The sequence below is a fragment of the Stenotrophomonas sp. Sm2128 genome (assembly GCF_030985535.1).
GTDB classification, from domain to species: Bacteria; Pseudomonadota; Gammaproteobacteria; order Xanthomonadales; family Xanthomonadaceae; genus Stenotrophomonas; species Stenotrophomonas maltophilia.
Genome location: NZ_JAPTFQ010000007.1, coordinates 1 through 92,450 on the forward strand (window position 1 = coordinate 1; position 92,450 = coordinate 92,450).

The following is a 92,450-nucleotide window of genomic DNA, read 5'->3' on the forward strand; positions in this document are numbered from 1 at the left end:
CCCCCCCCCCCCCCACCCCCCTCCCGGGGGCGCATAACCATCGCGCCCGCCCCGCGGCCGGCACTACCAGTCAATGTTCAGCGCGGCCATTCACTGTTCAGTGCCGCTTGCGCGCGCCTCGGCCGTGGTCGGTCTGGTTGTGATGCCGGCCAGCGGCCGGCACTCCCATTGCAGTCAGGGCAAGGTCAGGCGGTACACCAGCACGCGGTTGTCGTTGTCGTACGGGCTGTCGCAGGCCTGGCCCTGCATGCGGCAATGGCGGGCGATGAAGTCGTTGTCGTTGCCGATCAGCAGCAGTACGTCGTTCGGATGCTGCGGCTCCAGCGCTGGCAGCACGTCCATGGCTTCCCACTTCTCCGAGAGCAGTCCGGCATGCGGGCCGCGCTTGGTGTCCAGATCCAGCCCGGTACGGGCCAGCTGCGGGCGGTCGAGCAGGTTCAGCAGTTCGTCGCTGCGTGCGGGCACGATGCCGTCCTTCAACACGGTGTCCGTCGGGTTGGCCAACACCGAGGCCGTACCGGACTCATGGTTGCTTCCCGCCAGGTTGCTGGCATCGGCCACATCCACCAGCAGCACCGACTTGAAGACGATCGGGTCATCGCCGTCCTTGCCCAGCCCGTTGCCGTCGCGGGCCAGCAACAGGAAGCGATGGTCGTCCAGCGCGCGCAGCTCGCTCTGCGCGGCGGTGCGGTCCAGCTTGCCCTTGCCGTCATGCGCGTAGGCAGGCAGGGCCATCACGTAATGGCCGATTGGTTGCTGTGGCGTCGGCGAGGTGGTCACGTCGTAGACCAGCACGCGGGTGTTGATGCGTCCGGCCGCATTGCCCTGCGCGCTGTCCTGCAGCGTCGCGCTTTGCAGGGCCACGAACAGGCGGCTGCCGTCGGGTGACAGGCCCATGCCTTCCACGCCTTGGTTGTTGCGGCGGCCGGTCTGCGGTGGCGCCAGTGAACCGAACGCTGGCTTGCCATCTCGCTGCGGACGGATCGCCGGCGGCGCCACGATCACGCCCTGCAGCTGGCCCTGTGCATCGAAGTAGTAGACGTTGGCGGTGTACTCGTCGCCGATGTAGAAGTGGCCATCGGCGGTGAACTGCAGCGACTCTGCATCCAGCGAGACCTTGCCAGCGCCTGCGCCGCTGGCCGGCGAGGGCAGCACCACATCGCGCTGGGTGATCGTGTGCTCACCCGGGTCAGCACCGGTGAACGGCTGCCCGTTGAAGTCCTTCAGTACCACACCCTTGTCCGGCACCATCGTCAGCGTGCCGAGCACACCGGGCTTGCCTGGGATAATGTCGATGCGCAGCTGCATGCGCTCCACGCGGCCGGCATAGTCGTAGAACAGGCCGGCCTCCGGATCATTGCGGCCGCGGTCGGGCAGGGTCCACAGCACGCCTTCGTAGCCGTTGGCAGTGCGCTTCCAGGTGCCAGGCTGCACCGTCAGCGACGAGAACGATCCCAGCGTGTCGCCGAGGAAATCCACCGTGCCCGCCGGCAGCCGCCCGGCGGCGACCAGGCCTTTGTCGACATAGGTACGACCGCCCAGCTGCAGGGTGCGTGGTGGTGCACCCGTTGCCTCGTGCGGAGCGAAGTATCCGCTGGCGGAGAGCGTGGCCAGCAGCAGGGCGGTGGCGAGCATCGGTGGACTCCGGGCGATCAATCAGAAGCGAAGGTCGATCGTACCGAACACCTGGCGCGGTGCCGAGGCATGGAACACATACAGCTTGCCGGCCGGGTCGCTGGGTGCGAACACGCTCGAATCCAGGTTGCTGGCGTAGCGCTTGTTGGTCAGGTTGGTCACGTTGAACGACAGGCGCATGCCCCTGGCGAAGCCGATCTGGCCGAAGTCATAGCCACCGGCCAGGTCGAACACTGTGAAGCCGCCGAAGCCCTGGTCGTTGGTGTAGGTGTAGAAGCGTTCGCCGGTGTACTTGCCGCGCAGGCTGGCGAACCAGCCGTTGTCACGCCAGGTGATCTCCGTGGCCAGCAGCTGCTTGGGTGTATCGGTCTGGATCTTGCCCTTGATGTGCTGCTCTACACCGGCCTGCACGTAGTTGGAGGCGTAGGTCGAACGGTTCAGCGAGGCCGAGGTGTACCAGCTGAAGTGCTCGCTGGGGGTCCACAGCACGGTCAGCTCGGCGCCGCGGCTGTCGACGCCGCCCACGTTGTAGAAACGGTTGCCGCAGATCGGGCCGACCGGCTGGCGCGAGTCACAGGGGTTGTACTGCAGCAGGCGGTTGTCGAAGCGCACGCTGTAGGCGGCGATCGAGGCCTGCAGGGTATCGGTGACGAGGCGGTAGCCGGCTTCGAGCGAGCGGGATTCCTCCGGCTTCAGGCTGCCCTGCGCATTCCAGGTGGCCTGGCTGACCGCCTGCGGGCCCAGCTTGAACCCGCCCTGGAACATGGCGATGTTCTCGGCGTAGCTGGCGAACACTTCGTGGTGCTCGGCCAGGCGGAAGTTGGCGCCGATGCTGGGCAGGAAATTCTTGCTCGCCTTCAGCGAGCCGGTGGCGAACTGGTTGTTCGAGGTCGGCGAGATCGGCGTCTTCGCGTCGCCCGGTAGTGCTTGTGCATCGGAGGTGGCATGCGGGCTCTTGGCGCCGAACTCCAGCGTCAGGCGATCATCAAGCAGGCGCCAGGTGTCTTTCAGGAAGAACTGATGGGTCTTCCAACGCGTGCGCTGGGCGAACACGCCGACGTCGGAGGGCAGGGTATTCATGCCACTCAGGTCGCGCGGGCCATCCACGGCGGTCTGGTAGCGCTCGGCGCTGCTGGTGTTGCGCTCGTACCAGACGCCGCCTTCGATGCGGTGCGCGCCCAGCTCCCAGTCGAAGGACAGCGTGCCGCCATCGCGGTCGATGGTGTAGATGGTGTTGCGGAAGATGATCGGAATCTCCTGCGCGGTGCCCTTGTTCGACCACGCGCCGCTGTTCCAGTTGTGGCCTTCGCCACGGTCATCGTGGTGGTAGGCCAGCGCCCGCAGGCTGAAGCCATCGGCCAGGAAGAAGTCGCCGGCCAGGTAGTACAGGTTGTCATCGCGCAGGATCTGACCGGCGGTGAAGGCACCGTCGGCATCCTTGTCCGGGCCGCTGTTGTCGCACTTTTTCGCGTTGAGGCTGGCGGTATTGCAGTAGGCCTTGGCTACGGCTTTGTTCCAGTCCGGCGCGTAACCGCCCCAGTCCCAGCCCAGGCCGCGCGACATCTCGTCCTTGGACAGGTAGAAGTAGTCAGCCTGCGTGGTCCGCGAGGTATCGATGAAACCGGTAATCTGGCCGCGGCCGAAGTTCCACACGCCCTTGGCATTGAACTGCTTGGTGGTGGACTTGTTGTAGGCGGTCTGGTCGTTCCACAGATCGGAGACGGCATTCATGCCGGAGACGTAGCCGGAGAAACCGTTGTACTCGCCGCTGTCCACGCGCACGAAAGCACGACGATTGGCATTGCTGCCGAAGGTCTGCACCAAGCGGCCGCCGAGTTCCTGGGCCGGGCGATCGGAGGTATAGGAGATGGTGCCGCCGAGGTTGCTGGTGGACGGCGTGCCGAGGCTGCCGATGCCCACCGCCAGCTCGGCGCCGGCCATGTTCTCGCTGATCAGCGCGCGGTTGATGGTCAGGCCGTTGTAGTTGTTGTACGCGCCGTCGCCCAGCGGCACGCCGTCGAGCGTGTAACCGAGGCGGGTGGAGTTGAAGCCGCGCAGGCTGAGCGTCATCGACTGCTCGTTGGTGCCCAGCGCATCGGCGGACTGGGCGTTGACGCCCGGCAGCAGGTTCAGGGTCTTCTGCAGGCTGGTACCCGGCGGCAGGATGTCGAGGTTCTCGCGGGTGATGCGCTGCACCTGGCGCGCTTCACCGCTGCCGATCACCGAGACCGCATCGAGGGTGGTGGCGGAGGGTGTGCTGGAGGTCGGGGCAGCATCCTGCGCCCAGGCCGCAGGAGCGAGCGCGATCGACAGCGCGGCGGCCAACAAAGTTTTCGTCATGTTACGGACACTCAGGCAGGCACGAGCCGCCGCGTGGGCGCGGAGCTCATGGCGTTTGAAGAGGGAGATAGCCGATGCGACCGGCAGGCACTGCAGGCGCCGTGGGTCAACGTGAAAATGGTGCGCTAGACAGATGACTGTCTGGTGACATGTTCATCTGCACTGGTGACTGGCCCGCGTGGCGGTGTTGCTTTTCGCGCCAAACGACCGACGTACTGCTGTGGTAGATGCCAACCTTGGTTGGCATGCGCAGCGCCGAATGGCGGCTGCGCCATTCTGTTGGATGAGCTACAGTCCGGTTGCCTTCAACAGTGTTGTTCGATCAAATCGAGTATGTGGGAGAGAAGCCCGTCGAAGGACACGAATTCCTCATATACGTTGTCGAACGCCACTTTGTCGCGGACCTGGTACAGGCTGGTTCTGAACTCGAAGACATAGCAGTCCATATCACTCTCTCCGAGCTCTACATAGCCGTCCATGAATCCCTGGTCGCGTGCAAGGAGATTCATTTCCACCAACGCATGGGCTGTCCCGCCACCGGGATAGGTACGTGGAATGCTCGAGTAAAGGAAGACTCCCTCTGCTACCAGGCCGTCGTGGCTTGAAAGGAAGTCCAGATAAGACTCTGGCAGGGCGGTGCCTAGCGTAGAAAGCGCCACGCTCTGAAGTGATTCGATGCCAGAACGTCCGAGTGGAGGGCCAAGGTACATCTCGGCCTCATCGAGGTTCGCGCGGAGTTTAAGAAGTCTGGTTCCAGCTAGTGGCTGCATATGCAGAGGTTGGAGCTCGGCGGGTGAGGGAGGTAGGCAGCCAGACATTGGCTGGATTCACCATCCGACGTCAATGCAAGTCGGTCCATATAAGCGAAGGCAGCCAAGCAATGACGTGGTTGGCACTCAGCGTCGATTGGACAGCAGCACGGTTGGAAACCGAAAAGCGCCAACCAAGGTTGGCGTCTACCAGGTGCGCGGATCAGGAGCATCGTTTCCAGGCGCCCGGATCAGGGAGTGTCGTATCCAGAGGCGCGGAACAGGGCCGGCGTCAATGTGCGATCAACCCGCGTTGCGCGGCTTGCGCGTGCGCTTCGGCTTTGCGGCATCCGCACTGCTGGCGGCGCCATCCTGCAGCGCCTGCAGCCACGACAACGTATCCACATAGTCGATGAAGTGCCGCAGGTAGCCGGGGCTGGTGGCCTGCATCGTGTCCAGCATGCGCTGCACCAGCACCGCCGAGTTCAGCGGGCCGCCGTCGGCCGGGGCCTCGGTGCGCAGTGAGCGGCGCACCTGCAGTTCACTGCGCAGCTCCGACCACTCGCGCTGCACCTGCTGCAGCATCGGCACCTGCGGGTAATGCGGCAGCGAGCGCGACCCCGCATCGAGGTCGCGCACCAGTGCGCGCAGGCCTTCGAGCGCTGGCGGCTTACTTGGCATCCGGAGCCTTGGGCTTGGGAATCGGCGCGATTTCCACGCGGCGGTTGCGTGCGCGGCCTTCCTCATTGGCATTGGAACTGACCGGCTGCTCGCTGCCGAACGCGGCGGCGAACACGGCGTCAGCCGGTACGCCATCGGCTATCAGGGTGCGGGTCACGGTCAGCGAGCGCTGCGCGGACAGCTCCCAGTTGTCGGCGAAACGCCGGTTGCCTTCGCGTACCGGCGCGTCATCGGTGAAGCCGCTGACCATCAGGATTTCTTCGCGGCTGCCCAGGTAGGCGGCCAGCGGCGCGGCCAGGCTGCGCAGCAGCTCCTGGCCTTCCGGCTGCAGCTGGTCGGAGTTCAGCGCGAACAGCACGCTGCCGCTGATGCCGATGCGTCCATCGACCAGGGTCACGCGACCGGCGGCCAGCGGGCCAGCCAGTGCCTGCTCCAGTGTCTGCAGGCGCTTGGCTTCGGCCTGGCGCTGCTTCACTTCCTGGTCCAGCCGCTGCGACAGCTCCAGCTGCACCGCGACCACACCGACCAGTATCAGCACGAACGCGCCCAGCAGCACCGACATCAGGTCGCCGAAGGCGGCCCAGATCGGGGCATGCGAGCCGCCATCGACCTCCAGCTCGTCGCTCATGCGCTGCCGGCCTTGCCGCGGCGCGCGGCCAGCTGCTGCAGTTCTTCCATCACCTGCTTCTGCGACAGCAGGCTGAGGTCGACCACCTCGCGCGCCTGCGCCACGTAGTAGGCCAGCTGCTCGTCGCTGCGGGCCAGCGAGGCGTCCAGTGCGCCGCCAATCTGTTCCAGGCGGCCGGACAGCTCGGTGGAGGCGCTGCCGAACTGCGCGACCGCTTCGCCGAAGCTGCTGGCCAGCTGGCCGACTTCACCGGCGCTGTCGTGGAGCGCTGCGGCGATACCGTCCAGCTTTCCGGTCTCGGCGGCGATATGGTCGGTGAAGCGGTTGCCAACGCGTTCCAGCAACTCGGCCGAGCCACCGACCAGTGCGTCCACAGCGGTGCGCTGTTCGTGCGAGGCATGGTTGATCGCATCCAGCAGGGTCTGCACGGTGGCCAGCAGGCGTCCGCGCTCCTCCAGCATCGCGTTGTCACGCACCAGGCTCTCGGACAGCGTGCTGCGCAGCTCGTTGATGACGTCGGCTGCGGCCTTGGGCGCGGCGGCGGCGGTCTGCAGCACGGTGGACACTTCGGCCAGCGTGGCGCTGGCCTGTGCGCGACCATTCTCGCCGATCTGCTGTGCGGTCTCCGCCAGCGTGTCGCAGACGCGCTGCTGCTGCGCGGCCAGGCGTTCGCCATTGGCCTGCAGGCGCTCGGCCAGCTCGGTGGAAACGTGCTGCAGAGCATCGCTCCAGCGCTGCAGGCGCTGTTCGTCGCCGGCCTGCAGCTGCGCCTGCAGGGCGGCGTGGGCCTGCTGCAACTCGGCGCTGACCGCGTCCCAGCGGGCCTGGCGTTGCTGCTCGCGGCTGTCCAGGCTGGCCTGCAGTTCGGCGTGCGCGGTCGCGGCGCTGGCCTGCGCGGCCTGCCACTGCTGCGAGCGCTGCGCTTCATGATCCTGCAGCAGCGACTGGCTGGCGCTGTGCTGCTGCTCCAGTGCCTGCAGCAGCGCCTGCGCACGCGCGTCCAGATGCTCGCTGGCGGCGATCAACGCCTGCTGCTGACGTTCGACCAGCGCAGTATTCAGGGCCTGCTGCTGTTCGGCGGCAGCACGCAAGGCCTCCGCATTGTCCTGTGCATCGGCCTGCAGGCGCTCGCCGATACGTGTGACCAGCGCTTCGGCATGCGTGGCCTGGCCATCGCTGAAGGCCTGCAGGTGCTGGCGCAGGTCGCTCACCAGTGCCTGCTGTGCCTGGGTCTGTTCACTCACCACCTTGGCCCAGCTGGCCTCGGTTGCGACGCGGCTGCGCTCGAAACCGTCGCTCAGGCCGGCCAGCTGCTGCTGCACGGCCTGCTCGACGCGGGCATGCAGTGCTTCGCCGTGATGGGCCAGGCCAGCTAGGGTGGTCTCGGCCATCGGCTGCAGCGCGCCACCGATGGCGGCGGCGCTGGCTTCAGCTCCTTCGCGCAGCGACTGCTGCAGCGAGACCGCCAGGCGTTCCTGCAGTGCCTGGCTCTGGGTCAGGAACTCGGCCTGGCCGGCCAGCAGGCGCTCATTGGCGGCCGCACTGTGCTGTTCAAAGGTGCTGGTCATCGCCTGCAGGCGGTCGACCAGCGCCGGCAGCGCCGCGGACTGTGCCTGCAGCAGGCGCAGCGACTCGGCGCGCTGCCAGGCCTGCGAGTACGGATGCAGGTCGCCGGAAATGGCGCGATCCAGCTGCTGCACGGCCTGCAGGCGGTCACGACGCAGCAGCGCCGCCAGCAGGCCGAGCATGGCCGAGCTGGCCACACCGGCGATCGAGGTGCCGAATGCCACCGCCAGACCCTGCACCGGCGAGGCCAGCGAGCCGCGGATCGCGGCCATGTCGGTCGCGCTCTGCAGGGCCAGTCCGGTGCCACGCAGCGTGTCCATCATGCCCAGCAGGGTGCCGAGCATGCCCAGCAGCACCAGCAGGCCGACCAGGTAAGGGGTCAGCACCGGAGCGGGCAGGGCGGTACGCTCGCCTTCCACGCGCAGGCGCACGGCGTTGCGCAGGCCTACCGGTACGCGCTCCAGCCAGGGAGCGAGGCTCTCCTTCGCGCTGGACAGGTCGTTCAGTGCGCTGCGCAGGCCGTTGCTGGCCTGGCGGTAGCGGTACAGCTCCACGCCACCGGCGATGTAGCAGGCCGCGATGATCGCCGCCACCGCTGCACCCAGCGGATGCACCGAAACATAGCCAATGCCGATCCAGCACACGGCCAGCAGGCCGACAAGGAAAACAACGACATGGAAAGCAGTTCTGGACATGGTGTTCCGGTCAGTGGGAGCGCAGGGCGTCTTGCAGCCCTTCGATCGGGTGGAAGCGCAGCTGCAGCTCGGCGAGCAGCAGGGTGCGCATGTCATGGCGGAAGGCCGCGCGCCAGCCGGGCTGGCCGTGCACGCGTTCAAAACGGGCACCGAGCACGGCCGGCGCAGTGGTCAGCAGGCTGTGCTCGCGCGGGGTGAGGGTCTGTTCCATCACCGCATCGACCTCGGCCAGCCGCGCCAGCTCGGGCGAAACCTGCACCAGCTGGTCGCGCAGGCGGCCGCGCAGGAGCCCGGTGGCGGTCTGGATGGCCTGCTGCAGTACCCGATAGCGCTGGCGCAGGGAGGCGAAGTTGGGTGCAGCGGCAGCTTCGGCCAGATCCAGCAGGCGCTCGGCCTCGGCGTCCTCACTGATCGAGGCCAGCAGGCTGGCGTGCGCCTGCGCGCAGTCGGCCAGCACATCCTCGACCGCCTCGGCGGCTTCACCGGGCTCGGGCAGGCGTCCGCCGAGCGCCCCGGACAGGGCCACGGCACGGCTCCAGTCCACCCACTGGCCGAGGCGATCGGTCAGGGCGGGACTGCTGGCCGGCATCGCGCCGTCGCTGAGACGGGCGAGCAGGCGGAGGAATTCCGGTCCACCCAGGACCGGCTGCGCTGCTTTCGCCATCAAGGGGTGAGGGGCCAAAAACCGTTGATTTTACAACCAGATGACCCGGCCTGGATGAAGGCGGGGCCGGGCGGGGGCGCCCGCAGGCGCGACAAGGCTTAGAATGTCCGGCTGCACCCATCCGTTCGACCCCTGGAGTTCCCCAATGACCGTTGCGCAGTTCTACCCGATCGGCACCCCCGGACAGCCCTGGGGCGACGCGGAACGCGCACAGTGGCGGGCCCGCCAGCAGCGCCAGCGCAGCTACCACGATGACGTGGTGGCAGCGCTCGAGCGCCTGGACGACAGCTTCGATGTGATCCAGTACGGCCAGCTGGACTATGCGCCGGACCATTACCCGCTGTTCGCCGTGGTCAACCACGACTGGAACCCGGCGCTGCCGACCGCACTGATCACGGGTGGCGTGCATGGCTACGAGACCAGCGGCGTGCATGGCGCCCTGCAGTTCCTGGAACAGCAGGCTGAGCGTTACCTGGGCCGGCTGAACCTGATCGTGGCACCGTGCGTCAGCCCGTGGGGCTACGAGCGCATCCAGCGCTGGAACCCGGATGCCATCGATCCCAACCGCAGCTTCCGTGACGGCGGCCAGATCGAGGAAGCGGCCGCGCTGATGGCCTGGGTGGCCGAGCGCAAACCGAACCTGCTGGTGCACCTGGACCTGCACGAGACCACCGACAGCGACCTGCACGAGTTCGATCCGGCGCGCTGCGCCCGCGACGGCAAGCCGTTCGAGCGCGACACCATTCCGGATGGCTTCTACGTGATCGGCAACAGCGAGGATCCGCAGGCCGAGTTCCAGAAGGCCCTGATCGCCGCGGTCGCGCCAGTCACCCATATCGCCCCGGCCGACGCCGAGGGCAACCTGGTCGGCCTGCCGCTGCAGTCGCCGGGCGTGGTGTGGGGTGAGTCGCGCTCGATCGGCGCCTGCGCCGGCTTCACCGACGCGCGCTTTGCCACCACCACCGAGGTCTACCCGGACAGCCCGCGCACCAACCCGCAGGAATGCAACGACGCCCAGGTGGCGGCGGTGTGTGCGGGCCTGGATTTCGCCCTGGCGGCGCAGTAACGCGCCACGTTGCGGGCAGCGACCGGCATCAACCGGCGCCGTTCTTTGGCTGGCGAGGTGGCCACAGCCGGCGAAGCCGACGCGCGGCAGCCGGCGAAGACATCCAGATCGGGCTGGTACACCGTGGTGTTGACCCCGAACAGGCCCAGCAGTGAGTGGAAGACATTGTCGTGGCTGTGCGCCCGGTGCAGGGCATTCCCGCGCAGGCAGGCCAGGTCCACGCCCGCGTTGCGGCTGAACTCCGGTGAGAACCACATCACCATCGGCACCTGGGTCTGCTCGCGCGGCGCGATGAAGTAAGGCGTGCCGTGAAGGTACATGCCACGTTCGCCGAGCGACTCGCCATGGTCGGACACATAGATCAGCGCGACATCACGCTGGTCCGAATAGCCCTGCAGCAGGTCGATGGTCCTGCCAAGCATGCGGTCGGTGTGGACCAGGGTGTTGTCATAGGTGTTGACCAGCGCCTCGTTGCTGCACTGCTGGATCTGGTTGCTGTCGCAGGTCGGACTGAATGCCCGCGACTGTGCCGGGTAGCGTTCGAAGTAGGTCGGGCCGTGGCTGCCAAGCTGGTGCAGCACGACCAGGGCGTCACCGTTCATGGCGTCAATGCGTGTACCGAGCTGATGCAGCAGCACCTCGTCATAGCAGGTGCCGTCGGCATTGACACATTGGCCGGCCACCTTCAGCGCGGGCATGTCCTCGGTCGGCACGCGTTCGCACACGCCTTTGCAGCCCCCGTTGTTGTTGTTGCGCCAGAGCACGCTGATGCCGGTGCGCTGCAGGATGTCGAGCACGTTCTCCTCGGTCGCTGCGCGTACATCGTCATACTGGCGGCGGGTCATCTGCGAGAACATGCACGGCACCGAGATCGCCGTTGCGGTTCCGCATGAGGAAACATCACTGAAGCTGATGACGCCTTCCTTGCGCGATAGCCGGGGATTGGTCGCGCGTGGGTAGCCGTTGAGCTGGAAGTTCTGTGATCGCGCGGTCTCGCCGACGACCATGACCACCAGCTTCGGACGCGGGCCCGGTACGCGCCGTGCGTCCATGCCGATCGGGCGCAAGGGTTGCTGGCGGGCGCTGTAGAGGCCGTTCAGATAACCGTGGGTATGGCGCACGACATTCAACGGCAGCACCTGGTCACGGAGATAGCGGTTGTTGCGCAGCAGCGAGGAGTAGTCCTTGTAGAACGCGAAGCCGATTGCCAGCAGTACCAGCAATGACGCCAGAGCGCTGGCCGGCCACACCAGCAGCGAACGTATCGAGCCGGCCCCGCTGGTGGTGCGCACCAGGGCGAGCCCGGCAGCAGGCAGCACGCCCAGTGCCAGCAGGGTCAACAGTAGTGGCAGCGACAGATAGGCGTTCAGTTCGGCCTGGTTGGTCTCGAACACGTTCTGCACCATGCTGCGATCGATCAGCACGTTGTAGTGCAGCATGAAGTAGCTGCAGGCGGCGCTGACGACAACGAGCAGCACCAGCAGCGGCCTGCGCAGGAACGGCAGTGCCAGCAGTGGCGTCAGCAACAGGTTGAACAGGCAGAACAGCACCACCGGCAGGCTGGCCAGGAACAGCACGCTGCGCACGCTGTTGAGGTCGACCAGCCCCCACAGCGTCTTCCAGAGGGCGATGTTTCCAATCGTGGTGAAGAACAGTGCGACGGCCCAGACCAGAACGATCGGATGGGGCCGTGGAAAACGGCGGCATTGACGCACGAGCAGGTTCCGTGGAGCGGGAGTGCGCGCAGTATCGAAACCGCTTTATCAGGAAGTTGTCAGGTTGGGCGGACTAGCCCAGCAGGATGACGCCCCACACCGCGCCCACCATCAACAGTGCGGTGGTCTGCGCGGCGCTGCCCATATCCTTGGCGTTCTTTGACAGTGGATGCTGTTCCAGGGAGATGCGATCAACCACCGCTTCGATCGCCGAGTTGAGCAGTTCCACCAGCAGGCTGATGAAGCAGACCGCAAGCACTATCGCGCGCTCGACCGCGCTGATGTCCAGTACGAACGCTGCAATGATCAACAGCGCGTGCAGAAGCAGCAGCTGGCGAAAGGCTGCCTCGCCGCGGAAGGTGGCGACGAATCCATCGCGCGAATGGATGAGGGTGTGGAAGATGCGGCTCAGGCCGGTCTTCCCGTGCGGGTACTTGCCGCTGTCCTTGGGGTGCTGCATGCGGTTTCCGCCGTGAAGTGAGCAATCCCCAGCATGTGCACGCGTGCGTCAGGAAATCGTCAGAGGGGCCACTCCAGGCTGAACCGGCATCCCTGCTGCGATGAATGCACCGTCATCCTCCAACCCAGGTGCTCGACGATGCGCTGCACGATCGACAACCCCAGCCCCTCGCCGCTGTGCACGCTACCGGGCACGAAGCGCTGGAACAGCTGTGGATCGATACTGGAGGGCAGGCCGGGCCCCGTGTCGGCGACGATGAGTGCAGCGTCGTGGAGGGTGATCCGGACTTCGCCGCTTTCGGTGTACTGGCAGGCGTTGCGCAGAAGGTTCCAGATCACGCTGTGCGCAAGATCCGCGTTGGTGTGCAGCACGGTGTCATGCAGGGCATCAAACGCAACGATCACCGGCTTGCCGGAAAGCCAGGGCTGGCACCGATCCATGCAGCATTCAACCAGCGCACGCAGGGCCACCTCGTTGCGTGGCACGGTGCTGGGGGCGCGAGAGAGCAGCAGCAGGCAGGTCAGCTGGCGCTGCATCTCCTGGGTGGTGCGCAGGATGCGCTCGGCACTGGGAACCAGGTGGCTGTCGGTCGGAAGCTGGCAGGCCAGCGTCTCGGCAGCACCACCGATGATGGCCAAGGGCGTGCGCAGCTCGTGGCTGGCATCGCCGCTGAAGCACTGTTCGCGATGCAGGAACCGTTCGAGCTCGTCACTATGGCGGGCAAAGGCGCGCGCGAGCACGCCGATCTCATCGCGTGCGTCCTGGTAGGGAAAGGGCTTGTGGCCGTCCTGCACCGCATCGGCCAATCGTGTGATGGGCGCGATGACGTGGGTCGCGACCTTGCGACCGATCAGGAAGGCGCCAAGCACGCAGATCGAAATGACCAGTGCCGCAAAGGCATTGATCAGGTATTCCAGATAGCCATAGGGGGCTGCGTCCTGCAGCAGGTAGTAACGTTGGCCGGCACTGTCGAACACGCGCAGGTGCCACTCGTTGGGTGCTGCTTCGCCGTGATATCCCGGGCCATATCGGCGCAGCACGACAGGCACGTCCTGGGCATCGAACAGTGCGCTGCCGGAGGGCAGGTCGGGACGCCGACCACGGGCGAGTTCGTCCTGCAGGCGGCGTACTTCATTGTCCTGGGTCCGCGCGACGACAGCGGCCCGGACCTGGTCGTAGTCCACCTGTTCCGCCAGTACGATGAAGCCCATGGCACCGGCCATCAACAGCACGAACGAGATCGTGATGCGGGTGCGCAGGCTCAGGCGGCGGTAGAGGGAGGCACGAGTCACGCCTGCATGCGCCAGCCGACGCTGTGCACCGTGGTGATCAGCGCGGTGTCGAAGCTGCGGTCCACCTGCAGGCGCAGCTCATGGATGTGGGTTCGCAGCGCGCCGCTGTCCGGTGGCTCGTCGCCCCAGACCAGGTACTCCATTTCCTGCTTGCGCACCACGGCCGGCGCCGCACGCACCAGGCACATCAGCAACTTGTGCGACGTGGGCGTCAGCGCAATGCAGCGGCCTTGCCGCCAGGCTTGTGGCGAGCGCGTGTCCACCTGCAGGTCCTTCCACGCCAGCACGCTCTGGACCTGGCGACCCTGCGCCCGGCGTACCAGGGCCTTGATCCGCGCATCCAGTTCCGTCAGCGAGAACGGTTTGACCAGGTAGTCATCCGCGCCCAGGGCCAGGCCCTGCACGCGGTCTTCGACCGGATCGCGCGCGGTCAGCATCAGGATCGGCACCGGGTTCTGGAACTCCTGGCGCAGCTTCTGGCACAGCGTCATGCCGTCCAGCCGCGGCAGCATCAGGTCCAGCAGGATGGCGTCGTAGTCGTGCTGCGTGGCCCGGCGCAGTCCGCTGGCGCCGTCGCGGGCGTCGTCCAGTACGTAACCCAGCGGTTCAAAGAAGGCATACAGGTTGGCAACCAGCTCGGGGTTGTCTTCGATGATCAGCAGGCGGGTCATGGCATGCGTCCTTGCGCGTGGCCGAACTCTGCCCGATCGCTGGCCGAATGCCAATGCCCTTGCTGAATGGATCGCGGCCTGGGTTCGGCCCCATCAAGCGACGTTCAATCGGCCGGGCTGCGAGAATCGCGGACCGAGTAGATCACCGAGAAGATCTTCCAGCCCTGTTCGGTGCGGATCAGCTGCCACATTTCCTTGCCCCAGTTGGTCTTCACCCCATCGTCGTGGAAGCTGTAGTCAAACGAGACCGAAGCCACATCACCATCCGTCTCGATCTTCGTGTTGGAGAACTTCTCCTCCTTCGGCTTCGGCGAGGCCACCGCCCCGTCGATCAGCGCGATGAAGTTGTTTGCAGGAATCTGCCGTGCCTTGATTGCATCGGGCTTGGCCTTGCGGATGTCCTGCAGGCGCACGTCCTCGGAAACGAACTGCCAGCCGATGTCTTCTGGTTTGTCCGAGAAGAACAGGCCCATGTAGGTCGGCTTGTCCTTGTTGATCAGCGAGGTGCGGAACGCTTCGACCACCTGTTCGATCGCTTTTACATCCGCCGCTGATGGTTGCTGGCTAGCGTGAGCCGGCTGGCCTGCGATGAGGCCAACAATGAGAAACGCGCTCTGGAATCCGGTGGTTCGCATCATTCATGTCGGCCGCAGTGTGGTGGGAGCGCGCCAGGGCCACGGCTACAGGGCCCCGGCGCGCTCCGCATTCAACGATGCAGCGCGTCAACAATCAAGCCGGTGGCGATCTCCACCAGCAGGTACTCGTTATCGGACTGGCGCACCCAGCGTCGGTCGCGGCCCGGCTCGCGCAGGTCATAGCGCGCGTAATCGTCTACCCAGTAGCGGCGGTCCACTTCGGCCCACGGCAGGCGCTCGCCACGTCGCCAGGCCTTCTTCTGCCAGCCCGGCGGCGGCGCATCGCGGTGGTGCGGGCCGCCTGCGTGCGGCGGCGGGCCGTTGCCTCGGGCGTGGTGCGGCGGATCGGCGAAGGCGGGGGCCGCGGCCAACGCGGTGGCTGCGCTCAATGCGATGGCAAGCAAACGTGTGGTCTTCATGGGGATGCCTCCGTCATGGCCGCAGCATGCGGCGCTGTGGCGGGAATATAGGGCAATCCATGTGAATGAATGCGGGTGTAGGCGGTGCTTTTCTGAACAGACGGCGCGGCCTGCAGTCGCCGCCAGGCAGCGGATCATTGGACCGCGCCCGGGGCCGAGTCCGTTGCGGCCCAGCCTCCGCCCAACGACAGAAAAAGATCCATTTGCCGGTCAATGCGCTCCGCGCGCGATGCAGCCAATGCGGACTCCGCATCTGCCAGCGCGGCCTGGGCCGAAAGCACGTCGAGAAAATCGATCCTGCCGAAACGGTAGAGTTGCTGTGCCTGCCCGGCGGCCCGCGCTGCGTCCATCCGCGCCTGCGCCAGGCTGTGCTCGCGTTCGAGCTCCTGTGTGCAGGCAGAAAGCGCGGTCTCGGTCTGGCGCAATGCCTGCAGCACGATGCCGTCAAAGGACGCGAGAACTGAATCTGCATTGGCACCGGCCGCTGCGATGCGGGCCTTGGCCGCGCGGCGGTTGGGCCAGTGCCATGACAGCACGGGGCCGATGCTCGCACCGAAGCCGTCAGCCGACAGCAGATGCGCCGGTGTGCCGGCCACGCCCGAAGAGGCGCCCAGGGTGATCTGCGGATAGAGACCCGCCGTCTCAGCGCCGATCATTGCAGTTGCGGCGGCCAGCCTGCGTTCGGCTGCGCGTATGTCAGGGCGCCGCTGGAGCAGCTGCCAGCCGTCACCGATCGGCAATGCTTGCTGCAGCTCAGGGGGCTGCGGGCATGCTTCGGCCTCCCTGGGATAGTCTGCCGGGAGCCTGCCCATCAATGCGGCCAGTTCGAACAGTGCGGCCTGGCGTTCGGCCAGCAGGCGCGGTATCCCCGCCGCGCTGCGGTTGACGGCGGCACCGGCACGGCTGACATCGAAGTCCGTTCCGCGCCCACCTGCAGCCAGCCGTCGGGTTGCCTCCAGCGTGGCGCGCTGTATTGCCAGCACTTGCCGGGTTGCAGTGAGCGTGTGATTGCTTGTGCACACCTGGAGATAGGCACGGGTGACGGCCGCAGCGACGACCACGCGGACCTGGTCGCGTGCCGCAGCAACCGCCTCCGCGTCCGCGTTGGCGGCTTCGATGCCGCGGCGGATGCCACCTACGAGATCCAGCGGATAGGAGAGGTGGAGGCCCAGCGCGTACGACTGCGGCGCGGCCGACGCCTGGGTGTAGCCACCGGCATGGGTGAGGGTGCCCGATGCATCCACGTCCCCTTGCACGGCACCGCGCGCACGGTACTCCAGCACGGTTGCGCTGGCGCGCCGAAGGTTGGCATCGGCGGCGCGCAGGTCGGTATTGGCCGCCAGTGCTTCGCGTACGTAGGCGTCAAGCTGAGGGTCGCCATACAGTTGCCACCACCGATCCGGTGGCGCGTCGTGGCTGAACGATGCCTTCTGGCCCGAGACGAACGCCCGCGCCGCCCGTGGGGAGGCTGCGACAGCGCTCGCCGGCAGGTGATAGTCGGGGCCGGACACGCAGGCCGTCATCGGCAGCAGCAGGGCAAGCAGCCCGCCACGTACTGTCCGCACGCTCACTTGCAGGCTCCCGCTGCCGATGGCGTGATGGTCACATTTGCGGTGCGACCCACGATCAGGCGCGTATCAGGCGGCGCATCATCGATACGGATGCGTACCGGGATGCGCTGTGCCAGCCTCACCCAGGTATAGGTCGGCGCCACGGCCGGCAGCAGGTTGTGAGTGCTTGAGCGCTGATCGTCGGCAATGCCAGCGGCGATGCTGTCAACGTGTCCGCGGACATCGCGGGTGTCGCCCATCAGCCGCGCCACCGCGGCATCGCCCTCGGTGATGCAGGCCAGTTTGGTTTCCTCGAAGTAGCCCTCGATACGCAGGCTGCGGGTGTCGATCAGCGCCAGTGCCTGCGCACCGGGTTGCAGGTAGTCGCCCGCGTGCAGGTCCAGGTTGGTGACGATGCCGTCGGTGGTTGCGCGCACCTCGGTGCGTTGCACGTTGAGCTGGGCGACGCGCTGTTCGGCCCGTGCCTGCGCCAGCGCTGCCAACTCGGTATCGACCTTGGCGGCATTGCGTTCGCGTGTCTCCGAGGCGACCAGGTTGCCAAGTGCGTTGTCCCGTGTCGATTCGCGGCGGGCCAGCGCCAGCGTGGCGCGAGCGCTGCTGACCGCTGCATCGGCCTTCTCAAGCGCGGCAGCCAGGCGTGGCTGATCCAGCACCAGCAGCAGCTGTCCGGCGCTGACCCGCTGGTTGTCGTGCACCAGCACCTGGGTGACCAGTCCCCCCATGTCCGACGCAACGCGCACCACATCGGCGCGCACCCGTCCATCACGCGTCCACGGGCGCATTTCGTAACGCTTCCAGATGGACAGTGCGGCGACGACAGCAATCGCGAATACAACCAGCGTAGCGCTCCAGCGCCCGATGACGGCAAGCAGGTGTTTCATTTCATTTCTCGAGCAGGGGCGAGAGCCGGATCATCAGCTCCGCCAGGATCAGGAACAGGGACAGGCCCACCAAGGGCCGCGCGGCGAACAACCGGTACAGGCCGAGGCTGGCGAGCAGGCGTGAGGTCAGCATCGACAGCACCAGCGCGACGGCGGCCACGGCGAGCAGGCCGGGGATCAGCACGCCATCAATGGAAAGATCAGAAAGCATGAGGTCAGTGCCGATGAGTGAGAGCAGGCGCCAGCAGGTCGCGGCGCAATCCGCAGAGCAGGTGCGACAGATGCCTCTGATCAGCCCCGCTGCTGGCCGCAGCTGCCTCGCGCATGCGGTCCAGCAGTTCCAGAAGATGGATGTCGACACTGCGTGCCGAGGGGGCGCGAACCCCGAAATGTGCAGCGATGCGTTCGACCAGCGCCGCATGAAGCGTCCGAACCTGCGGGTTGTGCAGCCGCTTTTCCAGCGCGCGGAGTTGGCTGGATGCACGTGCCGCACGCACGTCCGCAAACAATGCCCGCAGGTCGTGTGCGGCGCTGGAACGGCCTTGCAACCTGGGAGCGAGCAGCCCGATTCGATCCAGCATGCGGCTGAGCCAGGCCCGGGTCACATCACCTTGACCGGCGGCGTGGCGTGCGATGTCCCGACGGATCGAACGCTCCAGCCGAGCGCGGTTGCGGCCCGCATCGGCGGTCTGGAACAGCTGCATGCTGCACAGTGCCACCGTCGTACCCACGAACAACGCAACGCTGTTGTTGAGTGCGCCGACGATGTTGACCGTATTGGTCGCGCCCAGGCCGGCGATGAGCGGAAACGTCAGCACCACGCCCAGGGCGGCCATGATGAAGGGTGGCCGGGCCAGGAACGATCCGCACAGCAGCAGCACCGGCGCGAGCGCGGCAATCAGGCCGGTGATATCGGACAACGCGGGGAAGATCAGCAGGCCGTAGAGCAGGCCGACGGCAACGCCGATCGACGACCCCACCAGATAGCGCATGACATGCGGCGCAGGCGCTTCGATCGTGCCGAACAGCACGCACGCCGTGCCGATGATGGACACCGCCGTGGCGCCCTCCGACCAGCCGGTAACGATCCACAGAACGCCGCTCAGCAGGATACCGACGAACGCGCCCAGCGCGCTACGCAGGGCAAGTCGATGGTCCCGGTGAAGTACCGCACCGTGCGCACGTCGCGCAAGGCGGGCAGGTACATGCCGGCGCCAGTCGGGCCGGGCAGTGTGCAGTTGCGCCTGCAGCACGCGGCAGTCGGCGTGGGCGAGGTCGAGCTCGGCCTGTTGCGCGGCGAGGCCGGTCTGTATCAGCTCGCGCCAGCCAGGCGAATCCATCGCGCTGGCCTGTGGTGAGCGCAGCCGTGCGATGGAATCTTCCACCGCGCTGGACAGCATCAGTACGTCCAGCATCCGGTCATGCAGGGCACGCAGGATCTGCACCTGGGCCACGCCGTGGGCGCTGTCGAAGGGCAGGTGGATCGACAGCACATGCAGCTCAAGCAGGTCGGCGGCCACTTTCGAGCGGTCCGTCGCCAGTACCGCGTCCGATGCACCGGCGCGCATGTCCCGTGTCCATCGTTCCGCATCTTCCAGCACGGCAGCAACCCGTGCGTGCACGCGCATCGAGACCCGACGCGGCAGCACCAACCCATGTACCAGCGTGGCGGCCAGGATGCCGATGGCGATTTCCTGCACCCGCGTGATGGCAATGGTGAACACGTCTCCCGGCACCATCACCGCAGGAAACCCGATCAGGCTGGTGGTATAGCCGGCCAGCAGGAACGCATAGGCACGTGGCGTGCGGTCGAGCATCGCCAGGTACAGGCACAGCGCCATCCAGGTGGCGAGCGCGGCGCTCAGCACCAGGGGCGCATTGGCGAAACGGGGCACCAGCGCGACGGTGGCGATGGCCCCGCCGACGGTACCGAGCAGGCGGAACAGACCTCGGCTGAGCGTTGCGCCGGACAACGTTTGCGACACCAGATAGACCGTGCCGATCACCCAGAACGGGCGGTTCAAGCCGATCCGTAGAGAGACATACAGCCCAAGCGATGCGGCGAGCAGGCATTTGAGCGAGAATAGCACCGCCTCCTGGTCGGTCCTGAGGGTAGGGCTTTTGAACCGTGCAAATGCCTGGAGCACATGGGGGCGGAGCGGGCTGGGGGAGTGCATGCGGCTCATGCTAGTGATCGGCCGGCATGGCGAATTTCGCTACAATGACAACCAATCGCTAAAATTGGTCAATGTGAGAATGGCTCGCATTTCGCTCCCAGGCTTTGACCTGGACCCGGACGAGACCGATCGCCCGGCGGTTGCCAGCCGCCTGCAGGTGGCCGAGCACGACGCGGAAATTCCGGTGCATGAGCATCGAAAGGGTCAGCTCATTCTTGCGCTGCATGGGGCGGTGACCTGCGAAGTGGCCAATGCGCTGTGGATCGTGCCGCCCCAGTGTGGCGTCTGGATTCCGGGCGGCATGCCGCACAGCAACCGCGCCACCGCCAACGCGCGCCTGTGCTACCTGTTCGTCGAGCCCGGCATCGTCGACCTGCCGGCGCAGTGCGTAACGCTGGCCATCTCGCCGATGCTGCGCGAGATGATCCTGCACCTGGCCGACGCGCCGCTGGACTACCCGCATGGCAGCCACACCGACCGGCTGGCGCGGGTGTTGCTGGACGAGCTGGTACAGATGCCGGCTGAGCATCTGTCGCTGCCGGTCAGCCATCACCCGAAGGTGCGTGTGCTGGCTGCGGCGCTGTCGGCGGATCCGGCAGACCGCAGCACCATCGGCCAGTGGGCCGTGCGCCTGGCCCTGGGCGAGCGCACGTTGACCCGCCTCATCGAACGGGAAACGGGACTGTCCTTCGGGCGCTGGCGGCAGCAACTGCACCTGCTCATCGCCATTCGGGAACTCGCCGCCGGTGCACCCGTACAACGCGTTTCCGAGACGCTGGGCTATGAGTCGGTGACGGCCTTCATCACGATGTTCAAGAAAGCGCTTGGCCTTTCCCCGGCGCGGTACTTCGCGGTTCGCCTGCGCGGGCAGTAGCGGGGAACAACGGGGGAAGCCGTTGCCTGGAATGGCTACTTCGAGGTGCCGGAGACCGATTGAATCGCGGCCACCACCGCAGCAGGATCCTCGCGCTGGAGGGTATGCCCGGTCGCCAGGTAGCGATGCGTACCGCGCGTGAACCCTGAGAAGAGCAGGGCGTGCTGCGCCTTCCAGAGCGCCTTGCCCGCTGCGGTTTCCTCGAAGAACAGCGGTTCGGCAGCCAGCTGGGTTGCAGTCAGCAGCGCAACCGGCACGTCGGGCATCGTGCGCGGAGTCTCCGCACCGGGTGCATCCAGCTGTTCGGTCAGCACGGCGTAGTCGGCGGCCATGGCCGGCGGCAGCATTGCCCGCAGTTGGGCATCGTCTGCCTGCACGCGTGCACTGTCGGCCTGCTTGAACGCATGGCGCTGTCCCATCGTGGCCGGGTCCACCAGCACCAGGCCCTGCAGGCGCTCCGGATGGCGGCGTGCAAACTCCGTGGCCAGCAGGCCGCCATAGGAATGACCCACCAGCACAACGCGGCGACCGGGTGCGAGGGTATCGATCACGGCCGTGAGGTCGGCCAGATGCCCATCGATGCGCTTGGGGTGACCGTCGCTACCGGACTTGCCGAGTCCTGCACGGGCGTAGGTGATGCTGTGATAGTCGCGCCCCAGACCCGCAACCACCTCCTTCCAGGCGCCCGCGCCCTGCCCGAAACCGGATTCAAAGACCACGGTGATCGGGCCGGACCCGGTCTCTTCGGCCTGCAGTGCGTAGGCGCCGCGATCCACCTGGATTTCCCCTGCGTGGGCGGTGCCTGCAGCGACCATCATCGCGGCCAGCACCCACAACGTCACTCGGCTGCTCTTCATTGCCATTCCCCTGGGCCGTGACGCGTGCCAGCCCTTCCGATGGGTCAGGTCTGCAGCGGAGCGCCGCAGCCTGCCGACCTCGCGACAGGTCGTGCTGGTAATGTAGTGAGGTATAACACCGACTCCCTGTGCAGGAAGTCATGGGGACGGGGCGTAGACCGCTGAATGGCGTTGGATGCTTGAATCTGTGATCGGTTACGCGGCTCCACACTTGAACGTGCAAGCGTCCTCAACGATAAAGGCGGCATTTGGCACTGCCGCATTCCGGACCAGGGACGATCCGAAGCATGACGCGGGGCACAGCTCCGCGTTCTCGTTCCCGCCGGCGCTGTGTTCGTCCAGGAAGGAGAACAGGGATGTTGGAACGACTGAAGACCATTTTGTGTGCCGTGCTGGCGATCGTTGCCGTTGGCTGCATTGCGCCGGCTGTTGTACAGGCGCAGGAAAGCAAGATCACCTGGCGTATTTCGCAGCCCGGTGGCGATGCGACCCAGTACAAGACCCAGCAGGCGGCGGTGGCCGCCATCAAGAACCTGCCGGCGCCCAGCCCCTTCCCGCCGGAGTTCCAGTTCGGCTGGCAGTACGTCGACAAGATCAAGTCGAAAGTCGTGGACTTGAACGGAAACACGTCGATTACCTACTGGATGGGAAAGACGCAGCCATCCGACCCTGACTGGACCTACTACGGCGCGGGTGATGGTGGCTTCCTGTCCGAAGAGGAAGTGCTGGAAGCGCTCATTGCAGACTTGCAGGACATCAATCCCCAGTGTCCTGGGGAAACTGCTGTGCCGGAAGGAGAATGGGGCCCAACTGCTCCAGGGATGGACGGAATTTCGGAGGTCAGGGAGTACCGGGTCACCGGCATGCTGGGCAGCAATTCGGCGGAGTCTCCGTGCGTGCCCTTCGACGCAGGAACGACAGGGCTTGCTCGCATGCGACGCTTGAACTGCCCGATCCCCTTCACGCAGTGGTCCAACAAGCACAACGCCTGCGTCAACGAGGAATTCGTTGCGACCATCGCCTCGAAGTCGCAGAAGTGCGACAAGGACGGCGGCAACGGTAGCTGCCCCATGCCCCGCAACGATACAGCGGCGAACATGAGTCCGATTCCCGACAAGGACCCGGCCTCCAACGGCGGTACCTGCGACGGCAATGTCGGCAACCCATGTGATGTTAAAACGGGCGAGAAGTATGAGATCGCGCAGGACTTTGATCTGGGCTGGATCGCACTGACGCGCTTCTATCACTCCGGTATTTCTACTTCATCCGGTGGCTTCGGCTATGGCTGGACCCATTCGCTGGGCGCCCACCTGGCACTGGATGGTGTTGACAGTGTTGGCATCATTGAAAGCACCGGTTTCCAGCGGGCGTTCAAGAAGATCGGCCAGGCCTATGAGGCGGACGACGACAGTGGCGATCGTCTGGTCCAGAACGGCAACTGGACACTGTACTCGGCGGGTTCCATCTCGATCTTCGGCGCGGACGGGCGTCTGACCGCCAAGCGCTTCCCGGATGGCACGTCGCTGACCTACATCTACGATGACAGCGACCGCCTTGCGGCCGTCACCCACAGCAGTGGCCGCACACTGGAGTTCGTCTACCAGTCCAACGACTATGAGGCGCTGATCAGTTCGGTGCTGGTCGAAGGCATTGCGCTCGCCACCTATACCTATACGCCGCAGAACCAGGTCGCCACGGTGACCTATGCGGGTGGCGGTGTGCGCACGTATCACTACGAGAACCAGGCTTTCCCCCAGCACCTGACGGGTATCACCGCCGAGGACGGTCGCCGCTACAGCACCTTTACCTACGATTCCATCGGCCGTGTGATCTCCAGTCAGCATGCCGGCGGTGCCGATGGTGTGACACTGGCCTACAGCCCCAACGGCGGTGCAGTCGTGACCGACGCGCTTGGGCGGCAGACCGACTACACCCTGACACCCGGCGGCGACACCGCGCCGTCGCGCAAGGTAACCGGCCTGAGTGATTCGCAGGGAACCGTCAGCCGGACCTACTACGACCAGAGTGTCGACTTCCGCCGGCGCCTGGATACCTACACCGATCGCCGCGGCATCCAGACCAAGCACACCTATGCGCAGGGCACCGATCCGGTGAGCGGTCGTGCCGTCAGCATCCATACCGTGACCGAAGCGGTCGGCCTGCCCGAACAGCGGGTGGTGACCACCGCGCGCGAAGTCGAAACCAATGCGGTACTGACCACCCGCATCGGCAATCGTGAAACCCGAACGTCCTTCAATACCCGGCGTCAGCCGACAACCAACACGGTGACCGACACCGCGTCCGGTCAGACGCGCATCACCAGCTACACGTACTGCGAAGCCGCTGATGTGGCAGCGGCAGGCAGCTGCCCGGTGGAGGGGCTGCTGAAGAGTGTGGATGGCCCGCGCACGGATGTGGCCGATGACGTTACCTATGCCTATTACTCGGCGGATGATGCAGGGTGCGCGACCGGAGGTGCCTGCACTTATCGCAAGGGCGACCTGCGCAGCGTGACCAATGCGCTGGGCCAGACGGTCGAGACCTCGGCCTACGACGCGTTCGGGCGGCCGTTGTCGGTCAAGGACGCCAACGGCGTGGTGACTGATTACACCTACCATCCCCGCGGCTGGCCGACCTCCATCACCGTGCGCGGCGCGACCACTGCCGAGAATCGGGTCACCCAGATCAGCTACTGGCCGACCGGCCAGGTGCAACAGATCACCGAGCCCGACGGCAGCAGCGTTTCCTATGTCTACGATGCGGCGCTGCGCTTGACCGATATCGAGGACAACGCGGGCAACACGATTCACTACACGCTGGACAATGCCGGCAATCGCCTCAAGGAAGAGACGCTCGATGCAGGCGGTACCCTGCGCCGTACCCTGGCACGGACGTTCAACACGCTCGGTCAGCTGACCGCGCTGAAGGACGCCGGCAATCATGCTACCGGCTTTGCCTACGATGCCAACGGCAACCCCCAGACGATCACCGACGCCCTGCAGCGCGTGACCAGCCAGCAGTACGACCCGCTCAACCGATTGGCGCAGACCCTGCAGGATGCCGGCGGCGTGGCGGCGGAGATCCGCAGCCAGTACAACGCGCTGGACCAGGTCACCCAGGTCACCGACCCGAAAGGCCTGCATACGACCTATGCCTACAACGGGCTCGGTGATCTGACCGGGCAGGTCAGCCCGGACAGTGGCGCCAGCAGCTTCACCGTGGACGCCGCCGGCAACCGCAAGACGGCCACCGATGCACGCGGCATCACCGCCACCTATCACTACGATGCACTCAACCGCCTGATCGGCATCGCCTACCCGGACCCCAATCTGGACGTGGGCTACAGCTACGACGTGGCACCTGCCGCGTGTACCGCCGACGAGCGCTTTGCCAAGGGGCGCGTGGGGCAGGTGCTGCACGCCAATGGCAGCACCCAGTACTGCCATGACCGCTTTGGCCAGGTCACCCGCAAGGTGCAGACCGTCAATGGTGTCGCCAGCACGCTGCGCTACGCCTACAGCAAGTCGGGTCGCCTGAGCGCGTTGACCTACCCCGACGGAAGCGTGGCCGACTACGTGCGCGATACCCAAGGGCGCATCAGCCAGATCGGTCTGACCCGCCCCGGCCAGGCGCGCCAGATCGTGGTGAACAACGTGACCTACGCGGCCTTCGGCCCGGCGACGGGCTGGACCTATGGCAACGGCCGCCAGCTGCAGCGTCCGTTGGATCTGGATTACCGCCCGCAGGCGGTACACGACCCGGCCGCAGGTGGCCTGTCACTGGGATATAGCTATGACCCGGTCGGTTCGATCACCGAGCTGAAGAACGGCGCAGGTTCGACGGTGCTGGCCAAGTACGCCTACGACACGCTGGGCCGCCTGACCCAGACCCAGGACGGCGCGACCGGCACGCCGATTGAAACCTATGCCTACGACGCCACCGGCAATCGCACCGCGCTGACCACGTCGGCAGGCACCGCCAGCTACACCTACCCCGCAACCAGCCATCGCCTGACTGCGGTGGATGGCGAAACGCGCACCCATGACGCAGCGGGCAATACCACCAGCATCGGCAGCAAGACCTTCACCTACAACGACGCCAACCGCATGAATGCGGTGAAGCAGGGCAATGCGGTGCTGGAAAGCTACGCCTACAACCATCGTGGCGAGCGCGTGTTGCGCACCCCGGCCGGTGGCGCAGCGCAGATCACCCTGTATGACGAGGTAGGGCAGTGGCTGGGCAACTACTCGGCCACGGGCCAGGCGCAGCAGCAGGCCATCTGGCTGGACAACTACCCGGTGGCGCTGATTAATGTGCCGGCTACCGGCGTGCCGGAGCTGGCCTACGTGCAGCCGGATCATCTGGGCACACCGCGCGTGGTGATCGATCCGGTACGGAATGTCGCGATCTGGGAGTGGAGCAACAAGAGCGAGGTGTTCGGCAACCAGATTCCGAGTGCCGACCCGGATGGGGATGGTGTGGCGCTCGAGCTGGCGCTGCGATTCCCGGGCCAGCAGGCGACGGACGCGAGTGGGCTGTTCTACAACTACCAGCGCGAGTACGACGCTGCGACCGGACGCTATACGCAAGCGGATCCCATAGGCTTGTCCGGCGGCATTTCCGCGTACGGGTATTCGAATGCCTCTCCGCTTCTTGCGGCTGACCCACTTGGGCTTGAGCCCGTGTTCGATACAAGTACGTGCGGCGGACAGCTGGGAATGGTGACTTGTGATGGCAATGGAGGATTTCTGGTCAGTGTCTGCAATTCAGGCTGCGACAAGATATGCACCGTTATGCATGAGCGAAACCATAAGGCGTTATTGGAAAAGAGGGTTCCTAATGCCTGCGTGGGTAGGCCTAAAGGTGCAAGCCCATTCCCAAAGGACTGGGAATATGGTGGGATCGAGCATCGGCAGCTGGCCAATGAGCTTGAGTGTCGTGCATATCAAGAGCAGATGATCTGTGCAACTCGGCTGCGCGATGGAGGACTCGGAGGCGCCGCAGTAGACAAGGCCTACAGCAGGGCAGTAAAGGAAAGGAGCAACAGGCAATGCGATGCATTCGGATACTAGCCATCCTCTCGCTCGTTCTGGGCCAGCTGGGGTGCCGGGATGAGGTTGAGAGTTCAACGTACCCCATGGGTCAGACGGGAAAGAGTTGCACTGCCTACAAAGGCTTTGATCGCCAGCCTCCCGAAGTGGTTGTTACGGAACTGGCCAGACGGGGGTTGGACAGTCGCAGGTTGATCCATAAAACAGTTTGCGGCTCGATCACCAGCTGGGAGATCCTTCCCGCAGGGGCGTCAATCAATCGGATACCTCCCCCAGATACCTACGTGAACGTCTGGCTGAGGGAAGACGGCTCTGTTTCCGTCAGTACGGACCTCCCTTGATGTCGGCGCTCTGATGCTCACGCATCGGGCCAGCGCGCCTGCGCAATAGGTCAGCTAAGGCGAAGTCGCGCTCACTTGATGTCATCCGGGTGGACCGCGCGTGGCAATCGCTCGGTCCCGATGTCCCGGTTTGGGCGCGTAGCAGAAAGAGCGAAGTGTTTGGCAACCAGATTCCGAGTGCCGACCCGGACGGGGATGGTGTGGCAGTCGAGCTGGCGCTGCGCTTCCCGGGCCAGCAGGCCACGGATGCGAGTGGGTTGTTCTACAACTATCAGCGCGAGTACGACCCGGCGGTGGGGCGGTACTCGCAGAGTGATGCTATTGGATTGAAGGGGGGCATCAGCGCTTACGCTTATGTCGATTCGAATCCAACCATTGCTACCGATCCGAAGGGGCTGGCAAAGAAGAGAGCGTGTGTCGCGGCCTACATCGCTGGAGGTGCGGTTTGCGGCGGTGCGGCGGGCTACTACGGAGGAGGCGCTGTGGGAGGCATCAGCGGCGCGGCGGCTTGCAGTCCATCAGGCCCAGGGGCAGCAGTCTGCGCCATCGGCGGCGCGGCTGGCGGGAGTGCTCTCGGCGGTGCCGCAGGTTCGGTGGTCGGCGGGTTTCTGGGCAATATCGCCGGTCAGGCGATGTGTTCGGACGAGGAGGGAGAAGATTGTGAGGCCCTGCTACGGACTGACACGGATACCTGCAATGGAATCACCAGGGTGCGTGGCGCAAGAGCCGGTGCGGTCTGTCATGCGTCGGCGACGCAGAGATATGCTGCGTGTCTTAGCGGAAGCCCTATTCCGCCATTGAATACATGGAGCAATTGACAATGAATACGTATGACCATCTCGTCTGTGTTGATGAAGATGCAAAGGAATTGGTTGTTTTTCGGGTGGGGGCAGATGGGAAGAGGACCTTGTTCACCAGGGTGGCGCTTCCGCAGGTTGAGGGATGGTCTGCCGAGTTGCAGGATCTTGCGAGAGCGCTCGGCGAGAACCTGCTGATCGACTCTCCGGTGATCCGGCGGATTCTCAATGTGTGAGACATGAAACAGGGAGCTCCTCAGCCCTCCAGGAAGGTCCGTGGCATAGCATGAGAGCGTTTGATCTGCGATGTTTGAAAAAGGACGCCGAGAAAAGCGGAATGCGGGCCGTTGGAAATTTCTTGATTGCCTTGTATACGCGAGATGTGATCTTTGGGTTTGCGATAGACCCTGCGCCGTCTGCTATCTACTTATGGACCTTTATCTCTAGGTCAGAGGATTGCAAGTGCGGAAGTGGATAGAGTTTTTTTCGCGGAATGCGTGAGGGGCTTTAAGTTGCCAATGTCCAATGTTATTAAAAATAGATTAGATGCGATTCATTCTGTACTGAAGAATGGTGGTGAACCGGGAATCGCAGCATCTTCTGGAGACGTGGTCTGTTCAGACGGCTCGATTGGTCGGCGGCAGCTCCTGGGGCAGCGGACGGTAGCGAATTGTCTCGCTGGGCGCAGCCCCAACGCAGCAGGGAATACACGCTCTGGCAGCAGATCGTTTACCTGCAGCGACCCGGTGCGTGATGTCGCGATCTGGGATTGGAGCAACAAGAGCGAAGTGTTCGGCAACCAGATTCCGAGTGCCGATCCGGATGGGGATGGTGTGGCGTTCGAGCTTGCGTTGCGCTTCCCGGGCCAGCAGGCGACGGATGCGAGTGGGTTGTTCTACAACTATCAGCGGAATACGTCCCTGCAGTGGGGCTGTATTCGCAGAGTGATCGCATTGGACTACTTTGGGGGATTGCAAGCTTTGCGTATGTTGGTGGGAATCCTATTTCACAGTCCGATTCTCTGGGATTGTGCGAAGACGATAATGGTTCTGATGCGTCCATTCATCAAAAGACATATGGCAAGTACTTCAAGTCATGCATGTCTTACGTTCAGCCTCCGACATGGTTGACTTTGCCGGTGTCTAGTGCATCCGTTCTGATATTGTTTGTTGAAGTGCCCTTTGTTGCCGGTGTTGCAACAGTGGGAGGAGGAGCGCTGGCGAGCTATGAGGTTGGAGCAGCTATAGTCTGCGCTATGGCTGGAATTCAAACTCTGCAGTGAGCCCTATGAAACTGACACGCGGGGGGCTTCTTACATTTTCTGGGATTTGGCTAGCACTTTCGGCCTTGATGCTGTGGCTTGACCGAATCTGGGATGCGTGTGGCGCGTTCCTGGCTGCGGCAGCCTTCTTTCTGGTTGCCTTGAGGAGAAAGCAGCATTTGGCTGGTAGATCACAAGAGTAGCGTGCCTTCTCAGCCCTCTCTTCGAGGAGGGGCCTTGAGAATTGTGACTCCAGCGGTCATCGCACCCCGCTGACGACTTCGGCAGGCACCGCCAGCTACACCTTTCCCCCAACCAGCCATCGCTTGGCTGCGGTGGATGGCGAGGTACGCAGCCATGACGCAGCGGGCAACACCACCAGCGTCCAGGTGGAGAACGTGGAAGTCGTCGGATTCGGGGGCGTGGTGTTCCTGTCCAGCACGACCCAGGTCTTCGGAAGCGACATTGCCACGGCGATGCTTGCCGATGCCGACGGCGTGCCGGTGAGAGTCACCCTGTGCCTGGACAATCACGATCAGCTCTTCGAGCTGGAGCTGTGGAAGGTGGACTTCTCGCCGATCATCGGCGTCGATCTGAGGAGCGCTTTCAGCGAGCACTGACGCCTGCTGAAAGCGATCCAAGCTGAAGGGCGTTGTGCATCGCGTTCACCCTTCGGGCTGCAACCGCCCCACCGCCTGCGCGCACAACGACTGGCAGGCCATGACCAACCCCTCCATCACCCGGTCGCCCACGTACTGCCCGGGGTCGCCGTTCTGCCGGGTGCGTTCCGCCGCCAAGAGCATTTCCAGCACCACCCGCAATCCACTCAACGCGCAATCGGCATCGGCCAGGGCCAGGCAGCGGCCGGGCAGTTGATGCCGCTCGGGCCAGGGCTGTCCATCGGCCGCCGCACCGGAGCCGATGCGGTGGAGATTGGCAATGAAGGTGTTCCTGTCCTCTGTTGGCGCAGCCGGAGGCGAACCGTCGTCGCCGGCGGTGCTGCGGTAGGCGTGCAGATGGGGGAAGTCCGATTCGTTCATGGCAAGGCTCCGTGCAGGGCAATCGGTAGCCGCCACCCATAAAAGTGGCGGACGGTACGTGGTTCGAACACCGGGTTGATGTCAGTCCGGCGGGCCCGAAGGCCCCCACGCACCGTCCGCCATAGCCGGCAGACGGATTGCCAGCCGGCGCCACGCTAAGGTGGCGCCGGCTGGCAAGCGCATACATCAACATCAACTCGGGTGTTCGAAGCCCGGCCACCCTTTTTAGGTGGCACGCCATCTGAGCCCCTGGCGCTGTGCAATGCCAATCAGAAGAGTTGCAAACATCACTCGATTGGAGACGCATTTGACATTGTCCTACGCTGTTAAGCCGCGCCAGTGCTGGCTGGCGTAGTGATCCGCCCGCAACGTGCAATCTGCGACAGGTGTCGAGGTTGTCACGGCGAACGGGCCGGGCGGGGAGGGCCTATCACGACAGGCGGCGCCAATTCAGGCTGCGTGGCTCACGGGTTGACGCTTTCAACGCCCCAGCGCACTCTGCGGGCTGGGGTCGACAACCCGTTCAGGGGCAGGGCTGCAGGGTGGTACCAGGAGGCGGAACAGCCATGAGCCAACTCACCGACAGCTTCGGACGCAGCTTTCCGTACCTGCGCTTGTCGCTTACCGAGGCCTGCAACTTCCGTTGCAGCTACTGCCTGCCCGACGGCTACCAGGCCGATGGCCGCCCGCGCTTCCTGCAGGTGGACGAGATTGCCCGTCTGGTGCGTGCGTTCGCCGCGCTGGGCATGAGCAAGATCCGCCTGACCGGCGGCGAGCCCAGCCTGCGCAAGGATCTGGACGAGATCATCGCCACCGTGGCGGCGGTGCCGGGCATCCGCAAGGTGGCCATCACCACCAACGGTACGCTGCTTCCCCGGCGCCTGCCGGGCTGGCACCGGGCCGGCCTGACCGCGCTGAACGTGAGCATGGACAGCCTGCAGCGCGAACGCTTCAAGACCATCACCGGGCACGACCGCCTGCCGGAGATCCAGCAGGGCCTGGCGCTGGCGCAGGCGTTGGGCCTGCCAGCGATCAAGCTCAATGCGGTGCTGCTGCGTGGCCTGAACGACGACGAGCTGCCGCGGTGGATGGACTACCTGCGTGACCGCCCCTTCAGCGTGCGCTTCATTGAACTGATGCGCACCGGCGACAACGAAACCTACTTCCAGCGCCATCACCTGCGCGCCGATCGGGTGATCGAGCAGTTGCTGGCCGCTGGCTGGCACGAGCGGCCGCGCGCCGCCGACGCCGGCCCGGCGCGCGAGTTCGGCCACCCCGACCATCGCGGCAGCATCGGCATCATTGCCCCGTATTCGCGTGACTTCTGCAAGGGCTGCAACCGCCTGCGGGTGACCGCCAAGGGCGACCTGCGGCTGTGCCTGTTCGGCGAGTTCGGCGTGCCGCTGCGCCCGCTGCTGCAGCGCGACGAGGACCATGACGCGCTGCTGGCACGCATCACCGCCCAGCTTGGCCTGAAAGCGGCCGGGCATGGACTGCACCAGGGCCAGACCGGGCTGACCCCGCACCTGGCCTCCATCGGAGGATGAGCAACACAATGAGTGGGGAATTGAACGCGGCCTTCCACATGGCCGATGTGCGCAACAAGCGCATCAGCCGCCGCCGTGCGGTGGCGGTGGGCGAGCTGCATGCCGGTCCGGTGGCCTATCCGCTGATCGTCGAGCGCCGCCTGCCCAAGGGCGATGCGCTGGTGATGGCCGAGATTGCCGGCCTGCAGGGCGCGAAGATGGCCTCGATGCTGATGCCGCTGTGCCATCCGCTGCCGCTGGAACTGGTGCAGGTGTTCTGCGCGCCGGTGCCGGAACGGCAGGCGATCCGCGTGTGGTGCGAGTGCGCCAGCGAGGCGCGCACCGGCGTGGAAATGGAAGCGTTGGCCGGCGTCAACGCGGCGCTGCTGACCCTGTACGACCTGAGCAAGCCGGTGGAGCCGGCGTTGCGCATCGAAGGCATCCGCCTGCTGTTCAAGGAAGGCGGCAAGCGCGGCGTCTGGCTGCACCCGGATGGCATGGACGAGGCCGAGCGCGTGCGTTTCAACCCACGTGCACCTAAGGGGTTGGAGGGTGCGGCCTGCGCGGTGATCACGCTGAGTGATCGCGCCAGCGAAGGCACCTATGAGGATGTGTCCGGCCCGACCCTCGTGACCGGGCTGAAAAAGCTGGGTGGCGAGGTGGTGGCCGCCGAGGTACTGCCCGATGGCATCGAGCCGTTGGCGGGCCGCCTGCAGGCCTTGGCCGCCGGCGGCGTGCGCCTGTGCCTGTGTACCGGTGGTACCGGGCTGGGCCCGCGTGACCTGACCCCGGAAGCGCTGCGTTCCTTGAACGCGCGGCCGGTGCATGGCCTGGCGCAGATGGTGCGGGCACTGAGCGCACAGCACACGCCGATGGCCTGGCTAAGCCGCGCCGAGGTGGTGCAGCTGGGCAACATGCTGGTGTTCGCGCTGCCGGGCAGCCCGAAGGCGGCGGCGCAGTGCCTGGACATCCTGGCGCCGGTATTGGGCCACGCCCTGGCGATGGTCGAGGGGGATGGCCACTGATGATTGCCTACAGCGAGGCCTTGCAGCACCTGCTGGAGGCGGCCCCGCCGCTGCCGGCCGAACGTCTGCCGCTGCATGAGGCCGGCGGCCGAACCCTGGCCAGTGACATCATCAGTGGGCAGTCGCTGCCGCCGTTCGACAATTCGGCGATGGACGGCTTCGCGCTGCGCGCCAACGGCGCGACGTTCGAAGCCGGTACCGAATTTGCCGTGCAGGGTTGGCAGGCGGCCGGCGATGCTGGCGCCGAAGGCGGCGAGGGTGCCTGGGAAATCATGACCGGTGCGCGCATGCCGGTTGGGCTGGATACGGTGGTGCCGGTCGAGAATGTGGAGATCCTCGCCAGCGAGGACGGACGCCCGACCCGCATTGCCCTGAAGGGCACGGTGAAGCCAGGCCAGAACGTGCGCCTGCGCGGCGAAGACGTTAGCGAAGGCGAGCGCGTGCTGCAGGCCGGGCAGGTGCTGGACATCAATGCGCGCACCCTGCTGCATGCCATCGGCGTGGGCGAGGTGGCGGTGGTGGCACGGCCAAAGGCCGCGGTGATCGCCACCGGCAAGGAACTGGTGACCGAGGCGGCGCAGGCGCTGGAATCCGGTCAGATCCGTGACAGCAACCGGCCGTACCTGGTCGGCCGCCTGCAGGCCGCCGGTGCCGAGGTGGTCTGGCAGGGCACGGTGGGCGATGAGGTGGCCGCGTTCAATGCGGTGCTGGATGCAGCGCTGGACGCGGGTGCGCAGCTGTTGATCAGCACCGGCGCGGTGTCGGCCGGCCGCTACGATTTCATTCCCGACGCGCTGCGCGGCCGGGGGGCGCGCATCGTGTTCCACAAGGTGGCGATCCGTCCCGGCAAGCCGTTGCTGTTCGCGGTGCTGCCCAATGGCGCGCTGTACTTCGGCCTGCCGGGCAACCCGGTGTCGGCTGCGGTGGGCCAGCGTTTCTTCGTCGAGCCGGTGCTGCGCCGCCTGCTGGGGCTGGCACCCGAGCAGGTGCTGACGTTGCCGCTGCAGGCCGACGTGCGCACGCCGCCGGGCCTGCGCTTTCATGCGCGGGCCCGGGTGGAAGTGGACGCGCAGGGCCGCCTGAGTGCGCGCGTGCTGGCCGGGCAGGAGTCGTTCCGTTTGATGTCCATGCTGCAGGCCAATGCCTGGGTGGTGCTGGAAGGCGAGGGCGGCGTGGCCGCTGCCGGCACGCCGGTGCGTGTGCAGGGCTGGGGTCATCAGGACCCGGTGCAGCTGGCGAGCCAGGAGCCGTGATGAAACAGGTGAATCTGCAGTTGTTCGGTGCGTTTTCCGATCTGGATGCCAGCCGCGAGATTGCCGTGGACGTGGCCGGTGGCACCGTGGCCGATCTGCGCCAGGCGCTGCGCGAGCTGCTGCCGGTGCGTTGGCCGGGTTTCCGTGCCGGCCTGCTGGATTATTCGGCGTTCGCCGACCAGCAACGCGTGCTGCGCGACCAAGAGGCGCTGCCCGACGATGGCCGTGTGGCGATCCTGCCGCCGGTGAGCGGGGGCTGAGCGATGAGCGAGAAGATCATCGCGAAGGTGGTGGACCGCGCGCAGGCGGCAATCGATCCGGCCGAGGGCATCGCGGCGGTTTCCGATCCGGGCTTCGGCGGCATCGATGTGTTCATCGGCAAAGTGCGCGACGTCAATGTGGGCCGGCGGGTGACCGGGATTACCTACGACCTGTTTGAACCACTGGTGCTGAACGAATTCAAGCGGCTGGCCGCCGAGGTCGAGTCGACGTTCGGTCCGAAGCTGAAGCTGTACGTGGCCCATGCCAAGGGCCGGCTTGGCATCGGCGATGTGGCGGTGGTGGTGGCCGCCGGCAGTCCGCACCGTGACGAGGCGTTCCGCGCCTGCCGGCAGTTGATCGAGGTGGTCAAGCACCAGTGCCCGATCTGGAAGCAGGAGCATTATGAAGATGGCGATAGCCAGTGGAGCGAAGATTGCAGCCTTTGCCATGCGGAAAGTGAACCTTCGCACTCCCATGGCCATACGCATGACCACGGGCATTGACCGCGCCCTTCAGGGCGCGGGATTCAGTAGATCCACGCCATGCGTGGGAGAGGCCTTTCCCGCGCATCCGGCCGGCGCAGCCACGCATGGCGTGGCTCCACTGCGATGAGCATCAACGGCATCGTGCTGGCCGGTGGCCTGTCCGCCCGCATGGGCCGCGACAAGGCACTGCTGCCCTGGCAGGGCCGCACATTGCTGGAACACATGCGCGGCCTGTTGAAGCAGGCGGGCGCGCGCGAGGTCTGGGTCAGCGGCAACTACCCGGCGTTTGGCGGAATCCCGGATCGGGTTGCACGCTGCGGCCCACTGGGCGGCCTCTACAGTGTGGCGATGCAGATGACGGATGGCCCTGCCTGGGTGGTGCCGGTCGATACGCCGCGGGTGACACCCGCGCTGTTGCAGCGCCTGCAGGCCGATCAAGCGCGCGCCTGCACGGTATTCGACGATGAACCGTTGCCGATGCGGTTGCAGATCGATGATCATTGCCGCCGCGTGCTGCAGGCCTTGATCGATGACCCGACGGCGCGCCGTTCACTGCGCGCCCTGCAGGAACGCCTGGGCGTGACACGGTTGCCACTGGCGCCGGAGGATCAGGCGTTGCTGCTCAACTGCAATACCCCGTCGGAATGGGAGTCCATCACAGCATGAAGGTCCAGCTGCAACAGCAATCGATGCGCCTGCGCGTGGATGAAGAAGAACTGGCACGATTGCTGGCAGGTGAATCGGTGGAGAACCTGACGCGCTTTGGTGGCAGCGGTGGCTGGGGCGTGGCGCTGTCGCTGCATGCCGGCGACCAGGCCGTGCTGCTCGATGGCGGGACATTCTGCCGGTTGGTACTGCCGCGCCAGGCCGTCGAGTCGCTGGCGGGGAGGCTGCCCTGCCGCGATGGCCTGGGCTTCGGTATCGCGTTGGATGACGACAGCATGCTGCAGCTGCAGTTCGACGTGGACGTGCGCGACAGCATGCGGCAGCGTGGCCCGCAGCGGCGTTCTGAACCTGCGCCCGAGTAGGCGCAGGTTGCGCAGGGCCGGGTGGTGCGCTGTCGTATGATGAGGGCCTTCGTTACTGGGTCGCTGCAATGCCCCTGAACCCCTCCGCTCCGCCCGCGTCCCGACCGGCCACGCCCAATCCGGCAGCGGCCGACGACGGAGACGCGCTGCACTTCTGCAGCACCTGCGCGTTCTCCGATGCCTGCATGTCGCAGGGCTACGACAAGACCGCGCTGGGCGAACTGCATGTGCTGGTCGACCACGTCGGCCCGTTCCAGGCCGGCGACTACCTGTTCCGTGCAGGCGATCCGTTCGACTCGATCGCAGCGGTCCGCGCGGGCATGGTCAAGACCTTTGTCGATGATAGCCAGGGCAACGAGCAGGTGCTGGGTTTCAGCCTGCCGGGCGAGGTGATCGGGCTCAATGCCATCCATGGCGCGCGCTTTCCCTGCAACGCCGTGGCCCTGGACACCGTCTACCTGTGCCGGATCTCGTTCCCGCGATTGAGCCTGCTGGCCACCCGCATGCCGGGTTTGCAGGCACGGCTGTTCAGCCTGCTCAGTGCCGAGATCGGCAAGGTGGCCACGCTGGCTGCCAACCATCGCACCGAGGAGCGCATGGCGGCGTTCCTGCTGGATCTTTCCGAGCGCTATGCCCGGCGCGGATTCTCCGCCACCCGTTTCAACCTGAGCATGGCCCGTACCGAGATTGCCAACTACCTGCGGATGGCGCCGGAGACAGTGAGCCGGGTACTGCGCCGCTTGAGCGACGAGGGTGTGATTGCGGTGAACCAACGTGAGATGCTGTTGCTGCAACCCGAACGGCTGGCGGCGTTGGCCGTGGCTCGGGAATCCGGACTGGACTGATCAGGCAAGCGAGGGGCCGACCCATGATGCGAGCGGGGCTGTTGGTGCTGGGAATGCTGGCTGCAGTGCCGGCCTGGGCGGCCGAGCTGACGGTGTCGGCGGCTTCGAGCCTGACCGAGAGCTTCCGCGAGCTGGGCGCGGCGTATGAGAGGGCGCACCCGGGAACCAAGGTCGATTTCAACTTCGCCGCATCCGGCGTGCTGCTGCAGCAGATCAGCCGTGGCGCACCGGTGGATGTGTTCGCGTCGGCCGATGAAACCACGATGGACCAAGCCCAGCAGCAGGACCTGCTGGCGGCCGGTACCCGCGAGGTGTTCGCGGTGAACGCACTGTGGGTGGTGGTGCCGCCGCAGGCCAAGGCTGCGCCGCGTACCTTGAAGGACCTGGCCGGTGCCGGTGTGCGGCGCGTTGCGCTGGGCAACCCGGACAGCGTGCCGGTCGGCCGCTATGCCAAGGGCGCGCTGGAAGCTGCGGGCCTGTGGCCGTCGGTGCAGGGCAGGATCATCACGACGCAGAACGTGCGCCAGTCGCTGGATTACGTGGCGCGCGGTGAAGTGGATGCCGGCTTCGTCTATGCCACCGATGCACAGGCGATGCCCGACCGCGTGCGCCGTGCCTTCGCGGTTCCGGTGGCGGGGCGCATTGCCTATCCGCTGGCGGTGACCAGCGCCAGCGCGCAGTCGGCCGAAGCCAGGCGCTTCACCGCCTTCGTGCGTTCGGCGCAGGGCCAGGCGATCCTGGCCAAACATGGGTTCGGCAAGCCCTGACGCATGGATCTGGACTGGAGCGCACTGGGGTTGTCGCTGAAGGTGGCCGGCTGGGCCACCGCGATCAATCTGGTGCTGGGCGTTGCACTGGGCGCGCTGCTGGCGCGGCGGCGCTTTCCCGGCCGCGAGCTGCTGGATTCGCTGCTGACCCTGCCGATGGTGCTGCCACCGACGGTGCTGGGCTATTACCTGCTGGTGCTGATCGGCCGCAACGGCCCGATCGGCGCGTGGCTGCAGTCGTGGTTCGGCATCAACCTGGTGTTCACCTGGCAGGCCGCGGTGATCGCCGCGGCGGTGGCTTCGCTGCCGCTGGTGTTCAAGCCGGCACGCGCGGCGTTCGAGGAAGTGGACGGACAGCTGGAGCAGGCCGCGCGCACGCTTGGAGTGTCCGAAGCAGCGGTGTTCTTCCGCGTCACGCTGCCGCTGGCGTGGCGCGGCATTCTTGCCGGCCTGCTGCTGGCCTTCGCACGCGCGATGGGTGAGTTTGGCGCGACATTGATGGTGGCGGGCAGCATTCCGGGACGCACGCAGACGCTGTCGATCGCCATCTACGAGGCGGTGCAGGCCGGCCAGGATGGCAAGGCCAATGCGCTGGTGATCCTGACTTCGGTGGTCTGCATCGTGATCCTGTTGCTGGCTGCGCGGCTGGTGGGCGGACGTCGCCGGGAGCTGCGCGATGTGGCTTGACCTGCAGGTGCAGCGCCGCCTGCAGGCGGCCGGCCAGGATTTCGTGTTGGACGTATCGCTGAAGTGCACGCAGCGCCAGGTGGTGCTGTTCGGGCCTTCAGGCGCCGGCAAGAGCCTGACCCTGAAGGCGGTGGCCGGGCTGCTGCGGCCGGGCCAGGGCCATGTGCGCCTGCAGGGGCAGACCCTGTTCGACGCGGCCACCGCTGTGGATCTGCCGCCGCAGCGCCGCCGGCTGGGCTACGTGTTCCAGGATTACGCGTTGTTCCCGCACCTGAGCGTGCGCCAGAACGTGGCGTTCGGGCTGCAGAAGGGATGGCTGAATCCGCGGGTCGGCCAGCGTTTCGATGTGGTGGAGCAGTGGCTGCACGCATTCCGCATCGACACGGTGGGCGATCTGCTGCCCGCGCAGGTCTCCGGTGGCCAGCGCCAGCGCACTGCATTGGCGCGCGCCCTGGTCACGCAGCCGCAGGCGCTGCTGCTGGATGAGCCGTTCTCCGCACTGGACCATGACCTGCGCCAGCATCTGCGCCAGGAGCTGGAGACCGTGCTGGACAAGACCGGCATTCCGCTGCTGTTGATCAGCCACGATCCACAGGACGTGGCGATGTTCGGTCAGCAGGTGGCGCGCATGGTGGATGGTCGCATCGTCGGCGGTTGACCCGTGATGGACGCACCGGCGACGGTTGGTCACATCTGATGGTAGTGCCGGCCGCTGGCCGGCAACCTCGGTATCCTGGGCAGCCGGCCAGCGGCTGGCTCTACCGTGATGCACGGGCGATGGTTGGCTACATATTCTGGTAATGCCGGCCAGCGGCCGGCTCTACCGGTCCAGGATTCGTGCAGTCCAGTGGTACCGATCAATACAGCTCACAGTGCGTGCGGCCTTCGCCCCGCAGCGCGTCCCAGCGCCCTTCGCCACCAATGGCATCGATGGCCTCGCGCACCGCGCTTTCCAGATGGCGCTTGTTGCCGCACAGGTACAGGTGCCCGCCGCGGGCCAGGACGTCGCGCACTTCGCTGGCGCGCTGCTGCAGCACATGCTGCACATAGATCTTTTCAGCGCCATCGCGCGAGAACGCGGTATGCAGGCCGGCCAGCACGCCACGCGCGTGCCAGTCCTGCAGCTGGTCGCGATACAGGTAATCGTGCTGGCGGTGCTTCTCGCCAAACACCAGGTGCACCTCGCGTTCGCAGCCGTTGGCCTGCAGCTCCTGCATCAGGCCCATCAGCGGTGCGATGCCGGTGCCGGTGCCGACCAGCAGCAGCGGCGCCTGGTCGGTATCGGGCAGGTGGAAGCCAGGGTTGGAGCGGCAGTACACACGGGCGTGGTCGCCGCCATGCAGCAGGCTGCCGGTGGCGGTGCCGAAGCGCTCGCGGCCGCGCAGGGTGTAGCGCACTTCGCGCACGCACAGGCTCAGCTGGTCGTCGCACGGGTGTGAGGCGATCGAATAGGCGCGCGGCAGCCGCGGTGAAAGCAGCTCGCGCAGCCGGGCCAGCGGCACGCTGTCCGGCGTGGCGTGGTCCTGCAGCACGTCCAGCAGGTCCAGGCCGTGCAGGTAGGCTTCCAGCTCGCGCTTCTGGCTGACCTTCAACAGGCCCTTCAGTACCTCGCTACCGCCGAGCCTGGCCAGTTCGCGCAGCACGCCCTTGCTCAGCAGGCGCAGCTCGCGGTCGTGCAGGGCGGCCGCGGCGGCGGTGTCGCCGTACCAGGCAGCCAATGCCTGCAGCAAGGCAGGGTCGTTCTCGGGTACCACGTGCAGGGTGTCACCCGCGCGGTAGGCCATGCCACTGCCGGCAATGTCCAGTTGCAGGTGCCAGGCGGCCGGGTCGCTGCTGTTCAAGCGGTGGCGTTCGAGGATGCGGGCGGCAAACGCATTGTCTTCGCCATAGGCGGTGACCTGCAGGTGCAGGTGCTGGCCAGCGCTGAGGTCGCCATCCAGCACCTGGCCGAGCACCGGCTGCCATTGCTGGAAGAACTGCTCGTAGCCCAGGTCGGCATCCACGCGGCGCAGCAGTGGCTGCGCCTGGCGCTCGCACAGCGCGGCATCCAGCGCCTTGGTGAAGCCGCAGAAGCTCGGGTAGCCGGTATCACCGAGGCCGAACACTGCATAGCGCAGGCCGCTCAGCGTCGGGATCTGGCGCAGCGTTTCGAAGAACTGCTCGCCATTGGCTGGCGGCTCTCCGTCACCGAAGGAACTGGAGATCGCCAGCAGCACATCGCCTTGGCCGAGACTGGCTACGTCGATGTCGTTGAACGGGAGCACCTGCGGCCCATGCGGCTGCAGCTCCGCGCCCAGGCGCTGGGCCAGGGCGCGGGCGTTGCCCGACTCGGACGCGAAACCCACCAGCAGACGGCTGAAGGGCGTACTGGTCGGGAGGGCGTTCACGCGGCCTCGTAGAAGTCGTCGAACTTTTCCTTGCTGAACTCGACCAGGTCGTAGTTCTGCATCAGGTCGTTCACCACGCGGCGGATGCTGATGTAGGAGGTGATGTTGCCATCGGCGTCGAACAGCGGCTGCACGGTGGTGTCGACCACGTAGAGCACGCCGCCTTTGCCAAGGTTGGGTACGATGCCGGTCCAGGTTTTGCCGGCCTTGATCGTGTCCCACATGTCCTTGTAGACGGCCTTGGGCACGTCCGGGTGGCGCACGATGCTGTGCGGCTGGCCGATCAGTTCCTCGCGGGCGAAGCCGGTGAGCGTGCAGAACAGGTCGTTGGCGTAGGTGATGTTGCCCTGCAGGTCGGTGGTGGAGATCACCATGACGTTCTGCATGGCGTTCAGCAGCTGGGCGGTGTCGGGGGTGTAGCTCATCGCAGGGTCCTTGTGGATGCCGGCCGCGCCGGCGTGTTCGGGTCCTGCATAGGAATACGCCCGCGCGGCGGCGGGCGGTTTGACATTGGTCAAGCGCGTAGCGCGAAGGCCTGCGACCGGGTGTCGCAGGGTGAGTCTCTTAAAGACCAATCCAGCTCGGCTCAGGCGGCACGTGGGATTGCCAACAGCCGGGCGTGGGCTCGGCCCCATCGCAGGAGACACGGGCAGGAGGCGGGCGCATGTCATGTGTACTGAGCTCATGACGTGTTGTCACAAAGAAATCGCCATGGCTTCACGGTTGATTGATCGCATGCAGGGCTATTGTCGTCCTGAGCCTCTCGCTGACGTCCCCCACGTCCTGCGTCGACTTCCTTCCCACCATCAGCGCCCGTCCGGGCGCCGCTGGCGTCCGTCTGCCTGAAATACCCGAGAGATCCTCCCATGGCTCGCGCTGTCCAGTCCGCTTCATCTGTTGCGACCTCTCCCGGTTCGCTCGTGCCGATCGGCACCCGGCGTGGCCACTCGCAGCCACTGCAGCTGCCGGAGCTGGTACAGCGTGTGTTGTTCGTCGCGACCGAGATGGCCGACTTCATCAAGGCCGGGGGCCTGGGCGACGTGGCCGCAGCCCTGCCGCGTGCGGTACGCGGCGCCTGTGATTCGCGCGTGCTGCTGCCCGGCTACCCGGAGGTACTGCAGCGCCTGCCACAGCTGCAGCGGGTGGGACAGGTCAGCGCGAGGGCGGGCCTGCCTGCGTGCGGGATCGGCATGGCAGTGCAGGCAGACGGCCTTCCGATCTACGTGCTGCTCTCACCAGAGCTGTACGAGCGCGAAGGTTCGCCATACGTCGATGGGCAGGGTCAGGAGTGGAAGGACAACGCGGTTCGCTTCGCCACGCTCTCACACGCGGCGGCGGAGATTGCGGCCGGGCGTGCCCGGCTGGACTGGTCGCCGCAGCTGCTGCACCTGAATGACTGGCCGGTGGCCATGGCGGCCGCCTACGTGCGTTGGGACCGGACGGCCGTGCCGACCCTGCTGACCATCCACAACCTGGCATACCAGGGGCTGTTCCCCTACGCGCTTGCGCCGGTGCTGGGCGTGCCGGCCGAGCACCTGGATGAACTGCACTTCCACGGGCAGATGTCGTTCCTGCAGGGTGGCATCACCAACGCCACGCGGCTGAACACGGTCAGCCTGCGCTACGCGCAGCAGATCACCGCCCCGGATGACGGCTGCGGGCTGCATGACCTGTTGGCGCGTCGCGCAGCCGGCGGGCACCTGAGTGGCATCGTCAACGGCATCGACGCCAGCTGGGACCCGCGCCGCGACATCCATCTCAAGGCCCACTTCGGCATTGGCGAGTGGACCGGGCGCGCCACCAACGCCCACGCGGTGCGCAAGGCGTTCGGGCTGGCGCCGTCGACCGGGCCGCTGTTCGCGGTGGTCTCGCGGCTGGTGCACCAGAAAGGCCTGGACATCACCTGCGACGTGGCGCCACAGATCGTGGCGGCCGGCGGCCAGCTGGTCATCATCGGCGGTGGCGAGCCGCAGGTGGAAGCGCAGGTGCAGGCGCTGGCCCGGCGCTACCCGGGGCGGGTGGGTGCTTTCATCGGGTTCGAAGAAGCGCTGGCCCGCCAGATGTTTGCCGGCGCCGATTTCCTGCTGATGCCTTCACGCTTCGAACCCTGCGGGTTGAGCCAGATGTACGCGCAGCGCTTCGGCTGCCTGCCCATCGCACACGCGACCGGCGGGCTGGTCGATACCGTCGAGGATGGCGTGACCGGATTCCTGTTCCACGGCGCCAATGCCGATGGCCTGCGCCGCTGCGTGGAACGGGCGATGCGCACCTTCCGCCTGCCCGGCCTGCTGCAGGCCATGCGCCGCGCCGCCATGCTGCGGCCGGGCGGTTGGGATGCGGCGGGGCGCGCATATCTGGCCCTGTACCAGCAGACCTGCCAGGTGGCCGCATGAGCCACGACAGCCTGCAGCCGGTCGCCCTCGAGGACGACTCCATGGCAACTGCCGGACGGGAGGAGGGCGTGGTGGCTCCGGTCCTGGACGACCTGGTTCATGCACGGCCGGCCGATGCGTTTGCCTGGCTCGGGCCGCACCAACAGCCCGATGGCCAGCGCCAGCTGCGCGTTCTGGTGCCCCACGCGCGTCGCGTGGAGGTGATTGCGGGCCCGGAGCGGCGCTGGGATCTGCAACCGGGCCCCTTGCCCGGCCTGTTCGAAGGTGCAGCAGGTGAAGCGCCCGTGCCGCTGCTCGCCCTGCATTTCGAGCAGGGTGTGGAGCAGGTGCACGATGCCTATTCCTTCGGTCCGCTGCTGGATGAGGCGCTGCTGCAGCATTTCCATGCCGGTGACGCTGATGCAGCGCGCCAGTTGGGCGCAGTAGCGATGCAGGTACAGGGTATCGACGGCGTGCGCTTCGCGGTGTGGGCCCCCAACGCACGAAGGGTTGCCGTGGTCGGCGATTTCAACGGGTGGGATGGCCGGCGCCATCCGATGCGGCTGCGCCACACCGCTGGCGTGTGGGAGCTGTTCCTGCCGGGCGTGCAGGCCGGTGCCCGCTACAAATTCCGCATCGTCGGCGCCGACGGCCGGGTGATGCCCGACAAGTTCGATCCGATGGCGCGCTGGGCCGAGCTGCCACCGGCCACCGCCTCGCGGGTGCCTTCGGCAGCGCCGATGCAGTGGCACGATGACGCATGGTTGGCGGCGCGGCGGCAGGCCGGAACCTGCACGCCGCTGTCCATCTACGAAGTGCATGCGGGCTCCTGGCAGCGCAGCGACGATGGTTCGCCGCTGGACTGGGATGCCTTGGCCGACCGGTTGATTCCGTACGTGGCAGGGCTTGGTTTCACCCACATCGAGCTGCTGCCGGTCAGCGAGCATCCCTTTGGCGGTTCCTGGGGCTATCAGCCACTGGGGATCTACGCGCCAACGGCGCGCCATGGCACGCCACAGGCCTTCGCACGCTTCGTGGACCGCTGCCATCAGGCCGGCGTAGGGGTGATCGTGGACTGGGTGAGCGCGCACTTCCCGAACGATGCGCATGGCCTGGCCGGGTTCGATGGCACCGCGCTGTACGAGCATGCCGACCCGCGCGAAGGGGTGCACGCCGACTGGGACACGCTGATCTACAACTATGGCCGCAACGAAGTGGCCGCCTACCTGATCGGCAGTGCATTGGAGTGGGTGGAGCGGTTCCACATCGATGGTCTGCGCGTGGATGCCGTGGCGTCGATGCTGTACCGGGATTACAGCCGTGCTGAGGGCCAGTGGATACCCAACGAGCAGGGCGGGCGCGAGAACCTGCAGGCGGTCGCTTTTCTACGGCGGATGAACCAGACGCTGAGGGAGCGCTTCCCGGATGTGCTGGTGATCGCCGAGGAATCCACCGCATGGCCAGGGGTGACCGCGCCGGTGGAGCAGGGCGGGCTTGGTTTCACCCACAAATGGAACATGGGCTGGATGCATGACACCCTGCAGTACCTCGGGCGCGATCCGGTTCATCGCCAGCATCACCATAGTGAGATCAGCTTCGGCCTGGTCTACGCCTTCTCCGAACGGTTCGTGCTTCCGCTTTCGCATGACGAGGTGGTGCACGGCAAGGGAGCGCTGCTGGCCAAGATGGCGGGCGAGCCGGCGCAGCGGCTGGCCCAGCTCCGCGCGTACTACGGTTTCATGTGGGCGCACCCGGGCAGCAAACTGCTGTTCATGGGCGGCGAGTTCGGCCAGGGACAGGAGTGGTCGCACGATGCGGCACTGGACTGGGCACGGGCGGCCAGCAACGAGGGCCAGGGCCTGTCGCGCCTGGTGGGCGACCTCAATGCCGTGCTGCGCTCCGAACCCGCGTTGCACCGCGACGAACGCGACGAACGCGGTTTCGACTGGAGCGTGGCCGACGACAGCCGCAACAGCGTCTACGCCTTCATCCGCCGGGATCCGGCCGGTAGCGGCCGCACCCTTCTGGTAGTGAGCAACTTCACTCCGGTACGTCGCGACGGCTACCGGGTCGGTGTGCCGCAACCGGGGTGTTGGACCGAACGGCTCAACACCGACAGCGGTTACTACGGTGGCGGCAACGCGGGAAACCTCGGCGCAGTGCATACCGAGCCGAGGCCGATGCATGGTCACGCGCAGTCGCTGCGGCTCACACTGCCGCCGCTGTCCACGCTGTACCTGCAGGTTGATGCATGACCGCAGTGGCGCCGCGCCTGGGCGCATGGCCGGTGGCCGGTGAAGGTGTCGAGTTCCGCGTGTGGGCACCGGACGCAGGCACCGTGGCGCTGTACCTGCAGGGCGTGCTGCGGCCGATGCACCGCGACCCGGACGGCTGCCACTGGCTGCGGACACAGGCGTCGCATGGTGACCGCTACCGGTTCCGCCTGCCGTCCGGTCAGGACGTGCCCGACCCGGCCTCGCGCTGGCAACCGGACGGCGTCGATGGTGACAGCGCGGTGGTGCTTGGCACGGATGGAGCACATCCCACGTGGCAGGGGCATGCCTGGCAGGACCTGGTGATCTATGAAGTGCACATCGAGGCCGGCGGCGGGTTCGCGGCGTTGACCGAGCAGCTGCCGATGCTGGCGGCCCTGGGCATCACCGCCATTGAACTGATGCCGGTCGCGCAGTTTCCCGGTGGCCGCAACTGGGGCTACGACGGCGTGTTCCCGTATGCACCCGCGCTGGCCTATGGCGGTCCGTCCGCGCTGAAGGCCTTTGTCGACGCTGCGCACGATGCAGGGCTCTCGGTGCTGCTGGATGTGGTCTACAACCACTTCGGGCCGCAGGGGAACCGTCTGCGCGACTATGCACGGGGGTTCTTCCGTGACGACCGCACCACCCCTTGGGGCGAAGCCATCGACTTCCGCCAGCCATGGGTGCGGCGCTTTTTCATCGACAACGCGCTGATGTGGTTGCGCGATTACGGCTTCGATGGCCTGCGCCTGGACGCGGTGCACGCCATTGACGATGACCGTTTCCTGCAGCAGCTGGCCGATGAGGTACGTGCGGTGGCCCCGCACGCGCACCTGGTGCTGGAGAACGAGCGCAACCAGGCGCGGTGGCTGCGCGGCGCCTACCAGGGGCAGTGGAACGACGACTTCCACAACGCGCTGCATGTGATGCTGACCGGCGAACAGGAAGGCTATTACGCGGCCTATGCCGGGCGCGCCGAAGCACTCCTGGCGCGCTGCCTGGCCGAAGGATTCGCCTGGCAGGGCGAGCCGGACCTGCACGGCCATCCCCGTGGCGAGCCCAGCGTCGACCTGTCGCCTGCGCGTTTTGTGGTATTCGCGCAGAACCACGACCAGGTGGGAAACCGCGCCTTCGGCGAGCGCCTGTCGATGCTGATCGATCCTGCCCGGCTGCGCGCGGCGCTGGCCCTGACCCTGCTGACGCCGATGATCCCGCTGCTGTTCATGGGCGAACCGTGGCAGGTGCAATCGCCATTCCTGTTCTTCACCGACTACGCGCCACCGCTGGACGAGGCGGTGCGTGAAGGGCGTCGCCGTGAGTTCTCCGGTTTCAGTGCCTTTGCCGACGCCGCCGCGCGCGCGCGTATTCCGGACCCGAACGATGCGGCGACCCTGCAGGCGTCGTGCACGCCGCCGCCCGGCGATGATCCCTGGTCGCAGCACTGGCTGCGCTGCACGGGTGAGTTCCTCGGCCTGCGCAGGCGCTATCTGCAGCCGGGCCTGCTGCAGGCGCGGTCGCTGGGCGCGCGCGTGCTGGGCCAAGGCGCGGTGCAGGCGGGCTGGCAGTTGCCCTCGGGCCAATGGTGGATCGCGATCAACGTGGGCCCTGTGCCGGTGGCGCATGCGGTGCCGGCCGGCGAGTGCGTCGTGGGGCCGGACGCGGCCGCGATGCTGCCGGCAGGCGGCGGTGCGCTTGCGCGCTGGATCGCCGCATGAATACGGATGCGGCGGTGCGGGAGGCGGCTCGCCGTGTGGGCCTGCTGGTCCGCTGGACCGACGTGGCCGGAGCAGAGCGCGAGGTCCCGCCCGACGTGCTGCGCGCCGTGCTGGCGGAGTTCGCGTGCGACGGTGCGCCGGTGGCCCACCCGTTGCTCACCGCCTGCTGTGGTCAGCTCCTGGCCATGCCTGAGGCAACGGGCGCGGCGTGCTGGGTGGATGAGCAGGGCGCAGCGTTGCCTGCACGTGCGGATGCGCAAGGGCGCTGGCGGGTTCCTGATCAGCCAGGCTATTGGCAGTGGCGCCAGGGCGGGCAGCAACAGGCGGTTGCGGTGGCACCGCAGCGTGCCTGGTGGCCGCAGGGCCTGCTGCGCGGTTGGGGTCTGTCGGCGCAGGTCTACAGCCTGCGCGCGCCCGGTGATGCCGGCATCGGTGACAGCGCCGGCTGTGCGCGGTGGCGCGAGCTGCTGCACCGTCACCGCGGCGATGCACTGGCGTTGAGTCCGCTGCACGCCGGCCTGCCACCGGGCACGGGCTACAGTCCTTACTCGCCCAGCGACCGGCGCTGGCTCGATCCGCTGCAGGTGTCGCTGCCGCAGGTTTTGCCGGAGGCCGCCAGCAGCGTGTTGCGCGAGGACGAAGCACTGGCGATGGCCGTTGAAGCGGCTACCGCAGCACGCCGCATCGACTGGCCGCACTCGGCGGCAGTGAAGTGGCGCTGGCTGCGCCAAGGGCGCCAATGGCTGCGGCAGCAGGCGCCGGCACAGTACGAACAGTTGCAGACGTGGTGCGATGCGCAGGGCGAGCCCCTGCTGCAGTATTGCGAGCACGCCGCTGACCGCTTCACTGGAAGCGCCGACGACCATGCGTTTGCGCAGTGGTTGGCGCGGCAAGGCTGGGCGCAGGTGCAGGCGGGACTGCGCAGCGACGGCGCGTCGATCGGACTGATTGCGGATCTGGCAGTGGGTTGTGCACCGCAGGGCGTCGAGGCCCGGACCGGCGGCGACCGTCTGCTGCAGAGTCTCGAGCTGGGCGCGCCGCCGGATGCGTTCAATCCGCTGGGCCAGGCCTGGGGTATCACCAGCTGGTCACCCTCTGCGTTGCAGCGTGAGGGGTTTGAACCGTTCATCCGCGTGTTGCGCGCCGTGATGGCGGGTCGCGGTGGATTGCGCATCGACCACATCCTGGGCCTGCAGCGGCTGTGGGTGCTGCCTCGCGGCGCAGGCGCCGGGCAGGGGGTGTACCTGCGCTATCCGTTCGATGATCTGATCAACCTGCTGGTGCTGGAATCGTGGCGCCATCGCTGCGTGCTGATCGGTGAGGACCTTGGGGTGGTTCCTCCGGGTATCCGCCAGCGACTGGCAGCCCGTGGCGTGCTGGGGCTTGAGGTGCTGCCGTTCGCCCGCAACGGTGAGCGCTTCCTGCCGGCGCCACGGTGGCGCCGCGATGCGGTGGCCATGCCCTCCACCCATGATCTGCCGCCGCTGGCCGGCTGGCTGCGTGGGCGCGACCTGCGCTGGCGTGCACGCCTGGGTGAGCTGACCGAGCTTGCCGCGGCGCTGCACGCGCGTGCCAGCGAGGTACAGGCGCTGTCCGCAGTCGCCCAGGGCGAGGGCGCGACGCTGGAAGCGCGTGCGCTGTCACTGGTGGCGCACGCACCTTCGCGGCTGGCGCTGCTCCCGCTGGAAGACGCGCTGGGCAGCCGCGCGCAGGTGAACCTGCCGGGTACCGTCAACGGTCACCCGAACTGGCGCCGACGCCTGCCGCTTGCGTGGGATCCGGACGCGGCCGACGCGCGCATTGTCCGGTTCAGCGCCACGCGACGCAAGGCGGGACGATGACCCGGTTGCGTGCCACCGCACGCCTGCAGCTACATGCAGGCTTCAACTTCGATGCCGCTGCGGCGCAGCTGCCGTACTACGCCGCGCTGGGCGTCAGCCACCTTTACCTGTCGCCGATCAGCGCTGCGATGCCAGGGTCCATGCATGGCTACGATGGCATCGACCCGGCCCGCATCAATCCGGAACTGGGCGGCGAAGATGCCTTCCAGCGATTGGCGACAGCGGCGCGCGCGCATGGCATGGGCCTGATCCTGGACATCGTACCCAACCATCTTGCAGCATCCCCGCAGACGCCCTGGTGGAGCGATGTGCTGCTGCACGGGTGCAGAAGTCCCCATGCCGGATGGTTCGACATTGACTGGGAGGCGCCGGGTTGCGAGGGCCGGCTCTGGCTGCCTGTGCTGGACCGGCCACTGCACGAGGCCGTGCGCGATGGCGTGTTGCGCGTAGCAGTGGACGATGAGCGGCCGATGCTGCGTCATCACGGGCTGGCATTGCCGTTGTCTCCGCGCAGCCATCCGCTGGCACCCGCGCAGTGGCCGGCATGGGCGGAACGCTGCAACCGCAGCGTCGAACGATTGCACACGCTGCTGCAGCGGCAGCACTACCGGCTGGCTTGGTGGCGCACGGCGGGCGATCAGGTGAACTACCGGCGCTTCTTCGACATCAACGAACTGGCTGCACTGCGGGTGGAGCGCGACGATGTGTTCGCGGCGGTGCATGTGCTGCCGTTTCGGCTGGTGCGTGAGGGGTGGGTTGACGGCCTGCGCATTGACCATGTGGATGGCCTGTCGTCACCCGGGCCGTACCTGCAACACCTGCGTGCGGCGCTCGACGCGGCCTGCGCGGCAGGCGGTCGCGACCCACAGTCAGTGAGCGTGCATGTGGAGAAGATACTGGCGGAGGACGAACAGCTGCCCGATGGCTGGGCCTGCGACGGCACGACGGGCTATGACTTCATGGACCAGGTTGGCGCGTGGCTGATTGATCCGGCAGCTGCACCCGCGCTCTCCCGCGCCTGGCAAGCGGCGAGTGGCGACGCGCGCAGCTTTGACGACTTGCAGCAGGATGCCCGCGGCATGCTGCTGCGCACGTCGCTTCACACCGACTTCCAGCGACTGCTGCGCAGCGCGCAGCGGGTGCTGCAGCCCCGGCTGGCCGAAGCCGATATCGGCGCCGCTGCGCTGGCCCGTGCATTGGCCGCGCTGCTGCGGCACTACCGTACCTACCGCCCCTATTCGCTGCAGGATGCAGGTGAACGGAAGGCCCTGGTGGACGCTGCCGTGGCAGCACGCGAGGCACTGGACGGTACGGCACACGCGGCACTGGATCTGCTGCTACGGGCACTTCCCGGCGAGGCGGAGGCGGAGCGCGCGCTGCGGGTGAGATTCGGGCAATTGGCCGCGCCGTTGAATGCCAAGTCGGTGGAGGACACAGGCTTCTATCGTTACTTCAGGCTGCTGTCGCGCAACGAAGTCGGAAGTGATCCGCAGCGGCTGGGCATGGAGGGACGCGAGCTGCTGGAACACGCAGTGAGACGCCTGCAGCGCCATCCGCGGGCATTGCTTGCGCTGGCGACCCACGATCACAAGCGCGGGGCCGACAGCCGGGCCCGGCTGGCGGTTCTCAGCACCTGCACGGTCGCGTGGCGGGAGGCCGTGCGGCGCTGGAGCCGGATGTCGACCCGCGCGGGCGCGCCGATGCCGTTGCCGGGTGCCGAGGCCTATGCGCTGTGGCAGGCGCTCGTGGCCGCGTGGCCGATGCACGGTAACCCGGGCGCCGACTTCGCATCGAGGATGGTGCAATGGCTGACCAAGGCGTTGCGCGAGGGCAAACGGGTCAGCAGCTGGTCCGATCCCAACGTGGCGGTGGAGGAGGCCGCCGCGCAGTGGCTGCACGCACTGCTGGATGGAGCGCCATTGCAGCCGGTGCGGGAGGCGCTGGCGACGTTCGTGGCGCGCATTGCGCCGGCCGGCGCCTGCAACGGCCTGGCACAGCTGTGCCTGCAGCACTGCCTGCCCGGCGTGCCCGACCTCTACCAGGGCGGAGAAGGCTGGGACCTGAGCCTGGTGGACCCGGACAACCGGCGTGCCGTGGACTATCCAGTGCGGCAGGCGTGGCTGCGCGATACGCGCGGTTGGCCCGCCCTGCTGGAGGACTGGCGGGACGGTGGCATCAAGGCATTTCTGCTCAGGCGCTTGCTGGAGTGCCGCCGGAGGCACCCGCAGCTGTTCCTGCACGGCCAACTGCAGCCGCTGTCCGTACCGGCGCGTTCGCCCTGGCTGGCATTCGCGCGCAGGCATCAGGCGCAGGTGCTGCTGGTGATCGTGCGGCGTGGTTCGCCCACCGCCGTGCCCGGGCCCGGCCTGCACGCAGCACACGACGTCGGCACTGGCGTGATGCTGCACGGGCTGCCGACAGGCCCCATGCGCAACCTGCTGGACGGGCGCATCGAACATTTCAAGGCAACCGAGGACGCGGCACGGCTTCTGGCTGGCAGCCCGTTGGCGGTATGGATCAACGAGGAGACGGACAGGAATGGACAGCAGGGAACGACGGCAGCGGATTGAGGCATTGGCCCATCAGATATGGGAAGCGGAAGGGCGCCCGGACGACCAGCAGCAGCGGCATTGGCACATGGCCGAGCGCCTGGTGGAAGCCGAGATTGCCGCTGCGCGCGACGAGGAGGGAACCGATGGCCAGCCGTAAGTGGACGCAGACCTCGCGGGTGCGCGAAGGCCGGCCGTTCCCGCTGGGGGCGACCTGGGACGGCTTGGGTGTGAACTTCGCGCTGTACTCGCGGCACGCCACCCGGGTGGAACTCTGCCTGTTCGACGCGCGCAACCGTGAAGTCGAGCGTATCGCGCTGCCCGAGTACACCAACGAGATCTGGCACGGCTACCTGCCGGACGTGCGGCCCGGGCAACGTTACGGCTACCGGGTGCACGGCCCGTATGCCCCGGAAGAGGGCCATCGTTTCAATCCCAACAAGCTGCTGCTGGACCCCTACGCCAAGCAGATCGTCGGCGAACTGAAGTGGGCCCCACACCTGTTCGGCTACACCCTGGGTCACCGCGATGGCGATCTCAGTTTCGACCGCCGCGACAGCGCCAGTTACATGCCACGCTGTGCCGTGATCGATCCGGCTTTCAGCTGGGGCGTCGAGCGTGCACCTGCCACGCCCTGGGACCGGACCGTGATCTACGAAGCCCACGTGCGCGGACTGACCATGCAGCATCCCGACGTCCCGCAGGCCGAGCGCGGTACTTTCTCCGCGTTGCGGCACGATGCGGTGGTCGACCACCTCAGCCATCTGGGGGTGACCGCCATCGAGCTGCTGCCGGTGCATGCCTACGTGGATGACCAGCAGCTGCTCGAGCGCGGGCTGCGCAACTACTGGGGATACAACACCATCGGCTTCTTCGCGCCGCAGGCACGCTATCTGTCGCTGGGCACCGTGGCCGAGTTCAAGCAGATGGTCGCGCGCCTGCACAACGCGGGCATCGAGGTCATCCTGGACGTGGTCTACAACCACACGGCCGAAGGCAACGAGCTGGGCCCTACGCTGTCGTTCAAGGGCATCGACAACGCCAGCTACTACCGTTTGGCCGATGATCGCCGCTATTACATCAACGATACGGGTACCGGCAATACGTTCGACCTGACCAATGCCGGTGCGCTGCGCATGGTCATGGACTCCCTGCGCTACTGGGTGACCGAGATGCGGGTGGATGGGTTCCGCTTCGACCTGGCAACCATCCTCGGCCGCGAACGGCATGGCTTTGACGCCTCGGGCAGCTTCCTCGATGCGGTACGCCAGGACCCGGTTCTCAGCCAGGTGAAGCTGATTGCCGAGCCATGGGACATCGGCCCGGGCGGCTACCAGCTGGGCCAGTTTCCGCCGGGCTGGGCCGAGTGGAACGACCGCTTCCGCGACACGGTGCGCGCGCTGTGGCGTGGCGATGGCGGGCAGCTGGCGGAGTTTGCCACGCGCTTCACCGGCTCGGCCGACCTGTTCGAACACCACGGCAGGCGACCGTCGGCCAGCATCAATCTGGTGACCGCGCATGATGGATTCACCCTGCACGATCTGGTCAGCTACAACGATCGCCACAACGAGGCCAACGGCGAGGACAACCGTGACGGCCACTCGCACAACCTCTCCAGCAACCACGGTGTGGAGGGAGACACCGATGATGCGGCGATCCTTTCGTTGCGTGCGCGGCAGATGCGCAACCTGCTGGCCACGCTGCTGCTGGCGCAGGGGACACCGATGCTGCTGGCGGGCGATGAGTTCGGCCATTCGCAGCAGGGCAACAACAACGCCTACTGCCAGGACAATCCACTGAGCTGGATCGACTGGGAGCGCGCAGCATTGCCGGCTGCACAGGCGCAGGTGGCGTTCGTGCGGCGGGCGCTGTCACTGCGCCGGCGCTATGGCCTGCTGCGCCGGAACCGGTTCCTGCGCGGCGAGTACGATGAGGCGCTGGGCCTGCGCGATATCGACTGGCGGCATCCCGATGGTCGCGGCATGGAGGAAGCGGACTGGCATGACGCAGGGCTGCGTGCGCTGCTGATCGTGCTGGACGGTCGCAGTCCGGACAGTGGCCTGCGCGAGCCCGGGCGGCATGTCAGCCTGGCCCTGCTGTTGAACGCCGGGGAGCAGTCGCAGCGGTTCTGTGTGTCAGACGACGCCCTGTCGTTCCGGCGCGTACTCCTGCAGACCGACGAAACGCCGTTGGAGCCGGATGAGGAAGGCGCCTGGACGCTGCCGCCGCGCAGCCTGTGCCTGCTGGCGGCAAGCAGCAGCGCGTGATTGCACTGCTGCGCCACTACGGACCGCCGGGCATTGCCCGGCGGACCGGTAGCTACCCCATCAGATAGCGCAACACACCCGCCGAGACCACGCCGATCAGCACGGTCGGCAGCATCGACAGCCGCGTGGCGGCCAGCAGGGTGATCGCCAGCGCGGCCAGGTCGGCCGGCTTGTCGGCGACGAAGTCCGGGGCGATCACCGAGATCAGCACGCAGCCCGGCGCGGCTTCCATCACCGTCACTGCGCGTTTGCTCAGTGTGCGGTTGCGCAGCGCGAGGAAGCCGACGATGCGGGTCAGGTAGGTGGCGGCGGCCATCAGCACAATGGTCAGTACCGAGGTCCAGTGGATCAGGCCATTGAAGATCATGCTGCGTCCTCCGCCAGCAGCCAGGCTGCGGCCAGGCCGGCCAGTGCGCCGCTGGCCACGTACCACGCACCTGGCACCAGCAGGTAGGTAGCAGCGGCTACAGCCAGGCTGACCAGCCACGGTCGCGCGGCCTTCATGCCCTGCCACATGCCGCGCAGCAGCACCAGGAACACGGCGGGGAAGGCCATGTCGAAACCATAGGCGTGGATGTCGCCCAGCATCGGGCCAACGATCGCGCCGAGCGCGGTGCAGGCCACCCAGACCGTGTACAGGCCTGCCGATACGCCCAGGTAGTAGGCCAGGCTGAAGCCAAGCGCGCGTCTGCGCGCATCGGCCACGCCCATCGCCCAGCTTTCGTCGCACATGAAGAACAGCGCCGGCAGCACCCGGCGGCGCGGCAGGTGCTGCAGCAGCGGGGCCAAGCTGGCGCCCATCAGCAGGTGACGGCTGTTGACCAGCGCGGTGATGGCCACGATCAGTGCAATGTGCGGTGGTGAGGTCCACAGTTCGACGGCGGCGAACTCCGAGCCGCCAGCGAAGTTGAGGCCGGTCATCAGCGGCACTTCCAGTGCGCTCAGGCCTTTCTGGGCTGCCTGCGCGCCGAGCACCAGGGCGAAGGGAATGAAGCCGATCATCACCGGCACGGCGGCGCGCAAGCCGCGCAGGAACTCGGCACGCGGCGCGGTATCGCAGGTGTCAGGCAGGGGGAGGGTGGTACGGGCGTCCATCGAACGGCACAACAAGGTGGGGGTGGCCCATGCTAGCGGTCCAATCGCGAAATCGGGTTGCGTTGATACCACGTGATTCTGGATGATTGATATTTCATGCGGCCAGAAGTGGAAGGGGTGAAATTCCATGCAGTACCAGCTGGACAACCTTGATCGGCGCATCCTCGACGCCCTGCAGCGCGACGGCCGCCTGCAGAACCTGGAGCTGGCACGCCTGGTCGGGCTGTCGCCGTCGGCCTGCCTGCGCCGGGTGCGTCTGCTGGAGGAGGGGGGCTACATCGAGCGCTATGTGGCCTTGTTGAACGAGGCCAAGGTGGGCCGTGGTTTCACGGTGTTCGTGCGGGTGTGGCTGCGCGGGCAGGACGAGGACACCACGAATCATTTCATCAACAGCATCAAGTCTTTCCCGGAAGTGCTTGAATGCCATCTGATGGCCGGTGACTGCGATTTCCTGCTGCGGGTGGCGGTGGCCGACCTGGATGCCTACCGGCAGTTCCAGATGCAGCACCTGAACCGGATTGCGGGGGTGCAGAACACCAAGACCGAGATTCCGATGCAGCGGATCAAGCAGACGACCCAGCTGCCGCTTTGAGGGATGGGGTTTGCGGCCGGGTTGCACCCGGCACCCGCGGGTAGTGCCGGCCGCTGGCCGGCAACCTCAGGAGCAACAGCAACAGCAACAGCGATTCTCCGTGGGGCGGCGGGACGGTATGGCCAGGCAGGACACGCCGTAAACCCTTCCTTGGGGGCTCGATGGCGCCATCCATGGCGCCAACGGTCCTGTCTGGCCATACCGCCCCGCCACCTGACAGCTTCGTGCGATCTGTCGGGGTCGGATCCCGTGCGCAGATGAATCTGCTCGGTTCATTTATTCCTGATGCATGACTGGCTCCACGGAGTCTGCCTCGACGTCAGCCGTGGCAGCGGTCATCGCAATGACATGTGGCGCCGGTACGGTTTGAGCCCGCTTGCGGGTCGCGCGCGGGCCGGGGTTCCGGTGGTGGCGCGCGTCCACTGCAGCTGCTGTCGCTGCCGAGGGTCATGTGTTCTACGTCAGGGGGCTGAATGGACACCATGCGGTCAGAACTTGGAAGGTGGCCATCGCCGCTTGGCTGCTGCTGTCCTTTGCCGCTGCCGCGCAGGACGCTGTTCGTGCCTACGACATCCCTGCGCAGCCGTTGGAACAGGCGGTCGAGCGCTTCAGCGTCATCAGTGGGTGGTCAGTGATGTACCCGGGTGACCTGGCCGCCGGCCGCAGCAGCCATGCACTGCGCGGCAGCCTGGCGCCGCTGCCTGCGTTGCAGGTGCTGCTGCAGGACTCCGGTATCGAGGCCGAGGTGATGGGCGAGCAGCGCGTGGTGCTGCGCCGGGGCGCGCCCTCGGCAGCCGAACCCGGTGTTGGCGCCGAACTCCCCGAGGCCGAGCGTCGGCGTCGCTACGGCGGGCTGCAGCAGCGGCTGCGTGCGGCGTTCTGTGACGACCCCGAGATTGCGCCCGGCCGCTATGCCGCGACGCTGCGTTTCCATGTCGACAGCGAAGGCCAGGTGCATGCGCCCGAGCTGCTGTCAGGCAGTGGCAGCACACGCCGCGATGCACGCCTGCTGCAGGCGATGCAGGGCCTGGTGCTGGCGGCGGAGGCCGCCGCACTGCCGCAGCCGGTGACGCTGCAGATCCGTCCTTCCGGCACCGACCACGACTGTGGCCGGCGCGCGCCCCTTCCATGACTTCAAGGATTCGAACATGAGCAACGGTACGGCTGGGGCAGTTGACCTGATGGACCACCTTCTGGGTGCCTACGATGAGCTGAAGCGCCGGCTGGTGCGCAAGCTGGGCTCGGAGGAGCTGGCCGGCGACGCGCTGCAGGACACGTGGATGCGCCTGAGCGCGCGGCGTGACCGCCTGGATGCCGTGCAGAACCCCGCGGCCTACCTGCTGCGCATGGCAATGAATACCGTGATCGACCGCCAACGTGCTGACCACCGCCTGCTGAGCCTGGAGGAGGTGGATACGCTGATGGACATGGCCGACCCTGCACCCGGCCCGGCGCAGGCGGCCGAACTGGACTTCGCGCTGGAAGACATGGTCGGCCTGCTGCAGCGCATGCCCGAGCGCCGTCGCCGCATCCTGCTGGCGATCCGCGTCGATGGCCTGCAGCAGCGCGACGTGGCCGACCACCTCGGTGTGTCGCTGCGGCTGGTGCAGCGTGAGCTGAAGGCGGCCCAGGACTACCTGGCCGAGCGCAGCGGGCAGGGGCGCCAGATGCGGTTCTGAACGGCGGCATCCGTCTACACTTTGACGCCGAGCAGAACCCCGCAGCGTGCGGGTCCGGCATGAGCCCCCATGGATCCTGACGATCGCCCGCAACGCCCGCTGGATGCCGTCGAGCGTCAGGCGCACGCGTGGGTGGTGCGGCTGACCTCGGGCGAGGCGACCGCCGCCGACGGGCGCAGGTTCCGTGCGTGGTGCGAGTCGGATCCGCGTCATCGTGAGGCGTTCGGCCGTGCGCGCCGGCAATGGGAGCAGGTACGGCTGGCCGGCGAGCAGCTGCCCGCCGCCGCCCGCCAACCGGTGGCGCCGACGCCGGCCCAGCGCTGGAGCCGGCGCGCCTTCTTGGGCGCGGCGATTGCCGCCCCGGCCAGCCTGGTGGTGGTGGCGGCGATCCGCCCGCCGCTGGGATTGTGGCCCTCGGTGACGGCGATGACGGCCGATTTCCACACCGGCACCGGTGAACGGCTGCAGATCGCGCCCTTGCCGCAGCTGAAGATCGAACTGGATACGCAGAGCAGCCTGCGCCGCCGCTCGGACGCGCAGGGCGAAGGCTTCGAGCTGGTGCAGGGCCAGGCCGCGATCGAAACCGGGGCTGGCCTGCGCCTGGCGCTGTTCGCGGGCCCGGGTTGCGTGATTGCCGATGAAGGCGCGGTGCGCCTGGATGTGCGCAACACCCACGGCCAGGTACGGGTGACCTGCCTGCAGGGCAGCGCCCGCATCGAGCATCCGCAGGGCCGGCTGCAGCTACAGGCGGGTCAGCAGACCCAGTACGACGAGCGCCTCAGTGGCGTGGTGGCCGAGGCCGTGGCCTCGGAAGTGAGTGCCTGGACGGAGGGCATGCTGGTGTTCCGCCGCGCACCGCTGCGTGAGGTGGTGGACGAGATCAACCGCTACCGCCGCGGCAAGGTGTTGCTGGGAGAATCGGCGTTGGCGCGCGCGCCGGTCAGCGGTCGCTTCCGTATTGATGATCCGGACGCGGCACTGGAGCAGCTGCGACTGACGATGTCGCTGGATCTGCGTCGCTTTCCGGGTGGCATTGCCGTCCTTGGATAGATGAAGACGCTGGCCCTGCGCGCCGCGCAGGGCTGTTGCAAGCGAGGAGAGGCCAAGGATGCGCAACGAGACCATCGGTGTGCTGGATCTGCGTCGCAATCTGTCGGCGCTGCTGGAAACCACGCAGCGACGGCCATTGATGGTGCATCGCTATGGCTCACCTTGGGTGTGCGTGGTGTCCGATGCGCAGTGGCAGCAACAGGCGGTGCTGCTGGACTTTGATCCGCAGTCGCACCCGCTGGCGATGCTGCTGCGCCTGCAGCAGCAGTCGCTTCCGCTGCCTGAAGCTGGTGCGTTGCCGCCCGCGGCGGTTGCACGCGCACTGCTGTTGATGGACGTGCATCGCATTGAGAATCTCGCACAGCTGCACGACCAGGTGCTTCACCATCGCCTCTGGCATTGGTTCGTAGCAGGCACCCATGGTGTGATGGACGGCTGGCAGCTGCCGGCGCTGCGCGTTGCGATGGCGTCATGGTTCGATGACGTGGACATGTCCAATGCGCTGGCAACATTCGCCGCGCGCAGCGACGTGGCGATACTGGCACGCCGTTGTGGAGGCGAAGCGCCGCAGCTGGAACGCGAAGCCTGCAGGCAGATGACGCTGCGATGACGTTGTCGATGAAGCGCCACGCAGTGCACAGAGCTGCATGCGCGCTGTCGCTTCACCTGCCTTGCTGACGTCTTCTCCAGAGTACGACGCACCACGCGTCGTGGAGCACGGGCGGCGCCGATGGCAGACAGTCGCAGGATCAGCATGCTGGAGCTGGATCGTCACCTGAGCCAGTCACTGGAGCAGGCACGGCATGCACCATTGAACGTGCAGCGCTATGGGCGCTCGTGGGTCTGGGTGCTGTCCAGCGACGCCTGGGCGGATGCGGCGCGCTGGGCGGCGCTGGATGGTAGTGCGCACCCACTGGCGGCGCTGCGAAAAGCCCTCGACCTGCAGCTGCGGCCCTGGCCCGAGGCGGCGATGAGCCCGCTACCGCTTGATGCAGGCGATGCGCGGCTGCTGCAGCGCGCGGCTCTGCTGGTGGTCGTGCGCGATCTGAACAGTGCCCAGCGCGTGTACGACGACCTGCGCTATCACCAGGCCTATCGGATGTTCATCGGCCTCGATCATGGAACGGCATGGTCGCCGATGCAGTGCGTGCGCCTGCTGCTGGCCTGCGCGCACCCGTTGCTGCGCAGCTGCATCGACGATGCGCTGGCCAGCGTGCCGCAGCACCTGTTCGAGTCTGCATGTGCCCCGGCTGCACGTATTGCGCCTGCACAGGGACACGCGCAGCGGATTTCCAGCGGATGTTTATCGTACTGACACATGCACCGCTGACCATGGCGCAGCGGTCTCTTCCAGGATGACGAGGGCGGAACAATGGCAAGGCAGGTTCGTGGTCGCAGGGCTCGGCAGCAGGGTTTCAGCCTGATCGAGATCATGGTGGTGGTGGTGATCATCGGCATCCTCGCCGCATTGATCGTGCCGCGGTTGATGGATCGCCCCGACCAGGCGCGCGTAGTGGCGGCGCGCCAGGACATCGCTGCATTGATGCAGGCATTGAAACTGTTCAAGCTGGACAACGGGCGCTATCCCAGTGCCGAGCAGGGGCTGCAGGCGCTGGTGAAGCCACCGCAGGGCGGTGGCGCGATGCCGGTCACGCCCTATCTGGATCGCCTGCCCAATGACCCATGGGGCCATCCGTACCAGTACCAGATTCCCGGAACCCATGGCGACATCGATGTGTTCTCGCTGGGCGCGGACAGCAAGCCCGGTGGCGACGCCGGGAATGCGGACATCGGCTCCTGGCAGCTGTGAGGCAGGCCGATGTCAGCCCGGATGCGTTCTGTTTCGAGTGTCCGCCAACGTGGCATGGCGGTGATCGTCGCCCTGCTGGTGGTGGCGCTGGTGGCGGTGATTGCCACGGCACTGCTGACCCGGCAGTCGGCCCAGCTGCGTGCGCTGCGTGGCGATCAGCTGCGCGCACAGGTACGCATGGCGGTGGACGCAACGCTGGAGCGTGCGGCGCAACAGCTGCGTGAGGATGTAAAGGAACAGCTGACCACGGTGCGCAGCGGGCGCTGGGCGCGCCCATTGGAGCTGCAGGCGCCGTTGCCGGTGCAGCTGCAGCTGGTCGATGCGCAGTCGATGTTCAACCTGCGCAACCTTCTTGCGCATGGCAGGCCGGACCCCGAGGCGCGGCGCGCGTTCATCGCGTTGTGTGCCGGGCAGGGGCTGGGCCAGGGCGCCTGCGCATCCGCCGCCGACCACATCCAGGCGCGCCTGCGCGATGGCGACATGCAGGCGCAGGCGCCGCTGCCGCGCGAATCACTGATCGAACAGGCGTTGCCTGGCGCCGATCCGGTGGCGTTGCAGGCGCTGGCGCGGCGCACCGTGGTGTTGCCGGCGCAGACCCTGGTCAACGCCAACACCAGCGACCTGCGCGTTCTGCAGGCGGTGACGCCCGTGGTCGAGCCGGCACGGCTGCAGGCGCTGCTCGGTGAGCGCGATGCTGGCCATTGGCTGCTCAATCGCGGCGACATCGCCAACCGACTCCAACTGAGCAACGAACAGATGGCCGTGCTTCCCCTGGGTATCCATAGCGAATGGTTCCTGGCCGTCGGCCAGGTGCAGGCTGACGGCAGTGCGGTCGATTTTCGCGCGCTGTTGTGGCGCGAATACCGCGACGATGGGGTGCGTGTGCAACGGGTGTGGACGAGGATCGGCGCATGAATGTGCAGCTTCGCATGCGCCTGCCGGCGCTGGAGCACCTGCGCGCCGACAGCGCGGTGGACTGGGCGCAGCTGCACAAGGGCGAGGTGCTGGCGCATGGCCGCGACACACTGACGGCGCTGGGCCTGCGGCATCCGCAGGCTGCGGTGCGTGCCTGCCTCGATCCGAACGACCTGATCCTGCTGGAACTGCAGCTGCCGCCGTTGTCCGGGCGCCGCCTGCAGTCGGCGCTGCAGGGTGAGGTGGAGGCGATGCTGCTGGATGACCTGCAGGAGGTGGCGCTGGCCCACGGCGCGCAGGCGGCAGACGGCACGGTTCCGGTGGCCTGGCTTGGCCAGCAGGCCATCGCGCAGGTGCAGCAGATGCTGGCCTCGTGTGCGCTGCAGCTGCAGGCGCTGTATCCGACGCCACTGCTGCTGCCCTGGCAGGACGGCCAGGCCACGCTGCAGGTCAGCGGCGAGCATCTGCTGGTACGCAGCGGGCGCGATCGGGGTTTCGTTCAATGGTATGGCGGACGTGATGCCTGTGCGGTGATGCAGGCGCTGGCCGTGCGCCTGCAACAGGCCGGCGTGCAGGCCGTGCAGTGGATCGATAGTGTGCCGCCGATGTGGCCGGACAGCCTGCCGGCCACCGCCGTCACGCATGAACGGCAGACCTCTGGCCCCTTGCCAGGCTGGTCATTGCCGCTGCCCGGCGCAGGCCGGCAAGCACCGCGACTGGCGATCGGCCTGGCACTGGCAGCAGTGCTGCTGGCTGCACTCGGCCTGCAGCTGCAGGTCTCGCGTTGGCGGATCGAGGGCGAGGCCCTGCAACAGGACATGGCGCGCCAGTTCAGCGCGCGCTTCCCGGAGATCACCGATGTGGTGGACCCGGTGTTGCAGGCAAGGCGAGCACTTGCCGTGCCGCTGCCGGCGCCGCCGTTGCCGGCGCTGCAGCGTCAGGTTGCCAGCACGCTGCAGGCTGTTCCGGAGCTGGCCGGGCAAGTGCGCAGCCTGCATTACCAACCCGGGCAGCTGGACATGGAGCTGGATGCCGATGCCCAGGCATTGGCCGACGATCCGCAGCGGCTTGAGCACTGGCAGCAAGCAGTTCAGGCACAGGGCCTGCAGCTGGCGCGCCAAGCCGGTGGACACCTGCGAGTGAGCGGAGCTGGGCAGTGACGACCCGCACCCTATGGCTGGGCGAGGGGCTGGTGGGCCTGCAGCACCGCTGGCAACGCCTGCCACCGCGCGACCGGCTGATGCTGTGGGTGATGGTGGTGGCGCTGCTGGTGGCGGGCCTGTGGTCGTTGTGGCTGGAGCCACTGCTGAAGCAGCGCACGTATTGGCAGGCCGAGCTGCCGCGGCTGCAGGCGCAGTCCCGCGCACTGGCACCGCTGCTGCGCGCCCGTGAGCGCCAGCAGCTGGCGCAGAGCCAGCACCCGACACTGGCCGGGCTGCGCGATGGCATCAAGACCGCCGGCCTTGCCGCCGGCCTGCATATCGAAGCGCGCGACGGGCGTTGGCACCTGCAGGTGCAGGCAGTGCCCGCCGACGCGCTGTGGAACTGGCTGCTGCCCGTGCTGGCCGATCCGGCCATCGAACTGCAGCAGCTGCAACTGACACGCACAGGGGATGCGAACATGCCGGCGGCACGGATTTCCGGAAACATCGTGATGGTGGCCACCGCGGGTGCCCATCCATGAGGGCGATGCGTAGCTTTGCCTGCAGTACCGCACTGGCCCTGATCGTGTGCATGGCCCACGCACCGGCGCTGGTACTGGCGCAGGACGCCCGTGATGAGCCGGTGCAGTTGAACCTGGTCGACACCGATATCGGTGGCGTACTGCGCATGGCAGCGCGCTTCACCGGGCGCCAGTTCCTGGTCGATCCACGGGTGACCGGCAAGATGACAGTGGTTTCCGATGGCCCGGTCAGCCGTACCCAGGCCTACCAGTTGCTGCTGGGCGCACTGCGCATGCGCGGCTTCGCCGTGGTCGAGAACGGCGGCGTCAGCCGGGTGGTGCCGCAGGCCGATGCCAAGCTGCTCGGTGGCCGCGTTGGCAGCGGCGGTGCGGGGGGCGAGGTTGCCACGCGCACCTTCGCGCTGCGCTACGAGAACGCGGCCGCGCTGGTGGCGGTGCTGCGGCCGATGATCAGCCCGGACAATCCGATCACTGCCAATCCGGGCAACAACACGCTGGTGATCACCGACTATGCCGATAACCTGGAGCGCATCGCGCGGGTGATCGCCAGCGTGGATACACCGGCCGGCATGGACACCGATGTGGTGAAGCTGCAGCAGGGCATTGCCGTTGACGTCGCGGCGATGGTCGCGCCGCTGCTGGATGCGCAGGGCGCCGAGCCCACCCAGAAGGTGGTGGTGATGGCCGACCCGCGCAGCAACAGCGTGCTGCTGCGGTCGAGCAGTCCCGGGCGCACCCGCCTGGCTAGGCAGCTGGTGGAGAAGCTGGACCGTGCCCAGGATGAATCCGGCAACCTGCATGTGGTCTACCTGCGCAATGCCCAGGCCAACCAGCTCGCGGGTGTGCTGCGTGGCGTGGTGGCCGGGCAGAGCGATGCACCGGCCATGGGCAGCAACGAAGGCATCACACCACTGCCCGGCGACGCCAGCCGCTCCACCCCCGCGCAGCCGTCGCAGCCGCAGCAGGCCAAGCCCGGAGGCAATGCGCTGGAATCGCAGCGCCTGGATCCGAGTCGCCGTGACCCGTTCGATGCAGGAAGCACCGGCTTCAGCCAGAACGGCATCTCGGTACAGGCGGACGTGGCCACCAACACGCTGCTGATCTCCGCCCCCGAGCCGGTGTACCGCAACCTGCGCCGGGTGATCGACCAGCTCGACCAGCGCCGTGCACAGGTGCTGGTGGAAAGCCTGATCGTGGAGGTCAACCAGACCGACGCGGCCGAACTGGGCGTGCAGTGGATGCTGGGCAATGGCCGCACCTTCGGCGGAACCCACTTCGGCGGCACCACCGGTGGCAGCGGGTTGAACACCACCGCACGCACCACCCTGGACGTGCTGCCCAAGGATGGCCTGAAGATCGGTGTGATCGACGGCACCATCAACCTGCCCGGCGTCGGCCAGATCCTCAACATGAAGGCGTTGGCCAACGCGCTGCAGAGCAAGGGCGGTGCCAACATTCTGTCCACGCCGAACCTGATGACGCTGGACAACGAAGCGGCCAGCATCATGGTCGGCCAGACCGTGCCGTTCGTCAGTGGCCGCTACGTGACCGACGGCGGCGGCGGCAGCAACAACCCGTTCCAGACCATCGTGCGCGAGGACGTCGGCCTGAAGCTGCGGGTGCGCCCGCAGATCTCCGAGGGCGGCACGGTGAAGCTGGACATCTACCAGGAAGTCAGCAGCATCGACGCGCAGAGCGCGAACAGCACGGCCGGCATCATCACCAACAAGCGCGCCCTGGATACCAGCGTGCTGCTGGACGATGGCCAGATCATGGTGCTGGGTGGCCTGCTGGAAGACAGCGTCAGCCATGGCCGTGATGCGGTGCCGGGGTTGGGAAAGATCCCGGTCCTGGGCGCCTTGTTCCGCAGCGACACGCGCAAGCGCGCCAAGACCAACCTGATGGTGTTCCTGCGCCCGCACGTGGTGCGTGACCCGGCCGCCGGCCAGCGCCTGACCCGCGACCGCTACGACTACATGCGCAACGCGCAGGCCGGCGCGCAGCCGGTACAGAGCTGGGCCTTGCCGGCGCTGTCGGCACCGCAGCTGCCACCACAGGACCTGTCTGTACTCGGCCAGGGCAATGCACGCGATGACCAGGGCCAGCCGCTGCAGAACAGCAGCCTGGCGGCGCTGTACCCGTCCGGTGACGGCGATGCGCAGCTGGTGCAGTTCGCGCAGGGGCTGGACCCGGCGCGTGCCGGCCAGGGCGTGGCGCAGGTGCGTGCACTGGGCCTGCAGGCCTATGCCGAAGCGACGCCCGGCGAGAGCGGGCAACGCCTGCGCGTGCGATTGCCGCGCGATCCGGCGACGCTGGACCCTGCGCTGCAGCAGCTGCGCGGGCTGGGCTACACGCCGGAACTGGTGATCGGGCCGTGAGCGCTTCCGCGCCGCTGCCGTACGCCTGGGTGCGCAGCCATGGCGTGATGCTGTCCGAAGTTGGCGGCGAGCCCGTGTTGCTGGGCACCGCCGACACCGCAGCGTGGGCCGTGGCCGAGCTGCGGCGCCGGCATGGCCCGCTGCCGTTCCAGGCGCTGGATGCTGCGACGTGGCAACAGCGGTTGGGTGAGCAGTACCGTGACGGCGGCGATGCCGCTGCCGTGGTGGGTGCCGCCGAAAGCGAAGTCGATCTGGACCGGCTGATGCAGGACATGCCGGAGGTCACCGATCTGCTGGATGCTCAGGACGATGCGCCGGTGATCCGCATGATCAACGCGCTGCTGGCACAGGCCGCACGCGATGGCGCCAGCGATCTGCATATCGAACCGTTCGAGACCCATTCGGTGGTGCGCTACCGCGTGGACGGCACCCTGCGCGACATGGTGCAGCCACGGCGCGCACTGCATGCGGCGCTGGTATCACGCATCAAGATCATGGCGCACCTGGACATTGCCGAGAAGCGCCTGCCGCAGGACGGGCGCATCGCCATCCGCGTGGGCGGGCGGCCGCTGGATATCCGTGTCTCCACGGTGCCGACCGGTCATGGCGAGCGTGCTGTGCTGCGCCTGCTGGAAAAGGATGCCGGTCGCCTGCAGCTGCAGCGCCTCGGCATGGCCGATGACACGCTGGCCACGTTCACCGGGTTGATCCGTCAGCCGCACGGCATCGTGCTGGTCACCGGGCCGACCGGCAGCGGCAAGACCACGTCGCTGTACGCCGCACTGGGCCAGCTCGACAGCAGCACCAGCAACATCCTCACCGTGGAAGACCCGGTGGAGTACGACTTCGCCGGCATCGGCCAGATCCAGGTCAACGTGCGCATCGGCATGAGCTTTGGCACCGCGCTGCGTGCGATCCTGCGCCAGGACCCGGACACCATCATGATCGGTGAAATCCGCGACCTGGAGACCGCGCAGATCGCTGTGCAGTCGTCACTGACCGGGCATGGGGTGCTGGCCTCGCTGCACACCAACGATGCGATCTCGGCGGTGACCCGCCTGGCCGACATGGGTGTGGAGCCCTTCCTGCTGGCCTCGTCGCTGCGTGGCGTGCTGGCGCAGCGGCTGGTGCGGCGGCTGTGCACGCAGTGCCGACGTGCCGAGGTGGACGGCGAGGGCCGTGCCGTATGGCGTGCGGTGGGCTGCGCAGCCTGCGCCAACAGCGGCTATCGGGGACGAACCGGCATCCATGAACTGTTTGTGGTCGACGACCGCGTGCGCGCACTGATCCATGAAGGGCAGGGCGAGCCTGCGCTACGCGAGGCGGCCCGGCGGGCCGGCATGCGGACCCTGCGGCAGGACGGCCAGCGCTGGGTCGACAGCGGGGTAACCACGCTGGAAGAGATCCTGCGCGTCACCGGCGACGATTGAGGCCTGCATGGCACTGTTCGACTACCAGGCTGCCAACGCGCAGGGCCGCATCGAAAAGGGCCAGTTGGATGCCGACAGCCCGCGCGGTGCTCGCCAACTGCTGCGCGGGCGCGGGCTGACCCCTGTGCAGGTGAGTGCGGCGCGCAGTGCCGGCAGTGGCTGGGGCGCTCGCCGGTTGTCCGCCAGCGAGTTGGCCTGGGCTACGCGCCAGCTGGCCAGCCTGTTGGCGGCCAGCCTGCCGTTGGAAGGTGCTTTGAGTGCGGTGATCGAGCAGGCCGAGCGCCCGCATGTTGCGCAGGCACTCACTGCCGTGCGTGCGGATGTACGTGCTGGCCAGCGCCTGACCGTCGCACTCGCCGCGCGGCCGCGCGATTTCCCACCGATCTATCGGGCACTGGTGGGTGCAGGTGAAGACTCCGGTGATCTGGCACGGGTGATGGAGCGCTTGGCCGACTACATCGAAGAACGCAATGCGCTGCAGGCCAAGGTACTGACCGCCTTCATCTACCCAGCGGCGATCAGCCTGGTATCGGTGGCGATCGTGATCTTCCTGCTCAGCTACGTGGTGCCGCAGGTGGTGACCGCGTTCGTGCAGGCGCGGCAGACACTACCGATGCTGACCCAGGTGATGCTGGCGGCCAGCGCGTTTGTGCGCAGCTGGGGCGTGTGGGCAGGGCTCGGCATCGCTGCGCTGGTGGTGGCCTGGCGGTTGGCCCTGCGCAGGCCCGAGCTGCGCCTGCGCTGGGACGCGATGCTCATGCGGGTGCCGATGGTCGGGCGATTCGTGCTGGGTGTGAACAGTGCGCGCTTCGCCTCGACACTGGCGATCCTGCTGGATGCCGGCGTGCCGCTGCTGCGTGCACTGGAGGCGGCGCGGCAGACCCTGGGCAATGCGCTGCTGGCGCGCTGTGCCGACGATGTGTCCGCGCGCGTGCGCGAAGGTGCTGCGCTGGGTGCTGCGTTGAAGGTACAGAAGGTGTATCCGCCGATCCTGGTGCATCTGGTGGCAAGTGGCGAGAAGACCGGTTCGCTGGCGCCGCTGCTGGATCGCGCCGCGCAGACCATCTCGCGCGAGATCGAGCGTCGCGCGATGGCACTGACTGCCTTGCTGGAGCCGACCATGATCCTGGTGATGGGCGGCGTGGTGCTGACGATCGTGTTGGCGGTGCTGATGCCGATCATGGAAATGAACCAGTTGGTGCAGTGATGCGCAACGCGCATCACGGGTAGAGTCGACTGTTAGTCGACCAGCGCGGAGATCGAGTGCATTCAGATCGTTTCCGCGTGCGAAAGCAGTCGACTAACAGTCGACTCTACCCAGTCGATCCCATCGGGTCGATCCCATCGGGTCGATCCCATCGGGTCGATCCCATCGGGTCGATCCAATCAGGTCGATCCAATCAGGTCGATCCAATCAGGTCGATTCAATCAGGTCGATTCAATTCAGTCGATTCAATTCAGTCGATTCAATTCAGTTGATCGGGCGGCGTCGCTGGAATGTGGCATGGGCCGATTCTCCACACAATCCTCCACACCTTTTTTCGGTCTTCCACAGGTTTCTTAAGCGGCCTGTCATCGGCGCGGACCAGCATGGACACGTCGCCGCAGAGTGGGCTGGGAGGCCCTCGGCGGCAGCAGGCGTGTAGTGACCGTTCCTCCCTTGGCGTTTCCCTTCGCAGTAAACCCTTCAGGAGAAGATCATGAACAAGTACAAGACCCTGGCCGCGCTGGTTGCCACCGCGCTGCTCGCTACCGTTGGCGCCGCCTCGGCGCAGACCGTTACCGGCGGCGGTGCTTCGCTGCCGGCCGACCTCTACAAGGGTTCGTCCGACAGCATCCTGCCAGCGAACTTCACCTACGCCGTGACCGGTTCGGGCACCGGCAAGAAGGCCTTCCTGGAAAACAACTCGCTGCTGTTCTCGACCACCGGCACCGTGCACTTCGCCGGCAGCGATTCGGTGCTGAGCAGCACCGAGCTGAGCACCTACACCACCAACTTCAACCAGCCGACCAACGCCAACCGCTACGGCGCGCTGATCCAGGTGCCGTCGGTGGCCACGTCCGTCACCATTCCGTTCAACAAGGCCGGTTCGGCGGTGGACCTGAGCGTGGCGCAGATCTGCGGCGTGTTCTCGGGTGCGATCAGCGACTGGTCGACCATCGATGCCAACCGCAGCGGCCCGATCCAGGTGGTGTACCGCCCGGAAAGCAGCGGCACCAGCGAAATGTTCAGCCGCTTCCTGACTGCGGCCTGTGCGGCTGAGAACGCTGGCACCTCGAACCTGGTGGGTGGCAAGTTCGCCATCAAGTCGACCTTCGCCGACCTGTACAAGCGCGATGCCAACGGCAACCTGCCGGCGTTCCTGGTGGCCGCGCCGGCCACCGGTGGCACCTCGCTGTACAACGCTGTCTACGCTGCTGAAGGCCGTATCGGTTACGTTGGCCCGGACGTGATCCCGAGCGTGACCGATGCGACCAAGGTCGCCAAGGTCAAGGGCTTCTCGCCGGATCAGGTGAGTGTGCAGGCCACCCTGGACACCGTCGCTCCGCCGACCGGCACCGCTGCCGAGGACCCCGCCAACTGGGTGCCGGTGTTCGGCAACCCGTCGGCCGGCTATCCGATCGCCGGCTACACCAACCTGGTGATCGGCCAGTGCTACAAGGATTCGAGCGTCGCCACCAGCCTGCGCGGCTTCCTGGCCCGCCACTATCCGGCGACCTACACCGTCGCGTATGAGAAGTCGATCACCGACCACGGCTTCATCCCGCTGACCAAGGCCTGGCGCGATGCGATCCGCAACCGTTTCGTGCTGGCCAGCAGCACTGCCGGCCTGAACAATCCCAGCACCTGCGCCGGCATCGGTCGTCCGCTGTAATCCGCAGCACTGATTGAATCCTGCTTGACCCGACGCCGGCCCCTGGGCCGGCGTCGCCATTTCCGCGACGGTGCCGCCGCCGCAGCGTTTCGCTGTCGGCTTCGTGTCACGTGAGCCGTCTATCAGTGGCAGGGCATGCGTTGCGCGTGCCTCCCCGATCGTCGCCGCAGCCGCGGCCCACCAGGTTGATGAGGTTCCGATGTCGCACCCGCTCCCGTCCGCTGTTCATCCGGCCGCGCCGATGCGCCGCAATCATCCGATGGCGTGGGCCATCGCGGTCGCCCTGGGCAGCATGGTGGCCCCGGCCAGCCAGGCGCAGCAGGCGTTCAGCCCGGGCTGGTTCGCCGAGCGGGGCGCGGCCCAGGGCAGCGCGGCACAGAGTGGCCGGATGCCCAACGGTGTGCCGATCCAGTTCCAGTTGCCGGCCCAGCAGCAGGATGCAGCACGGCAGAAGCTGCAGCAGTCGATCGACAACCTCGGTACGGCTGCGCAGGCGATTGCCCTGCAGCAGCGCCTGCAGGAACAGGCGCGGCAGGCGCGCCGCGAGGCTGGCTTCATCGTTGCCGATGGCCTGGGCAAGGATGGCCTGAGCGTCGACCAGAACCCGCTGACCCGCGGCTGGCTCAATGCGCGCGACGCAATCCAGTCGCAGGGCAGCGACGGGCGGGTGCAGGTTACGGTCGAGCAGACCGCGGACAAGGCGATCCTGAACTGGGAGACCTTCAATATCGGCGGCAACACCACGCTGAACTTCCTGCAGAACCCTGACTGGGCAGTCCTGAACCGCGTCAATGATCCGCAGGCGCGGCCCAGCCAGATCCTGGGCCAGCTGAAGGCCAATGGCACGGTGTTCGTGGCCAACCGCAACGGGGTGGTGTTCGGCAACAACAGCCAGGTCAATGTACGCAATCTGCTGGCGGCTGCAGCACGGATCAGCGATGCGCAGTTCCGTGACAACGGCCTGTACAGCCCCGACGCCAGCAGCAGCGCGCTCAGCGATGCATTTGGCAAGGTGATGGTGGAGCAGGGTGCCCGCATCGCGACCCATGAGCCGACCAGCGCGACGCGCGGCGGTGGCTACGTGCTGCTGGCCGGGCACAGCGTGGAGAATGCTGGCCATATCGAGGCGCGCAAGGGCCAGGTGCAGCTCGCTGCCGGTGACAGTTTCGTGATCCGGCGCGGCGTGGGTACGGCGACCAATACCAGCTCCACCACCCGCGGCAATGAAATCGCGCCGCGCTTCGTCGCTGGCAGCACGGCGGGCAGCGTGCGCAACGCCGGTCTGCTGCGCGCCCGCGAGGGTGACGTGACCCTGGCCGGGCGCAACGTCGAGCAGGCCGGTGTGGCCGTGGCCAGCACCACGCTGGCGCAGCGCGGCACCGTGCATCTTCTGGCTTCGACCAGTGATGCCGGCAGCAGCGTCACGCTTGCCGATGGAGCCACCACGGCGGTGCTGGTCGAGGACGATGGCAAGGCCACGGTGCTGGATACGCAGCGCAACAGCCTCATCAAGGAGTCGGCAGAGCAGGACGCGATCCGCGCCGGCGCGCGCTCGGCAACCTTCGACAATCTGTCCCAGCACAATGATCGCCGGGACCAGTCGCGGGTGGAGATCGTCTCGGGTGGCAACATCCATTTCAGTGCGGATTCGCTGACGGTTGCCACGGGCGGCCAGATCATCGCCGACGCGGCAGCCCGCAGCTACGTAGACGACGCGGCACGCGTGGATGTTTCCGGCGCAGTGGGCGTACAGGTGTCGATGGAAAGCAACAATGTCCAGGTCAAGGTGCAGGGCAACGAACTGCGCGATGCCCTGGACAACCGCGACAGCGGCAAGCTGACCAGCAGCGAGGTCTGGGTCGACCGCCGCAGGCTGGTCCACGTTCCGGCCGGTACCGGGGGCTACGCGGGTGAGCGCTGGTACGCGGCGGGTGGTCTGCTGGAAGTGGGCGGCTACCTTGACAATCAGGGGCACTCGATCGGCGAATGGGCCGCGCAGGGAGGCACCGTCCTGCTGGGCGGCAGGGAAGTGATCACGCATGGCGGCTCACGCATCAACCTTGCCGGTGGCAGCCTGGATGTGCAGAGCGGCGTGATCCGGCAGAGCTGGGTGCGCGGCGTCGATGGCCAGGTCTACCGCCTTGATGACGCGCCGGCGGAGATGCTCTTCGATGGCCTGTACAGCGGCCATGAAGTAAAGCAGGAGCGCTGGGGCATCACCGAGACCTTCCGTGATCCGATTGTATTCGCGGCGCAGCGTGTCGATAACGGATACACGGTCGGCCGCGATGCAGGACGCCTGATCATCTCCGCACCGACCGCGGTGCTGGATGGAAAGGTTGAGACGGCTACCTTCCAGGGCGCGCAGCAGAACCGCAGGCCGGATACCGCGCTGGAGGGTTATGCGCAGGCGCAGACGGCGGTCGCGCGCAATGCGCAGCTGTACCTGGGGCGCTACGACGGCCAGGGCCGCAGCGGTGTGTTCGGCTCGGATGTGCGCCTGGATGACAAGGCTCGGACGAAGGCCGCGTGGTCGCTGCTGGCCCCGGTCAACGAAGAGCGGCGTGGCACCGTGTGGCTGGATATCGCAGAGCTGAGTGCCCAGCAGTGGGGACGGATCGACCTGGCGACCGCTGATCGCATCCGCATCGACGGCAGCCTTCGGCTTCAGGCAGGCGGACAGCTCAACCTGACCGGCAGCGAGGTGGAACTGGCAGGCGACATCGGCATCGCCGGCGGCCAGCTGTCGGCGGGCAACCTGCTGGATGTGCAGGGCCGGCCGACGGCGCTGCTGCATGATGGCCGCGCGCGCACCGCCATCGCCGACGGCACGCGGATCGATCTCTCCGGTGAATGGAGCAATGCGTCACTGGCGATGCCGCGCGACGCGAGCGGTGCCTGGACGGATGGCGGCCGCCTGAGCCTGGGCAATAGTCATGACGTGGCCGTGGGCGCCGACGCAACGGTTGACGTCGAGGCCGGTGCTGCGCTGGACCTGCGCGGCAAGGCCCATATCGGCAAAGGCGGCAGCGTCAGCCTGCAGGCGAACAGCAGTACGGTGACGACCGACGGCAGTGGCCGGGTGCAACTGGGCGAGGGAAGCCGGTTCAGTGGTCGAGGACAGGGCGGTGGTTCCTTCTCGCTGGGGACCGGTGGCCAGGTGTGGGTGGGCGATGCGGACCTGGCGGGCACATCGCTGCGACTGGACGCCGGCCTGTTCGGCAGTGGCTTCGCGCAGTACGACATCAATGGCCACCACGGTGTGGAGGTGGCCGATGGCGCGCGGCTGGTCGCTGCCCTGCCAGGCCTGCGCCTGACCCAGGACGCGCGGATGGCGACCGACCGGGCGTCCGCACTGGCAGCGTGGGACGCGCCGCTGTACAGCGCCGATCCGTCGAGCGGGCGCGTCAGCCAGCGCGCGGGTGCGAGCATCAGCCTGCGTTCGGAGCGCAACAGCGTGGGCGGTGACCTGCGGGTTGGCAAGGATGCACTGGTGGCGGTCGATCCAGGGCAGACGATCTCGCTGCTCGGTGCAGGCAACATCGATGTTGAAGGCACGCTGCGCGCGAAGGGCGGCCGCATCCTGATCGACGATGTGCGCCCGGAAAACGCGCTGTACGCCGGGCAGCGCACCGAACGCACCTGGCGTTTCGCCGAGGGCGCGCTGCTGGATGCCGATGCAGACGCGATTTCGCTGCCCGATCCCAGCGGCCGCCTGCGCGGGCAGGTGCGCGCAGGTGGGCGCATCGAGATTGGCGGGGCGCTGGACTGGGAGACCACCGCATTCGTCGACAACCGACCACCGGAAGCCTTCGTGGTGGTCGAACGCGGTGCGCGCCTGCAGGCGCGCGGCGCGTCGGCCGAACTGGACATCGATGGCCAGGGCCGCGTGCGCGTGGACAGCGACGGCGGGCAGATCGTGCTGCGTTCGGCCAACGCGCTGTACCTGGAGGGCGGGATGGACGCGGCCGCCGGTGGTGCCGGCGCACGCGGGGGCACGCTTGGCCTGGCCTTTGGCGGGAGCATCCACGCACGTGGCGCCAGCGACGAGGTACTGCGAGCGCGTGCGATCAGCCTCAGCCAGCACAGCGCACCGGCGCAGCCACTGCCTGCCGCATTGGAATATGGCCACGCCGCGTTGTCGGTCGAGCAGCTGCAAGCCGGCGGTTTCGACAACCTGTCCGTGTTCGGTGACATCCGCGCGGTCGGCGACGTCGACCTGCGCCTGGCCCAGAGCCTGCGCATCCATGGCCAGGGCACTTCGAGCCTGGGCATGGCCGTGGATGCCGGGCTATCGTCTGGGCTGCGACTGAGTGCGCCCTATGTTCGCCTGGCGCAGGCACGCTGGCGCCAGATGCCGGGCGAGAACCTGCAGGGCACCGCCGCGGTCGCTTCGTCCGGGCCGGAAGATCACGCGCTGGCGGTGCAGGCCGAGCTGATCGACATCCGCGACGTCACCTGGCTGCCGGGTTTCAAGCATGTGGCGCTGGAAAGCCGCAGTGACGTGCGCCTGACCAACGGCATTGCCAGCAGTGGCAACACCAGCGCGTTGATGACGGCTGGTTCGATGGACGTGACCGCTGCGCGCCTGTACCCCACCACAGGCGCGGTCGGCACGCTGGTGGCCGGCGCGTCGGCGCAGACCGTGCAGACCGCTGATTACTGGGCCGATCCGGATGCCGTGCTGCGCATCCACGGCACCGGTGCGGTCACGAAGCCGGCGCCGGAATCGGCGCTGGGTACGCTTCGCCTGGTGGCTGCCACGGTGCAGCAGGGCGGCAACGTACAGGCGCCGATGGGCACGCTGCAGCTGGGTGGCCTTATCCAGAACGGAACCGTCGGCAGCCGGGTGGAACTGCTGCCAGGCAGCGTAACCTCGACCAGTGGCGCCGGCTTGTCGCTGCCCTATGGTGGCACCGTCGATGGTGTCGACTGGCGGGTCGGTACGCGCAGCCTGGGTTCGCTGACGCCGGCCGGCATCTCCTCGATGGGGGTGACCCTGAAGGCGAATGAGATCGAGGTGGCGCCGGGGGCCCTGCTGGACATGTCCGGCGGTGGTGAGTTGACCGGTGCCGCCTTTGTGTCAGGACGCGGTGGCTCTGTCGACGTGCTGCGAACGGCGTTGGCCGACGCCAATCCGCGCTATGAATTCAGTGCCTCGGGCAACCCGGTGTATGCGATCGTGCCGGGACGCGCCGGGACATTTGCCCCCAGCGGCGAGGAAGGATTCGCCGCACCGGCCGTGGGCCAGCAGATCACCGTGCCGGCGGGCGTGCCCGGCCTGGCGGCAGGCACCTACACGCTGATGCCGGCCAGCTATGCGCTGCAGCCCGGTGCATTCCGGGTTGAGCTGGGCGCCACCGGCACCTCGGGCATCGCGCAACCCATCGCGACCGGTACCGGCACCTGGCGTGTGTCCGGGCAGCAGCGCACGGCGCTGGGCGCGGCAATCTCGCCGTTGCTCACCGACATCCTGCTGACCCCCGCCGCAGTAGTACGCCGGCACTCGGGCTACAACGAAACCTCCTACAACAGCTTCGCGCAATCGGTGGCCGACCGCCGCGGCGAGTCGCGTGGCTGGCAGACCATCGATGCGCTCGGGTTGACCCTTGCGTTGGGCGAAGGCGCAGGTCGTGCAGACACGCCTGCCATCCGCTTCGCCGGCACCGCGCGGTTCGGCGCCGCCACCGACAACGGGCGAGGCGGCACGCTGACAGCCACGTTGGCCAGCCCGGCGGTCGGTTCACTGGAGATCGTCGACGGCGGTGCGCAATCGCAGGCGCGTGATCGCGGTGCCACCTTCAGCGACGACGCGCTCAATGCCTTCCTGCCGGCGCGGATGATGATCGGCGGGCAGTTCAACCAGGAGGCCTCGCAGGTGGCGGTGACCGGCCAGGCGCGCAGCGTGGCGATCCGTTCCGGCGTCACCTTGAACGCACCGGAAGTGCTGGTGGCAGCGGCCTCCGGTGGCAGCGGCGTGCTGGTCGAGGCCGGTGCGACCCTCGATACACTGTCGTTCGCATCCGCCAACGCGAATGCCAGCGCGACCCTGCCTTACCAGGTCTCCGGCGGCCTGCTGGCGGTGTCCAACCAGCGCCTGAACCTGATCACCGGCACCACCGGGGTGGAGGCCGGTCCAGTGGCGATCGACATCGGGGGGTGCCAGACGGCGTGCGACGGCCAGACCCGGCTGGTTTCCGATGGCAGCATCGCGGTAGCGACCGATGGCGCGCTGCAGATGCGCGACTCGGCCAGCTATGGCACCCGTCAGCTCGGCCTGAGCATGGCGGCGCTGAACCTCGGCAGTGCCGAAGCGATCGCCCTGGCCGCTGCGGCAGGGGCGCTGCCCAGTGGCATGACCATGAACCAGTCCGTGCTGCAGCAACTGCTGCGCGGCAATGATGCCACCGGCGCGCCGGCGCTGGACACGCTGAGCCTGGTCGCGCGGGACTCTGTCAACGTGTTCGGCAGCGTCGACCTGGACGCGCGCGACAGTGCCACCGGCCGCAGTGGCCTGCAGACGCTCGTGCTTGGTGCGCAGGCCATCCGCGGCTACGGTGCTGCGACTGACCGGGCGCGCATCCTGGTGGACACGCTGGTCTGGGACGGCTCATTGGCGGCGAGTCAAGCGCCGGGCAGTGACGCGTCGGTGCCGCCGGCCGATCCGATGGTGGACCGGCTCGGCGCCGGGCAGCTGGACATCTTTACCCGCCAGCTGCAGCTGGGGCGGGCGCCATTCAGCCGTCCCAGTTCTGAAGTACCTGCGAACCGGCAGGTGCTCGGATTCAGTGCGCTGAACCTGAGTGCTTCGGAGCAGCTGTCGTTCTCCGCGCAGGGCACGCTGGACGTGTTCCAGCAGCGCGGCGACTATCTGGCCGACAAGGGCTGGCAGTACAGCGGAGGCAGCCTGGGTATCGATACACCGCTGTTGACGGCCGATCCCGCCGCGCGGCTGCGCGTGCGCACCGGCGGCGACTTCCGCCTGCAGGGGGGCACCGGCAAGGCGGGTGGCGATGCACTGGGCAGTGAGCTGAGCATCGACGCCAACCGGATCACGCTGGACAGCACGATCGCGCTGGCGTCCGGACGGCTGTCGGCGAACGCACGCCAGGGCATCACGCTTGGCAGCCGGGCCGCGTTGGATCTGGCCGGACGCAAGGTCTCGCTGTACGACGTGGACAAGTTCAGCTGGGGCGGCGATGTCCTGCTGTCCAGCGACACGGGTGACATCCGCGCCGATGCGGCCTCCCGCATCGATGTTTCCGCCCGCAACAACCGAGGCGGACGCCTGACGGTCACCGCAATGGCCGGCCGAGCCGATCTGGCCGGTGTTCTGCAGGGTGCCGCCACTGGTCGCTACGATGCCGGTGGCACGCTGGTGCCCTACGACGGAGGCGAACTGGTGGTGCGGGCACGCCAGCTGCAGGACTTCGCCGGCCTCAACCAGCGATTGACCGCCGGCGGCGTCGTCGGCGGTCGCAGCTTCCAGATCGGTGAGGGCGATCTGCGGATCGGCGACGAAGTGAAGGCGCGCCGGGTCGATATCAGCGTCGATGCGGGCAGCCTGACCGTGGCCGGCCGCATCGATGCCAGCGGCGAGCAGGTCGGCAGCATCCGCCTGTACGCCCGCGATCAGTTGCAGGTGGACGGCACGCTGGACGCGCACGGTACCGGCCTGCGCGTGGACAGCCATGGCAAGATCATCGACAGTCCAAACCGGGCCACCATCACGCTGGGCAGCGCCGAAGGTGCCGTCGGCCTGGGCAGCGCGGCGCAGCTGGACCTGCGTGCGGGCAGCGATGTTACCGTCGGTGGACGTCCTGGCCAGAACGATGGCACCCCGCGCGGCACGCTGAAGATCGATGTGCCGCGGCTGGGCAGCAACGACGCGGCGATTGCCGCGGCCACCGGCCTGCGCATCGATGGCGCGGCCGACATCCAGCTCAATGGTGTTCGCCGCTACGACGATGCGCCCCTGGCAGCCACCGCTGACGTGCGCGGCAACCGCGCGCAGCTGGTCACCCAGCAGTGGCTGGACCAGGTGGTCGATCCGCACAGCGTGGCCTGGATCGATGCTGCGCTGGACAACGCGGATCTGCAGCAGCGCACGCGGGCGCTGGGCGATGTCCGCCTTCGTCCCGGCGTGCAGGTGCTGGCGCGGCGCAGCGACGCCAACCCGGACGGCGACCTGACTATTGCCGGCGACATCGATCTGTCCGGCTACCGCTACGGGCCCGAAGCCAACCGCGCCGATCCATCGCGGCGTGGCTTCGGCGAATCGGCCTCGCTGGTGCTGCGGGCCGAAGGCAACATCAACGTCTACGGCAGCATCAACGATGGGTTCGCACCGCCGCCGTCCACGCCGGATGAGGGTGGCTGGCAGCTGTATGAGGGTCGCAATGGCAGCGCGGGGCAAACCCCCTTTGGCGGCGGCCTGCTGGTGCCGGTGGACGGAGTGAAGCTGCAGCCCGGCACCGAGTTCCAGGCCGGCACCCGCCTGAACTATGACGTGCCGGTCGAATCGGTAACGCTTCCGGTCGGTACCGTGCTGCCCGCGCCGATGGTGATCTCGCAGAACCTGCGCCTGCCAGCGGGCACGGTGCTGGGTGCGGCGGTGACCACCGACTCCGGGCAGACGCTGGCGGCGGGCACCGTGCTGCAGGAGCCGCTGGTGTTGGCGGCCGGTGCGCGCCTGGGGGCCGGCTTCCGCCTGCGCAGTGCGGTACAGATGGCGGCACAGGAATGGCCCGCCGGCGCGACGCTGCCGGTTGCGTTGCGCCTGGCACGGGAAGTCGAGCTCAAGGTGGGCGCGTACATCCCATCGTTGACCAAGGTGGAGTTGCCCGGCAACGGGCCGGTGAATCTGCGGCCGGCCGATGCCGGCGGCAACCAGGGGCGCAACTGGGCGCTGGCGCCGATGCTGGCCGAGGGCACCACCTCCTGGGACCTGACCGTGGTTGCCGGTGCCGATGCCGGGGCAGCCGACCCACGCAGCCGGCGCTGGGGCAGTGAAGGCAGCGTGGTGCTGGCCGACACCCACCAGGGCTCGATCGGTACGGTCAAGACCGAAATCATCTGGGTGGGTGATCGTGCGTTGACTGAGCGGGCATCGCTGGACTGGATCGGCGACACCTCCTATGCAGGCCGTCCGATCGCGGAGTTGGCCGACATGTTCGGCTTCACCGAAGACGAGTTCTGCGCGATGTCGGCCGACTACTGCGGCCCGGCCCCCCGCCAGGTGGCCGCGCAGGGCTCGCTGGATTACTGGGGCGACGAGTCCTACGTAGGCACCCCTGCGAAGGACTTCGCCGCGATGTTTGGCATGACCGAAGACGAGTTCTGCAGCACGGCGCCCACCTACTGCGCCGGCGGCGGCACGCAGACCGAAGTGACCACTTACGGCAAGCGCGCAGGCACGCCGGCGTGGAGCGTGCTGCGCACCGGCAAGGGGGACCTCGAACTGCTCGCTGCCGGTGATGTCGTGATGAAGTCCGGCTTCGGTGTGTACACGGCGGGCGCTCCCACCACGCTGGGCGAGGGCCGCGACGCTGCCTTCAATTCGCCCCGTGCAGCAGCCCCCAGGAACACCGCACTGCTGGGTCCGAACCTGGTGCCGGGCAGCTATGATGCCGCGTTGGCCGGCTACCAGGCCTGGTATCCCGATCATGGCGGCAACCTGCGCGTCGAAGCCGGGCGCGATATCGTCGGTGACGTCTGGACCGGGCGCGCAGAGTCGGGCACCAGCGAGCGCGACTGGGCACTGTACTCCAGTGCCGCGGTCGGCAATTGGCTGTGGCGGCAGGGAACCGGCAGCACCACCGGTGTGGAGCCGGTGCCGACCAGCTGGTGGGTGAACTTTGGCGCCTACACCAACGTGTCCGCTGCTGCTGGCGCCTCTCCGCGGATGGTCGGCTTCACCGGCTTCGGTACATTGGGCGGCGGCAACTTGACGCTGGAGGCCGGGCGTGACGCCGGCGTGCGCGATGCGATAGGTGACGCGCTGGACTCGACGATCGCACCGCGCTCGGGTGCGATCATCGCGGCGGTGGGATCGACCGGCCGGGTCAGCGATGGCCAGCTGCACCTGACCGGCGGCGGCGACCTGCAACTGCGTATCGGTGGCGCACTGAATCCGAATCTGCGGGCGACGTTCTCCAGCCTCAATGCCTCCAGGGCGGGACAGAATCTCGACCTCAACGGTACCTTCAGCAATCTGCGTGGCAGCCTGCAGCTGGATGCGGGACGCATCGGTGCAATGGGCGTCACCCTGGAAAGCTACGCGACGCTGGGCCAGCTGCGTGCGGCCGATCTGTTCGCCGCCGACGCCGCTCGCCCGATGGGCGGGCCGGTGCTGGTGCTGGGCGATGCGGTCGCGCAGCTGCAGGCGCGGGGCGATGTGGTGCTCGGCGGCGTCGCCGATGCCGGCCGGGTTCCGCTGGCCAACTACAGCGCGGTGCTGCTGGATGATGGCGCGCGCGCTGCAGGCAGTACGTGGTTCTCGCTGTGGACCGCCAACACGGCCGTGGATCTGTTCAGTGCCGGTGGTGACCTCGCGCCAGGCCTCGCCGGGCCGGAAAACGTGACGGGCAGCAATCTGTGGCGCGAGCAGGTCCAGCTTGTTGTGCGTGGCGGTGATGATCTGCTGAATTACTGGCTCTATCCTTCGCGCTTCAGCGCGATTGCTGCGCAGGGTGACATCAAGCTGGACCGGATCAGCACCACGCCGGGGACGCAGGATGTGATCCTGCTGGCACCCTCGGCGACAGGACGGCTGGACGTTCTGGCCGGTGGCGGCATCTTCGCCCAGCCTGGCGCGACCCAGATCGCGCGCTCGGCCAGTGACGCGCGCCTGCCGGGACCCTTCGACCCGGCATTCATGGCCGAGCAGGGGGATTCCGCAGGCAATGTGACCCGCACGCGGCACAACCTGTCGGTCGACGGCAACATTGCATCGCCGGACGCGTCGCTTCCGCTGTTTGCGTTCGGTCCGAATACTCCGCTGTCCTCCGTGTCTGCGGCCCTGGCGCCGAGCCGTTTCTACGCGGTGCAGGGCGACATTATCGGCCTGGCCACCGGCGCCCGGCGCACGCTGAATCCCAACGCGGGGCAGCGCACGCAGTTGAACTGGTTCGAGGCCGCCGGCGCCGTGCAACTGCGGGCAGGCCGGGACATCCTCGGGGTGTCGATGACCGCGTTGAACACCGCGCCCACCGACATCACGGTGGCGGCGGCAGGCCGCGACATCGTGCATCTGAACGCGACCATCGCTGGCCCCGGCAACACCGAGATCAGTGCCGGCCGCCAGCTGCGCCAGGAGGATGCGGGCAGCATCGTCAGCCTCGGTGGCATCGTGCAGGGCGACACTCGTCCCGGCGCCAGCATCGCGCTGACGGCCGGCAACCAGCAGATCGACTTCGCGGCCCTGCGTGCCCGCTATCTGGACCCAGTCAACCTTGCCGATCCCGCGCAATCGCTTGCATCGCAGCCGGGCAAGGCAGTCAAGGTCTACAACCAGGAGCTGAAGCAGTGGCTGCAGCAGCGCTTCGGCGTGGCTGCCGACGGCGACGGGGCGCTGGCCGCGTTCGATGCGCTGCCGCAGGAACAGCAGCGCATCTTCCTGCGCCAGGTCTATTACGCCGAGCTGCGCGAAGGTGGACGGGAATATACCGATGCAGAAGGGCCCCGCTTCGGCTCCTACCTGCGCGGGCGCGAAGCCATCGCCACGCTGATGCCAGACAGGAATGCGGCCGGTGCGACGATCGACCGTACCGGCGACATCGTGATGTACGGTGGCTCCGGCGTGCGTACCGAGGCGGGCGGCAACATCGAGCTGATGGCACCGGGTGGGCAGATCGTGATCGGTGTGCAGGGCGTGGTGCCACCTGCCAGCGCCGGCCTTGTCACCCAGGGGCAGGGCGATATCCGCCTGTTCAGCCAGGACAGCGTGCTGCTGGGCCTGTCGCGGGTGATGACCACGTTCGGCGGCGACATCCTGGCGTGGTCGGAGCAGGGTGACATCAATGCCGGTCGCGGTTCGCAGACGACGCTGCTGTACACGCCACCGCGTCGCGTCTATGACGGCTGGGGCAATGTGATCCTGTCGCCGCAGGCTCCCGCCAGTGGCGCCGGCATCGCGACCTTGAACCCCATCGCCGAAGTACGACCGGGCGACGTCGACCTGATCGCACCGCTTGGCACCATCGACGCGGGCGAGGCCGGTATCCGCGTCTCAGGCAACATCAACCTGGCGGCGCTGCAGGTGCTCAATGCCGCCAACATCCAGGTACAGGGCGAGAGCAAGGGCCTGCCGGTGCTGGCATCGGTGAACGTCAATGCGCTGGCCTCGGCCAGTGCGGCAGCCAACAGCGCCAGCCAGGCGGCACAGGATGTGATGCGCAAGAGCCAGGACGAGGCACGGCGCAACCAGCCGTCGGTGATCAGCGTGCAGATCCTCGGCTTCGGCAGTGGCACCAGCACCATCAATCCGCCGGCGCGTGGCAACACTGCCAACAGCGGCTATGACGCCAACAGTGCCTTCCAGTTCCCGCAGGCAAGTCGCGACGAGGGCACGCAGCGCCGGTAGGTGCCGTCCTTGGTCGGCACACGTTGCTGCCCACCAAGGTCGGCAGTAGATCCACGCCATGCGTGGATGCGACCGGGCCGAAAGAACGAACAGCATCGGGCCAGCCGCCACGGAACGGCAGCGGCCCCAGCCAGGACGGCACCGAAGGCAGGGAGCGGCCATCAGCGGTGAGGACCACCGACACGGCGCCGCCGGGTGCAGGAGAGCACCCGGCGGCAGGCTCGGCAGTAGATCCGCGCCATGCGCGGATGGCTGGGCCAGCCTCAGTGCCGACCAACGGTCGGCACCCACCAAAGCAGGCCGGGCAGTAGAAGCCGCTCGGCAGTAGATCCACGCCATGCGTGGATGCTTTGCCTGGAAGGAATCCTAAAGCTCCAGCACGCGCCGGTAACTCAACGGCCCACGCCCATCGCGCAGGCCCAACCGCAGTTCCAGCCCGGTGGCCGGCAGCACCTCGCCTTTGCTCGGTAGCAGCGCCCACCCGGCGCCCGGCTGCCAGGCGCGTACCTCGAATCGCTGCACATCCTGCGCCACCGCGATCCCCTTTGACTGATCCGGTGCGGGCAAAGGGTAGCGATCCGTCGCAGCGCCACTGGCCCGCCACAGCGTGCTTCCCTGTCGCCACCAGCGAACACGTTGCCAGCGCAACCCGTCGCTGCCCAAGCTGCGGGTGATCTCCAGCGCGAAGCTTCCATCCGGATGCCGTTCGCTCACCAGTGAAGGGGGTAGCAGGCGCTGAGGTTGATCCGCCGGGCGCACTGCGCCGTTCATCAGCGCGTCGTCGGCACGCATCTCGATGTCGCGCTGGAACTGCTGCAGCACGCGCAGCGCCGTCGTGGTCTCGGCCTCGGCCCGGCGCAGGCGTTGGTCGCTGCTGGCCACGCTGTCCAGCGCACGCCAGCAGATCAGTGCCAGCACGCCCATGATGGTGATCGCGATCATCACCTCGATCAGTGTGAAACCTGCTGCGGTACGCTTCATTGCGCCGCCGTCCACGGCAGCTGCATCCGCGCCAGCGACTGCCGGGGTGCATCTTCGGCAACCACGCTGAGTTCCAGCTGTGGCTGTCCGTCACTCCCGGTGCCGACATGCTGCAGCACCAGGAAACTGCTGCGCCCCTGCACGCAGCGCTGCCGTGCATCCTGCGGAGGCTGCCCGGCCAGGCGCAGCTCCTGCCAGCGGTCCTGCGCACACATCAGTGCCAGCCGGCGGTCGCGCAGGCGTGACTGATCATCGGTCGCCACCGCCACTGAACGCATCACCGCTGCCAGCGCAATCGAAACGATCGCCAGTGCAATCAGTACCTCGATCAGGGTGAACCCGCGCATGTTCTGCTTCACTGCACGACCTGCAACTGTCCGCTGCCATCATCACGAAGACGCAGCTGGCGGCCCTGCAACGACAGCCTCAGCTCCCACGCCACGCCGATCCACTCCGGGCTCAGTTCAATCGGCGTGGTCGGTTGCACCGCGATGCCCGCCGGTTGCCATTGCTGCGCACGCAGAAGGTCATCGCGCTGCACGTCAACCCAGCGGGTGCCTTCACGGCGGCTGAAGCGGTAGCCGGCGGCGTCGGCCTGCCAGCGCAGGGGGCGGCCATCGATGCGCGCCTCGTCGCGCGCCACCTGCAGGCGCTGCGCCAGCCGTTCAGCTTCCTGTCGCAGCTGCCGGCCCGGGTCGAGCAGGCTGCCCAGGCCCAGGCCGATGCCCGCCGTGCAGATGCCGATGATCACCAGCACCACCATCAGTTCCAGCAGGGTGAAACCACGCGGCACGTGCTGCATCGACGTTGCCTCCTGTCCAGGTCGATGCCTGCCATCGTAGGCCTGCATGATGAAACAAAAGCGTCAGCGGCAGCTGCTAGCGTGGGCAGACACGAACGTGGCGATGGTGCGGAACATGGATGGCAGGTGCTGGGATCGCAATCGCATACTGACCCTGCTGGCAGCGACGCTGCTGCTGGCGGTGGTGGCCTATTGGGGCGTGACCCTGTCTGCGGTGGCGCCGACGGCGGCGGCCAGCGAAACGCACGCAGAGGCCCCTGCACGCCCCCTGTTCGATGCAGTGGCCAGCCTGCCGCTGGTGCGGTTGCTGTCCCCCGGTGCGGTGCAGACCGAGGTGGTCGTGCTGGGCGTGATGGCCGGCGACCACGCGCCGCTGGCGCTGCTTTCGGTGGATGGCCGTCCTGCCGAAGCCTACGTGCCGGGCCAGCGGTTGGGGCCCTGCACGGTTCTCGCCAGCATCAGCGCCAACGCGGTGGAGCTGAACCAGGCGGGGCAGTTGCGCAGCCTGCCGGTGCCTGGGCTGCCGCCCGTGCCGAGCGATGGCATCGTGCCCGCGGCACCGTAGTGCCGAGCCTACGCTCGGCTGCGTCTGGAAGAACAGTCGAGCATGGCTCGACTCTACAGAATCCTGCCGAGCGATAGCTCGACCCTTCAAATCCTGCCAAGCGTGGGCTCGGCCCTACGGCCGCGCAGGCTCATCGCGCCGGACGCTGCGGTACCACCGAACGACCAAAGGCATCGCCCATGCGCTGTCGCGTGCCTTCGAGGTTGTACTGCATCAGCTGGTTGCCCGGCTGCCGCATCAGCCGTTCGGCCTCCGGCAGTGCCGGTGACTTCGCCGCTTTCGATGCCGGCGCCAACTTGCGCTGCAGGCAGTCCCAGGCCGGAATGCGCTCGCCATTGACCTGTACTTCCATGCAGGGCGCGGCGTCTTCCTGCTTCTTCGCCTCGTCGGCGCGCACCGGGGCCAACACCAGCAGCAACGCAAGGATGAGGGCAGCGCGCAGTTCCACCATCAGTGATTCACGCATCTCGAATCTTCCGCAGCAATCGACGTTCTGCAATGAAGACGTGTGGAGAAGGCAGGGTCCGCCTGCGTGCGTTGCGGTGCCGTCAAAAGATGACAGTGCTGTCACAAAACTGTTGGCGGTTTTGACGCGACGTACACGTCCTGTTGGTAGACCCACGCGCCGCTCCATGGCCCTTTCCTTCGATACGACGCGATGCCTTCGATGACTCCTGTTCCGTGCCGAGCCGTCCGCCTCCCGCTGCGCCTGCATCCGCTGGTGCTGGCCCTGGCGGCGCTGCCGCTGCCGCTGTTCGCGCAGGAGGCGGCGCCCGCGCCCAGCGTGAACATCAATGAGTACATCGTGCGCGGCAACACCGTGCTCGATCCGCGCCAGATCGAACGCGCGGTCGAGCCCTTCCTCGGACCGGGAAAGACCCTGGCCGATGTCGAGAAGGCACGCGATGCCGTCCATGCGCTGTACCAGCAGGCGGGCTACCAGTCGGTCTACGTGGAGCTGCCCGAGCAGCAGGTCAGCGGTGGCGTGGTGCTGCTGAAGGTACAGCAGACACCGATTGGCCAGCTGCGGGTCGTGGGGACGAAGCACGAATCGCCCGAACGCATCCGCGAACGCGTACCGGCACTTGCCGAGGGCAAGGTGCCGGACTTCGACCAGGCGCAGAAGGAACTGACCGCACTGAATGAGGGCGGGCGTCGCCAGGTGATGCCGCTGGTGCGCGAAGGCCAGGTGCCGGGCACGATGGATGTGGACCTGCAGGTCGAAGAGAAGTCGCCGTGGCGTGCCAGCGCGTCAATCAACAACGACCACAGCGCCGACACCGAGAAGCTGCGCCTGAGTGCGTCGCTGGCCTACGACAACCTGTGGAAGCGGGGGCACAGCGCCAACATCGGCGTGTACCTGGCGCCGGAAGATACAAAGCAGGCCAAGGTGTTCTCGGCCTCGTACACGATGCCGTTCGAAGGCACGCCGTGGAGCCTGGAAGCCTCCGGCTACAAGTCCGACAGCCGCGTGCTGAACGCGGGCGGACAGGTCGGTACCGGCACCGGAACCAATGTGATCGGCAACGGCCATTCGATCGGTCTCAAGCTCAACTATCGACTGGCCGGCAGCAGCCAGTGGTGGCGCCAGCTCAGCCTCGGCGTGGACTTCAAGGACACCGAGGAAGACACGCAGATGGGCAAGGAGAGCCTGAAGACGCCGTTGAAGTACGCGCCGATCACCCTGGGGTTTGTCGGTGTGCGCCAGGGCGAGCAGGATCAGTTGAGTATCAATACGCAGCTGGTGGCCGGTACCCGTCGGCTGTTCGGCTATGGCAGTGATGCCATCGGGTTCGGGCAGAAGCGCTACTGGGCAGACCCCAGTTTTGTCGCGTTCAAGGCGGACGTCGCCAACACGCACACGTTCAGCAGCGACTGGCAGTGGTATGCACGCGGCTCGTTGCAGGTGACCGATGCGCCGCTGGTGTCGGCCGAGCAGTTCGCCGCCGGTGGCATGTACACCGTGCGCGGCTATCTGTCGGCCGAGGCGATCGGCGATTACGGCGGCCTGGCCAGCCTGGAATGGCGCACCCCGGCATGGTCGCCGTGGAGCGGCACGGATCTGCGCGTCTACAGCTTTGCCGACGCGGCCTACCTGCGCCTGCGCCAGCCGCTGCCCGAACAGCGTGACAAGTACAACCTGGCCTCGGTCGGCCTGGGCGCGCAGCTGCGCCTGGGTGAACACCTGCAACTGCGCCTGGACTACGCCTGGCCCTACGCCGATGGCCCGGTCACGCGCAAGGACGACCCACGCCTGCATTTCAACATCAGCACCAGTTACTGACCCTTCCCTTGAACATGCGTTCTCCGGAGACCCTTCGCATGGACCGTTTGCTTTCCCGAGTGTTGTTGCTGCTGGCCGCGCTGGTTGCGCTGCCGGCCGCTGCGGCCGATGCCAATTGGTGGCAGGCCGAATGGAAGTACCGCAAGCCGATCACCATCGACGCCGGCCCGCAGGGCGCGGGCCTGGCCGGTGACCCGGGTCGCACCCCGCTGCTGCTGCGCCTGCATACCGGCAACTTCGGCTTCGACGGCACCCAGGATGCGGGTAACGACCTGCGCTTTGTCTCGGGTGATGGCCGCACCGTGCTGGCCCACCAGATCGAACAGTTCGATCCCAAGCTGGGCCTGGCGCTGGTCTGGGTGGACGTGCCGGCGGTCAGCGCTGCGGCGCCGCAGACGATCTGGATGTACTACGGCAATGAAAAGGCCCCCGCCAGCGGCAACGGCCAGCAGGTGTTCGATCCGGACTATACGCTGGTCTACCACTTCGCCGAGGCCAATGCGCCGGCACGCGACACCACCGCTTATGGCAACAATGCCGGTGCGGTGGTGCCGCCGTCGGAAGGCGCGGTGATCGGCCGCGGCGTGCAGCTGGGCGCCGGCCCGCTGCCGCTGCCGGCCAGCGCGTCGCTGGCGCAGGAAGCGGGCGCGCCGCTCACCGTTTCGGCCTGGATCAAGCCGGGCAGCAATAATGCGGCTCAAGCAATCTACGCCCGCCGTGATGGTGCTTCCGAACTGGTGCTGGGCATCGAGAACCGCGTGCCGTTCGTGCAGCTCAATGGCCAGCGCAGCACGCCGGCGCAGCCGGTTCCGGAAGGGCAGTGGGCGCATGTGGCGCTGACCGCAGAGAAGGGCGCACTGCAGTTGTACCTCAATGGCCGCGTGGTCGCCCAGCTGAGCGGCGAGCTGCCGGCGCTGACCACCGCGCCGGTGGTGGGCGCCGATGCGCCGGGCGCGGTGCAGCCGCTGGCCAGCTTCGAAGGCGCGCTGGATGAGCTGCGTATCTCGCGCGTGGCACGTCCGGCCGCGCTGCTGCTGGCCGATGCCACCGCGCAGGGCGCCGACTCGCGCCTGATCAGCTACGGCGCCGACGAGCAGTCCGCCGGGCAGAGCCACTTCGCCTTCATCCTCAAGGCGATGCCGTTCGACGCCTGGGTGGTGGTCGCCATCCTCGGCCTGATGATGCTGCTGTCGTGGGCGATCATGATCGCCAAGGGGCGGCACTTCGGCCGTACCAGCAAGGCCAACGCGGTGTTCACCGAGAGCTTCGGCAAGCTGTCGGGTGTGCCGCTGCGCACCCTGTCCGACATGGACCGCCAGGGCAAGGCACCCACCGCGATGCACGACGGTTCGCTGTGGCGCATCTACCAGGTGGCCATCGATGAAATGCAGCAGCGCCACCAGCGCGACGGCAATAGTGGTTATCTCAGTGGTGCCACCATTGCGGCGATCCGCGCCTCGATGGATGCGGTGATGGTGCGCGAGCAGGAAGCGATGGCGCGGCGCATGAACTGGCTGTCGACCACCATCGAAGGTGCGCCGTACGTGGGCCTGTTCGGTACCGTGATCGGCATCATGCTGGTGTTCGTGGTCGCGGCGATGGCCGGCGCGGTGGACATCAATTCGGTGGCACCGGGCATGGCCGCGGCGCTGCTGTGTACCGCAGCCGGCCTTGGTGTCGCGATTCCGGCGCTGTTCGGCTACAACTACCTGGGCGCGCGCGCCGAGGCGATCGGCGCGGACATGGCGGTATTCATCGACGAGTTCGCCGCACGCCTGGCCGAAGAGCAGGACGGGCGCGGCCCGGCCACGGTCCAGGGCTGAGGGGCGCGTCATGGGCCAGAAGGCGAAGTTCGGCATCAAGAAGCGCGAGAAGGGCATCAACGTGACGCCCTTCGTCGACGTGCTGCTGGTGGTGCTGGTGATCTTCATCCTGACCAGCAACGCCTCCATCCCCGGCATCGAGGTCAACCTGCCGAAGGCGAGCAACAGCGTCGCGCTGGAGAAGCCGAAGACCAAGGCGATCACCATCGACCCCAGTGGACAGGTGTTCCTGGACGCCTACCCGGTGACGATGGCCGAACTGGAAGACCGGCTGCGCACCGAGCGCGCGACCACGCCGGATTTCCCGGTGATCGTGCGCGGTGATGCGCAGGTGCAGTACGCCCGCGTGGTCGAGGTGCTGGACCTGCTGCGGCGGCTGGAGTTGGCCCAGGTCGGCCTGGTCACCGGCAAGGCGCAGGGCTGAGGCATGACGGCCCATCAACCCCCTCGGCCGGAGCCCGGCATGCGCGGTCGCCAGTTGCTGGTGACCGTCGCGCTGGTGCTGGCCGCGTTGCTGGTGCTCGGCATCGCCGTGTGGTGGATGCTGTTCAAGGACACTGCCAGCACCCGTCGGCCGGTGGTGCAGCCGCCGATGCTGGCGCTGCCGCCGCCACCGCCGCCGCCACCGCCGCCGCCGGAAAAGCCGCCGGAACCGGAAACGCCGCCAGAAGAGACGATGCCCGAACCGGAGCCGCTGGATCAACCGACGCCGGCAGAAGAGCCGACGCCGACGCCGGACAATGCCGATCCGGTGACGATGAACGCCGATGCGCAGGCCGGCGGTGACAACTTCGGCATCCAGTCCGGTAGTGGCGGCGGTTCGTCCGGCGTTGGCCGTGGTGGCGCCGGCAACGCTACCTACGGCCGCTACCTCGGCTACCTGATGCAGCAGGCGATCTCGCGCGATGACAAGGTCAAGCGCCTGGCGTTCCAGTTGCAGGTGAATGTGTGGCTGGCCAACGATGGCCGCCTGGAAAAGGTCGAGCTGGTGCGCGGCAGTGGCAACGAGGAGGCCGACGCGGCCGTGCTCGATGCGCTGCGACGCATCGGCAAGGTCGACCAGGCACCGCCGCCGTCGCTCGATTTCCCCGCCCGCGTGCTGATCCAGGGCCGCCGGCCCGGGGCCTGATTCCCGACCTCCGTGATTTCCCTTCTTTCGATGAGAACCGTGATGAACGACCACGTCCGCGCACGAACCGACTCCCGCCGCCCGCGGCCGGCCCGACGGGCGCTGCTGTGCTGTGCCGTGCTGCTCAGCCTGGCCGCCCCGGCCGGTGCGATGGCCGCCGAAACGACCATGGTCAAGCTGATCAAGGGCCTGATCGCCAGCGGTGCGCTGAAGCCCGAAGACGGCCAGGCCTTGCTGGTCCAGGCCGAGGCCGAAGCAGCGGCTGCACAGCGCACCGCAGCCACCGCACCCGCCACTGCCAGCGGTGGTGTGGCCCTGGAGGCCGGTGACGTGCGCGTGCCGTACGTGCCGCAGAGCGTGCGCGACGGCATCCGTGACGAGGTGCGCCAGGACGTGATGGCGCAGGCCAGGTCCGAGGGCTGGGCGGCACCGAACGAAGTGGCCGAGTGGACCAAGCGCATCAAGGTCACCGGTGACATGCGCGTGCGCAGCGAGTCGCGCTTCTTCTCCGAACGCAACAGCGACATCGTGAGCAACTGGTCGTCGATCAATTCCGGCAACGGCTTCGACACCAATACCAACACCAACCTGCAGCTGCCACCGCTGCTGAACACCCGCCAGGACCGCCGCAACCTGTGGCGCATCCGCGCGCGCCTGGGCATCGAGGCGACCATCGGCCAGCACACCACGGCCGGCGTGCGCCTGGCCAGCGGCAGCAGCAATGGCCCGGTGTCGACCACCGAGCAGCTGGGTGGCGGCCTGAGCAAGAAGGACGTGTGGCTGGACCAGGCCTGGCTGGCCTACAGCCTGGCGGACTGGGTGACGGTGCGCGGTGGCCGCTTCGGCAATCCGTTCTGGACCAGTGACACGCTGTTCTCCAACGACCTCAACTTCGATGGCCTGGCCGCCAACCTGAAGTACGACTTCAACGGCGGGGATCTCGATCTGTTCGGCAACCTCGCGGTGGTGCCGCTGGAGTACACCTCCGACAGCTCGCCCAGCCAGAGCCGGGTCAAGACCCCGAATGAGAACAAGTGGCTGTCCGGTGCGCAGGTAGGTGTGAACTGGCGCTTCAATGACGAGAATACGTTGCGCGCTGCATTGGGCTACTACGACTTCAAGAACATCAGCGGCCGCCTGTCCTCACCGTGCGCCCTGTACGCGGGTGCGGTGGGCTGTGACACCGACTGGTCGCGCCCGGCGTTCATGCAGAAGGGCAACACCCTGATGCTGATCCGCGACATCGCGCGCAATCCGCTGGACCCGGCCAACACGCCGACCCCGCAGTATGTCGGCCTGGCCTCGGCCTTCCGCCTGGCTACCTTGAACCTGCGTTGGGACACGCAGCTGGCACAGGGCGTCGGTCTGCGCCTGGACGGCGATTACATCCGCAACCTGGCCTACGACAAGCAGGCCATGTTCAGCCGCGCCCAGAACGGCATCGTCAACAACTACGGCGCCGGCGGTACCGCCAGCATCGACACCTTCCGCAGCGGCGACACCGCCTGGATGGTGCAGGCCACCTTCGGAGCCACCGAGCTGAAGGAGAAGGGTCAGTGGCAGGCGCTGCTGGGCTACAAGCACATCGAGGCCGATGCGCTGCCGGACGCCTACAACGATCCGAACTTCCACCTGGGCGGTACCAACGCCCGCGGCTACTACGTGGGTGGTGCCTACGCGCTGGACGCGCGCAGCTGGATCAGCGGCAAGTGGATGGCGGCCAAGGAAGTGTCCGGTGCGCCGCTGTCGATCGACGTATTCCAGCTGGAGTTCAACACCGGCTTCTGAGTGGCGGCGTGATGCGGATCACGTAGTGCGTGGCGGGGGCGCAGCGATGCGCCCGTCTAAGGAAAGGAGACCACGCGTTGTTCAAAAGGAGGAGTGGATGAGCCGTCGCAAGCTGTTCGAGAGTCCCGAACCGTACAGCCAGATGCTGGGTGTTGGGCCGGCCTATGTTTCCGTCGAGGGCCTGCGCCAGCACCTGGCCGAGTTCCTGCTGTATGCAGGCCGGCCGGTGGTGATCATGCGCGGGCGCAGCGAGGTGGGCTATTTCCTGCCGGCGCGCTGCTGGCGCCAGCGTGACGATGATCCGCTGGCCGCCGCTGCCGCCGACCAGCTGCTGGATGCGGCCGGTTTCCAGGCCGAAGACATCCAGCAGGTGGAGCAGGAATTCAACGCGATGCGCCAGCGCACCGTGCTGCATTCACGGCGCTGAGCTTTCGCCTCTACAGTAGATCCACGCCATGTGTGGATGGGGTTACGCTGCAGCCCCACGCTCACTGGTGATGCGCGCACCCTCGCGCATCACCAGGGTCACCGGGGTCTTTTCCACCACCTCCAGCAACCGCTGCCACTGCGCATCGCTCAGCTCGGCGCTGGCATGCAGCACGCGGTGCACATGGAAGCGACCATCCGCGTCACGTTCCGAGCGCAGCTCGGCATGGAACTCGCCCAGTTCCCAGCCCTTGCGCTGCGCGTACATGCGCAGGGTGATGGCGGTGCACGCCGCCAGCGAGGCCAGGTACAGGTCGAACGGTGCGAAGCCCTTGCCCTGACCGCCCAACGAGGCGGGCTCGTCCGCATCCACGGCGAATGTGCCGTTGCTGATGTGGTGCAGGTAGTTGTCGGCGGTTGAAACAATGCGTGCGTAGGCCATCACGTTCTCCATCTGTCTGTGGCGTCGAGCCATGCTCGACTGCTCCAAAAGGCGGCGCCGGCCAGGACCGGCGCCGCCATCCAATCACTCGGTACGATCGTACGAGAACTGGATGCCTGCCGTACCACCGGTTTCAATGAAGAGGTTCATGAAGGCCGGCACCGTTTCCGAACGGGCCCAGTCGCGCTGCAGCTCGCAGAACAGCTGTGGCACGCTGATCAGCTGGCCACCGGCCTGTTCGATGCGGCGCAACGCCGCATCGTGCGCGGCCAGCGAGGTGCCGCCGACGGCGTCGACCACCACATACACCTCATAGCCTTCCTTCAACGCATCCAGGGCCGGGAAAGTCAGGCACGCCTCGGTCCACAGCGCGGTCATGATCAGCTTGCGGCGGCCGGTGGCTTCCACCGCCTTGCGGAACTCGACGTCCTCCCAGGAGTTGATGGTGGTGCGGTCGTAGGTGGGGTAGTCACCCAGTACCTTGCGCAGCTGCGGAATTGGCGGCTTGTTCAGGCCGGTCTTGACGTTCACCGTCGAATGCACGATCGGCAAACCATAGGCGACGGCGGCTTTGGCGGTGCCGACGATGTTGTTGACCAGCAGCTGGCGGTCCATCGAGGCGATGGAGTTCACCTGCACCGGCTGGTAGTCGATGATGATGAAGGCGGAATTCTGCGGGGTCAGCAGATGATCGCTGGCCGGGTCGCGGATCGGTTCACTGGACATGGTGGGTCTCCATTGCAGGAGCGGCGCGAGGCCGCGGGGGAATGCCCGGGGGCGGGCAGGGGC

76 protein-coding genes are annotated in these 92,450 nt (G+C 67.1%); 47 read left to right on the forward strand and 29 right to left on the reverse strand.

Going from position 1 to position 92,450, the window contains the following annotated elements:
* Positions 1–174 precede the first annotated feature (174 nt).
* The 7 genes from O0K41_RS03570 to O0K41_RS03600 all read right to left on the reverse strand — a co-directional run bounded on the left by O0K41_RS03570 (position 175) and on the right by O0K41_RS03600 (position 8,958).
* On the reverse strand, positions 175–1,635 hold the full coding sequence (locus O0K41_RS03570; RefSeq protein ID WP_088437099.1) for an esterase-like activity of phytase family protein: 1,461 nt from the start codon (positions 1,633–1,635) through the stop codon (positions 175–177).
* Between the two features lie 21 nt (positions 1,636–1,656).
* Positions 1,657–3,975: a TonB-dependent receptor gene (locus O0K41_RS03575; RefSeq protein WP_149501160.1), complete on the reverse strand. Its 2,319-nt coding sequence runs from the start codon at positions 3,973–3,975 to the stop codon at positions 1,657–1,659.
* A gap of 305 nt (positions 3,976–4,280) precedes the next feature.
* The gene (locus O0K41_RS03580; protein WP_212745527.1) at positions 4,281–4,745 is read right to left on the reverse strand and encodes a YrhA family protein; all 465 of its coding nucleotides are present in this window, start codon (positions 4,743–4,745) and stop codon (positions 4,281–4,283) included.
* Positions 4,746–5,027: 282 nt separating this feature from the next.
* Positions 5,028–5,405, reverse strand: coding sequence for a DUF2894 domain-containing protein (locus O0K41_RS03585; RefSeq protein WP_088437096.1), 378 nt, complete (start codon positions 5,403–5,405; stop codon positions 5,028–5,030).
* On the reverse strand, positions 5,395–6,033 hold the full coding sequence (locus tag O0K41_RS03590; protein WP_005409939.1) for an OmpA family protein: 639 nt from the start codon (positions 6,031–6,033) through the stop codon (positions 5,395–5,397). The genes O0K41_RS03585 and O0K41_RS03590 overlap by 11 nt, the downstream gene beginning before the upstream one ends.
* The gene (locus tag O0K41_RS03595; protein WP_088437095.1) at positions 6,030–8,294 is read right to left on the reverse strand and encodes a DUF802 domain-containing protein; all 2,265 of its coding nucleotides are present in this window, start codon (positions 8,292–8,294) and stop codon (positions 6,030–6,032) included. Before O0K41_RS03595 ends, O0K41_RS03590 begins: the two co-directional genes overlap by 4 nt.
* A 10-nt stretch (positions 8,295–8,304) precedes the next feature.
* Entirely contained in the window at positions 8,305–8,958 is a 654-nt protein-coding gene (locus tag O0K41_RS03600) for a DUF3348 family protein (protein WP_088437094.1), read from the reverse strand.
* Positions 8,959–9,103: 145 nt separating this feature from the next.
* Here O0K41_RS03600 and O0K41_RS03605 point away from each other — a divergent pair, with 145 nt between their 5' ends.
* A complete protein-coding gene (locus O0K41_RS03605; protein ID WP_005409936.1) occupies positions 9,104–10,024 on the forward strand; it encodes a M14 family metallocarboxypeptidase in 921 nt (306 codons plus the stop codon).
* Here the strand turns inward: O0K41_RS03605 and eptA are convergent.
* The 10 genes from eptA to O0K41_RS03655 form a co-directional block, all read right to left on the reverse strand.
* Positions 9,928–11,739 carry a phosphoethanolamine transferase EptA gene (eptA, locus tag O0K41_RS03610; protein WP_088437093.1) on the reverse strand — a complete coding sequence of 604 codons (1,812 nt, stop codon included), beginning with the start codon at positions 11,737–11,739 and terminating at the stop codon, positions 9,928–9,930. The genes O0K41_RS03605 and eptA overlap by 97 nt on opposite strands.
* Positions 11,740–11,812: 73 nt before the next feature.
* Positions 11,813–12,199, reverse strand: coding sequence for a diacylglycerol kinase (locus tag O0K41_RS03615; RefSeq protein WP_005409934.1), 387 nt, complete (start codon positions 12,197–12,199; stop codon positions 11,813–11,815).
* A gap of 59 nt (positions 12,200–12,258) precedes the next feature.
* Positions 12,259–13,491, reverse strand: a complete 1,233-nt coding sequence (locus O0K41_RS03620; protein ID WP_149501159.1) for a HAMP domain-containing sensor histidine kinase — start codon at positions 13,489–13,491, stop codon at positions 12,259–12,261.
* Positions 13,488–14,162, reverse strand: a complete 675-nt coding sequence (locus O0K41_RS03625; RefSeq protein ID WP_032962486.1) for a response regulator transcription factor — start codon at positions 14,160–14,162, stop codon at positions 13,488–13,490. Before O0K41_RS03625 ends, O0K41_RS03620 begins: the two co-directional genes overlap by 4 nt.
* 104 nt (positions 14,163–14,266) lie before the next feature.
* Entirely contained in the window at positions 14,267–14,797 is a 531-nt protein-coding gene (locus O0K41_RS03630; RefSeq protein ID WP_012480496.1) for a nuclear transport factor 2 family protein, read from the reverse strand.
* Positions 14,798–14,868: 71 nt separating this feature from the next.
* A complete protein-coding gene (locus O0K41_RS03635) occupies positions 14,869–15,216 on the reverse strand; it encodes an RcnB family protein (protein WP_005409930.1) in 348 nt (115 codons plus the stop codon).
* Between the two features lie 134 nt (positions 15,217–15,350).
* The gene (locus tag O0K41_RS03640; protein ID WP_099604959.1) at positions 15,351–16,787 is read right to left on the reverse strand and encodes an efflux transporter outer membrane subunit; all 1,437 of its coding nucleotides are present in this window, start codon (positions 16,785–16,787) and stop codon (positions 15,351–15,353) included.
* Positions 16,784–17,668: a biotin/lipoyl-binding protein gene (locus O0K41_RS03645; protein WP_053451689.1), complete on the reverse strand. Its 885-nt coding sequence runs from the start codon at positions 17,666–17,668 to the stop codon at positions 16,784–16,786. The genes O0K41_RS03640 and O0K41_RS03645 overlap by 4 nt, the downstream gene beginning before the upstream one ends.
* 1 nt (position 17,669) lies before the next feature.
* Positions 17,670–17,879 carry a DUF1656 domain-containing protein gene (locus O0K41_RS03650; RefSeq protein WP_108269738.1) on the reverse strand — a complete coding sequence of 70 codons (210 nt, stop codon included), beginning with the start codon at positions 17,877–17,879 and terminating at the stop codon, positions 17,670–17,672.
* A 4-nt stretch (positions 17,880–17,883) separates the two neighbouring features.
* Positions 17,884–19,845 carry an FUSC family protein gene (locus O0K41_RS03655; RefSeq protein WP_237398851.1) on the reverse strand — a complete coding sequence of 654 codons (1,962 nt, stop codon included), beginning with the start codon at positions 19,843–19,845 and terminating at the stop codon, positions 17,884–17,886.
* A 79-nt stretch (positions 19,846–19,924) separates the two neighbouring features.
* Here O0K41_RS03655 and O0K41_RS03660 point away from each other — a divergent pair, with 79 nt between their 5' ends.
* Complete coding sequence (locus O0K41_RS03660) at positions 19,925–20,719, forward strand: helix-turn-helix transcriptional regulator (protein WP_049451571.1); 795 nt, start codon at positions 19,925–19,927, stop codon at positions 20,717–20,719.
* Between the two features lie 35 nt (positions 20,720–20,754).
* Here the strand turns inward: O0K41_RS03660 and O0K41_RS03665 are convergent, their stop codons facing one another.
* A complete protein-coding gene (locus O0K41_RS03665) occupies positions 20,755–21,576 on the reverse strand; it encodes an alpha/beta hydrolase (protein ID WP_164221988.1) in 822 nt (273 codons plus the stop codon).
* Between the two features lie 356 nt (positions 21,577–21,932).
* On the opposite strand from O0K41_RS03665, the gene O0K41_RS03670 reads away from it, so the two are divergent.
* The 5 genes from O0K41_RS03670 (at position 21,933) to O0K41_RS03690 (ending at position 29,646) form a co-directional block, all read left to right on the forward strand.
* Positions 21,933–26,648 carry an RHS repeat-associated core domain-containing protein gene (locus O0K41_RS03670; RefSeq protein WP_164221987.1) on the forward strand — a complete coding sequence of 1,572 codons (4,716 nt, stop codon included), beginning with the start codon at positions 21,933–21,935 and terminating at the stop codon, positions 26,646–26,648.
* A gap of 475 nt (positions 26,649–27,123) precedes the next feature.
* Positions 27,124–27,786: an RHS repeat-associated core domain-containing protein gene (locus O0K41_RS03675; protein ID WP_272929263.1), complete on the forward strand. Its 663-nt coding sequence runs from the start codon at positions 27,124–27,126 to the stop codon at positions 27,784–27,786.
* 2 nt (positions 27,787–27,788) lie between these two features.
* Positions 27,789–28,001 (forward strand): hypothetical protein, encoded by a 213-nt coding sequence (locus tag O0K41_RS03680; RefSeq protein ID WP_227833054.1) that lies wholly within the window; start codon positions 27,789–27,791, stop codon positions 27,999–28,001.
* 282 nt (positions 28,002–28,283) lie between these two features.
* Positions 28,284–28,895, forward strand: a complete 612-nt coding sequence (locus tag O0K41_RS03685; protein WP_176414823.1) for a hypothetical protein — start codon at positions 28,284–28,286, stop codon at positions 28,893–28,895.
* A gap of 466 nt (positions 28,896–29,361) precedes the next feature.
* The gene (locus tag O0K41_RS03690; protein ID WP_149501565.1) at positions 29,362–29,646 is read left to right on the forward strand and encodes a hypothetical protein; all 285 of its coding nucleotides are present in this window, start codon (positions 29,362–29,364) and stop codon (positions 29,644–29,646) included.
* Between the two features lie 45 nt (positions 29,647–29,691).
* On the opposite strand, the gene O0K41_RS03695 is transcribed toward O0K41_RS03690, so the two are convergent.
* The gene (locus O0K41_RS03695) at positions 29,692–30,066 is read right to left on the reverse strand and encodes a hypothetical protein (protein ID WP_049451563.1); all 375 of its coding nucleotides are present in this window, start codon (positions 30,064–30,066) and stop codon (positions 29,692–29,694) included.
* 566 nt (positions 30,067–30,632) lie between these two features.
* Here O0K41_RS03695 and moaA point away from each other — a divergent pair.
* The 11 genes from moaA (at position 30,633) to O0K41_RS03750 (ending at position 38,601) form a co-directional block, all read left to right on the forward strand.
* Positions 30,633–31,613 carry a GTP 3',8-cyclase MoaA gene (gene moaA / locus O0K41_RS03700; protein ID WP_088437082.1) on the forward strand — a complete coding sequence of 327 codons (981 nt, stop codon included), beginning with the start codon at positions 30,633–30,635 and terminating at the stop codon, positions 31,611–31,613.
* A gap of 8 nt (positions 31,614–31,621) precedes the next feature.
* Positions 31,622–32,617 carry a bifunctional molybdenum cofactor biosynthesis protein MoaC/MoaB gene (gene moaCB / locus O0K41_RS03705; RefSeq protein ID WP_049451560.1) on the forward strand — a complete coding sequence of 332 codons (996 nt, stop codon included), beginning with the start codon at positions 31,622–31,624 and terminating at the stop codon, positions 32,615–32,617.
* Positions 32,617–33,870, forward strand: a complete 1,254-nt coding sequence (gene glp, locus O0K41_RS03710; RefSeq protein ID WP_049451558.1) for a gephyrin-like molybdotransferase Glp — start codon at positions 32,617–32,619, stop codon at positions 33,868–33,870. The genes moaCB and glp overlap by 1 nt, the downstream gene beginning before the upstream one ends.
* Complete coding sequence (locus tag O0K41_RS03715; protein WP_149501157.1) at positions 33,870–34,130, forward strand: MoaD/ThiS family protein; 261 nt, start codon at positions 33,870–33,872, stop codon at positions 34,128–34,130. The genes glp and O0K41_RS03715 overlap by 1 nt, the downstream gene beginning before the upstream one ends.
* 3 nt (positions 34,131–34,133) lie before the next feature.
* Positions 34,134–34,634 (forward strand): molybdenum cofactor biosynthesis protein MoaE, encoded by a 501-nt coding sequence (locus O0K41_RS03720; RefSeq protein WP_164221983.1) that lies wholly within the window; start codon positions 34,134–34,136, stop codon positions 34,632–34,634.
* A gap of 105 nt (positions 34,635–34,739) precedes the next feature.
* Positions 34,740–35,282 (forward strand): molybdenum cofactor guanylyltransferase, encoded by a 543-nt coding sequence (locus tag O0K41_RS03725; RefSeq protein WP_049451553.1) that lies wholly within the window; start codon positions 34,740–34,742, stop codon positions 35,280–35,282.
* Complete coding sequence (locus O0K41_RS03730; protein WP_005413668.1) at positions 35,279–35,644, forward strand: hypothetical protein; 366 nt, start codon at positions 35,279–35,281, stop codon at positions 35,642–35,644. Before O0K41_RS03725 ends, O0K41_RS03730 begins: the two co-directional genes overlap by 4 nt.
* A 68-nt stretch (positions 35,645–35,712) precedes the next feature.
* The gene (locus tag O0K41_RS03735; RefSeq protein WP_005409910.1) at positions 35,713–36,489 is read left to right on the forward strand and encodes a helix-turn-helix domain-containing protein; all 777 of its coding nucleotides are present in this window, start codon (positions 35,713–35,715) and stop codon (positions 36,487–36,489) included.
* 23 nt (positions 36,490–36,512) lie between these two features.
* Positions 36,513–37,256, forward strand: a complete 744-nt coding sequence (modA, locus tag O0K41_RS03740) for a molybdate ABC transporter substrate-binding protein (protein WP_149501156.1) — start codon at positions 36,513–36,515, stop codon at positions 37,254–37,256.
* Positions 37,257–37,259: 3 nt separating this feature from the next.
* Positions 37,260–37,943 carry a molybdate ABC transporter permease subunit gene (gene modB / locus O0K41_RS03745; RefSeq protein WP_005409908.1) on the forward strand — a complete coding sequence of 228 codons (684 nt, stop codon included), beginning with the start codon at positions 37,260–37,262 and terminating at the stop codon, positions 37,941–37,943.
* Positions 37,933–38,601: an ATP-binding cassette domain-containing protein gene (locus tag O0K41_RS03750; protein WP_049451547.1), complete on the forward strand. Its 669-nt coding sequence runs from the start codon at positions 37,933–37,935 to the stop codon at positions 38,599–38,601. The genes modB and O0K41_RS03750 overlap by 11 nt, the downstream gene beginning before the upstream one ends.
* Positions 38,602–38,800: 199 nt before the next feature.
* On the opposite strand, the gene O0K41_RS03755 is transcribed toward O0K41_RS03750, so the two are convergent.
* Both O0K41_RS03755 and O0K41_RS03760 read right to left on the reverse strand, forming a co-directional pair.
* Positions 38,801–40,330, reverse strand: a complete 1,530-nt coding sequence (locus tag O0K41_RS03755; RefSeq protein WP_149501155.1) for a sulfite reductase flavoprotein subunit alpha — start codon at positions 40,328–40,330, stop codon at positions 38,801–38,803.
* Entirely contained in the window at positions 40,327–40,755 is a 429-nt protein-coding gene (locus tag O0K41_RS03760; protein WP_057496044.1) for a PAS domain-containing protein, read from the reverse strand. The genes O0K41_RS03755 and O0K41_RS03760 overlap by 4 nt, the downstream gene beginning before the upstream one ends.
* 441 nt (positions 40,756–41,196) lie before the next feature.
* On the opposite strand from O0K41_RS03760, the gene glgA reads away from it, so the two are divergent.
* From glgA to glgX, 7 genes are read left to right on the forward strand one after another with little or no spacing between them, the layout of a single operon-like run.
* A complete protein-coding gene (gene glgA, locus O0K41_RS03765) occupies positions 41,197–42,723 on the forward strand; it encodes a glycogen synthase GlgA (RefSeq protein WP_149501154.1) in 1,527 nt (508 codons plus the stop codon).
* Complete coding sequence (locus O0K41_RS03770) at positions 42,720–44,957, forward strand: 1,4-alpha-glucan branching enzyme (protein ID WP_149501153.1); 2,238 nt, start codon at positions 42,720–42,722, stop codon at positions 44,955–44,957. The genes glgA and O0K41_RS03770 overlap by 4 nt, the downstream gene beginning before the upstream one ends.
* Complete coding sequence (gene treZ / locus O0K41_RS03775; RefSeq protein ID WP_164221981.1) at positions 44,954–46,672, forward strand: malto-oligosyltrehalose trehalohydrolase; 1,719 nt, start codon at positions 44,954–44,956, stop codon at positions 46,670–46,672. Before O0K41_RS03770 ends, treZ begins: the two co-directional genes overlap by 4 nt.
* On the forward strand, positions 46,669–48,513 hold the full coding sequence (locus O0K41_RS03780; RefSeq protein WP_164221980.1) for a 4-alpha-glucanotransferase: 1,845 nt from the start codon (positions 46,669–46,671) through the stop codon (positions 48,511–48,513). Before treZ ends, O0K41_RS03780 begins: the two co-directional genes overlap by 4 nt.
* Positions 48,510–51,083, forward strand: coding sequence for a malto-oligosyltrehalose synthase (treY, locus tag O0K41_RS03785; RefSeq protein ID WP_108269766.1), 2,574 nt, complete (start codon positions 48,510–48,512; stop codon positions 51,081–51,083). The genes O0K41_RS03780 and treY overlap by 4 nt, the downstream gene beginning before the upstream one ends.
* Positions 51,052–51,222 carry a DUF2934 domain-containing protein gene (locus O0K41_RS03790; RefSeq protein WP_005413658.1) on the forward strand — a complete coding sequence of 57 codons (171 nt, stop codon included), beginning with the start codon at positions 51,052–51,054 and terminating at the stop codon, positions 51,220–51,222. The genes treY and O0K41_RS03790 overlap by 32 nt, the downstream gene beginning before the upstream one ends.
* Positions 51,209–53,329, forward strand: a complete 2,121-nt coding sequence (gene glgX / locus O0K41_RS03795; protein ID WP_108269767.1) for a glycogen debranching protein GlgX — start codon at positions 51,209–51,211, stop codon at positions 53,327–53,329. Before O0K41_RS03790 ends, glgX begins: the two co-directional genes overlap by 14 nt.
* Before the next feature lie 52 nt (positions 53,330–53,381).
* Here glgX and O0K41_RS03800 read toward each other — a convergent pair whose 3' ends face one another.
* Together O0K41_RS03800 and O0K41_RS03805 are read right to left on the reverse strand one after the other, a co-directional pair.
* Complete coding sequence (locus tag O0K41_RS03800) at positions 53,382–53,696, reverse strand: AzlD family protein (RefSeq protein ID WP_005409898.1); 315 nt, start codon at positions 53,694–53,696, stop codon at positions 53,382–53,384.
* On the reverse strand, positions 53,693–54,424 hold the full coding sequence (locus O0K41_RS03805) for an AzlC family ABC transporter permease (RefSeq protein ID WP_108269769.1): 732 nt from the start codon (positions 54,422–54,424) through the stop codon (positions 53,693–53,695). Before O0K41_RS03805 ends, O0K41_RS03800 begins: the two co-directional genes overlap by 4 nt.
* Before the next feature lie 127 nt (positions 54,425–54,551).
* On the opposite strand from O0K41_RS03805, the gene O0K41_RS03810 reads away from it, so the two are divergent.
* From O0K41_RS03810 to O0K41_RS03880, 15 genes are all read left to right on the forward strand, one after another.
* A complete protein-coding gene (locus O0K41_RS03810; RefSeq protein ID WP_049451531.1) occupies positions 54,552–55,016 on the forward strand; it encodes an Lrp/AsnC family transcriptional regulator in 465 nt (154 codons plus the stop codon).
* Between the two features lie 451 nt (positions 55,017–55,467).
* Positions 55,468–56,148, forward strand: coding sequence for an STN domain-containing protein (locus tag O0K41_RS03815; RefSeq protein WP_164221978.1), 681 nt, complete (start codon positions 55,468–55,470; stop codon positions 56,146–56,148).
* Between the two features lie 16 nt (positions 56,149–56,164).
* Positions 56,165–56,695, forward strand: coding sequence for a sigma-70 family RNA polymerase sigma factor (locus O0K41_RS03820; protein WP_164221976.1), 531 nt, complete (start codon positions 56,165–56,167; stop codon positions 56,693–56,695).
* A 69-nt stretch (positions 56,696–56,764) separates the two neighbouring features.
* Positions 56,765–57,745 (forward strand): DUF4880 domain-containing protein, encoded by a 981-nt coding sequence (locus O0K41_RS03825; RefSeq protein ID WP_164221974.1) that lies wholly within the window; start codon positions 56,765–56,767, stop codon positions 57,743–57,745.
* 58 nt (positions 57,746–57,803) lie between these two features.
* Positions 57,804–58,355, forward strand: a complete 552-nt coding sequence (locus tag O0K41_RS03830) for a hypothetical protein (protein WP_149501151.1) — start codon at positions 57,804–57,806, stop codon at positions 58,353–58,355.
* Positions 58,356–58,499: 144 nt separating this feature from the next.
* Positions 58,500–59,060: a hypothetical protein gene (locus O0K41_RS03835; protein WP_234411864.1), complete on the forward strand. Its 561-nt coding sequence runs from the start codon at positions 58,500–58,502 to the stop codon at positions 59,058–59,060.
* 57 nt (positions 59,061–59,117) lie between these two features.
* A complete protein-coding gene (gene gspG / locus O0K41_RS03840; protein ID WP_005409890.1) occupies positions 59,118–59,555 on the forward strand; it encodes a type II secretion system major pseudopilin GspG in 438 nt (145 codons plus the stop codon).
* A gap of 9 nt (positions 59,556–59,564) precedes the next feature.
* Positions 59,565–60,470, forward strand: a complete 906-nt coding sequence (gene gspK, locus O0K41_RS03845; protein ID WP_032966855.1) for a type II secretion system minor pseudopilin GspK — start codon at positions 59,565–59,567, stop codon at positions 60,468–60,470.
* The gene (gene gspL / locus O0K41_RS03850; RefSeq protein ID WP_149501150.1) at positions 60,467–61,630 is read left to right on the forward strand and encodes a type II secretion system protein GspL; all 1,164 of its coding nucleotides are present in this window, start codon (positions 60,467–60,469) and stop codon (positions 61,628–61,630) included. Before gspK ends, gspL begins: the two co-directional genes overlap by 4 nt.
* The gene (gene gspM, locus O0K41_RS03855; RefSeq protein ID WP_005409887.1) at positions 61,627–62,154 is read left to right on the forward strand and encodes a type II secretion system protein GspM; all 528 of its coding nucleotides are present in this window, start codon (positions 61,627–61,629) and stop codon (positions 62,152–62,154) included. The genes gspL and gspM overlap by 4 nt, the downstream gene beginning before the upstream one ends.
* A complete protein-coding gene (gene gspD, locus O0K41_RS03860; RefSeq protein WP_149501149.1) occupies positions 62,151–64,532 on the forward strand; it encodes a type II secretion system secretin GspD in 2,382 nt (793 codons plus the stop codon). Before gspM ends, gspD begins: the two co-directional genes overlap by 4 nt.
* The gene (gene gspE, locus O0K41_RS03865; RefSeq protein WP_080353128.1) at positions 64,529–65,962 is read left to right on the forward strand and encodes a type II secretion system ATPase GspE; all 1,434 of its coding nucleotides are present in this window, start codon (positions 64,529–64,531) and stop codon (positions 65,960–65,962) included. Before gspD ends, gspE begins: the two co-directional genes overlap by 4 nt.
* A 7-nt stretch (positions 65,963–65,969) precedes the next feature.
* Complete coding sequence (gene gspF / locus O0K41_RS03870) at positions 65,970–67,169, forward strand: type II secretion system inner membrane protein GspF (RefSeq protein WP_049451123.1); 1,200 nt, start codon at positions 65,970–65,972, stop codon at positions 67,167–67,169.
* Positions 67,170–67,662: 493 nt separating this feature from the next.
* Entirely contained in the window at positions 67,663–68,838 is a 1,176-nt protein-coding gene (locus tag O0K41_RS03875) for a substrate-binding domain-containing protein (protein WP_049451124.1), read from the forward strand.
* A gap of 199 nt (positions 68,839–69,037) precedes the next feature.
* Entirely contained in the window at positions 69,038–81,421 is a 12,384-nt protein-coding gene (locus tag O0K41_RS03880; protein WP_164221972.1) for a filamentous haemagglutinin family protein, read from the forward strand.
* Between the two features lie 366 nt (positions 81,422–81,787).
* On the opposite strand, the gene O0K41_RS03885 is transcribed toward O0K41_RS03880, so the two are convergent.
* Genes O0K41_RS03885 through gspH form a run of 3 tightly spaced genes read right to left on the reverse strand, consistent with a single transcriptional unit; the run spans position 81,788 to position 83,204 of the window.
* Complete coding sequence (locus O0K41_RS03885; protein ID WP_049450911.1) at positions 81,788–82,402, reverse strand: prepilin-type N-terminal cleavage/methylation domain-containing protein; 615 nt, start codon at positions 82,400–82,402, stop codon at positions 81,788–81,790.
* The gene (gspI, locus tag O0K41_RS03890; protein ID WP_169448451.1) at positions 82,399–82,749 is read right to left on the reverse strand and encodes a type II secretion system minor pseudopilin GspI; all 351 of its coding nucleotides are present in this window, start codon (positions 82,747–82,749) and stop codon (positions 82,399–82,401) included. Before gspI ends, O0K41_RS03885 begins: the two co-directional genes overlap by 4 nt.
* Positions 82,750–82,757: 8 nt before the next feature.
* The gene (gene gspH, locus O0K41_RS03895) at positions 82,758–83,204 is read right to left on the reverse strand and encodes a type II secretion system minor pseudopilin GspH (RefSeq protein ID WP_049450909.1); all 447 of its coding nucleotides are present in this window, start codon (positions 83,202–83,204) and stop codon (positions 82,758–82,760) included.
* 103 nt (positions 83,205–83,307) lie between these two features.
* Between gspH and O0K41_RS03900 the strand changes: the two genes are divergently transcribed.
* Positions 83,308–83,769 (forward strand): general secretion pathway protein, encoded by a 462-nt coding sequence (locus tag O0K41_RS03900; protein WP_169448453.1) that lies wholly within the window; start codon positions 83,308–83,310, stop codon positions 83,767–83,769.
* Between the two features lie 130 nt (positions 83,770–83,899).
* Here the strand turns inward: O0K41_RS03900 and O0K41_RS03905 are convergent, their stop codons facing one another.
* Positions 83,900–84,235 carry a hypothetical protein gene (locus tag O0K41_RS03905; RefSeq protein WP_164221970.1) on the reverse strand — a complete coding sequence of 112 codons (336 nt, stop codon included), beginning with the start codon at positions 84,233–84,235 and terminating at the stop codon, positions 83,900–83,902.
* A 201-nt stretch (positions 84,236–84,436) separates the two neighbouring features.
* On the opposite strand from O0K41_RS03905, the gene O0K41_RS03910 reads away from it, so the two are divergent.
* The 6 genes from O0K41_RS03910 (at position 84,437) to O0K41_RS03935 (ending at position 91,220) form a co-directional block, all read left to right on the forward strand.
* Positions 84,437–86,053, forward strand: a complete 1,617-nt coding sequence (locus O0K41_RS03910; RefSeq protein WP_049450908.1) for a ShlB/FhaC/HecB family hemolysin secretion/activation protein — start codon at positions 84,437–84,439, stop codon at positions 86,051–86,053.
* Between the two features lie 38 nt (positions 86,054–86,091).
* Positions 86,092–87,876: a MotA/TolQ/ExbB proton channel family protein gene (locus O0K41_RS03915; protein WP_049450907.1), complete on the forward strand. Its 1,785-nt coding sequence runs from the start codon at positions 86,092–86,094 to the stop codon at positions 87,874–87,876.
* Between the two features lie 10 nt (positions 87,877–87,886).
* Positions 87,887–88,300, forward strand: a complete 414-nt coding sequence (locus O0K41_RS03920; RefSeq protein ID WP_005409874.1) for a biopolymer transporter ExbD — start codon at positions 87,887–87,889, stop codon at positions 88,298–88,300.
* A 39-nt stretch (positions 88,301–88,339) separates the two neighbouring features.
* Positions 88,340–89,005 carry a cell envelope integrity protein TolA gene (locus O0K41_RS03925; RefSeq protein ID WP_049450905.1) on the forward strand — a complete coding sequence of 222 codons (666 nt, stop codon included), beginning with the start codon at positions 88,340–88,342 and terminating at the stop codon, positions 89,003–89,005.
* A gap of 42 nt (positions 89,006–89,047) precedes the next feature.
* Complete coding sequence (locus O0K41_RS03930; RefSeq protein WP_099604691.1) at positions 89,048–90,793, forward strand: putative porin; 1,746 nt, start codon at positions 89,048–89,050, stop codon at positions 90,791–90,793.
* 97 nt (positions 90,794–90,890) lie between these two features.
* On the forward strand, positions 90,891–91,220 hold the full coding sequence (locus O0K41_RS03935; RefSeq protein ID WP_049450902.1) for a hypothetical protein: 330 nt from the start codon (positions 90,891–90,893) through the stop codon (positions 91,218–91,220).
* Between the two features lie 42 nt (positions 91,221–91,262).
* On the opposite strand, the gene O0K41_RS03940 is transcribed toward O0K41_RS03935, so the two are convergent.
* Positions 91,263–91,661 carry an OsmC family protein gene (locus O0K41_RS03940; protein ID WP_005413631.1) on the reverse strand — a complete coding sequence of 133 codons (399 nt, stop codon included), beginning with the start codon at positions 91,659–91,661 and terminating at the stop codon, positions 91,263–91,265.
* Positions 91,662–91,745: 84 nt separating this feature from the next.
* Positions 91,746–92,387, reverse strand: a complete 642-nt coding sequence (locus O0K41_RS03945) for a hydrolase (protein WP_005409869.1) — start codon at positions 92,385–92,387, stop codon at positions 91,746–91,748.
* Between the last annotated feature and the right edge of the window lie 63 nt (positions 92,388–92,450).

What these genes read in the sequence shown, in the direction of transcription:
- O0K41_RS03570 (WP_088437099.1), bottom strand. Translation starts at nt 1,635, where the DNA reads ATGCTCGCCACCGCCCTGCTGCTGGCCACGCTCTCCGCCAGCGGATAC.
- O0K41_RS03575 (WP_149501160.1), bottom strand. Translation starts at nt 3,975, where the DNA reads ATGACGAAAACTTTGTTGGCCGCCGCGCTGTCGATCGCGCTCGCTCCT.
- O0K41_RS03580 (WP_212745527.1), bottom strand. Translation starts at nt 4,745, where the DNA reads ATGCAGCCACTAGCTGGAACCAGACTTCTTAAACTCCGCGCGAACCTC.
- O0K41_RS03585 (WP_088437096.1), bottom strand. Translation starts at nt 5,405, where the DNA reads ATGCCAAGTAAGCCGCCAGCGCTCGAAGGCCTGCGCGCACTGGTGCGC.
- O0K41_RS03590 (WP_005409939.1), bottom strand. Translation starts at nt 6,033, where the DNA reads ATGAGCGACGAGCTGGAGGTCGATGGCGGCTCGCATGCCCCGATCTGG.
- O0K41_RS03595 (WP_088437095.1), bottom strand. Translation starts at nt 8,294, where the DNA reads ATGTCCAGAACTGCTTTCCATGTCGTTGTTTTCCTTGTCGGCCTGCTG.
- O0K41_RS03600 (WP_088437094.1), bottom strand. Translation starts at nt 8,958, where the DNA reads ATGGCGAAAGCAGCGCAGCCGGTCCTGGGTGGACCGGAATTCCTCCGC.
- O0K41_RS03605 (WP_005409936.1), top strand. Translation starts at nt 9,104, where the DNA reads ATGACCGTTGCGCAGTTCTACCCGATCGGCACCCCCGGACAGCCCTGG.
- O0K41_RS03615 (WP_005409934.1), bottom strand. Translation starts at nt 12,199, where the DNA reads ATGCAGCACCCCAAGGACAGCGGCAAGTACCCGCACGGGAAGACCGGC.
- O0K41_RS03625 (WP_032962486.1), bottom strand. Translation starts at nt 14,162, where the DNA reads ATGACCCGCCTGCTGATCATCGAAGACAACCCCGAGCTGGTTGCCAAC.
- O0K41_RS03630 (WP_012480496.1), bottom strand. Translation starts at nt 14,797, where the DNA reads ATGCGAACCACCGGATTCCAGAGCGCGTTTCTCATTGTTGGCCTCATC.
- O0K41_RS03635 (WP_005409930.1), bottom strand. Translation starts at nt 15,216, where the DNA reads ATGAAGACCACACGTTTGCTTGCCATCGCATTGAGCGCAGCCACCGCG.
- O0K41_RS03645 (WP_053451689.1), bottom strand. Translation starts at nt 17,668, where the DNA reads ATGAAACACCTGCTTGCCGTCATCGGGCGCTGGAGCGCTACGCTGGTT.
- O0K41_RS03650 (WP_108269738.1), bottom strand. Translation starts at nt 17,879, where the DNA reads ATGCTTTCTGATCTTTCCATTGATGGCGTGCTGATCCCCGGCCTGCTC.
- O0K41_RS03655 (WP_237398851.1), bottom strand. Translation starts at nt 19,845, where the DNA reads ATGCACTCCCCCAGCCCGCTCCGCCCCCATGTGCTCCAGGCATTTGCA.
- O0K41_RS03660 (WP_049451571.1), top strand. Translation starts at nt 19,925, where the DNA reads ATGGCTCGCATTTCGCTCCCAGGCTTTGACCTGGACCCGGACGAGACC.
- O0K41_RS03665 (WP_164221988.1), bottom strand. Translation starts at nt 21,576, where the DNA reads ATGAAGAGCAGCCGAGTGACGTTGTGGGTGCTGGCCGCGATGATGGTC.
- O0K41_RS03670 (WP_164221987.1), top strand. Translation starts at nt 21,933, where the DNA reads ATGTTGGAACGACTGAAGACCATTTTGTGTGCCGTGCTGGCGATCGTT.
- O0K41_RS03680 (WP_227833054.1), top strand. Translation starts at nt 27,789, where the DNA reads ATGAATACGTATGACCATCTCGTCTGTGTTGATGAAGATGCAAAGGAA.
- O0K41_RS03685 (WP_176414823.1), top strand. Translation starts at nt 28,284, where the DNA reads ATGTCCAATGTTATTAAAAATAGATTAGATGCGATTCATTCTGTACTG.
- O0K41_RS03695 (WP_049451563.1), bottom strand. Translation starts at nt 30,066, where the DNA reads ATGAACGAATCGGACTTCCCCCATCTGCACGCCTACCGCAGCACCGCC.
- moaA (WP_088437082.1), top strand. Translation starts at nt 30,633, where the DNA reads ATGAGCCAACTCACCGACAGCTTCGGACGCAGCTTTCCGTACCTGCGC.
- moaCB (WP_049451560.1), top strand. Translation starts at nt 31,622, where the DNA reads ATGAGTGGGGAATTGAACGCGGCCTTCCACATGGCCGATGTGCGCAAC.
- glp (WP_049451558.1), top strand. Translation starts at nt 32,617, where the DNA reads ATGATTGCCTACAGCGAGGCCTTGCAGCACCTGCTGGAGGCGGCCCCG.
- O0K41_RS03715 (WP_149501157.1), top strand. Translation starts at nt 33,870, where the DNA reads ATGAAACAGGTGAATCTGCAGTTGTTCGGTGCGTTTTCCGATCTGGAT.
- O0K41_RS03720 (WP_164221983.1), top strand. Translation starts at nt 34,134, where the DNA reads ATGAGCGAGAAGATCATCGCGAAGGTGGTGGACCGCGCGCAGGCGGCA.
- O0K41_RS03725 (WP_049451553.1), top strand. Translation starts at nt 34,740, where the DNA reads ATGAGCATCAACGGCATCGTGCTGGCCGGTGGCCTGTCCGCCCGCATG.
- O0K41_RS03730 (WP_005413668.1), top strand. Translation starts at nt 35,279, where the DNA reads ATGAAGGTCCAGCTGCAACAGCAATCGATGCGCCTGCGCGTGGATGAA.
- O0K41_RS03735 (WP_005409910.1), top strand. Translation starts at nt 35,713, where the DNA reads ATGCCCCTGAACCCCTCCGCTCCGCCCGCGTCCCGACCGGCCACGCCC.
- modA (WP_149501156.1), top strand. Translation starts at nt 36,513, where the DNA reads ATGATGCGAGCGGGGCTGTTGGTGCTGGGAATGCTGGCTGCAGTGCCG.
- modB (WP_005409908.1), top strand. Translation starts at nt 37,260, where the DNA reads ATGGATCTGGACTGGAGCGCACTGGGGTTGTCGCTGAAGGTGGCCGGC.
- O0K41_RS03750 (WP_049451547.1), top strand. Translation starts at nt 37,933, where the DNA reads ATGTGGCTTGACCTGCAGGTGCAGCGCCGCCTGCAGGCGGCCGGCCAG.
- O0K41_RS03760 (WP_057496044.1), bottom strand. Translation starts at nt 40,755, where the DNA reads ATGAGCTACACCCCCGACACCGCCCAGCTGCTGAACGCCATGCAGAAC.
- glgA (WP_149501154.1), top strand. Translation starts at nt 41,197, where the DNA reads ATGGCTCGCGCTGTCCAGTCCGCTTCATCTGTTGCGACCTCTCCCGGT.
- O0K41_RS03770 (WP_149501153.1), top strand. Translation starts at nt 42,720, where the DNA reads ATGAGCCACGACAGCCTGCAGCCGGTCGCCCTCGAGGACGACTCCATG.
- treZ (WP_164221981.1), top strand. Translation starts at nt 44,954, where the DNA reads ATGACCGCAGTGGCGCCGCGCCTGGGCGCATGGCCGGTGGCCGGTGAA.
- O0K41_RS03780 (WP_164221980.1), top strand. Translation starts at nt 46,669, where the DNA reads ATGAATACGGATGCGGCGGTGCGGGAGGCGGCTCGCCGTGTGGGCCTG.
- treY (WP_108269766.1), top strand. Translation starts at nt 48,510, where the DNA reads ATGACCCGGTTGCGTGCCACCGCACGCCTGCAGCTACATGCAGGCTTC.
- O0K41_RS03790 (WP_005413658.1), top strand. Translation starts at nt 51,052, where the DNA reads ATGGACAGCAGGGAACGACGGCAGCGGATTGAGGCATTGGCCCATCAG.
- glgX (WP_108269767.1), top strand. Translation starts at nt 51,209, where the DNA reads ATGGCCAGCCGTAAGTGGACGCAGACCTCGCGGGTGCGCGAAGGCCGG.
- O0K41_RS03800 (WP_005409898.1), bottom strand. Translation starts at nt 53,696, where the DNA reads ATGATCTTCAATGGCCTGATCCACTGGACCTCGGTACTGACCATTGTG.
- O0K41_RS03805 (WP_108269769.1), bottom strand. Translation starts at nt 54,424, where the DNA reads ATGGACGCCCGTACCACCCTCCCCCTGCCTGACACCTGCGATACCGCG.
- O0K41_RS03810 (WP_049451531.1), top strand. Translation starts at nt 54,552, where the DNA reads ATGCAGTACCAGCTGGACAACCTTGATCGGCGCATCCTCGACGCCCTG.
- O0K41_RS03820 (WP_164221976.1), top strand. Translation starts at nt 56,165, where the DNA reads ATGAGCAACGGTACGGCTGGGGCAGTTGACCTGATGGACCACCTTCTG.
- O0K41_RS03825 (WP_164221974.1), top strand. Translation starts at nt 56,765, where the DNA reads ATGGATCCTGACGATCGCCCGCAACGCCCGCTGGATGCCGTCGAGCGT.
- O0K41_RS03830 (WP_149501151.1), top strand. Translation starts at nt 57,804, where the DNA reads ATGCGCAACGAGACCATCGGTGTGCTGGATCTGCGTCGCAATCTGTCG.
- O0K41_RS03835 (WP_234411864.1), top strand. Translation starts at nt 58,500, where the DNA reads ATGCTGGAGCTGGATCGTCACCTGAGCCAGTCACTGGAGCAGGCACGG.
- gspG (WP_005409890.1), top strand. Translation starts at nt 59,118, where the DNA reads ATGGCAAGGCAGGTTCGTGGTCGCAGGGCTCGGCAGCAGGGTTTCAGC.
- gspK (WP_032966855.1), top strand. Translation starts at nt 59,565, where the DNA reads ATGTCAGCCCGGATGCGTTCTGTTTCGAGTGTCCGCCAACGTGGCATG.
- gspL (WP_149501150.1), top strand. Translation starts at nt 60,467, where the DNA reads ATGAATGTGCAGCTTCGCATGCGCCTGCCGGCGCTGGAGCACCTGCGC.
- gspD (WP_149501149.1), top strand. Translation starts at nt 62,151, where the DNA reads ATGAGGGCGATGCGTAGCTTTGCCTGCAGTACCGCACTGGCCCTGATC.
- gspF (WP_049451123.1), top strand. Translation starts at nt 65,970, where the DNA reads ATGGCACTGTTCGACTACCAGGCTGCCAACGCGCAGGGCCGCATCGAA.
- O0K41_RS03875 (WP_049451124.1), top strand. Translation starts at nt 67,663, where the DNA reads ATGAACAAGTACAAGACCCTGGCCGCGCTGGTTGCCACCGCGCTGCTC.
- O0K41_RS03880 (WP_164221972.1), top strand. Translation starts at nt 69,038, where the DNA reads ATGTCGCACCCGCTCCCGTCCGCTGTTCATCCGGCCGCGCCGATGCGC.
- O0K41_RS03885 (WP_049450911.1), bottom strand. Translation starts at nt 82,402, where the DNA reads ATGAAGCGTACCGCAGCAGGTTTCACACTGATCGAGGTGATGATCGCG.
- gspI (WP_169448451.1), bottom strand. Translation starts at nt 82,749, where the DNA reads ATGCGCGGGTTCACCCTGATCGAGGTACTGATTGCACTGGCGATCGTT.
- gspH (WP_049450909.1), bottom strand. Translation starts at nt 83,204, where the DNA reads ATGCAGCACGTGCCGCGTGGTTTCACCCTGCTGGAACTGATGGTGGTG.
- O0K41_RS03900 (WP_169448453.1), top strand. Translation starts at nt 83,308, where the DNA reads ATGGTGCGGAACATGGATGGCAGGTGCTGGGATCGCAATCGCATACTG.
- O0K41_RS03905 (WP_164221970.1), bottom strand. Translation starts at nt 84,235, where the DNA reads ATGCGTGAATCACTGATGGTGGAACTGCGCGCTGCCCTCATCCTTGCG.
- O0K41_RS03910 (WP_049450908.1), top strand. Translation starts at nt 84,437, where the DNA reads ATGACTCCTGTTCCGTGCCGAGCCGTCCGCCTCCCGCTGCGCCTGCAT.
- O0K41_RS03915 (WP_049450907.1), top strand. Translation starts at nt 86,092, where the DNA reads ATGGACCGTTTGCTTTCCCGAGTGTTGTTGCTGCTGGCCGCGCTGGTT.
- O0K41_RS03920 (WP_005409874.1), top strand. Translation starts at nt 87,887, where the DNA reads ATGGGCCAGAAGGCGAAGTTCGGCATCAAGAAGCGCGAGAAGGGCATC.
- O0K41_RS03925 (WP_049450905.1), top strand. Translation starts at nt 88,340, where the DNA reads ATGCGCGGTCGCCAGTTGCTGGTGACCGTCGCGCTGGTGCTGGCCGCG.
- O0K41_RS03930 (WP_099604691.1), top strand. Translation starts at nt 89,048, where the DNA reads ATGAACGACCACGTCCGCGCACGAACCGACTCCCGCCGCCCGCGGCCG.
- O0K41_RS03935 (WP_049450902.1), top strand. Translation starts at nt 90,891, where the DNA reads ATGAGCCGTCGCAAGCTGTTCGAGAGTCCCGAACCGTACAGCCAGATG.
- O0K41_RS03940 (WP_005413631.1), bottom strand. Translation starts at nt 91,661, where the DNA reads ATGGCCTACGCACGCATTGTTTCAACCGCCGACAACTACCTGCACCAC.
- O0K41_RS03945 (WP_005409869.1), bottom strand. Translation starts at nt 92,387, where the DNA reads ATGTCCAGTGAACCGATCCGCGACCCGGCCAGCGATCATCTGCTGACC.